98 protein-coding genes and 1 tRNA gene (1 of these 99 running past the window's edge) are annotated in these 115,343 nt (G+C 43.8%); 44 read left to right on the plus strand and 55 right to left on the minus strand.

Translation table 11 applies throughout. The annotated features are described in order from the left end of the window. Positions 1-175: 175 nt before the first annotated feature. Positions 176-844 (minus strand): cupin domain-containing protein, encoded by a 669-nt coding sequence (locus tag C8D84_RS05790; RefSeq protein ID WP_087814187.1) that lies wholly within the window; start codon positions 842-844, stop codon positions 176-178. Positions 845-968: 124 nt separating this feature from the next. Continuing rightward, positions 969-1,832 (minus strand): universal stress protein, encoded by an 864-nt coding sequence (locus tag C8D84_RS05795; protein WP_087814188.1) that lies wholly within the window; start codon positions 1,830-1,832, stop codon positions 969-971. A gap of 377 nt (positions 1,833-2,209) precedes the next feature. Here C8D84_RS05795 and C8D84_RS05800 point away from each other — a divergent pair, with 377 nt between their 5' ends. From C8D84_RS05800 to C8D84_RS05845, 10 genes are all read left to right on the plus strand, one after another. Continuing rightward, positions 2,210-2,743, plus strand: a complete 534-nt coding sequence (locus C8D84_RS05800; RefSeq protein ID WP_087814189.1) for a DUF2058 domain-containing protein — start codon at positions 2,210-2,212, stop codon at positions 2,741-2,743. A gap of 377 nt (positions 2,744-3,120) precedes the next feature. Continuing rightward, positions 3,121-3,525 (plus strand): hypothetical protein, encoded by a 405-nt coding sequence (locus tag C8D84_RS05805; RefSeq protein ID WP_087814190.1) that lies wholly within the window; start codon positions 3,121-3,123, stop codon positions 3,523-3,525. Between the two features lie 260 nt (positions 3,526-3,785). Next, on the plus strand, positions 3,786-5,972 hold the full coding sequence (locus C8D84_RS05810) for an FAD-dependent oxidoreductase (RefSeq protein ID WP_087814191.1): 2,187 nt from the start codon (positions 3,786-3,788) through the stop codon (positions 5,970-5,972). A gap of 51 nt (positions 5,973-6,023) precedes the next feature. After that, on the plus strand, positions 6,024-7,331 hold the full coding sequence (locus C8D84_RS05815) for an ABC transporter substrate-binding protein (protein ID WP_087814192.1): 1,308 nt from the start codon (positions 6,024-6,026) through the stop codon (positions 7,329-7,331). Next, on the plus strand, positions 7,328-9,115 hold the full coding sequence (locus C8D84_RS05820) for an ABC transporter permease (protein WP_228244490.1): 1,788 nt from the start codon (positions 7,328-7,330) through the stop codon (positions 9,113-9,115). Before C8D84_RS05815 ends, C8D84_RS05820 begins: the two co-directional genes overlap by 4 nt. Positions 9,116-9,214: 99 nt before the next feature. After that, positions 9,215-9,859 carry an ATP-binding cassette domain-containing protein gene (locus tag C8D84_RS05825; protein WP_109590768.1) on the plus strand — a complete coding sequence of 215 codons (645 nt, stop codon included), beginning with the start codon at positions 9,215-9,217 and terminating at the stop codon, positions 9,857-9,859. A gap of 71 nt (positions 9,860-9,930) precedes the next feature. Continuing rightward, positions 9,931-10,566, plus strand: coding sequence for a CDP-alcohol phosphatidyltransferase family protein (locus C8D84_RS05830; protein WP_087814194.1), 636 nt, complete (start codon positions 9,931-9,933; stop codon positions 10,564-10,566). 24 nt (positions 10,567-10,590) lie between these two features. Continuing rightward, the gene (locus C8D84_RS05835; RefSeq protein ID WP_087814195.1) at positions 10,591-11,400 is read left to right on the plus strand and encodes a sterol desaturase family protein; all 810 of its coding nucleotides are present in this window, start codon (positions 10,591-10,593) and stop codon (positions 11,398-11,400) included. A 235-nt stretch (positions 11,401-11,635) separates the two neighbouring features. Beyond that, a complete protein-coding gene (locus C8D84_RS05840; RefSeq protein WP_087814196.1) occupies positions 11,636-12,190 on the plus strand; it encodes a carboxymuconolactone decarboxylase family protein in 555 nt (184 codons plus the stop codon). A 28-nt stretch (positions 12,191-12,218) separates the two neighbouring features. Next, complete coding sequence (locus C8D84_RS05845) at positions 12,219-12,872, plus strand: DsbA family oxidoreductase (protein WP_087814197.1); 654 nt, start codon at positions 12,219-12,221, stop codon at positions 12,870-12,872. A gap of 193 nt (positions 12,873-13,065) precedes the next feature. Here the strand turns inward: C8D84_RS05845 and C8D84_RS05850 are convergent, their stop codons facing one another. The 6 genes from C8D84_RS05850 to speB form a co-directional block, all read right to left on the minus strand. Then, positions 13,066-13,677, minus strand: coding sequence for a TetR/AcrR family transcriptional regulator (locus tag C8D84_RS05850; protein ID WP_087814198.1), 612 nt, complete (start codon positions 13,675-13,677; stop codon positions 13,066-13,068). Positions 13,678-13,862: 185 nt separating this feature from the next. After that, positions 13,863-15,398 (minus strand): aldehyde dehydrogenase family protein, encoded by a 1,536-nt coding sequence (locus C8D84_RS05855; RefSeq protein WP_227676079.1) that lies wholly within the window; start codon positions 15,396-15,398, stop codon positions 13,863-13,865. 169 nt (positions 15,399-15,567) lie between these two features. After that, entirely contained in the window at positions 15,568-16,974 is a 1,407-nt protein-coding gene (locus C8D84_RS05860; RefSeq protein ID WP_060491314.1) for a YjiH family protein, read from the minus strand. Continuing rightward, entirely contained in the window at positions 16,955-18,766 is a 1,812-nt protein-coding gene (dld, locus tag C8D84_RS05865) for a D-lactate dehydrogenase (protein WP_109590770.1), read from the minus strand. Before dld ends, C8D84_RS05860 begins: the two co-directional genes overlap by 20 nt. Positions 18,767-18,816: 50 nt before the next feature. Continuing rightward, on the minus strand, positions 18,817-20,541 hold the full coding sequence (locus tag C8D84_RS05870) for a 5-guanidino-2-oxopentanoate decarboxylase (RefSeq protein WP_087814200.1): 1,725 nt from the start codon (positions 20,539-20,541) through the stop codon (positions 18,817-18,819). A gap of 124 nt (positions 20,542-20,665) precedes the next feature. Further along, on the minus strand, positions 20,666-21,634 hold the full coding sequence (gene speB, locus C8D84_RS05875) for an agmatinase (RefSeq protein WP_055125012.1): 969 nt from the start codon (positions 21,632-21,634) through the stop codon (positions 20,666-20,668). 233 nt (positions 21,635-21,867) lie between these two features. Here speB and C8D84_RS05880 point away from each other — a divergent pair, with 233 nt between their 5' ends. Then, positions 21,868-22,767: a LysR family transcriptional regulator gene (locus tag C8D84_RS05880; protein WP_087814201.1), complete on the plus strand. Its 900-nt coding sequence runs from the start codon at positions 21,868-21,870 to the stop codon at positions 22,765-22,767. A gap of 40 nt (positions 22,768-22,807) precedes the next feature. On the opposite strand, the gene C8D84_RS05885 is transcribed toward C8D84_RS05880, so the two are convergent. The 3 genes from C8D84_RS05885 to C8D84_RS05895 all read right to left on the minus strand — a co-directional run bounded on the left by C8D84_RS05885 (position 22,808) and on the right by C8D84_RS05895 (position 26,986). Then, a complete protein-coding gene (locus C8D84_RS05885) occupies positions 22,808-24,583 on the minus strand; it encodes a potassium/proton antiporter (protein WP_087814202.1) in 1,776 nt (591 codons plus the stop codon). A gap of 213 nt (positions 24,584-24,796) precedes the next feature. Then, positions 24,797-25,132: a GlpM family protein gene (locus C8D84_RS05890; RefSeq protein ID WP_227676080.1), complete on the minus strand. Its 336-nt coding sequence runs from the start codon at positions 25,130-25,132 to the stop codon at positions 24,797-24,799. Positions 25,133-25,315: 183 nt separating this feature from the next. Continuing rightward, a complete protein-coding gene (locus tag C8D84_RS05895) occupies positions 25,316-26,986 on the minus strand; it encodes an alpha-keto acid decarboxylase family protein (RefSeq protein ID WP_109590772.1) in 1,671 nt (556 codons plus the stop codon). A gap of 261 nt (positions 26,987-27,247) precedes the next feature. Here C8D84_RS05895 and C8D84_RS05900 point away from each other — a divergent pair. Then, positions 27,248-27,322: transfer RNA gene (locus C8D84_RS05900), tRNA-Gly, on the plus strand. Between the two features lie 431 nt (positions 27,323-27,753). On the opposite strand, the gene C8D84_RS05905 is transcribed toward C8D84_RS05900, so the two are convergent. From C8D84_RS05905 to C8D84_RS05930, 6 genes are all read right to left on the minus strand, one after another. Beyond that, positions 27,754-28,488: a DarT1-associated NADAR antitoxin family protein gene (locus C8D84_RS05905; RefSeq protein ID WP_407691873.1), complete on the minus strand. Its 735-nt coding sequence runs from the start codon at positions 28,486-28,488 to the stop codon at positions 27,754-27,756. A 95-nt stretch (positions 28,489-28,583) separates the two neighbouring features. Beyond that, on the minus strand, positions 28,584-29,297 hold the full coding sequence (locus C8D84_RS05910) for a hypothetical protein (RefSeq protein ID WP_087816186.1): 714 nt from the start codon (positions 29,295-29,297) through the stop codon (positions 28,584-28,586). Positions 29,298-29,371: 74 nt separating this feature from the next. Then, entirely contained in the window at positions 29,372-30,013 is a 642-nt protein-coding gene (locus C8D84_RS05915) for a hypothetical protein (RefSeq protein WP_109590773.1), read from the minus strand. 237 nt (positions 30,014-30,250) lie between these two features. Beyond that, complete coding sequence (locus C8D84_RS05920; RefSeq protein ID WP_109590775.1) at positions 30,251-30,835, minus strand: alpha/beta hydrolase; 585 nt, start codon at positions 30,833-30,835, stop codon at positions 30,251-30,253. Positions 30,836-30,859: 24 nt separating this feature from the next. Next, entirely contained in the window at positions 30,860-31,750 is an 891-nt protein-coding gene (locus tag C8D84_RS05925; protein ID WP_109590777.1) for a hypothetical protein, read from the minus strand. Between the two features lie 643 nt (positions 31,751-32,393). Then, entirely contained in the window at positions 32,394-33,272 is an 879-nt protein-coding gene (locus C8D84_RS05930; RefSeq protein ID WP_087816195.1) for a LysR family transcriptional regulator, read from the minus strand. 90 nt (positions 33,273-33,362) lie between these two features. On the opposite strand from C8D84_RS05930, the gene C8D84_RS05935 reads away from it, so the two are divergent. Together C8D84_RS05935 and C8D84_RS05940 are read left to right on the plus strand one after the other, a co-directional pair. Continuing rightward, positions 33,363-33,812: a PACE efflux transporter gene (locus tag C8D84_RS05935; protein WP_045445595.1), complete on the plus strand. Its 450-nt coding sequence runs from the start codon at positions 33,363-33,365 to the stop codon at positions 33,810-33,812. A gap of 198 nt (positions 33,813-34,010) precedes the next feature. Then, a complete protein-coding gene (locus C8D84_RS05940) occupies positions 34,011-34,499 on the plus strand; it encodes an META domain-containing protein (RefSeq protein ID WP_087816197.1) in 489 nt (162 codons plus the stop codon). A gap of 212 nt (positions 34,500-34,711) precedes the next feature. Here C8D84_RS05940 and C8D84_RS05945 read toward each other — a convergent pair whose 3' ends face one another. Further along, positions 34,712-35,098: a DUF6122 family protein gene (locus tag C8D84_RS05945; protein ID WP_087816199.1), complete on the minus strand. Its 387-nt coding sequence runs from the start codon at positions 35,096-35,098 to the stop codon at positions 34,712-34,714. Positions 35,099-35,145: 47 nt separating this feature from the next. Continuing rightward, positions 35,146-36,054, minus strand: coding sequence for a transcriptional regulator CynR (cynR, locus tag C8D84_RS05950; RefSeq protein ID WP_109590779.1), 909 nt, complete (start codon positions 36,052-36,054; stop codon positions 35,146-35,148). A gap of 138 nt (positions 36,055-36,192) precedes the next feature. Between cynR and C8D84_RS05955 the strand changes: the two genes are divergently transcribed. The 5 genes from C8D84_RS05955 (at position 36,193) to C8D84_RS05970 (ending at position 39,425) form a co-directional block, all read left to right on the plus strand. Next, positions 36,193-36,861 carry a carbonic anhydrase gene (locus C8D84_RS05955; RefSeq protein ID WP_109590781.1) on the plus strand — a complete coding sequence of 223 codons (669 nt, stop codon included), beginning with the start codon at positions 36,193-36,195 and terminating at the stop codon, positions 36,859-36,861. 113 nt (positions 36,862-36,974) lie between these two features. Continuing rightward, positions 36,975-37,445 carry a cyanase gene (gene cynS, locus C8D84_RS05960; protein WP_045451487.1) on the plus strand — a complete coding sequence of 157 codons (471 nt, stop codon included), beginning with the start codon at positions 36,975-36,977 and terminating at the stop codon, positions 37,443-37,445. 152 nt (positions 37,446-37,597) lie between these two features. Next, positions 37,598-38,518, plus strand: a complete 921-nt coding sequence (locus tag C8D84_RS05965; protein ID WP_228244492.1) for a CynX/NimT family MFS transporter — start codon at positions 37,598-37,600, stop codon at positions 38,516-38,518. A 6-nt stretch (positions 38,519-38,524) separates the two neighbouring features. Beyond that, on the plus strand, positions 38,525-38,809 hold the full coding sequence (locus C8D84_RS13855) for an MFS transporter (RefSeq protein ID WP_228244493.1): 285 nt from the start codon (positions 38,525-38,527) through the stop codon (positions 38,807-38,809). Positions 38,810-38,864: 55 nt separating this feature from the next. Continuing rightward, positions 38,865-39,425: a GlcG/HbpS family heme-binding protein gene (locus tag C8D84_RS05970; protein WP_228244495.1), complete on the plus strand. Its 561-nt coding sequence runs from the start codon at positions 38,865-38,867 to the stop codon at positions 39,423-39,425. Between the two features lie 218 nt (positions 39,426-39,643). Here C8D84_RS05970 and C8D84_RS05975 read toward each other — a convergent pair whose 3' ends face one another. The 6 genes from C8D84_RS05975 to C8D84_RS06000 form a co-directional block, all read right to left on the minus strand. Next, positions 39,644-40,216, minus strand: coding sequence for an HAD family hydrolase (locus tag C8D84_RS05975; RefSeq protein WP_087816206.1), 573 nt, complete (start codon positions 40,214-40,216; stop codon positions 39,644-39,646). Between the two features lie 185 nt (positions 40,217-40,401). Beyond that, a complete protein-coding gene (locus C8D84_RS05980) occupies positions 40,402-42,087 on the minus strand; it encodes an AMP-binding protein (protein WP_087816209.1) in 1,686 nt (561 codons plus the stop codon). A 71-nt stretch (positions 42,088-42,158) separates the two neighbouring features. Then, a complete protein-coding gene (locus C8D84_RS05985) occupies positions 42,159-43,226 on the minus strand; it encodes a CaiB/BaiF CoA transferase family protein (protein WP_087816227.1) in 1,068 nt (355 codons plus the stop codon). Positions 43,227-43,278: 52 nt separating this feature from the next. Continuing rightward, a complete protein-coding gene (locus C8D84_RS05990; RefSeq protein ID WP_087816211.1) occupies positions 43,279-45,450 on the minus strand; it encodes a 3-hydroxyacyl-CoA dehydrogenase NAD-binding domain-containing protein in 2,172 nt (723 codons plus the stop codon). A gap of 85 nt (positions 45,451-45,535) precedes the next feature. After that, on the minus strand, positions 45,536-46,744 hold the full coding sequence (locus C8D84_RS05995; protein WP_087816213.1) for an acetyl-CoA C-acetyltransferase: 1,209 nt from the start codon (positions 46,742-46,744) through the stop codon (positions 45,536-45,538). Between the two features lie 101 nt (positions 46,745-46,845). Further along, positions 46,846-47,997, minus strand: coding sequence for an acyl-CoA dehydrogenase family protein (locus tag C8D84_RS06000; RefSeq protein ID WP_087816216.1), 1,152 nt, complete (start codon positions 47,995-47,997; stop codon positions 46,846-46,848). Positions 47,998-48,313: 316 nt separating this feature from the next. On the opposite strand from C8D84_RS06000, the gene C8D84_RS06005 reads away from it, so the two are divergent. After that, entirely contained in the window at positions 48,314-48,952 is a 639-nt protein-coding gene (locus tag C8D84_RS06005) for a TetR/AcrR family transcriptional regulator (protein WP_087816218.1), read from the plus strand. Between the two features lie 144 nt (positions 48,953-49,096). Here C8D84_RS06005 and C8D84_RS06010 read toward each other — a convergent pair whose 3' ends face one another. From C8D84_RS06010 to C8D84_RS06040, 7 genes are all read right to left on the minus strand, one after another. After that, positions 49,097-49,552: a hypothetical protein gene (locus C8D84_RS06010; RefSeq protein ID WP_176393106.1), complete on the minus strand. Its 456-nt coding sequence runs from the start codon at positions 49,550-49,552 to the stop codon at positions 49,097-49,099. 373 nt (positions 49,553-49,925) lie between these two features. Next, complete coding sequence (gene amaA, locus C8D84_RS06015) at positions 49,926-51,212, minus strand: L-pipecolate oxidase (RefSeq protein WP_087816220.1); 1,287 nt, start codon at positions 51,210-51,212, stop codon at positions 49,926-49,928. A gap of 17 nt (positions 51,213-51,229) precedes the next feature. Then, complete coding sequence (gene nhaC / locus C8D84_RS06020) at positions 51,230-52,690, minus strand: Na+/H+ antiporter NhaC (protein WP_109590783.1); 1,461 nt, start codon at positions 52,688-52,690, stop codon at positions 51,230-51,232. A 284-nt stretch (positions 52,691-52,974) separates the two neighbouring features. Continuing rightward, positions 52,975-54,465 (minus strand): L-piperidine-6-carboxylate dehydrogenase, encoded by a 1,491-nt coding sequence (amaB, locus tag C8D84_RS06025; RefSeq protein ID WP_087813794.1) that lies wholly within the window; start codon positions 54,463-54,465, stop codon positions 52,975-52,977. A 170-nt stretch (positions 54,466-54,635) separates the two neighbouring features. Beyond that, positions 54,636-56,036 (minus strand): 2-oxoadipate dioxygenase/decarboxylase HglS, encoded by a 1,401-nt coding sequence (hglS, locus tag C8D84_RS06030; RefSeq protein ID WP_244656562.1) that lies wholly within the window; start codon positions 56,034-56,036, stop codon positions 54,636-54,638. A 175-nt stretch (positions 56,037-56,211) separates the two neighbouring features. Further along, positions 56,212-57,483 carry a 2-aminoadipate transaminase gene (locus C8D84_RS06035; protein ID WP_087813792.1) on the minus strand — a complete coding sequence of 424 codons (1,272 nt, stop codon included), beginning with the start codon at positions 57,481-57,483 and terminating at the stop codon, positions 56,212-56,214. A 267-nt stretch (positions 57,484-57,750) separates the two neighbouring features. Next, complete coding sequence (locus tag C8D84_RS06040; RefSeq protein WP_087813791.1) at positions 57,751-58,698, minus strand: LysR substrate-binding domain-containing protein; 948 nt, start codon at positions 58,696-58,698, stop codon at positions 57,751-57,753. A 618-nt stretch (positions 58,699-59,316) separates the two neighbouring features. Here C8D84_RS06040 and C8D84_RS06045 point away from each other — a divergent pair. Next, the gene (locus tag C8D84_RS06045; RefSeq protein WP_087813790.1) at positions 59,317-60,516 is read left to right on the plus strand and encodes a sugar transporter; all 1,200 of its coding nucleotides are present in this window, start codon (positions 59,317-59,319) and stop codon (positions 60,514-60,516) included. A gap of 103 nt (positions 60,517-60,619) precedes the next feature. On the opposite strand, the gene arfB is transcribed toward C8D84_RS06045, so the two are convergent. From arfB to C8D84_RS06075, 6 genes are all read right to left on the minus strand, one after another. Further along, positions 60,620-61,033, minus strand: a complete 414-nt coding sequence (gene arfB, locus C8D84_RS06050) for an alternative ribosome rescue aminoacyl-tRNA hydrolase ArfB (RefSeq protein ID WP_087813789.1) — start codon at positions 61,031-61,033, stop codon at positions 60,620-60,622. A 75-nt stretch (positions 61,034-61,108) separates the two neighbouring features. Beyond that, positions 61,109-61,948: an HpcH/HpaI aldolase/citrate lyase family protein gene (locus C8D84_RS06055; RefSeq protein WP_087813788.1), complete on the minus strand. Its 840-nt coding sequence runs from the start codon at positions 61,946-61,948 to the stop codon at positions 61,109-61,111. Positions 61,949-62,170: 222 nt separating this feature from the next. Further along, entirely contained in the window at positions 62,171-62,935 is a 765-nt protein-coding gene (locus C8D84_RS06060) for an SDR family oxidoreductase (RefSeq protein WP_228244498.1), read from the minus strand. Between the two features lie 171 nt (positions 62,936-63,106). Next, on the minus strand, positions 63,107-63,901 hold the full coding sequence (locus tag C8D84_RS06065) for an SDR family NAD(P)-dependent oxidoreductase (protein WP_087813786.1): 795 nt from the start codon (positions 63,899-63,901) through the stop codon (positions 63,107-63,109). Positions 63,902-63,904: 3 nt separating this feature from the next. Next, complete coding sequence (locus C8D84_RS06070; protein WP_087813785.1) at positions 63,905-64,912, minus strand: NADP-dependent oxidoreductase; 1,008 nt, start codon at positions 64,910-64,912, stop codon at positions 63,905-63,907. Positions 64,913-64,934: 22 nt separating this feature from the next. After that, positions 64,935-66,740 (minus strand): acyl-CoA dehydrogenase, encoded by a 1,806-nt coding sequence (locus C8D84_RS06075; protein ID WP_087813784.1) that lies wholly within the window; start codon positions 66,738-66,740, stop codon positions 64,935-64,937. A gap of 202 nt (positions 66,741-66,942) precedes the next feature. Between C8D84_RS06075 and C8D84_RS06080 the strand changes: the two genes are divergently transcribed. Continuing rightward, a complete protein-coding gene (locus C8D84_RS06080; protein ID WP_087813783.1) occupies positions 66,943-67,965 on the plus strand; it encodes a GlxA family transcriptional regulator in 1,023 nt (340 codons plus the stop codon). A 47-nt stretch (positions 67,966-68,012) separates the two neighbouring features. Here C8D84_RS06080 and C8D84_RS06085 read toward each other — a convergent pair whose 3' ends face one another. Continuing rightward, positions 68,013-69,290: an LD-carboxypeptidase gene (locus C8D84_RS06085; protein WP_109590787.1), complete on the minus strand. Its 1,278-nt coding sequence runs from the start codon at positions 69,288-69,290 to the stop codon at positions 68,013-68,015. 254 nt (positions 69,291-69,544) lie between these two features. On the opposite strand from C8D84_RS06085, the gene C8D84_RS06090 reads away from it, so the two are divergent. After that, a complete protein-coding gene (locus C8D84_RS06090; RefSeq protein WP_087813781.1) occupies positions 69,545-69,943 on the plus strand; it encodes a YkvA family protein in 399 nt (132 codons plus the stop codon). A 123-nt stretch (positions 69,944-70,066) separates the two neighbouring features. Here C8D84_RS06090 and C8D84_RS06095 read toward each other — a convergent pair whose 3' ends face one another. Both C8D84_RS06095 and C8D84_RS06100 read right to left on the minus strand, forming a co-directional pair. Beyond that, entirely contained in the window at positions 70,067-70,372 is a 306-nt protein-coding gene (locus C8D84_RS06095; RefSeq protein WP_109590789.1) for a hypothetical protein, read from the minus strand. 91 nt (positions 70,373-70,463) lie between these two features. Further along, positions 70,464-71,018 (minus strand): hypothetical protein, encoded by a 555-nt coding sequence (locus C8D84_RS06100; protein ID WP_109590791.1) that lies wholly within the window; start codon positions 71,016-71,018, stop codon positions 70,464-70,466. 448 nt (positions 71,019-71,466) lie between these two features. Here C8D84_RS06100 and dnaQ point away from each other — a divergent pair, with 448 nt between their 5' ends. The 9 genes from dnaQ (at position 71,467) to C8D84_RS06145 (ending at position 81,165) form a co-directional block, all read left to right on the plus strand. Next, positions 71,467-73,083, plus strand: a complete 1,617-nt coding sequence (dnaQ, locus tag C8D84_RS06105) for a DNA polymerase III subunit epsilon (protein ID WP_109590793.1) — start codon at positions 71,467-71,469, stop codon at positions 73,081-73,083. Between the two features lie 160 nt (positions 73,084-73,243). Continuing rightward, positions 73,244-74,926 carry a hypothetical protein gene (locus C8D84_RS06110; RefSeq protein WP_109590795.1) on the plus strand — a complete coding sequence of 561 codons (1,683 nt, stop codon included), beginning with the start codon at positions 73,244-73,246 and terminating at the stop codon, positions 74,924-74,926. 141 nt (positions 74,927-75,067) lie between these two features. Beyond that, on the plus strand, positions 75,068-76,057 hold the full coding sequence (gene nudC, locus C8D84_RS06115; protein ID WP_109590797.1) for an NAD(+) diphosphatase: 990 nt from the start codon (positions 75,068-75,070) through the stop codon (positions 76,055-76,057). Positions 76,058-76,162: 105 nt separating this feature from the next. After that, a complete protein-coding gene (locus tag C8D84_RS06120) occupies positions 76,163-77,011 on the plus strand; it encodes an RnfABCDGE type electron transport complex subunit B (protein WP_109590799.1) in 849 nt (282 codons plus the stop codon). A gap of 111 nt (positions 77,012-77,122) precedes the next feature. Then, positions 77,123-77,818, plus strand: coding sequence for an endonuclease III (gene nth / locus C8D84_RS06125; protein ID WP_109590801.1), 696 nt, complete (start codon positions 77,123-77,125; stop codon positions 77,816-77,818). Positions 77,819-78,143: 325 nt separating this feature from the next. After that, positions 78,144-78,740, plus strand: a complete 597-nt coding sequence (locus C8D84_RS06130) for a DJ-1/PfpI family protein (protein WP_109590803.1) — start codon at positions 78,144-78,146, stop codon at positions 78,738-78,740. A gap of 162 nt (positions 78,741-78,902) precedes the next feature. Further along, positions 78,903-80,069, plus strand: coding sequence for a methionine adenosyltransferase (metK, locus tag C8D84_RS06135; RefSeq protein ID WP_045451444.1), 1,167 nt, complete (start codon positions 78,903-78,905; stop codon positions 80,067-80,069). A 72-nt stretch (positions 80,070-80,141) separates the two neighbouring features. Next, a complete protein-coding gene (locus C8D84_RS06140) occupies positions 80,142-80,513 on the plus strand; it encodes a DUF3144 domain-containing protein (RefSeq protein WP_404644854.1) in 372 nt (123 codons plus the stop codon). A gap of 319 nt (positions 80,514-80,832) precedes the next feature. Beyond that, positions 80,833-81,165, plus strand: coding sequence for a hypothetical protein (locus C8D84_RS06145; protein ID WP_055123940.1), 333 nt, complete (start codon positions 80,833-80,835; stop codon positions 81,163-81,165). 123 nt (positions 81,166-81,288) lie between these two features. Here the strand turns inward: C8D84_RS06145 and C8D84_RS06150 are convergent, their stop codons facing one another. From C8D84_RS06150 to C8D84_RS06185, 8 genes are all read right to left on the minus strand, one after another. Next, positions 81,289-82,944, minus strand: coding sequence for a BCCT family transporter (locus C8D84_RS06150; RefSeq protein WP_109590805.1), 1,656 nt, complete (start codon positions 82,942-82,944; stop codon positions 81,289-81,291). A gap of 238 nt (positions 82,945-83,182) precedes the next feature. Beyond that, a complete protein-coding gene (locus C8D84_RS06155; protein WP_109590807.1) occupies positions 83,183-84,835 on the minus strand; it encodes a BCCT family transporter in 1,653 nt (550 codons plus the stop codon). A 176-nt stretch (positions 84,836-85,011) separates the two neighbouring features. Next, complete coding sequence (locus tag C8D84_RS06160; protein ID WP_109590809.1) at positions 85,012-86,265, minus strand: PQQ-dependent sugar dehydrogenase; 1,254 nt, start codon at positions 86,263-86,265, stop codon at positions 85,012-85,014. Positions 86,266-86,440: 175 nt separating this feature from the next. Continuing rightward, complete coding sequence (clpB, locus tag C8D84_RS06165) at positions 86,441-89,038, minus strand: ATP-dependent chaperone ClpB (RefSeq protein ID WP_109590811.1); 2,598 nt, start codon at positions 89,036-89,038, stop codon at positions 86,441-86,443. A 436-nt stretch (positions 89,039-89,474) separates the two neighbouring features. Continuing rightward, a complete protein-coding gene (locus tag C8D84_RS06170; RefSeq protein ID WP_109590813.1) occupies positions 89,475-90,065 on the minus strand; it encodes a L,D-transpeptidase family protein in 591 nt (196 codons plus the stop codon). A 143-nt stretch (positions 90,066-90,208) separates the two neighbouring features. Next, positions 90,209-91,000, minus strand: a complete 792-nt coding sequence (locus C8D84_RS06175) for an SDR family NAD(P)-dependent oxidoreductase (RefSeq protein WP_109590815.1) — start codon at positions 90,998-91,000, stop codon at positions 90,209-90,211. Positions 91,001-91,075: 75 nt separating this feature from the next. After that, positions 91,076-92,800, minus strand: coding sequence for an AMP-binding protein (locus C8D84_RS06180; protein WP_109590817.1), 1,725 nt, complete (start codon positions 92,798-92,800; stop codon positions 91,076-91,078). Between the two features lie 214 nt (positions 92,801-93,014). Then, positions 93,015-94,145, minus strand: a complete 1,131-nt coding sequence (locus C8D84_RS06185) for a DNA topoisomerase IB (RefSeq protein ID WP_109590819.1) — start codon at positions 94,143-94,145, stop codon at positions 93,015-93,017. A gap of 187 nt (positions 94,146-94,332) precedes the next feature. Here C8D84_RS06185 and C8D84_RS06190 point away from each other — a divergent pair, with 187 nt between their 5' ends. Then, complete coding sequence (locus tag C8D84_RS06190) at positions 94,333-94,785, plus strand: GNAT family N-acetyltransferase (protein WP_109590821.1); 453 nt, start codon at positions 94,333-94,335, stop codon at positions 94,783-94,785. Between the two features lie 108 nt (positions 94,786-94,893). Here C8D84_RS06190 and ppnP read toward each other — a convergent pair whose 3' ends face one another. The 3 genes from ppnP to C8D84_RS06205 all read right to left on the minus strand — a co-directional run bounded on the left by ppnP (position 94,894) and on the right by C8D84_RS06205 (position 97,128). Next, positions 94,894-95,178, minus strand: a complete 285-nt coding sequence (gene ppnP, locus C8D84_RS06195) for a pyrimidine/purine nucleoside phosphorylase (RefSeq protein WP_045445514.1) — start codon at positions 95,176-95,178, stop codon at positions 94,894-94,896. 36 nt (positions 95,179-95,214) lie between these two features. Beyond that, a protein-coding gene (gene prfB / locus C8D84_RS06200) for a peptide chain release factor 2 (RefSeq protein WP_095849321.1) occupies positions 95,215-96,310 on the minus strand; the annotation gives its coding sequence in 2 pieces (ribosomal slippage) (positions 95,215-96,237 and positions 96,239-96,310; 1,095 coding nt in all). 116 nt (positions 96,311-96,426) lie between these two features. Continuing rightward, the gene (locus C8D84_RS06205; RefSeq protein WP_109590823.1) at positions 96,427-97,128 is read right to left on the minus strand and encodes an HAD family hydrolase; all 702 of its coding nucleotides are present in this window, start codon (positions 97,126-97,128) and stop codon (positions 96,427-96,429) included. A 268-nt stretch (positions 97,129-97,396) separates the two neighbouring features. On the opposite strand from C8D84_RS06205, the gene C8D84_RS06210 reads away from it, so the two are divergent. Then, positions 97,397-97,846, plus strand: a complete 450-nt coding sequence (locus tag C8D84_RS06210) for a hypothetical protein (RefSeq protein ID WP_109590825.1) — start codon at positions 97,397-97,399, stop codon at positions 97,844-97,846. 102 nt (positions 97,847-97,948) lie between these two features. On the opposite strand, the gene C8D84_RS06215 is transcribed toward C8D84_RS06210, so the two are convergent. Next, the gene (locus C8D84_RS06215; RefSeq protein ID WP_109590827.1) at positions 97,949-98,485 is read right to left on the minus strand and encodes a gamma carbonic anhydrase family protein; all 537 of its coding nucleotides are present in this window, start codon (positions 98,483-98,485) and stop codon (positions 97,949-97,951) included. A gap of 411 nt (positions 98,486-98,896) precedes the next feature. Between C8D84_RS06215 and carA the strand changes: the two genes are divergently transcribed. The 8 genes from carA to C8D84_RS06255 all read left to right on the plus strand — a co-directional run bounded on the left by carA (position 98,897) and on the right by C8D84_RS06255 (position 110,575). After that, the gene (gene carA / locus C8D84_RS06220) at positions 98,897-100,129 is read left to right on the plus strand and encodes a glutamine-hydrolyzing carbamoyl-phosphate synthase small subunit (protein ID WP_109590829.1); all 1,233 of its coding nucleotides are present in this window, start codon (positions 98,897-98,899) and stop codon (positions 100,127-100,129) included. 206 nt (positions 100,130-100,335) lie between these two features. Then, positions 100,336-103,605 carry a carbamoyl-phosphate synthase large subunit gene (carB, locus tag C8D84_RS06225; RefSeq protein WP_109590831.1) on the plus strand — a complete coding sequence of 1,090 codons (3,270 nt, stop codon included), beginning with the start codon at positions 100,336-100,338 and terminating at the stop codon, positions 103,603-103,605. Positions 103,606-104,000: 395 nt separating this feature from the next. Further along, on the plus strand, positions 104,001-104,477 hold the full coding sequence (gene greA, locus C8D84_RS06230; protein WP_045445504.1) for a transcription elongation factor GreA: 477 nt from the start codon (positions 104,001-104,003) through the stop codon (positions 104,475-104,477). 484 nt (positions 104,478-104,961) lie between these two features. Continuing rightward, a complete protein-coding gene (locus tag C8D84_RS06235; RefSeq protein WP_228244499.1) occupies positions 104,962-105,930 on the plus strand; it encodes a hypothetical protein in 969 nt (322 codons plus the stop codon). Positions 105,931-106,168: 238 nt separating this feature from the next. Next, complete coding sequence (locus tag C8D84_RS06240; RefSeq protein ID WP_109590833.1) at positions 106,169-106,729, plus strand: hypothetical protein; 561 nt, start codon at positions 106,169-106,171, stop codon at positions 106,727-106,729. Positions 106,730-106,853: 124 nt separating this feature from the next. Beyond that, positions 106,854-108,122 (plus strand): putative DNA modification/repair radical SAM protein, encoded by a 1,269-nt coding sequence (locus C8D84_RS06245; protein WP_109590835.1) that lies wholly within the window; start codon positions 106,854-106,856, stop codon positions 108,120-108,122. 69 nt (positions 108,123-108,191) lie between these two features. Then, complete coding sequence (locus C8D84_RS06250; RefSeq protein ID WP_109590837.1) at positions 108,192-109,076, plus strand: TIGR03915 family putative DNA repair protein; 885 nt, start codon at positions 108,192-108,194, stop codon at positions 109,074-109,076. Between the two features lie 149 nt (positions 109,077-109,225). Next, entirely contained in the window at positions 109,226-110,575 is a 1,350-nt protein-coding gene (locus tag C8D84_RS06255; protein WP_228244500.1) for a glycosyltransferase, read from the plus strand. A 163-nt stretch (positions 110,576-110,738) separates the two neighbouring features. Here C8D84_RS06255 and C8D84_RS06260 read toward each other — a convergent pair whose 3' ends face one another. Both C8D84_RS06260 and C8D84_RS06265 read right to left on the minus strand, forming a co-directional pair. Continuing rightward, complete coding sequence (locus tag C8D84_RS06260) at positions 110,739-111,497, minus strand: cupin domain-containing protein (RefSeq protein WP_109590839.1); 759 nt, start codon at positions 111,495-111,497, stop codon at positions 110,739-110,741. Beyond that, on the minus strand, positions 111,472-112,212 hold the full coding sequence (locus C8D84_RS06265; RefSeq protein WP_109590841.1) for a gamma-glutamyl-gamma-aminobutyrate hydrolase family protein: 741 nt from the start codon (positions 112,210-112,212) through the stop codon (positions 111,472-111,474). Before C8D84_RS06265 ends, C8D84_RS06260 begins: the two co-directional genes overlap by 26 nt. Before the next feature lie 455 nt (positions 112,213-112,667). Here C8D84_RS06265 and C8D84_RS06270 point away from each other — a divergent pair, with 455 nt between their 5' ends. After that, positions 112,668-114,011: a glutamine synthetase family protein gene (locus tag C8D84_RS06270; protein WP_055123919.1), complete on the plus strand. Its 1,344-nt coding sequence runs from the start codon at positions 112,668-112,670 to the stop codon at positions 114,009-114,011. Between the two features lies 1 nt (position 114,012). Next, positions 114,013-115,343: the 5' portion of an NAD(P)/FAD-dependent oxidoreductase gene (locus tag C8D84_RS06275; RefSeq protein ID WP_228244501.1), read on the plus strand. It continues 46 nt past the right edge of the window; the window shows 1,331 of its 1,377 coding nt (coding positions 1-1,331); the start codon lies at positions 114,013-114,015; the stop codon falls past the right edge of the window.

Here is a 115,343-nt window from a genome sequence, read left to right on the forward strand (position 1 = left end):
TAAATAGTTCAATGAGTCTGGTTTGTTTGTACCAACTTAATCTGCTCTTTCTCATATGACTATCCTAGATTATTTTACTTATCTAGGACAGCCCCTAAAAGTATAGTGACAAAATATAGTGACATTGTAGAATATGAGCAGCTGGTGAGCTGCTCATAAAATGTGATCACTACCCTTACAACCCTATCACTTGCATTAAATGCCCTGTCTTGAGATACACTGTAGCTCCTTCAGATCCTGCCTGTATTTGCGCATGCTCACCTGCTGGCAGACGTATCCAGCCGCCGCGCTGATAAACTTGACCCTCATCTATCAACTCACCTGCTAATACCAGTATTTCTGCACCGCCACAGACTGCCTCATTAAACAGTAACTCGCCTGCCTTGATACGCTGCAAACTCACTTGCTCATTATCACCTGAGAATAGAGGACAAACATCACGGCTGCCCTGCTGTTGCCAATGAGCCTTATCTTTAGTATCGATAGCCACATAATGAGGTTCATCAGCTGGCATTTGACGTAGCTTGACGAAAATCACTGCGCCTTCATCACTATAGGGCTTGTGTCCTGAGGTCGGTGGATTGCGCAAATACCAACCTGCTGGGTAATGTTTGTCATCTGCAGAAAAAGTACCTAACAATACTAAAATCTCTTCACCACCCGGATGTAGATGATGCGGAAAATAAGAATTGGGCGCATAGCGTACAAGGCTAGTGGCACGTGCTTTTTCTGCACCCACACGGTCAAGCATCACGCGCTCTACCCTATTTTGTGGTGACTTAATCCACTGGTGTTGCTCAGGTGTAAGGGCAGCGCGGCGAGTAAAGTCTGCATGAATAAGCATAAGCCATGTCCAAAAATAGTATGATGAGATGATCCTTTAGCAAACGTCAGATATGATTATTGAACGTTATCGACAGCTAAAGGCGCAATGATTGCACCTCGCTATTATAAACCTTACCGAGTTTTCAACGTACTAAAATCACAGGAGATAGCGTGCTGGCGATAATTTCTGTCGTGGTACTACCAAGAAATAATTGTTGCAATTTCGAATGTCCATAAGCACCCACCACCATGATATCAATGTTGTTTTCTACCTGAAACCTTAACAAGCCGTCAACGGCATCGGAGGCAGATAAATGATGTGCCGCTACGCTAAAACCTGCGTCCTCCAATTGTGCCGCTACGGCGCTTAAGCTTTGTTTTGACGCGTCATTATGATTGCCTATCATGACGATATGACCTTGCAATCCTTTTAATACAGGACTTCTTGCAACCATCCATGCTGCTTTAATAGCCGTTTTGCTACCATCAAAAGCTATCATATATGAGCTAGGCTCTTTGAACGTCTCTGAGCAAATCAATATAGGAACGTCAGATGCACGGGCAACGGTTTCGATTTGGCTACCGATATTAATACGGCTGCTTTTGTGATCTTCACCTCGGCGTCCCATGACGATGGCACGATTTTCTGCTTTAAAATGCTCAATGGCAGGTAACAGCTTGCCGCGACGTTGATAGATACGAATATCGACCTGAGTAAAGTTACCTTGAATATGGCTTTTTGCGTCTTGTACCAAAGCATTGCTATAACTGTTCACTACCTTCGCTCTTTGCTCGTCTAACTGTGTCAATTCCTCCAATAAAAACTGGCGGCTATTGACTCCTATTGCGCCTGACAAATCGCGTCTGGTCGAGGCTGGAACCTCACTCACATGCAACAACGCTACGGGTAAATTTAACTTACTGGCATACCATGCTGCATAGTCACAAACCGATTCAGTCACTGCCGAGCCGTCTATACAGGCTAAAATGTGCTGTGATGTTGTCATATTCCGTCCTTAAATTTAACGATTTCATCCTATACAGCTTTCTATACCCACTATAAATATGGTCACCGAAAAACATAGTTACCAAAGTACATAGTTACCAAAGTACATGGTTACCAAAGTACATAGTTACCAAAGTACATGGTTACCAAAGTACATGGTTACCAAAGTACATGGTTACCAAAAAACATAACGGCAGAAAAAGCGTATCCATTGCCTTGATAATAACCAATTTAAACGGCTTCAGCCAGCGATGTGTGCCCACTTCTACCATAATTAAAAAAAGTCTTGTCATCGTCTAACAACATGCCGTAGCGAATTTTGCTACAATGGTTTTTTAGCATTTATGATTTAAGTATCCTTATCTAGGTGATGGAATTATGGCAAAAAATGCCCTACAGGCTCAGTTATTAAAAGCGGGATTGGTGGATAGCAAAAAAGCCAAGAAAATCAGCAAGCAGACTCAGCATGCCAAGCGTACTGGTGACTCAGAAAGCATGGAAGCGAAAAAAGCGTTGGCAGAAGCCCAAGCAAAAAAACTAGAGAAAGATCAAAAGCTCAATCAAGAAAAGCAACGTATTTTAGAAGAGAAGATGCTCAAGGCTAATATCGTCCAAATGATTAAGCAGCATCAGATTGCCGATACCAATGGCGATGTTAATTATCAATTTGTCGATAATGCTAAGGTCAAAAAAATCTTTGTCACTCAAAAACTATATGACCAAATCGTCGCCGGTCATGTGGTGATTGCACGCTTAGAAGAAGGCTATGCCCTACTTCCTCGTCCGTTGGCAGATCGCATCGATGCAAAAATGGAGGGCTTCATGGTCGTGTCTAACGATACATCAGAAGAAGTACTGGCAGAAGATGATCCTTATGCCGCCTATGTGATTCCAGATGATTTGATGTGGTAACCGCTTAATTTCATCATACTTATGATATAAGCCAAAAGCCTTTCATGGACTATCCCAGTCTATGAAGGGCTTTTTATTGTACGAAAAGCGACCACCTTTAACCCAGCATTGCTGCTTTGGTTGAAAAACGTAACGATGCTCTGGAACAGTAGCATGCTTGAGGCTACGAACTTGAACAACCACTCAATAACAACTACAATGCGGTTTATTAACCTACTGAGCGGTAATATTTTGTCTAATTTTGAGTAATCACTCAAAATAAACACTTTATTCATGCTTACTGCCTGACAATAGTAGTCATTGCCAGATATTTCATTGATTAGACTTGCCAAGCTCTTTTGCACTCACTTTTAACGCTTATTAAGAATAAATAACTTATGCCAAAACATCTCCCTCTTTCACTGTTATTGCTTCGACTGGGTATTTTCATTGTTTTTTTAGTCTGGACTTTAGATAAGCTGATTAATCCTGATCATGCCGCAGGCGTCTTTTCTAGTTTTTATGGTTTTGAAAGTATAGGCGACACCGTGTTTTATGTCATTGGCGCGGCTCAATTCATCCTCATTCTGTTATTTGTCACAGGATTCTTCAAAACTTGGACTTACGGCATTATCTTGCTACTTCATGCGATTTCAACGTTCTCAACCTTTGGCTTATATCTCAAGCCTTTTGATAACTTGTTGTTCTTTGCAGCATGGCCGATGTTGGCTGCGTGTTTGGCGCTTTTCTTAATGAGAGATTGGGATACCTTAACCTTGGGCAAAAAAGTTTCTTTAGCCTAAACATCAGTCATATTTATCGTTAGATTGGGCTGGGTTGAACATGCAAAAATATAAATACTAGCCTCCGAAACTCAAGCTCTATACTATGAAGACTACTAAGTTAGCTGTTTTATTGTATAGAAATGCACAAAGCATGCAAAAAACTTAACGCAATTATCGTTACCACTAACTTGTCATTACCACTAACATGGTCAAGGTTCTTAATCATAAAAGAATGACGATGACTTTAGCCTTCGCTCTACTACTTAGCCGGATATTTTATGATTAAAAGAATATTGTTAATACTGTTAATATTAATATTAGCAGCAAGCTTTTTCTACTTTGACCTCAATCAATTACTGACGCTTGACGGCTTAAAAGGCTCAATGGCACAATTTAACGACTATAAAATGCAATCACCACTATTGATTATCGGTGGATTCTTTTTACTTTATATCGTCGTCACCGCCCTATCCTTACCGGGTGCCGCTATTTTAACCTTGGCAGCTGGTGCATTATTTGGCTTATGGCAAGGTTTACTGGTCGCCTCATTTGCCTCCAGTATTGGCGCAACACTGGCCTTTTTAACTTCACGTTATTTGCTGCGTAATACGATTAAACAGCGCTTTCCTGAACGCTTAGCAGCCATTGACGCTGGCGTTGAAAAAGAAGGTGGCTTCTACTTATTTACCCTGCGCTTAGTGCCAATATTTCCCTTCTTTTTGATTAATTTATTGATGGGTGTCACCGCTATCAAAGCGAGAACGTTTTATTGGGTTAGCCAACTCGGTATGCTCGCTGGCACCTTGGTTTACGTCAATGCCGGTACACAGTTGGGGAGAATCGATAGCTTGTCGGGTATCTTATCGTTTAATCTGATTGCCTCATTTGTGCTGTTAGGATTTTTTCCATTGATAGCCAAAAGTATATTAAATACCTTAAAAAAACGCCGCGTCTATAAAAACTATAGCAAACCAAAAAAATTCGACCGTAATATGATCGTGATTGGTGCTGGTGCTGGCGGGCTAGTCACTAGCTATATTGCTGCGACCGTCCGAGCAAAAGTAACCTTAATCGAAGCAGGCGAGATGGGCGGTGACTGCTTAAACTATGGCTGTGTACCCAGTAAAGCCCTGATTAAAAGTGCAAAAGTCGCAGAACAAATGCGCCATGCTGAGCGTTATGGCTTAGAAAACACGCCACCAGAGTTTTCATTTAAAAACGTCATGACCCGCATCCATAAAGTCATCGCTGACATCGCCCCAAATGATAGCATCGAGCGTTATACGGACTTAGGTGTCGAAGTGCTAAAAGGCTATGCCAAATTCATCGACCCGTGGACAGTAGAGATTGCGCTAAACGATGGCGGCACGCAAACACTCACCGCACGTTCCATTGTTATCGCTACTGGCGCGCGTCCATTTATCCCAGATTTGCCGGGTTTGGAAGAAACGGGTTATGTGACCAGCGACACCATGTGGAATACATTTACTGAGCTTGCTGAAGTACCGAAAAAACTGGTCGTCCTTGGTGGTGGGCCTGTCGGCTCTGAGTTGGCACAAGCCTTTGCACGCTTAGGCTCCAATGTGACCCAAATCGAAAGAGGCGCGCGTCTCATGAAAAAAGAAGACGTAGAAGTCTCAGAATTTGCACAGCAAGCATTGACGAAAAGCGGCGTAAACGTTTTAACCTCGCATCAAGCGATTCGCTGTGAAGCGCGCGATGGTAAAAAATTTATTATCGTTGAACCGCAAAGCGACAATATAGCTGGGCAAAGCCATACAGGCAAACAAGAAATGGCTATTGAATATGACGAGTTAATCTGTGCCGTTGGACGTAGTGCGCGCTTAGAAAGTTATGGTCTTGAAGATTTGGGCATCGAAACGAAGCGTACGATTGATACCGATGACTATTTAGAAACCCTTTACCCTAATATCTACGCCGCTGGTGATGTCGCTGGTCCTTATCAATTTACCCATGTGGCCTCCCATCAGGCATGGTACGCTGCCGTAAATGGTTTATTTGGACATCTAAAGAAATTTAAAGTAGATTACCGCGTCATTCCATGGACAACTTTTATTGATCCAGAAGTCGCACGCGTTGGCTTAAATGAGCAAGAGGCTGTTGAAAAAGGCATCGATTTTGAGATTACCCGCTACGACTTTAAAGACTTAGATCGAGCGGTAACTGAAAGCGCCAATGCTGGTTTTATCAAAGTCATTACGCCTAAAGGCAAAGATAAAATACTCGGCGTGACCATCGTCGCTGAACATGCTGGGGATATCATGCCGGAATTTATACTAGCGATGAAACATGGCTTAGGATTGAACAAAATACTCGGCACTATCCATATGTATCCAACGTGGGCAGAGGGCAATAAGTACGCTGCTGGTGAATGGAAACGCAATCATGCGCCCGAAACGATATTAAACTTACTTGAGAAATACCAGACATGGCGTCGAGGCTAGTTGAATTTTTATTAACTGCGCTAAAAACATATCATCATAACGGAAACTTAAATGTACGTTATTAAATCTTTACCAGCTTTGGCAATGTTAAAAAATCTAAGCCGCTATAGCGCCTATGCTATGGTGCTTAGCGTTTGTGTTGGTATATCAGCAAGCACTGCCTCACCCACTACTGGTAACCTTAATCAAAATTTATCATCTTGGCAGCAAATAGAGGCGCAAGGGGAAAACCAAGACGTCTACTTTTATGCATGGGGCGGTGACCCGCAGATCAACGCTTATCTACAGTGGGCAGCCAAGCAAGTCAATGATAAATATAATATTAACTTGGTTCATGTTAAATTAAGCGACACTAGTGAAGCCGTCAGCCGTGTACTCGCAGAAAAGTCCGCCAACAATAATGATAAAGGCAGCGTTGACCTCATCTGGATAAATGGTGCCAACTTTGCCACCATGAGTGAGAATTCATTATTGCTGAAACAGTGGGCAAATAAGCTGCCTAACTTTGCCTTGACCGATCCAGACAATAACCCGGCCGTTAACTTTGATTTTGGTGTACCAACCAATGGTATGGAAGCGCCATGGGGACAAGCCTCGCTGACTTTTTATTACGACAGCTTATCAACTAACAAATCACCAACCACTTTAAATCAGCTAGTCAATTGGACAGCGCAAAACCCCGGACGATTTAGCTATCCAAAGCCGCCTGACTTTTTAGGCATGAGCTTTTTAAAATATGCCTTAGTCATGCTACACGAGCAACATGATGCTAAAACAGGTGAAAATACCAAGGCACAGCTCAACCTGCCAGCCACTGAGCAAAATACAGATATTATATTAGCTCCTTTATGGACGTTTTTAGATGACTTGCATCCCACCTTATGGCGCAAGGGTGAGCAATTTGTGCAAACGGGCGCGCACATGCGGCGTTTGGTCGATGATACCGAGCTGAGTTTGGCCTTTACTTTTTCTGCACCTGAAGTACCCGCGGCCGTGCAGCGTTATGACTTACCCGAGAGCATTCGTAGCTATGCAATGAGTGATGGCAGCTTAAGTAACACCCATTTTGTGGCCATTCCTTATAACGCCAGCCATCCGCAAGCCGCGCAGCTAGTGGCAAACTTTTTAATGAGCCCAGAAGCACAGGCCAAAAAGCAAACCTCTGATATATGGGGTGATAAAACCGTACTCGTTCCCTCTACGCTCAATCCTGAACAACAAGCGCTATTCAAAGACAATAAACCACACCCTAGCGCCCTGCCCTTTGATAGCATCAAACGTACCGTGAGTGAACCACATCCAAGCTGGGTTGATGCCATTATGCAAGGCTGGCAAGCGCGTTATGGGGTCAGCCCATGAGTAAAAATACTAATAATAAAACGGCAAAAGAAAAAGTCCATTCTGCAACAATTACTGGCATAACCGCGCCTTATAAAACTGATCTATTTACGCGTATCGTCTCCTTGAGTCCGACATTTTTACTGCTGCTACTGATATTGCCGGTACTCGGTGGTTTGGTTTGCGTGCTGTTACCTGCCTTTAGCTGGGTGCCTGCACTTGAGCAAACGACTGTTAGTCTACAAGGCTTTCATGATCTTTGGCAGACGCCTGGTCTTACTCAAATGGTCGCTTTAAGTATCGCTACTGGATTGATAAGTACGTTACTCGCTTTTGTCATGACCTTAATGATTTTGGCGGCGTTTTTTAATAGCGTTTGGCTGACCCGTATTGAGCATTTACTTAGTCCAATCTTGGTCATTCCTCATGCAGCAGCAGCCATTGCGGTTGGTTTTTTAATTGCGCCTTCTGGTATGTTTTCACGCCTTATATCACCATGGCTAAGTGGCTGGGAATTGGCTCCAGACGGTATATTTCCACATGACCCCTACGGCATCAGTATTATCTTGGGTTTGACGTTGAAAGAGCTGCCATTTTTATTACTCATGGCACTAGGCGCTTTGGCACAACCAGAGCTTGGTAAAAAGCTACGTCAGCAGTATAAAGTCGCGTTAAATCTCGGCTATTACCCCATTACTGCCTTTTTTAAAGCGGTACTTCCTGTCCTCTATCCTTTTTTACGTTTGCCTATCTTAGCCGTGCTCGCCTATGCTAGTGCCAGCGTAGAGATGCCATTGATACTCGGTCCAAACACGCCGCCAACGCTGGCGGTCACTATCATGCAATGGTTTAACGATGTTGATTTAAACTTACGTATAAAAGCCTCGGCGGGCGCGTTATTACAGCTCGCTTTGACGGGTAGTTTAATCGCCTTGTGGCTTGGTAGCGAGAGAGCAATAAAAAATTGCTTTAATCGCACGTTGGTCAATGGCAAGCGCAGCTATGCCGATGCACTATGGCAAAAAATCACCGCAGCGTTGACCGCTGTGGTGATTGGCTTTATCTTGCTAGCGCTCATTGGGCTGGTAATGTGGTCAGTGGCTGGTTTTTGGCGCTTTCCAGCCGTATTGCCAGAGCAGTTGGTGTTATTGCATTTTCAAAGCGCCTTTACGCAAATGAGTACGCCATTATTTAATACCATTACGATCGGTATCGTGAGTACGATATTTGCCATTGTGCTGACATTGTTATGTTTGGAAGCTGAGCAATTAAGTCAAAAGCCACTTTCAACATTTACCAGTTTTATTATCTATTTACCGCTATTAGTGCCCAGTATTGCCTTTCTATTTGGGTTGGTTTGGCTACAGCAACTGGTGAATAATCAAACGGCATTTTTTAATGTGGCATTTGCCCATCTGCTCTTTGTGCTGCCCTATGTGTTTTTATCGCTTGCTAGCAGTTATCGACGTCTAGACCCTCGTTTTGCTCATGTAGCGGCAAGCCTTGGTGCAACTCCTGCTAGAGTATTTTTGCAGGTGAAATTACCACAACTGTTTGCGCCGTTGTTAATTGCCATTGCCCTTGGTTTAGCCATTAGCTTTGGTCAATACTTACCGACATTATTGGCAGGTGGCGGACGAATCGCCACCATCACCACAGAAGCCGTAACCCTCGCTAATGGTGCCAGTAGACGCACCAGTGCAGTGTATGCCATCATCCAAATGGCGCTACCCTTAGTTGGCTTTATATTGGCGTGGATATTGCCAAAGTACTTCTTTAAAAGTGGTAAAAATAGCAGCCGTTAAAACGTTTTTTAAAATATATTCGTTTTGAAGAGCACTGATTCTAAATAGCACTAATTTTGAAAATACCTAATAATAAAAACGCAAAGAAAAGGGCCTTTGATGCAATCCTCTTTACAGATAAAAAACTTACAGTTATATCGAAAAGGCGAGCTACTACTCAGCCTAGATGAGCAGATTGCTGGTGGTGAAATACTAACCATCATGGGTCCATCTGGCAGTGGTAAATCGAGTTTATTGAATTGGCTCACAGGTATATTGCCAAATGGTTTTACCGCTATTGGTGAGGTCTGGTTAAATGATGAAAATGTAAGCCATCTGCCGACGCATCTGCGGCATATTGGGGTACTGTATCAAGATGCCCTACTGTTTTCGCATTTATCGGTCGCAGGTAATATTGCGTTTGCGATGCCTAAAAGTAATAAAAACAGCAATAAAAAACAGCGCCGTGAAAAAATAGAACAAGCGCTGGCACAAGTGGGGCTAGCAGGCATGGGAGATCGCCATCCTGATAATTTATCGGGCGGACAACAAGCACGAGTGGCGCTACTGCGCACCTTGCTCAGCGCACCAAAAGCGATACTACTTGATGAGCCTTTTAGCAAGCTTGATACCCAACTTCGAGTAGATACGCGGCAACTGGTGTTTGAGCAAATCCGCACTCATAAACTTCCCGCCATCATGGTCACGCACGATTATAGCGATGCTGAGGCCGCAAACGGTAAAGTTATTCATTTAGGCCTGTAGTTTTAGGCTTATACTTTTAAACTTGTAGATCTAAATTCTAAACATCAAAGCGAAATACAAAAGGCAAGCGCATGCTAGATAAATTTCTTACGCCCATGATTAAGCCGATACTAAGCCCTGTCGTCGTTGTCTTGCACAAACGCGGTATTACGGCTGATCAACTCACGGTGGCAGGCTTTTTAATCGGTATGTTAGCGGTGCCATTACTGGCGTTTGAGCTTTGGTATGGCGCACTGGCAGCCATTGCATTAAATCGTATTTTTGATGGTCTTGATGGCGCTTTAGCCCGTTATGCAAAGCAAAGCTCTAGCGCAGGCGGCTACTTAGATATTACGCTCGACTTTTTATTTTATGCCGCCATCCCGCTGGGTTTTATATTGGCAAATCCTGAACAGAATGCCATTGCTGGCGCTTTATTACTCGCGACCTTTATTGGCACAGGCTCTAGCTTCTTAGCGTTTGCCATTGCTGCGGAAAAGTTTACACTGAATAAACCGCAGTTTAAATATAAGAGTTTTTATTATTTAAACGGTTTGACTGAGGGCACCGAAACCATCGCACTGTTTGTCGCTTTTTGCCTGTGGCCACAGCACTTTGTATTACTCGCCAGCATTTTTGCCACTGCTTGCGCAATTACGATTTTTACCCGTATCCATGGTGGCTACCATACCCTTAAACAGCTAGAAATAGATAAAAACAGTATATAAATATAATAAGTTAAGAGGCAGCTAATGACTAACGAAGTATGGTGGCGGCTTGGGTTCTTTTTAAGCATTTTAGTGATTATGATGCTGATAGAATGGCGCATGCCTGCACGTCAAGCACCGATCAAAAGCAGCAAACGCTGGTTCGCTAACTTTGGCTTGGTGTTTGCGTCATCCGTTATTGCTCGTCTAGCGGTGCCTGTCGGTCTAACGGCTGTGGCGCTTTATAATCAGCAGCATGGGATTGGTCTATTTAATATCATCAATTTGCCAAGCATTGTCGTCATCATACTAAGCTTAATATTGCTCGACATCATCATTTACTGGCAGCATCGATTATTTCACCGCGTGCCTATGCTATGGCGTCTGCATAAAGTCCATCACGCTGATGCACATGTCGATGCCAGTACAGGGCTTAGATTTCATCCCATTGAAATCGTTTTAAGCATTCTAGTGAAGCTCGTTGCCGTCAGCTTGTTGGGCGTTCCTGCCATCGCCGTATTGATATTTGAGATTGCGTTAAATGGCTTAGCGATATTTAACCATGCCAATATTCGCCTGCCACCTTCGCTTGAAAAACCGCTGCGATTAATATTAATGACCCAGATTTTGCACCGTATTCACCATAGCCAACGCGTCAGTGAAACCAACTCAAATTATGGCTTTAGTGTCATTTGGTGGGATTGGATTTTTGGTAGTTATAAGGGTGAAGCAAAGCAGTCTGATAATGAGCTAGATATTGGGCTAAAAGAATACCCAGAAGCCAAACAAAATGCCTCGCTATGGGGATTGTTGACAATGCCATTTAGCAATGACTTGGTTAAGAAAAACAAATAACTGTCGCGATGTCGCCTAGCTTTGAATGTAAGTCAAAGTTACAAACAACTTGAGCATTCACTCAAATATTATTTGAACGATTGCTCAAAATGAATTATAGTGGCTGCAGTTGTTAAGCGACTCAAGTAAATTCCATTGATTAATATGAGTAATCGCTCAAATAAATGTTTGGCTCTTTAGTCACTTGCACACTTACTTTACAACAATTTATTAATAATGAATAAAAGGTTTTAATATGACTGACTTCACTCTACACGACAAAGACACAGCCCCAGAAGCAAGCCAAGCATTACTAGACAACTCAATCAATGCATTTGGCATGGTACCTAACCTACACGCTGTGATGGCTGAAGCGCCTGGCTTGCTCGAAGGCTATCAACAGCTACATCAACTGTTTTTAGACAGCAGTTTTGATGATGAGGAAACCACTGTTGTATGGCAAACCATCAACGTCGAACATGAGTGCCATTACTGTGTACCCGCTCATACTGGTATCGCAAAAAGCATGAAAGTGGATGACGCAATCACTGATTCATTACGTAATGAGACACCTCTACCAACTGAAAAACTAGAAGCATTACACGACTTTACGCTATCGGTCGTTCGTGATCGTGGTAATGTAAATGATGACGCAGTGCAAGCATTCTTAGATGCAGGCTTTACTAAACGTCAGATTTTAGAAGTGGTTCTTGCAGCGGCTCAAAAAGTGATGAGCAACTACACCAACCATTTGGCCAACACGCCAATCGACAAGCCTTTCCAAAAGTTTGAATGGCATAAAGCTGTCTAATTATATAAGAACCAAATAAGGAGCCACTATGAGTAATTTAAAAAAGCCATTACGAATAGATATCGTGTCAGACGTGGTCTGCCCTTGGTGCGCTATCGGCTATAGTCAACTAGCCGAGGCATTAAAACAAACCAACACTCCGCACGAGATTCACTGGCATCCATTTGAGTTAAATCCTAATACACCGCACGAAGGACGAAACTATCGTGAGCATATCATGGAGAAGTACGGTACGACTGCTGAGGACATTCAAGAGAACCGAGCTAGAATGACAGAAGTAGGTGCTGAAGCTGGATTTGATTTTCAGTTTACCGATGACTTTCGTACTTACAATACTTTTAATGCGCATCAGTTGCTGCATTGGGCCGATCAACAAGGGCGTATGCACGAGCTAAAACAAGCATTGTTCGTCGCACACTTCGTCGATAATCAAAATATATCAGATTATAGTGTGCTTGCCGATGTTGCGGCCGATGTTGGACTGGATCGTAGCGAAGCACTGGCGGTCTTAAAAGATCAGCGATTTGCTGCAGCGGTAGAAAAAGAAAAGCAGCATTGGCAGCAACAAGGCCTTCAAAGTGTGCCATCTATGGTTTTCAATGAGCGTCATTTAATTAGCGGTGCTCAAGGTGTTGAGAATTATAAAAGCATATTGCAGCAGTTGGCCGACATGCCAGACTAAGTCATCTGTTGATGGTTGAGTTTTCAAGACTAAGAGTTTTAGAAAAGCTAAGGATTTTAGAGTTACTATATAGTCTCGGGCTATACAGTAACTCTAAAATCCTTTTTTTCATACCAAAAACATCTTAGCAATCAGCCTTACTTAATCGGCAATAACCCTTTAGCAGTGCTTATTTGCAAATAGTCAACATGCACTACACGACAACAGGCTTATCAATACGCAGCGCTTCTATAGAGAGCGCCATATCTTCAGCCAACGCTTGCACCGCTGCACTCTCGACATCACGCTGCGCAAAAGCACGCAGCCCCATGATTTCCGCCTGTAGTCGTCGTCCAAGCCTAGTTGCGTCGAGCTCAGTATCAAGCTCACCCAGCCGCTGTGCTTCGGTAAAGTAATTTATAAAACGCAGCTCCATACCTGCCAGCAGCATTTCAACTTTTTGTAGCGCTGTCTGCTCACGAGCACCAAGCTCCAGCAAGCTTTTGACCAGCATGCAAGCCTGACTCGGCAGCCCTTTATCACGAATACCGCCCAGCTGACGCACGAAAGCGGCTAACCCCAACAGCGGTGATTGATAAGCGCCCATTACCCGCTCAAGCTCACTCAAACCTAGACGAGCATAGTAGTCTAACGCTTCTTGAAATAATCCATCTTTACTGCCAAACGCAGCGTAAATGCTTCCTGGACGCATATCGAGCGCCTCTTCTATGTCTTTTAACGAAGTAGCATGAAAGCCTTTTTGCCAAAAAAGCTGTAACGCGCGTTCTAAGGCATCCTGACGGTTATAAAGTGCGGTACGTGACATAGTTTTTCCATCTCAAAAGCTGTAATCTCATATAAAAACAAGCACAGCGATAAAATTTGAATGATTGCTCAATTTTATATCGAATGGCATTCTTAGTCCAGTAAAGTTAATTTACAAAGCAAATATCTTATTTAGCCATTGGTAGCAATTTCAATGGCTAAATAAAATATGAAAGCGCCCAACGTTTAATGACTCAATAGTACATGCTTGCTTTTTTGATACGCAGACAAGCCATCTACACCCAGCTCACGACCGATACCGCTTTGCTTAAAGCCGCCCCACCCTGAATCTGGCAGTACAATTTGCTGTTCATTGATCCAGATATGACCCGCTTGAATCTGTAGCGCCATCTCTACGGCCGCCTTTTCATCAGCGCTGACAATGCTCGCGGCCAAAGCAAACTGGCTATCATTGGCCAAAGCAATCGCCTCTGCATGGTCGGTAAACGTTTGACTCACTAAGACCGGCCCAAAAACCTCTTCTGTCCATAACTGACTGGTCACTGGAACATTGGTATAAATCGTCGGCATCGCAAAATACCCTTGTCGATTTAAGACCTCACCACCTGTGAGACAAATCAGGTTTTCGGCAGTAGCAATGTCGAAATATTTTTTTACTTGATTGAGTTGCTGCTCACTAACCAGTGGACCCATTTGCGTGTCAGTGTCAAAGCCATCACCAATTTGCAAACTTTCTGCCTTAACTTTTAATGTGTCGAACAACGACTGAGCAATGCTTTCATGAACGAGCAGTCTTGAGGTGGCTGAACAGATCTGACCAGCATTGGTAAATATACCACCGATGATTAAATCACAAGCGTGGTCGATATCAGCATCTGCACATACGACGATGGCTGACTTACCGCCCAGCTCTAAACTAATATCCTTGATACCTTTTGCCGCTTGGCTCATTACCTTTTCACCAACGGCGTTGCTACCAGTAAAAGAAATTTTGTCGATTAATGGATGGCAGGTCATGGCAGCGCCCACTTCAGCTGCACCCGGTAAAATATTAACGACTCCTTTCGGTAGTTTGATAGCAGACAATATATTGCCCAGCATCAACTCTGGCAATAATGTCACCTCGGAGGGCTTTAATAGCACCGTACAGCCTGCAGCCAATGCAGGGGCTAACTTCCAAGCAGTAGTGACCATTGGAAAATTCCACGGGACAATAAGGGCGCAAATACCAACAGGCGCATACGTTTTTAGCAAGCGTATGCCTGACTCGCTGGTGGGTACCTCCAACCAAGTCGCTTGTTCTGTGATGATATTGGCATAATAGCGATAACAAGCAATGGCATCGCTCACGTCTATTTTTGCCTCTTCAATGGGCTTACCATTATTTAACACAGACAATCCAACCAATTTGTCAAACTGCTGCTCCATCGTCTCGGCAATGGCATTGAGATACGATGCACGCACGCTTACGTCGGTTTGCGACCAAGATGGATACGCCATAGAAGCCGCATTAACTGCCATTTCTACCTGTGCCTTGGTACACAATCGAGTGGTAGCGATGATTGTTCCCGAATTTGAATCATATAAATCATAACTTGAATCATGATTCGAATCATAGCTATCAGCATCAGCAGTATCGGTAGCAGGTGCTTCAATAGTCATCCATTTGCCATCTATATAGGCTGCATTTAACATCACTTCATCTTGAACCGTTTGGATGGCGCTTTCTCTCGTTAAACTGTTAGCATTCGTCATTTCCATGATGGTCAATCACCTTATATGGTTTGATATAATTGTTTTTATGCCTATTGTATTTATAAGTGTCTCTGTCAATCATTGGCTAAGTAATCGGTTTATCTAACTAAAGAATAAACCGGTTATTTGGCACATTATCGTTATGCTAGAGGATGGGTTGATATTGGCTACATAGCTAATAAAGTAAATGCGCCACTGACGTAATCACAACCAAACTGATCAGCGTACGAAGAATAAAAATCATGAACAGCTCTAACACATTAAGCTTGATGTTTGATTTCAAAATCAGCGCGCCCACTTCAGACATATAAATAATCTGAGTAATAGAACATGCACCAACGATAAATCTTGTCATCTCACTCTCAATACTTTTACCGACCAAGGCTGGCAAATACATATCCGCAAAGCCCATAATCATCGCTGGAGCCGCCTCTGCTGCCTCTGGAATTTGTAACAAATCAAGCAGCGGTACCAACGGTGTAGACAACCATTTAAACACAGGCGTATATTCGGCTAAGCCCAGACCAATCGTACCAATTGCGAAAATCACGGGGATTAGCCCAAAATAGATATCGAATAGATTCTTTACACTACGTTTGAACACTTGACCCAGACTTGGCATTGAGTGCGCGCGCGTCACAGCACGATTGACCGCCCATTGGTAGGTCGTGTACTGAGCAGGAATCCCTTCATCGAGCATACTTTTGCCAGAATGATAGGTGTCAGGCTTTAAGGAAAGTGGCGGTATACGCGGCATAATAATCGCAGCGATAAAGCCTGTTAAAGCAATGGTCAGATAAAAATAAACGAAGTTATCGTCCACGCCGATGGTTTTGGCGACGACATAAGTAAAAGCGATCGAAGTCACCGAAAAAGTCGTCGCGATAATCGCCGCTTCACGCTGGCTATAGTAGCTTTTATCATACTCCTGCATGGTGACTAGCAAGCCGATAGAAGCCGCGCCAAACCAAGAGGACATCGCATCTACCGCTGAGCGTCCTGGCAACTTAAACAGTTTGACAAATATTTTGCTCGCCAGTGTGCCCAAAAACTCCATCAAACCAAAATCCGTCAAAAACGGTAACGATAAAATGGCGAAGAAAAATAAAGGAATCAAAATTGGAATCAAATCTTCGAAAATGACGCCGCCGGTATTACGATTAATAATAAACTCAGGGCCGACTTGCAGATAAATCATCCAGACAAACACCATCCCTAGCAATCGGGCGGTGAGCCAAAACCAATCAACATCGAAGAGTTTTTTGACCATAGAGTCTTCATGCAGGTTGGGTTTTAACACCTTCACAGCCAACGCCCCAAGAAAGGAAGTCGTCACGATTGCCATTGCCACATAAACGACAGAACCGCCCAGCAAAGCTTGCAAAGCGTCCGTTAACACACCCAATAAAATCGTAACCTTTCCGTCCCATTGAAACGGAATAATAAATAGTGCAATGCCCAGTGCTGAAAACAATAAAAACTTCCACATTGACGCACGCCACTGCTCTCCTTGCGGCGTTTCTGAATCGACAACATCGTTTCCTAATATCGGTTGCTGCGACTTATCGAGATAATTCGTCATTTAATTCCTCCTTGATGGGCGACGATCGCCAATTTTTCCATTTTGCTGTCTGACCAATGCCTGGATTTAGCGAATTGGTCGGATCTAGTTTTTTATAAAAAGTATGTAGTGCAGGTTTTGCGGTATAGACATGACCCACGTTGTGTTCAGCAGGGTACTCTATACGACGTCGATCATAAAACGCCAACAGCTCATCCTTGAATTTTTTTGCATCTACCTCAGGGTGTAGCAGATAGTCTTGGTGCATGACATGACAGAAAAAATGCCCCAAATAAAAGGTTTTACTGACCTGCTTTTGTAAGTCAATAGGTAGCACTTCATCCCAATCTACGGCATTCCTTGGTAAGGCAATATCGGTAGACAACAGCTCTCCAAACTTTGTGTGGTTAAGGTTGTGATAACGAAACATGGCAGCGGTTGCCGCACTACGAAACACCAATAATGCTTGGGATTCTGCTGCTGTACAAAGATGTACGACGCCTTGATGCTGCTGCATATGGGACTGTAAAAATGCTTGGGCAGCGACAATATGACCATGACTGCGGTTATCATTGCTATTATCATCGTCCTTATTATTGCCATCCGCGACTTTAATGATTAAATGATAACGATAGGAGCTCGCCTGCTCTGCCAAAGAATTGGGTAATGACGGCGGCATGAAAACACCAGTCATTTGTAGCATCCGATCTGGTAAAGTCTGAGGCAGTCGCCATTTATCCAAATAGTAGCCAATCTTGGTTTGTAACCGATACAACGCTCCTATTTTACTGGCTGGTAGTTTTCGCATACTCAAACAAGTATCGCGACCATAGCGCATGGTAATATCGTTGTAATTTTTGTGCATATATTCTGCCAAAATAGGCAGGTTTAGCTCGCTTTTTAACCACTGTTGCCTGAGTGTGGTCAAAGTATCGGCGTCATTGGTCGAGATATAAAACGTTTGTTCTTGCGTCGGTTTGGCAAATGTCGCGACTCGAACCGCAAAGACGATGACTTTGCCTGCTGAACCAGAGGCTTCATATAATCCGTTAGGGTCATTATTAAATCTGGCAGGTGTGTCTGCCTCGCAATCACGCACCTTGTGTTGATAATGGTGGTTTGTACAGGACTTACTGTTGGCACTCTCTGGGTTTTTATTGAACGTGCCAGTTTGTAAGTTTCTAAGCATCTCTTCTGGACCTGCACCTAAATCAATGCCTAAGTGATTGATTAATTCAAACTCACCCATGGCATTACGTTTGGCAAATAGCGACATCTCGGTATACGCCGGACCACGCTGCACCAACATACCGCCAGAGCTGTTGCAAATACCGCCAATCACCGAAGCACCAACACAACTTGAGCCCAGTACTGAATGCGGCTCACGCCCTAACGGCGCAAGCTCAGACTCCAACTGCTGGAGGCTAGCCGCTGGCAAGGCAACCAGCTCTGCTGCATCATTGAGCAGATGAACACCGCCCAATCGTTGCATAGAAATCACGACGACTGCTCGATCGTACTCTCCGTACGGTGTCGAGCCTCCGGTCAACCCTGTGTTAGCAGCCTGAGCAATAATAATCACATCAGCCGCTGCACAGAGATTAATGACGCGCCATAGTGCCACAAGAGAGTCTGGTATCACAACTGCCACGACAGCATTCGTGATAGCCGCAATCGCCCCTTGTGTATACGACTGCTGCTGGCTGGGTTTGGTCAATACATTGGTCGCGCCAACAATCGCGGATAAATCCGTTAATAAGCTTGCCAGCGAGGTGCTCAAGCGACCAGACGAGCGGTTAGCATGTGGCATCATAGACGTTCTTCCTTGAGCGACCAGCCTTTATTATATTTGACGTATTAACATTAGCTAAAGCAGGTGAATGTTTTACCCATTTCAATCAAAAATTCATCGGCTTCATCAACTTCATAGATGATGGGTTGCTTGCCCTTGATATCTTCTTTTAAAGCATCGAGCAATTGCTGTTTGGCTGTGATTCTGCGATAACCTGCGCCAAATCCTGCGGCTAATGGCTCAAAGTTCGGCGTCTTAATATTAACCCCGATTAGTGGCAATCCACCCTCTTCCATATAACGACGAATCTCGCCATAGCCTTGGTTGTTCCACAGCAGCACAATCAATGGCAGCTCAAGCTCGGCGGCACAGATGAGTTCTGCAATCGTAAACTGAATACCGCCGTCGCCAATCAAGCTGACCACTGGACTGTTTGAGCCAATCATGGCACCAATGGCAGCAGGCAAACCATAACCTAACGTGCCAAATCCAGTCGATGAGTTAAACCATCGACGCGTGGCTAACGCCTCAAAACCAAGATTGCCGCTATAGACAGGCTGCGTTGAATCACCAACGAAGATGACGTCTTTCACTTCATCTCGAATCAATTGAAGTAGCGCATTTTGACCAGCAAAGTCTGGTGTCATGTCTTCTATAAGTAACTGTTTTGCCTCGTTTACTCGTACCGCCGCTTGATGATTTAACGCGTGGTTTTCTAAACGGCTACACAGCCCACTTATAGCCATTTGCGCATCGGACAATACCGCGATATCGGCTCTAAAAGGACGCTGTAATTGCTGGGCATCGCAGTCGATACGAATCAGCGTGCCATTGATTTTGAATTCACCATTAAAGAACACATCATAATCAGTCTCACCCAGCTCAGTACCAATCGCCAATACCCAATCAGCCTCAGCAATAACGGCGCGACCTGCCTCTAATGACTGATTGCTACCCAAACTTAATGGGTGGCTAGGTGGCAGCAAACCTTTGGCATTGATGGTTAAAAACGTCGGTGCATCGATAAGCTCTGCTAGGGTTTGCGCGTCATGATCGACATCGACGCAGCCACCACCATAAAGTATCACTGGATTTTTTGCCGCTTTTAGAGATTCAACGATCAAATCTAATTGCGCAAGATTGGGCAGCGGTCTCATTACTTGAGGTAACGTTAAACCATGTGCATCAGTCGATTTTTTTACAAAGTTATTTAAATAATCAGAGGGCTTAGCAACATGACTGGCATCGGCGGTAATCACATCAATGGGCAACTGGATATGCACTGGCCCCGGACGTGCGCCATTAAATAATGCAAACGCTTCAGCGATGACCTTGGGTAACGATTCAGGCTGCCAAATAGTTTTGCTCATGAGTGTAACCTTACTGACCATGCCTTGCTGATCGTGCAATTCATGCAAGTGCCCTTCACCGCTGCCCGTATCTGCCACTTTATTAACACTAGAAATCACTAGCATCGGTATAGAGTCTGCCAACGCCTGCGCCATGGCTGTCATGATATTGGTCATACCGGGGCCTGTGATAATAAAGCATACCCCGACTTTGCCAGACGCTCGGTAATAGCCATCAGCCATAAACCCCGCGCCTTGTTCATGACGCGGCGTCACGTGGCGGATGTTGGTGTTTGGTAGACCACGATATAGCTCGACCGTATGCACACCCGGAATACCAAATACGGTCTCTACCCCATAATACTCTAGCCACTGTACGAGCAGCTCACCACATGTCAGAGACGGCTTGGCGGGCGCTGAAGAAGATGTTTGAAGCGTTTGCGTCATGAGTTAATCATCCTAAAAAGTTCAATCGCGTTTAAATAAGTTGTTCAGTGTTAAACCCAAGCTGCCCTTTAATCCCTTATAAAAAGCAGCTTGATAAAAAGCAGTTTGCGATTATAAATTATTCTTAATACACCGCCTTTACCTTATCGTCATAGCGCACACCCGGTAAGATACATAGCATCTCAAACAGCAAGTTTGCCGCCAATACTGAGGTGTTACCAAATGGATCATACGGCGGTGACACTTCTACTAAATCGCCACCCACCACATCAAGTCCGCGCATACCGCGAATGATTTCTATCGCTTGCGTTGAGGTCAAGCCACCGATTTCAGCAGTGCCCGTACCCGGTGCAAACGCAGGATCAATACCATCGATATCGAAACTTAAATAGACGGGGCCATCACCGAGCTTTTCGCGTACTTCTGCCATCAATGGCGTCAGCGACTTGTACCAGCATTCCTCGGCAGGCACCACACGAAAGCCTTGCTGGGTTGACCAATCAAACTCTTCGGCGCTATAGCCTGTACCACGTAAGCCAATCTGTACCACGCGGTTACCATCGATTAAGTTCTCTTCGACAGCACGGCGGAACGGTGTACCATGAGCGATTTTTTCGCCAAACATCTCATCGTTGATATCTGCATGCGCATCGATATGCACCATGCCGACAGGGCCGTGTTTTTTGGCAAGCGCACGTAAGATAGGCAAGGCAATGGTATGATCGCCGCCCAACGTCAATGGAATAGCACCATGATTCACGATTTTATCAGTATAGAATTTTTCGATGATATCAATGCTTTTTAGCAAGTTGAAAGTATTGATAGGCACGTCGCCGATATCAGCAACTTGTAAAGACTCAAAAGGCGCTGCACGAGTGGCGACATTATAGGGACGAATCATGCGTGATTCATCACGAATTTGTCGTGGACCCAATCGCGCACCGCTACGGTTTGACGCACCAATATCTAAAGGCACACCCACAAACGCCACATCTAACCCTTCTGCATCAGCTTGAGTCGGCAAGCGCATCATAGAAGCAAAGCCGCCAAATCTTGGCATATCGTTGCCGCTTAATGGTTGATTGAATTTCATAAATCACATCCTTGTTTCAGTTTGTTTAAAATAGGCAATTTTTTATATGCTTTGACAATACCTAAATATTTAAAGTCAGACCATGGTAAAATTTAGAAGTAAACTTCTTATTTTTCGTAGTAATTTAGATTTAACCGTTATTATCAGAAGTTTGATATAAATTTGATGTTAGAGAAGTGATAAATAGAAGATTCATTTTGATAGACATCATAGGTACTGAGGAATAATGACCGATGCTAGATGAATTGATAAAAATAGACATCAAAACCTTGCGTAGCTTTATAGCGATTGTAGAGTGTCAGGGCGTGACAGCCGCACAGTCTCGCTTAAATGTGACGACCTCTGTCATTAGTGGTCATTTGACCCATTTAGAAGATCGCTTAGGCATGACGCTTTGTCATCGCGGACGCGCGGGTTTTAAGCTGACAGAAGATGGCGCAGCGGTTTATGAAGCCTGTTTGAGCTTTACTGAAGCGGTTGCCAGTTTTCAGCATCAACTACACTATATTCGCCAATTGGATTCGGTGCGTGGCGGTCATATCCGACTGTGTCTCATTGACCAGATGCCGACGTTTTTTTATGATGCTTTGCGCCAATGCTTGGCTGCTAGCTATCTTGACAATCCCCTTATCCACTTTTCTATCGATGTGCAAAGCCCTGAAAGCATGCTAAAGAAGCTGCTAAGCAACGAGAGTGATATTGGTGTGGGATATTTTGGCAGTTTTCCGCCACTACTCACTTTTCAGCCAGCCTTTATTGAGAAGCAGGTGGTCTGCTGTGGACGCGAGCATCGATTGTTTTATGAATCAGAAGGATTAACTTTTGAGGATTTGGAACAAAACTATCCATGGATAAAACGAGGCTATATTACCGATTTGAGTATCAATCATGTCCGCCCAAAAACCTTGAGTGCCACCACTTATCATATGGAGGCAACTGCGCAGCTCATTCTGGCGGGTCATCATGTTGGTTACTTGCCTAATGATTTAGCCAAGCGTTATGAAGAAATGGGACTGATGAAAATACTACTGCCCAATGAGGCCAGTTACGAGGTCAAGCATCATTGGGCTTATCGAGAAAACTTACACAAACAAGTCGCCGATTTCTTAAGTCAAATGACACGTCTTTTGTGAATAATGACGGCAAATAGCTACATAGCTACCCTGCTGTTAATCACTCTAGATGCTTTAAACCAATGGTTCTAAGCTTCCCTTTATCATCCACTTCTTTTATGACCAACGACCATTCGTCATTGATGTCGACCGTATCACCCGATACTGGCTTTATCTCTAAGCTATCATTGATATATTCAGCGACCGTTTGATCCCACATGCTTTTGGCGCTGTCCTCAGATTTGGATTTGAGTTTATCGACAAGCGACTCAGACGCCATAATACCAGTAAAAAACGGCAAATCTCCAAGCTTCACGCTTGGAGATAGCAGCCAATCGCCATAAAAATCATCCATGGCTTTATGGTCAAGGGTCGTATCGTTGAAAATCTTAGCAATTTGGGTGGCGTGGTTTCCTGTCATCGCATACCACACCCTATCACCGCATTTGAGCTTGGTATTTTCATCAACAACGATAATATGCTGCCTGCGTACCAAGGCAAAGACACTGATTTCATCAGGGTTTATGCGCTTAGAGATGGCCATTGGATGACGATCAATCGCAAATGCCCCTGACTTTACTTCAAACTCATATAAAGTAATGCTTGCTTTGTCAGATACCCAAACCTCATGCTCTTCTTCTGGATCTTTATTACTAGGAATACGCACTTTGAATAAATTTGCCATAAAAGGAATGGTCGTGCCTTGTAAAATCAAAGACAAAACCACCACGCCAAAAGCAATATCAAACAACATAAAAGCGCCGTCTATTCCCGCCATCACCGGTAATATGGCAAGCGTAATAGGAACCGCGCCGCGCAGACCTACCCAAGAAATAAAGCCGATTTCTCTGTCTTTAAATTTAAAGGGTTTCACACTGGTATAGACCGCAATAGGGCGAGCAATAAAAATCATAAAAGCTGCAATCGCGACGGAGTAATACCAAACATCAATCACATGCGATGGCGTCACCAATAACCCTAGTACCACAAATAATACCGCTTGTGACAACCACGCAAAGCTATCCATCACCCGCATCACATGCTCAGTTGAGCGCACTTTATGGTTGCCAATTAGCACACCAGTGAGATAAATTGCCAGAAATCCACTGCCGCCAATCAGATTAGTCGCGGCAAAGACTGCCAAGCCAGCAGACATGATCAAAATGGCATACATACCTTCTGCCAAGTGTATTTTTGGTAATAGCCTTGCCAATAAATAACCAAACAGTAAGCCCATGCCCAAACCAAAGCCAAGCTGCTGTAATAACAACCCTAAAAAGCCCAGTATTGTCTGTCCAGCGGGATCAACATTTAAAGCGATTAATCCTGTCACCAGCAAAATAGCCAAAGGATCGTTCGCGCCCGATTCTAGCTCCAATGTAGCCTGTACACGATCGTTAAGTTTGACGCCGCCATTACGCAATAGCGAAAACACCGCTGCTGCATCGGTTGAACCAACAATGGCCGCCATCAACAAACCAAGTCGCCAATCAACATCGAGTAGCCAAGTGACGAATATACCCAGTATCATTACCGTCGCAAGTACGCCCCAAGTGGCTAAGGTAATAGCAGGCTTGAGACCCACTCGAAATGACTTAAAAGATGTGCGTAGCCCACCATCTAACAAGATACAAGCAAGAGCTGCCTGCCCAACGAAATTAGCAAGCCCGTATTGGGCGAACTCGATACCTAAAATACCATCTTCGCCAGCCAACATCCCTACGATCAAAAACAACAGCAATAGCGGAACGCCCAAGCGCGCCGATAACGTACTTGCCATAATACTGGCGAAAATTAACAATGCCCCTACGAGATAGATGATATTTAAGGTATCCATCTTTTTTAAGCCCTATTTTTATAAATTGTAATGAATGGAGTTATCGCGATAATTCTAATTTTAGTTTGCTACAGGTAGCACCATAAAATCGCTCTTAAGAATAACATCTACGACCGAATCTATAAAAATTATCTGTAGAAATATGTACTGAATTTCATATATACCTTTGATATATTGCCCTTTGACAGAGTTTACGTTTTTTTCTAACCACAACTAAGCCTGAATGTACTGCCATGTAAGGACCAAAATCGCTGCGGCTATTGTCCAAGCGACAACGCCGAACAGTAATGCCTTATATAAGCTGACGTAACCGATGCTAAAAAATACCACAAAGGTATAAATAAGATGCGGTATGACACCGAGCATACTAAATATTAATGCGACTTTTAAATCAGCGGGGCTACGCTCAGTACCCACAATAAAGTGACTGATTAACGTAAATGTGGGGAACAGTGGCGCGAGTGCTGCCAAATAAAAAAATCTGGTTCGCGCGAATAATTGAATCGCCAATACCATTAGAGCACCAATAAGCATTTTTAACCAAATCACGACGGGGTCATCTCCTATGGAATGATAAGGGCTGGAAATAGCCCAATCCACCATGATACTAAAGTCTGCAAACCGACATAAGAGCAATAGCTGATTAATTAATCTATATGATAAAAACGTGCAAAAAGCCCCATCTAGCAATGGGGCTATTCATTTTTATGAAGCGAGTTTTCTATTACTCACTCAATCATTTTTTGGCTTCAGTGCGGCACTGATATCGGCGAGTAGTGGCGGGATATCATGCTTATCAGCGATGACCTCCAACATAACCAATTTGTCTTTTACAGCTGCTGCTTGCGTAAGAGCCGCTTTTAACTCGCCTGCTGTTTCTGCTTTTAGCAGCAGACTATTATCATCGGTGGCACCAAAAGCTTTTGGCATCATCTGCCAGTTACACTTAGGAATGTCATTATAGCGCTGGTTTTCACCATGAATCGCCCGCTCCACGGTATAGCCATCATTATTAATCAGTACAATCACTGGATTGATATGCTCTTGAATCATCACCGCGATTTCTTGAATGGTCAATAATGCTGAGCCATCACCAATCAATAAGACACTGCGCTTGTTTGGCGATGCAATAGCCGCACCCAAACTTGCCGGCAACGTATAACCAATCGAGCCCCACATTGGTTGTCCATAACAAGTCACGCCTTCTGGTAAACGCACATCACTGATGCCAAAATACGCCGTTCCCTGTTCTGCAAACACCAAATTATTATGATCTAGATGATCGGCAATGATATGCCATAGATCATCTTGAAAAATAGCCTCGCTGTCCTTACCCTGCTGCTCATGCGGCTTGACTTCTTTACAGAACGGCTTTGGCACAATATTAATATCTGAGGTCAAGACTTCATGTAGCGTTTTTAGGGCGTCTTTTAGGGCAATGGGCGCAAAGTTTTTGCCAGCAATGCTCGCGCGCTCATAATGCAAATCAACCACTGTACTTTCATCAATATCTTGGCTAAAACCTGCCGTCGTAGTATCGGTATATTGCACACCTATTTTTATTAAGCACTCACAGTTTTCGACTGCATCCTTGACCACGGGACGTGATGCCACGCCAGCATAAGTCCCTGCCCAACGTTCACTATTTTCGTCAAGCAAAGTTTTGCCCCATGATAACGTCGTATAGGGAATATCCGTATCGGCAATCAATGCCTTAAGCTGCGGCTGTAGTCCCAAACGATGCACCATCAAATCTGCCATCAGCGTCGTGGTTTTGTTTGGCAGAAACTCTATGAGCGCTTGTTTAAAATCTGCCAATGCTGCTTGACTGGTGATGTCTTCTTGGCTATCAACAAGCTTTGTAGTCGGTGGATAAATAGGTTGACGAGCAACGTCAGGCGATAGTAACAGATAGCCTGGACGATGTTTTTTAAGAATTAAGCGAATCACACGGTCGATTTCTGAGGCAGCATTTTCAGGGGTAAGCTGCGCTCGTGCTACCGTGACCGGCTCTACCATCTTAATAAAATGATTGAACACGCCGTCACCAAGTGAGTGATGGATGCGGCGCTTTGAATCTTGTAAAGCCGTACTTGGCGCGCCTACGATATGTAGCACTGGTGCATACTCAGCAAAAGAGCCTGCGGTCGCGTTAATCGCTGACAATTCTCCCACCCCAAAGGTCGTCACCATCGCCGCAAAGCCGCGCTCACGTGCATAGCCGTCAGCTGCGTAACCTGCATTTAACTCATTGGTGTTACCCATCCAGCGCAGCTTATCAGAGGCAATAATATTATCTAAAAAAGTTAAGTTGAAATCACCAGGTACGCCAAATATCTCTGACGCGCCTGCTTCTGCGACACGATCAAACAAATAATCAGCGATGGTATATTGTTGACTCATAGTACTTATCCTTAAGTGTTATCTTTATAAATCATGAAAATGATTAATATGGTTAAAGTCATTATAAAACTGTATTCCAGCCTATTTATAGAAAGCAAAGCTTTTGGAATATAGATTACAACAATCTGTTATATCACAGATGAAGGCTAGGATAATATGCCAATTTACTATCTTTTACTTTTTTTCATACTAACTGTTGACACGTTCAAAAAACTGCGTATAATACGCCTTCATCAACTGACGATAGTTAATTGATAATTAGCGGGAATAGCTCAGTGGTAGAGCATAACCTTGCCAAGGTTGGGGTCGAGAGTTCGAATCTCTTTTCCCGCTCCAAATATGGCTTAAAAAAGCACTAAAATTCTCACTCCTTAAATAAGAAGTGGGGATTTTTTTTGTCTAGTTTTCCAGAATTACAGTCATACTTAGGGCGTGTCCTCAATTCAATCGATAGTTATATAAATGGGTTAAAAATGGCTAAATCTTGCCAAACGGCGTCAAATAGCTGACTAATATCTCAATATTATCGCCACTTTTAAAATGCGGACATGCCCTAGTATTCGTAAGTTTATATCACATCTACATAATTAAGAGTAATAAGTGTCCTATTGAAATATATAACGCTAAAATCAACCAGACTAAGGTGCTTGATTTTTTAGGCATGAAAAAGCCAAGACAAGCTTGGCTATTCTCATATATCATAAAGTCACTTGGTTAGCATAAGTTTATCTTGATAATTTTTACTACATAAATTACCGCTCTAACGATCAAACCCAACCCGCTTCCAAAAGCTGCTCAGTATTACTTATTTTGAATTCATGATATAAATTAAAAAATACTGCGGGGTCTTCAATATTATCGAGCAACTCGCGTTTATTGAGCGCCACAAACATCGCCAGTGCATAAGCCGCACAATGGATAGACTTTTTAGGATTAAACTCACGATCCGTAAAGGCTTGATATTGCATAACTTCTTCATGCAAATGCGGGTTTTGCTTTAGGGCATTCACATAGAGCCAATCATAAAATGTGGTCAATGGCTCTACGCTCCACTCCATACCAAAATAATTATAGCCAATCAGTTCACCCGAGGTCATTAAGCGCTCGTCCTTTCTGGCTTGTCTTGGCGGCGCACTTAACAAGTCAGTATAGGGACCACCATCCTCAAAAACCATACTGCTTTGAAAGGCATTTTCGACACTGTACTGCTGCCCATCTTGTTCATTTGTTAGCTTCAAGCTCAATGGACTCAGCGGAAAACTCAATTTATTGCCAGACTTGCTCGATAGCTCAAGGACATGACTAAAGCCATACTTTTTGCGAATGACTTGATGCATATCATTGATGGATTTTTTCTTTTGGCGACTGGCAAACCCCACATGCCGCTCAAACCTAACCATGTCTGTTTTTACCAGATTGTCACTGTTGGTTCTCGGCATAAATACGGGTCTGTGTTCTACAATATCTTGTCTTTGATCCACAGAATTCTGTGTTTGTTGCATAGCAATGTGCCTTATATCAATAGTCTTTTACAACGGCTCTTATAAAAATTGACGTTAAAACGTGTTGTCCTGACATCAATTTTACGGATAGCTACCTACTCAGCAGCATCTAATAACTTGTTAAGCGCCTCTACCATGGCATCATCTATGATACTGTCTTCCACATAGCTTATTACTTCGTCTATGGTTGTCAAATCCATTTCCCGAATACCCAAACTGGCTAGCTGCTCATTGATCGAGTCTAAACTGTCATTATCTTCAGTGTCGTCTAATAGATTTTCTTCAAATCTTCCTCTAACGAACCAGTACATTTTTTCTAGCACGGTTTCTTTTTTGGTCAAAGTAGAATAGCCGTCACCATAAATAAACAAGTTGAAATGATAAGGTATCTCTACCTCATTAATGAAAAAAGTACGCTTACATTCTAGTGTATAGGCTTGAATGTCTTTGTCTTCTGCATCTTTGTCGTTTTTATTGTCTTCATCATATTCAATCGCTTCTTTTACCAACTCCCCTAGAATTTCATAGCGTCCTGTTTTGACCTTATGATTGTAAATGATAGAGGCGTCTGCGATTGCGTCAAAAATAATGGCGCTGACGTCTAACGTATGATTGTCAATATCATAAAAACTCTTTAGCGCGGGTAAAAACTCGGTCAGCTTTTCTTCAGGTACTGGAATAAGAAACTGCTGCTCATATATTTTAATCATGTCTTCAGGCGCATAAGTGTTGGCAGTATCGGTCTCGTTTCTACCAGTCGACTGTAAAGGTAAAAAATTATACGGGTTATAAGGATTAGTATCGGTCATTGGGGACGGCCTTTTTATTTGGGTATGCTGTGTTAAATGTTAATGCTACCAATTGATGAGTGATGTATCACATCCTACTCACACTGCGGCAGATCATACTCGATGCTATCAACCATCTCATGACGCTGTTCAATGATAAGTTGATAACCGTTAATCACACCATTATACGGCAAGTGACCGTTATATTCTGCATAATGCGCAGCCAGACATTGTTGAATCACCAACTCACGTTTTGCCGCATTCATTTTGGCAATATTTTGCGGTAAATACGCAACAGCCTTACTGCTAGCCACGCCGCGCGACATCCAGTTAGCGCCCTCACTCCATGTAAAGTCGATGACCGCTCGCAATTGATATTGCGGTAGCGGATAAGGATAATGCGCCAAGTCATATTGGATTTGCGCAATATCCTCTGCAAAGGTGTCGTATTTTATATCGAGCACGGATAATAGTGCTTTTAAGAATTCATGAGCAGTAAAGTAGCTATCAATATCTGTCGCATTAAGTCCTAGTATGTCGCTAGACAATACATGACGCAGACGATCACAGGCAGATATGATGTGTTTTGGCGGATAACCCATGGCTTGGACAATATCTTGCGAACGTCGTTCACATTTCTCTATTTGGCTAACCGCCTCTTTTGCCAAAGGATGCCGCGGCGTATAACGATGAGTATATTTGGAAGGCGTGAGATTTTGGCTATTGATATGAGACATCGGTGACTCCTGAACTCCGACAATAAGAATAAGCTTATATAGGCTCATCGAATCAGGCATGGGTAACCTTGCCGGAGTACAGGCTCATGCGCTTTACCAGAGTGGTTTTATATCGTGCTGGAAGTTGCAATGTTTGCTAAGTGATTATTGAAGAACTTGGCAAACCGTTAAACCCACGATAGTTTTTAGTTCTTTATAATAGTAATTAATAAGGCCTTACTGCAAGGCTGATGGTATTTAATCTTCACCATGATATGTCGCGTCATCCATCCAGACAATGGGGTCTTCGCACAGATGTACCAAGTGATACCAAATATCTTCGCTACGGGCGATACGGTGATGACCACGTTCAAAATACTCTACTTCCCAGCTCTCAGGCAAGTTCACCAGCGTTCGTCTAGCGATGGCCACATCTAAGCATTCATCATCAACCTCAACCATGACTCTTATCATCTCAGTATTCGAGGTCGGAAATGACAGTTTCATATCAGCCACGTCTGGTATGCGATCGGCTAAAACCTCACTGGGATAAATGCAAGGCGCTATTAATAGCGCACGCAAATTGTATTTGTGGGCGAAATGATTGGCAAACCAGCCACCAAGTGAATGCCCTGCCAAGACGACTCGCGGATACTGCTTCATTTTTTCTAAAATTAACGCCTCATAAATATCGAAAATCTCGTTGAAATTATCTCGATAATTGACGGTTTGGCAGGTTTTGGGCTCACGGCTAATACAAGTATATTTAGTGGTTTCATTGCTTGAATCAAGACCGTGAAAGAATAGTAAAAATGTGTCATTATTTTCAATGGGAAACATCATAGTGCTCTCCTTTTAAGGATTTTTTTATTTATTAGCATTACTTTTATAATTCAACCATAGACCATAAATGCGCTCAGCGACATCCATAGGAATCCTCGTATATCCAGCACCAAATGACACGTCATAGACCGCAATCATCATCGCGAGAACCTCATCTACGCTATCGGCATCACCTTGAATCAGACGATTAGCGATTTGCTCTGCCTCACTGCTGTACTCATCCCAAGTATCATTGTAATAACATCCCACAATACCAAAGTCATAACGATAGATCATATCGGTGATAGACCTCATTAAGCTTGCACTCGCCTTATCATAATGATTGACCCACTCTTGGTATAACTGCTGACGTATGGGCAATACACAAGGCAAAATAGGACGATCTTTGGGATCATTCAGTTTATCGGCACTTACAACGTGTGAGGGTTTCATACCCTCCTCCCAGAGCAATGGGTACGATGACGAAAACATGCCTTTTTCACACACATTCAAACGCCATATTCCCCACATCTCCTTGCTAGCACGACTCATGGTATAGACAATAATCTGATTGAGATAATCACTATCATAGATGATATGTTGACGATCAATTCTCACGCCTTGCTTGGGCAATACATCAGTATAAGTGAGGGATATGTCACGTTCACTTGGTTCGGCAGCAACCACTACCTCAGGATAATCTAAATCTCTCTTCATCAGCTCATAGGGAGCAACAAAGCTCAATGTCTCATCACTATTATTCACAAAGTAGATATCATCTTCATAGTTATTGATAGACTCATTATGCAGATAAAATAACGGTATCTTTGATTTAGTTTGTACCTTATCTTGAATGGATTTAGGCAGTTTTGATCCACTTGACCAATTTAAATTATTGATACGTTTTTGCTCAAAAGTGTTAGTTGTGTTTGTCATAGTACTGTCCTTATTTTTTAATTTATTTTGAATATCAGTAGCTTGTAGTATTTTTAATTTTTTTGATTCTCAGAACAAATTTAAGTCAGCCGAGCTTGTCCGCCGCTTTTAGAGCAACGTTAAAAAGTAAAGTGAATTTGTCAATGATGACTTTAGAAGTTATTTAAACTTATTTTTAACAATATGAAATCTGTGCCATCATTGATATGACAGCTATGATTTATGAGTAGCTTGGGTTTAGTTGATTAGAAAAATAATGATTAATGCCAGCCAGAGTATTGATAGTTAACAGCAATAGCGAAGTTATAGGGTGAAGCGTTGCGCCTCGAGGGTTAACTCTATGTTGCTGTTTTCCTGACTGAATTACGTCCTAACTCAGTAACTATAATATAAAAATTGAGAAAAATAAAGCGTCTAATTAAAGCGGGCGACAACTGCTGTCGCTCAGCTGTATCGCATATTTCAGTTGAAAACATAATTTGGATTGAAGCATAGTATAACTTGACCACTAAAGCGCTTATATTAAAAACCGTCTAAATTTATAACCTACTCAAGCTTATAGGCGAGACTATAAATTTTATAGATAGTGCACCTGCAATAAATAGACGACCCTTTAAAACTCACTATTATTGACTGCTCAATATCACTTATTTAGCGCAATCGCAGCCGACTTCAACCAAGCAGCTGCTTTACCTAGAGGACGCTGCTTGTGCCATACAATTTCTAAAGCCACTGGCCAATCATGATCGTTAAAGTCCAATATTGGCTCGACTAAAAAACCATTATCCAAGGCACTGGCTACCACATGTTCAGGCACGAATGCCCAGCCTAGATTGCGCTGTACCAGCTCAACGATAACCCACTGGCTCTCAACCCACCAGACATCAGATGCTATTCGCAACCGTGCTTTTTCTTCGCTATGGTTACGTGTTGCCACCATCAATTGCCGATAGCGTTTCAACTCCTCCCATCCCACTGGCTGACGAGCTAGCTCATGGTTCGGCGCGCACACCATTTTCATCGACACCCAACCAAGCCCATGAAAATTCAGCGCTGAAGGTAGTATCTCTTGACGCCACATAATGCCTAAATCGGCGCGATCTTCTAACACCAAGCGGCTGACATCTTCCATCAGCGGAAACAATAGTTCCAGCTCCACACTAGGAAATCGGCGTGAAAACTCTTCCATCAAGCCGCCCAACGTTGCTTCGGGATACAGCTCATCAACCGCCAGTACCAATCGGCTCTCTACTCCTTCGCCCAGACTTTTGGCCACCCCGCGAAAATGCTCACAACGCTCTAGTATCACTCGCGCCTCTACCAGTAAGCGCTCTCCAGCTGGCGTTAGGACTGGATAGCGTCCACTGCGGACAAATAAGCTGTTGTCCAAATCAATTTCTAAATTTGACACCGCCGTGCTAATAGCAGACTGCGCCTTGCCTAGATAACGGGCGGCGGCTGAGAAAGAACCGGTCTCTACCGTGGCGACAAAGGCTTGCAATTGCTCTAATGAAAGGCTCATCTATCTAAAAATCCTATAGGTTCTAACTTGGTTATAATAGTTTAACAGATACAATAGGCGCGAAAATAACTGATTCAACTAGGAAGCTTCATGCGCACCGTGAAAGATCGTATTCGTCATACTTTGGGTTTTGAGATAATAGGTTTAATTATATTTGTACCGTTGGCAAGCTGGTTATTTGGCTTTGATATTCAGTCGATAGGTCTTATCGCCGTGGCTGCTTCGATTATCGCGACGTTGTGGAACTATTTTTATAACCTGTTATTTGACCACAGTATGCTGAAGCTACGTGGCAATGTACATAAGACGGTTCCACTACGGATGTTGCATGCCTTTTTATTTGAAGGTGGTTTGCTGTTATTATTCCTACCAATAATTGCGTGGCACTTAGGCATCAGCCTTTGGCAAGCCTTTCTCATGGATATTACAATGGCTACTTTTTACTTGGTACATGCTTTTGTTTATAACTGGATTTATGACAATGTGTTTCCTATTCCAGCAAACCATCTGCTATCTCAACGTAATGACGTGGTCGCCTAATAGCAATGAGCCGTGCTAAAGATTTATCAACATAAAAACAACTTGGTATTTGAATGGTTACTGGCGCTTGTATCGCTATCATTACTTTGTAATAATGCCTGCATCTGCTAGCGTCTCATGTCAGTTATTGGGGCAGCGAGCACAATAATTTTGAGATAAATGTCTCTATATAATAATTGAAGCAATAAAGGACTTTATATGAAAAATATGACCAAGGTAATGATGGTAAGCGTTTTAGCAGTGGGAACATTGGCAGCAGGTTGTCAAACCACATCTACGCCAAGTGCACCCGTTACCCAGCCTATTACCTTGGATGCCTTGCAAGCCTATCATTGGCAACTCGTGGATGCCAAAAACACCAAGGGCGAGACCATTACTCCATTATTCTTTAATCCAGCCGAACCATTAACCCTCGATTTTGTGACGGCGAATGGGAGCAATATCGTTACTTTGATGAATACTTGTAACAATATGAGTGCTGAATATAAGGTAGCAAATGGCGAGGTAACATTGGGTCCAGTAAGAAGCACAAGAATGGCTTGCCCTGCCCCACAAGCAAGCTTTGATAGCGCTGCGCTAGCAACCGTAAATGGTAAATATAGCATGAGCAAAAACGCCAATAACGTGCCTGTCTTGACCATTACCAATGCAAACCAAGTAGCGAATTTTAAAGCGGTTGCCAAATAATCATTGCCATATAGAGTGCTAAACTAGCCACTCAATAAAAAAGCCTCACTTATTAATAAGTGAGGCTTTTTTTGTCTATATTTATTGTCTGAATACTGAATTTAGGCCTAGTGCAGAACTAAATCCTCAGTAAATAATCCGATTCTTTAGAAAATATAAGGTTCCTATAATAAATACGGAATTAATGAGCATGCGATGGAAAGTTAAAAATACTACTTAAACCTATTTGCTAGCCATATGACCAGCTCACGAGCTGGCGCATCATCCAACGCTTGAGGGATTTGGGTATACGTCATAACACAGTCATTCAGATCCGTCAGCATATGCAACAGTAAGCCCAAACCTATGACTCTATATGGCTTAGGCAGCACTAACATAGCCACATATACTATCATTTCATAGTAACTGTGCAGCGGGTGAAAGTTAATACTACAGCGATTGGGCGAGAAGATAGGCGTTGCTAGCAGATGATCCAAATCAACCAACATAGTGGCGAGCAGTATCAGATAAACCCTTTTATAATCATTGCGAAAAAACACATAAGCGACGACTAAAGGCATGCCGAAGTGAAAAAAGTAGTGAATTAAGGTTTGCATCATTGGCCTTTTGCCTATCTCATCGTGACCGTTCGTTTTCTAAGTTTATTCTATTTGAAAAACAGTGCATTGGATTCAACCGTGTTCGAACAGACCTCATGTGCCAACGCAACAAATGCATTGGTAGCAGCGCTCTGATACGCGCCTTTTCGTTGTAGTAATACCGCTGTACGCTGGAGCAAAGACGGCGCTAAGGTAATCGCCACCAGCTCATCATAATTATGAGCGATGTTGGACGGTAATAAGGTGGTCAGTTGGGTATGGCGAACCATTTCGATCACTGCGCTTAGCGAGTTTGCCTCCATCAGTACGTTTGGCGCAATGTCATGCTGGCGACAATAATGCTCAATCTGTTCGCGCGTGGCAAATTCGCGGCTCAGCAATACCAGTGACTGCGCGTTTAGCGTTGGCAAGTCAATCGCCATTTGCTTAGCAAGAGGGTGATGTTTACTAACAACCAGTGCAAGCGTCTCTATCAGCAAGATTTGTGTATCGATATCGGCAGACTGCACATTTTCAAAAGCAATACCCACATCAAACTCATCATCGAGTATTTGCTTTTCCATCTGCTCCTGTGACATCTCCTGCACGCTTAGCGTAAGGCTCGGATAACGAGTATGAAACGCTTTGATTAAAGGTCCAAGCAAATACGTGGTAAAAGTAGGCGTAATCGCAATCCGCAACGCACCGCGACTGAGATCCTGCACATCGTGAATGGCGCGCCGTCCTTCCTCCAAATCCTGCAAGGCTCTATGGGCATAGCGCGCATAGACGTCACCGGCATCAGTCAATGTGACACGGCGACCAGAGCGATCAAATAAAGTCGCGCATAGACCTTCTTCCAACTGCTTAATCTGCTGTGATAACGCTGGCTGTGAGACGTACAAAGACGCTGCTGCTTGGGTAAAGCTTTGGTACTCTGCCACTGCCAAGAAATACTTAATGTGCCGAAGAATCATGGGTCATCTCGTGTGGATTAGGGATTGATCAAGGTTTGGTCATAAGTAATTATTATCGACATCATAATATACTAGTATTTTACCTTATAACGATAGCGGCGTATCATTCCTTTCATCAACTACACAGAGACCACCGCGATGAAAGATATTATTGAAGGTTTTCTAAAATTTCACAGTGACGCCTATCCTAAGCGCGCCGATTTATTCAAAAATTTGGCGACCAAACAAAACCCGCGCACGCTGTTTATTTCTTGTTCAGACAGCCGCTTAGTACCTGAGCTCGTTACTCAACACGAACCCGGTGGTCTGTTTGTGATTCGCAATGCGGGCAATATCGTCCCATCTTATGGTCCTGAGCCTGGCGGTGTATCGGCGTCAGTTGAGTATGCTGTTACCGCTTTGAAAGTCACGGATGTGGTGATTTGCGGGCACTCAAACTGCGGCGCGATGACTGCAATTGCCAACTGCACCTGCACCTGCATGGATCATATGCCAGCGGTAGGCAGCTGGCTACGCTACGCTGACTCAGCACGGGTGGTCAATGAAGCCCGTGAACACGCCAGTGATAGCGAGCGGGTCGCCTCTATGGTTCGTGAAAATGTCATCGCCCAAATCGAAAATATCAAAACCCATCCGTCTATACGTTTGGCGCTAAGAGAAAATCGTTTGGCACTACATGGCTGGGTTTACGATATCGAGTCCGGTGATATCGATGCCTTAGATGGCGTGACCAATGAATTTGTCTCATTGGCAACGCACACTGAGGTTCGCGCTTATCCGATATCGCCACTGGCAGTCGCCGTTTAGCGTTATATAACTGTCATTATTAATGACTATGCATAATCAGAAAATCAATTAACCCAAATGATTCATAAGCATCATTAACCCAATAACCACCACCAACCTCAAAAGGTATTATTATGATTCAGTCTCAAGTAAGCAACACCGCACGTCAAACATTAACGGACACCATCATTGCTGCCAAAGCGGCAAAGAACCTGTCATTTGAGCAAATCGCTTCAGGAACAGGCTTGAGTGACGTCTTTGTCACTGCCGCTTTGCTAGGTCAGCATCCGCTACCTACTGATGCCGCCCAAAAAGTTGGTGAAACTTTAGGACTTGATGAGGACGCCATCGCGTTACTACAATGTATTCCATCACGAGGCAGCGTTGGTAGTGAGATTCCTACTGATCCGACAATCTACCGTTTTTATGAGATGATGCAGGTATATGGCACCACGCTAAAAGCCTTGGTTCATGAGCAATTTGGTGATGGTATCATCAGTGCCATTAATTTCAAAATGGATATCAAAAAAGTGGCTGATCCTGAAGGTGGTGATCGCGCAGTAATTACTCTAGATGGTAAGTTCCTACCGTTCAAACCTTTTTAAATGACGCTTTAAACAGCAGTTTTATCAGCGGTTTGTAAAAGTAGTACTTATTGAAAAAGTCGGCGTTCGGCATATAGTGACGTCGGCTTTTTTGGCGACTCAGGCGGTGATTTTTTGGTACTGCCTTTCTTAATACGGATTTTATATTATTCATGAGTACCGATCATATCTCCTCCACGGCGCGTTCGTCGATACTGACCTTGTTGTTTCCTATGCTGGTGATTGCTGGGTTGGCGATGACGCTGCGCCCAACGATCACTTCTACTGGTCCGTTGCTAACAGAAATTCGCCTAAGCACAGCGATGGGTTTGCAAGCCGCCTCTTTATTGGTGGTGCTGCCCATGCTATGTATGGGTATATTTCCGCTACTGTTGCCTTGGATTGGGCGACGATTTAGTGAAAGCGCGTGGATCACAGGTGGTCTGTTTGCGATTGCCTTCGCGGGTTTATGGCGTTTGTGGTTAGACACGGGAGGGATGCTAATTGCCAGTGCCTTAGTAGGCGGCACGGGTATCGCCATCGTGCAAGCAATGGCACCTGGTGTGGTCAAGCGTTGGTATCCTGCGCGTGTACCACTTGCTATGGGCGTTTACTCTGCCGCACTGATGACTGGTGGCGGGGTTGCCGCTATCTTGAGTCCTGTGGTCGCTCAACATTACGGCAGTTGGCAATCCGGTTTGGGTATTTGGCTGATAGTGCCAGTTTTTGCCCTCGTGCTGTGGTGGCGACGCCCCTCCGAGCAGATGGAAAATCGAGACGACGGGGTAAAAATCAACTTTTTTGGCAATCGCCGTGCTTGGCTGCTGGCAAGTTATTTTGGTCTGGCAAACGCTGGATATGCTTGTATGATTGCATGGTTGCCAAGCTATGCGCAGACTTTGGGCTGGAGCGCGCAAAGTAGTGGCGAGCTGATCGGTATCATGACGATTTTTCAGGTCATTGGTGCGCTGGTTATTCCAATGTTGTCCGCCCATCGTCTCGACCGCCGACCTTGGTTGTTTTTTGCCGTAGGGATACAAATTGCTGGATTTATAGGTTTGATTACCATGCCGACAGCTTTACTCATCTTGTAGATTGCCTTGATTGGCTGTGGTCTTGGTGCTTGCTTTTCATTGACATTGACCGTCGCGTTAGATCATTTGTCCAAACCCAAACTCGCTGGGGCACTGGCAGCATTTGTCCAAGGCATTGGCTTTATTATTACCGCCATCGCGCCTTATGTCGCAGGTGTGCTTCGCGAGTCGACTGGCAGTTTTAAGGCGGTTTGGTGGATGCTATTGATCAGCCTTATCGGTATGCTGTTTGTCACCATCAAGTTTGCCCCAGCAAGTTATCATCAGGCAATTAACTTGTCTAAGCTTTGATTCAGGCGTATTGAGTCACGTCATGCAATATTCAAAACAACCTCAAGGATTAATTATGAAAGGGCTGATTATGAAAGAACTCGTTATCTATGCCGCGCTTGCAACTTCACTGTTGTCCATCTCCGCGTGTGCCAACACCTCACACTCACAGTATCAAGTACAAGTGATCAAACCAAACGTAATAACTCAAGGAGCAGAGATGGCAACCATTCCATTATTGACTGGCGAGATGGCACAAAACATGGTGAATGCCGCCGCATTAGAAGCCAAAAACAACAATTTGATGGTATCTGTCACCGTCGTTGACGCCTCTGGACAAACCTTAGCAGTGCTCAGAGATCACCGCGCAGGCGTGCATACCGTGCGTGCCAGTTACAAAAAAGCCTATACCGCAAACTCACAAAAAAGAGAAACGGCGGTCATCGCCAAAGGCATCAAAGACGGCACGATTCCTGAAGACCTACGCTATCTGGATGAAAACATCCTTATCTTAGATGGTGGCGTGCCCATTTATATCGATGGTATCGTAGTTGGTGGTATTGGGGTGGGCGGCGCACATGGCAGCGAAGATGTACACATCGCCAAAGCAGGTCTGAAAGCATTAGAGCAGCAGTAGCGCGGGCTAAAGTTTTAAGACAAGTATTCCACATATTATGCTGTTCGAAAATCGATAAGCCTGCCTGTCCTTATGTTTATTGTTACTTCTATAAAAGAAGAAGGAGAGAAACCATGTAATGATTTCTCTCCTTATAAAATGCGCCATTAAAGTACCCAATGTCTTAATCTAGCCATTTTTAGCCCATATAGACGCCTCAATTAAATTGAGGATATACTCTAGATCAATGCCGCTAGATCCGTGAGCTTCTCAAGCACGATATCTGGTGAATATTTTTCCAGTTGCACATGGGTTTGAGCACCAGTCAGCACCCCAACACATAGACCACAATGGGCATTTTTGCCTTCTTCGATATCGATGCCGCTGTCCCCTGCTTTCAATACCTGTTGCGAATGCTCAATCCCAAACTTGTCCATAGCAAGGGTAATCATATCTGGTGCAGGACGACCATTGTGCACATCATCTGCTGTAATCAAAGCATCAATATCACGACCCACTGACCATCCTAAAATAGTTAATATTTTATTGGCAGTCTGAATATCGTAGCCCGTATTTAGCACGACTTTTCTACCCGACTGCTTTAACTGATTGAAAAAATCTAGCATGCCATCGAAGGTTGCTACCGTGTCCTTGGTATAGGCTGATGCCAACGCTGATTTAAACGTATTAAAGGCAGCATCCGTCCATTTTTCACTATCAGCGGTCGCGGTATTGTCATTTTTGCATACTTCATTGAGTATATCGCTAATGGCTAAATGAGCCCTTACAGAAATAGCTGGCGAATCGATCATTTACATTTTCAGACGGAACAAACTAACCGTGAGCGTCATTGATTGGAGGCGGTAAATTGTATCAAGAGCTTTTACTCTCATTGAATATCGGTATAAATAATGGTTATTGGTGATTAATTATTGCGACTGATGATGGTCATGCTGTAGTGGTAAAATGGCCATGCAATGTTTCTCTTGAATAGTTGTTACGCTTCCTGAGCCAATTTTCTCAGCTTGTGACGCAGTATTTTTCCGACAGTTGATTTGGGTAACTCGTCTATGAATTCGATATGACGCGGGCATTTATAGGCGGCCAAATTTGCTTGGCACAGCGCTCTAATATCATCCTCATTTAAGCTATCATCAGATTTTACAACATAGGCTTTGACCGACTGACCCTGCAACTTATCATCGATACCCACCACTGAACATTCGGCAACCTTAGGGTGCTCCTCAATGATGTTTTCTACTTCGTTAGGATAAACGTTGAAACCACTGACGATAATCATGTCTTTTTTACGGTCATATATCTTAATAGCACCCTGCTCGTTCATAGATGCAATATCACCTGTCTTTAAGTAACCATCAGCAGTAAAAAACGTCGTATTGTCAATATTATGATAATGAGTAATGACATTGTCACCTTTGATGCACATCTCACCAACTTCATTTATAGCAAGAATATTTTCATCATCATCACGGATACTGATATCGACACTAGGCAGAGGTAACCCCACGTTGCCACTATATTCAGTGCCATTAAATGGATTGGCGGTACCCACGCCTAGCGTCTCAGACATACCCCAGCCTTCGAGGATAGGCAGACCTGTGACTTCACGCCAGCGCTTAGCAGTTTCAGGGGTCGCTGCCATACCACCAACTACAGTTAATTTGCATGCAGAAAAATCCAGCTCCTTAAATTTTGGGTTCATCAGCAGGGCTTGGAACAAAGTATTAACACCAGGCAATAGATGAAAAGGACGCTTGCGCAATATCTTGATAAACCCTTCAATATCACGTGGATTGGTAACCAGTGTGAGATGCTGACCCACACTCAACCCAACTATTGAGCAGATAAACGCATAAATATGATACAGCGGTAAAGCGACAATGGTATTTATTTGAGTACTATCAGACATGGCGTCATAGACTGGCTTGAACCATTCGACAAACTGGTAAGTGGCGGTCACAACATTTTGATTGGTAATCAAAATACCTTTGGCAACACCTGTCGTACCGCCAGTATATTGCAGCATTAATAAGTCGTCCGCGTGAATGGTAGGACGAGAATAGCTTAATTTTTTGGCGAATTTTAAAACGGCTTTATAGCGAGTCACGGTATAATGAGAATTGGATTTCAGCTGATAACGGGGAATGGCTTTTTTGACATATTTGGCAGCGATATTAACAAACGCACCTTTCACTACTCCTAACATATCGCCAATCTTGCTGATGACCACGGTTTTGACAGGCGTGTCTTTGATAATTTTCTCTAACGTTTTGCAAAATGGTTCTAATATAAATAATACAGCAGTATCTGAGTCAGCCAATTGATGTCTCAATTCACGAGGACTATACAGTGGATTGATGAGCGTTGTGACCATACTAGCGCGAATTATCCCTATGACAATAGGCAGGTACTGGTTGACATTGGGCATCATGATGCCTATGACCGAACCCTTTGCTAGACCCAGACTTTGAATCCAAGCCGCAATAGCCAATGACATGCTATCCACTTGCCCATAAGTATAAGTAACTCCCATGTTGGTGATAAATTCATGGCTGGCATATTCTGTTAATTTGTCATCAAACATGTCAATCAATGTATTATGTGGCGGCGCTATCTGTGCATTTATCCCTTTAGGATAATGCTGCGTCCAAAACTGATCCATAACTTACCTTCCTTGGTAATCAACTTATGAAAAACTCAATGGCTTTGAAGCATTTCTCATAAAAAACATAACTACTGAACCTGCTGCCATCCTGACGTTGCATCATACTCATCTTGATGGGCAAATAAGGGATGTGCTTTTGCTTCACTGAGGCTAAGCACAGGGGTGACACAGACATCAACAGACGCAAAAACTTGCTGCCAATGCTCAAGCGTTTGACTGGCAAATTTATCGCTTATCGCCTTAGCCGCCGCTTGGCTTTCAGAGGTATTTGGCATAACCCCAAGTTGCCAATGGCTATTTTTGAGCGCAGACAAATCCAATGCCTCACACAAGCCCTGCCAGAATTTCAGCTCTAGCGAACCAACGGCCATATAGCGCTCGTCCGAAGTTTTGTATAGGCGATAACAAGGTAATAATCCACCCAAAAAATCATGATGCGGTGCTGGTTGTTGCCCTGAGAAACTTTTCACTAGCGCTCCCGTTGCCTTTGGCATGACCATATGCTGGTACAAGCTGTGCGTCATACTAACGGCAACATGACGACCTTTGCCCGTCCGCTGGGCGGCGAATACAGCAGCAAGCAGTGCAATCACAGCGGTATCACTGCCGCCTGCCAAATCTGCAAATTGAACGTTAGGCATTGCCTGCTCGCCATCCGCCGTCTTTAATTGGTCTAAAACACCGCTCATCGCCATAAAGTTAATATCATGACCGGCTTTATCAGCCCAGTCATGATTAATATCAATTTTCGAATCGCTAGATGCCAAACCGTAACCAGTAATCGATACCATGACCAATTTTGGATTAATCGCATGCAGCGTTGTAGCATCTAGTCCCATGCCTTTTAGGACGCCAGGGCGAAAGCTATCCAACATAACATCAGCATCTTTGAGGTGCGCTTTGATAGCAGCAATACCTTGAGGATCAAGAAAGTCGTGTTTCTCGGTGGTTTTGCCATGATTTAGTGCTTTAAACAATTCGCCAAAGGCTCTGGCAGGATCACCATTTTTAGGTTCAATCTTAATGATTTCTGCGCCCAAATCTGCAAGCAAACGCGTCGCAAAGGGTCCCGGTAAATTACGAGTCAAATCAATGACGCGCAGCCCTTGTAAGCAATCTGCCATTAAATCTATCATTGAACCAGTGCTCGTATTAATCGCAGAATCAAGCATAGAATTAACCATCAGCTCAGTCATCAGCAAACACCTCACCTTTATCTGCCATGTCTAGCAGAATTTGTGCTGGCTCAAAACGCTCACCGTATTGAGTCACGAGTTCACGGCTACGGGTGATGAACGCCTCTAACCCCATCGCATTAATAAACTGTAGCGTACCGCCTTGATGCGGCGCAAAGCCCCAACCAAAAATGGAGCCGATATTGGTATCAGCGACAGAGCGCACGACGTTTTCTTGATAACATTTAGCAGATTCGTTGGCTTGGATAAACATCAAACGATCGATTAAATCTTGCTGTGATGGCTGCTCTGCTTTTGCTGGGTATAAATCCATCAGCTCAGGCCACAAGTATTTGTCGCCATTATCGGCATACTCATAAAAGCCTTTACCATTTTTTTTGCCCTCGCGATTGTGTTCTTTGACCAGCGTTTTCAGTATCTCGTACGAGGGACGAACAGCAATGGGTTTACCTTCAGCCTTCATATCCAGCTGCTGCTGTTCGCTCACATGCAACGCCAAACTTAATGACACCTCATCTTGCAATGCCAGTGGCGGCATGGGCATGCCCGTTTTCATGCCAGCAACTTCGATGCTGCGCGGATGGACGCCCTCGCCTAACATCGCAACCCCTTCTGACACGTAAGTGCCAAATACCCGTGAGGTGTAAAACCCCCGACTGTCATTAACGACGATAGGTGTTTTACCGATTTGTAGCACATAATCAAAGGCTTTTGCTAAAGTGGCGTCATCCGTTTGCTCGCCCATGATAATCTCAACCAACGGCATCTTATCGACTGGCGAGAAGAAATGCAGCCCGATAAATTGATTGGGTCGGGTGCTGGCTTTTGCCAATCCAGTGATAGGAAGTGTCGAAGTATTAGATGCATAGACAGCCGTGTTAGGAATCACCGCCTCAGATTGCTGAGTACACTTGGCTTTAATCTCACGATTTTCAAACACCGCTTCGATAATCAGATCACATTCTGCCAAATCCTCATAAAACACTGTTGGCTTGATGCGATTGAGTAACGCTTGCTTTTTCTCTTCAGTGGAGCGTTTACGGCTAATGGCTTTGTCCAAAATGGTGGCAGAATATGATTTGCCTTTTTCAGCACCTGCCATTTCAGTGTCGAGGAGTACAACGTCGATCCCCGCCTTTGCGGTGACATAAGCAATGCCCGCACCCATCATGCCTGCACCTAAAATACCAACTTTTTTGGTTTTATAGCGCTCAAAACCATCAGGACGAGATTGACCTTTTTTAATACTATTCAGCTGAGTCCATAGCGTATTAATCATATTTCTAGATTCAGCAGACAGCACACAAGCGGCGAAGTAACGCGACTCAAGCTCAAGTCCCGTATCGATATCCACTAAGCAGCCCTCGAAAACGCAAGACATGATGTGAGTAATGGCTGGATAATTGCCGTGTGACTTTTGGTTGGCCATGGCAGGCGCGATAGAAAATATCGGCACAATACTAGGATGCTTACTATCACCGCCGGGAATTTTAAAACCTTTTTTATCCCATGGTTGCTGGGCACTGGGATTGGCGTTAATCCAGTCTTTCGCCTGCTTGAACATATCTGCTTTGTCAGTAGCAACAGCATCAATCAAACCCATGTCTTTAGCAGCAGCTAGACGCAGCTCTTTACCTTGGGTCATCAGCTCGAGTGCTGATTGAATGCCAACCAATCGAGGTAAACGCTGAGTACCTCCGCCGCCCGGCAGCAAGCCCAATTTGACTTCAGGTAGACCCAGTTTGGTTTTAGGCGAATCAATCGCGATACGATAATGACAGGCCAATGCCAACTCCAAACCACCGCCAAGTGCCGTTCCAGTCATAGCAGCAACGACAGGTTTACCAGATTTCTCTAGTTTGCGTAAGCTAGCTTTCAGGTCTTCGACCAGCTCAAAGGCTTGTTCAGCGGTTTTAATATTAGCCAACTGATCAATATCAGCACCGACCACAAAGGTCTCTTTGCCAGAGGTTAAAATCAAACCTTTGGCGGACGCATCGTTAATAAAGTTGTCAGTCATCACTGCAAAACTATCGGTGAAACCGTCGCCGATGACATTCATTTTGCGACTACTTTGGTCAATCGTAACGGTGATAATGCCATTATCAGATTCAGCAGAAAAGTGGTTCAATGCATTGATGGCGTCTACGCTGTTTATGCTCATTTCAAGTCCTTTTTATATTATTCTATGTCGATATCAGTCACTAGAAACTAATGACAATCACTAAAATCTATTAGCACTATCAGCACTACACGCGCTCAATGATAGTGGCGATGCCCATACCGCCGCCCACACACAGCGTAATCATCGCGGTTTTTAGATCGCGACGTTCTAACTCGTCAAGCACAGTCGTCATGAGCATCGCGCCCGTGGCGCCAAGTGGATGACCCATAGCAATAGCGCCGCCATTGACGTTGACGATATCAAGAGAGAGTCCGAAGTCATCGGCAGTATTTAACGGAACGGCAGCAAAGGCTTCATTGATTTCCCATAGATCTATATCTGAAGCTTGCATGCCCGCTTTTTTGAGCGCTTTTTGGCAGGCAGGCGTTGGCCCTGTCAGCATAATGGCAGGTTCTGAGCCAATGACTGAGGCCATGGTGATTTTGGCGCGTGGTTTTAGACCTGCTTTTTGACCAGCAGCAGCACTACCCACTAAGCAAATTGCGGCACCATCGACGATGCCTGATGAATTGCCCGCATGATGTACGTGATTCACTTTTTCAATGGTGGTATATCTGTCCAAGATAACGCTATCAAAGCCCATCTTGCCCGGCATAATAAAGGAGGGATTGAGACCAGCTAAGGTTTCGACATTGGTGTTAGGACGAATGGTTTCGTCTTTATCCAATAATGTCATGCCATTGATATCGGTGACGGGAACGACCGATTTGTCATAATAGCCCTGCTCCCAAGCATACGCAGCGCGGCGATGCGACTCGGTAGCAAACGCATCGACATCGGTGCGACTAAAGCCTTTTAGCGTCGCTATAGTGTCTGCACCAACGCCTTGCGGGACAAAATGCGTCGCTTCATTAACCCGTGGATCCATATACCATGCCCCGCCGTCAGAGCCCATCGGTACGCGGCTCATCGATTCTACGCCGCCTGCAACCACCATGTCCTCCATACCTGACATGATTTTGGCAGCGGCCAGATTGATAGACTCCAGACCTGAGGCACAAAATCGAGATAAAGTGACACCCGCCACACTTTGCGCCCAGCCAGCATCAATGACGGCTATACGGGCAATATCAGAACCCTGCTCACCAACGGGCGTCACGCAACCAAGCACCACATCATCGACCAAACTGGTATCCAAATGATGGCGCTGTTGCATTTCCTTTAATAAGGTACGGGCAAGCCAAATTGGTGACGCCTGATACAAGGAACCATCCTTTTTGCCTTTACCACGTGGGGTACGGATAGCATCATAAATGTAAGCAGTCTCAGTCATAAAAATCCCTTTTTATTTTTTGAATAAATAACCATGATGGATGATGGCAATATAATCTATTTCTTAGAATCAGAAGTAGAACCAAAAAGCAAATCAGCCGCTTACATAAAGCGTGACGCCAGCTCTTTCATGATTTCATTGGTACCGCCATAGATTTTTTGTACTCGCGCATCAGCATATAGGCGAGCAATCGGGTATTCTGTCATGTAGCCATAACCGCCAAACAGCTGGACGCATTCGTCTATCACGTCACACTGCTTTTGCGTCACCCAGTATTTAATCAAAGACGCTTGCGGTACGGTTAATTTGCCCTCTAACATGGCATCGACAGCAGCATCACACATCGTGCTAGCAGCGAGATAATCGGCGTAACATTCTGCCATTTTAAAGCGTGTATTTTGAAATTTCCAAATCGGTTTGCCAAACGCTTCCCGCGCTTTGACATAATCCAGCGTCAAGTTAATCGCCAGCTTCATCGCACCAACGCCCGTTAAGGCAATAATTAAACGCTCACGTGGCAGCTCTTGCATCATTTGAATAAAACCCATGCCCTCTACTGTGCCCAATAGATTTGTTTGCGGCACACGTACATTGCTGAAAAACAGCTCTGACGTATCTTGTGAGGTCAGACCAATCTTATCGAGATTACGACCACGCTCAAACCCTTCTACTTTGTCCGTTTCTACCACGATAAGGGAGACACCTTGCGCACCTTTTTCACGATCGGTTTTGCAGGCGAGCAAAATTAGGTTGGCATGCTGACCATTGGTAATAAAGGTTTTTGAGCCATTGATAACGTAATCATCACCGTCTTTTACGGCGTAGGTTTTGATGTTCTGCAAATCTGAGCCAGTACCCGGTTCGGTCATAGCAATCGCAGCCACATACTCACCGGTCGCCATCTTAGGTAGCCATTCTTTTTTCTGCGCTTCCGTACCATGACTCAAGATATAAGGCGCGACAATACCTGAATGCACCATGCCGCCGAATCCGGATTGATTAGCCTCAGCCTGCGCATAAAGAAGCGCCGCTTCATGACCAAAGTCACCACCGCCGCCGCCATATTCCTCTGGAATCGATGCACATAAAAAACCCATCGTACCTGCCTCTTCCCACGCGGCACGGTCAATCATGCCGTTTTTGCGCCACTGCTCGTCCTTTGGCTCCCACGATTGAAACATTTTAAGCGCGCTATCATGCACCATCTGGTGCTCTTCGGTCATCCAGTTCGGGGTGAATTTTTCAATACTCATATTGTCTGTCCTTGACAAGAGGAAGTTGATAATGGCTAGGGCGTGTCCCCAATTCAAACGAGGACAAGCCCTAATATAAAATACTATTGAGTGTAAACATATTATTTATGGTAATTTTAATTACCGTTATATATAATCTTAGTATTCTTTATATTTAATATCATGCAAGACTTATACTAGGACAGTAAAAGACAATACGCAACCTATTAGCAAACAATAGTAATTTATATTACCTATTTCAACTCTAGCTTATCAGCCGTTAAATAAGACGCTGTAGCACAGTCTAAAAATTCTCACCGCACAGGAATCATCAAGCATGCAATCTATCAATCAGACATCTAGTATGAATACAGCCCGAGCTTTGGCACCCTTATCCGATATGCGCCCTGCTACTTTAGAAAAAATTGAAAAAGCCGTTCGTAAAGTATTTGCAGGTTTTGACTCTAATGAGGTGACCATGGCGCAGATTGCAAAGTCTGCCAATGTCTCACTACAGACGCTGTATAAATATTTTGGTGATAAGCAAACACTGTTTTATACCATCATGGATATTGTATTAGGCAGGTTGGCGGCGCGCATCATGGATCATTTGCAAGGCATTGATAGTGTGCAAGATCGGCTGCGCAAGACATTATGGGTCTGTTTTGACTTTGTAGACTCGCATCCTGATGCCGTGATGGTACTGTCTTCGGTATCGGCATCGCGTATTCGTAATATTGCGATTTATGAGAATAAAGAGCTGATTGGGGCATTTTTGAATGTATTAGAAGATGGTCAAAACCGCGGAGTACTAAATGACACCGTGCCCCTTTATATACTTTTTGATGTGTTTATGGGTTTTATCAGTCGTCTTGGCTTGATGCATATCATCCGCCAGACCGATACACCCATTAATGCAGAGTTTGATGCGCTGTTCGTTATTTTATGGCGAGCCATATCAAAGCCTGATATATAGTCAGTTCGATATACAATAACTTGTACGATATTATGAAGTATTCATTCCAGTCAAATTTTCAATTTCATCATCAAAGATCACAACGAAAAAAGCCTCACTTTGTAGTGAGGCTTTGCTTAATACTTAAAAACTAATGCTTAAAAATCAACATTCCTTAGATTTTTTTAGCTTATATTCTTCTACTCTATCAACCATTTCATAGTCTTGTTCACTGATCTGTTGATAGCCATTGCTCACACTACCATAGGATGAATTTTTATTATCATGCTGAGCGTGCACAGCAGCATCTTTGATCTGGGCAATGTCTTCTGCAAACGGCATATAAGGGATATCCAGCACAGAAAATAGCGTGGCTAAAAATTCTTCAGCGGTAAAATATTTATCCATATAGCTGCCATCAAGCCCAAGGTATTTATTCGATAATACATGACGCAGGCGCTCACAAGCAGGGATGGTATGCTTGATAGGATAGCCCATGGCTTTAACAATATCTTGCGAACGCAGCTCAAGTGTCGCTATCTGATTGATCGCATACTGGGCAAGAAGGTGACGTGGGTGGTAATGACGGGTATATTTGGTTTGGTTAGCAATGTCGCTCATGATATTGAACACCTTAGACTCCTGTAACTCCGACGAAAAAGGGTGAAATACGCCCAAATAGGCAAATAAAATCAGGCACAAATGAGGATGTCGGAGTACAGGCTCATGCGCTTTACCAGAATTGTTTTATATCGTGCTGGAAGTTGCAAGGTTTGTACGCCGCCATTTATAAAGATAATGGCTGGCAATGACAAAACTGTTAAACCCACGATAATGACTTAAAGATGATAGCATATCAGATAATAGAAAATAAATACTGATATTAATACGCTTTGGTAATCACACGATTGTTACGGTCTCTCTATCGTCGTCAAAGTCTGAATACCTTTATATTTAAAAACGGTAGAAAAAATCAGATGATGACTCAACAAAGCTATCTAATTATTTTTAGACATTGACCTGCATGATATAAAGTCAGTCCCAACTCAGTAAAGCCAGATTTCATCCCGCCAAAAGAGACTTTTGCCTCTTCTAAGGTCTTAAATGGCAAGGGAATACTGTCTCTATTGCCGGTCATTATATAATCTGCAAAGCACTTACCCATTAGCGTGCCTGTGGTAATGCCGCGACCATTATAAGCCGTTGCGGTCAGCAAGCCCTCGTCGGGCTCCATGACTCGAAAAATATGATCTTGCGTAAAGCCAAAGCTACCAGTCCACTCATACTGCCACTTAAATGCTGGCAAATCGGGATAATAGCTTTTTTGCACCGCATTGGCCCATGATTGATAAAAGGATTTTGGTTTAAGCTGTGTACCACCCACCGTTCCCAATAATAGGCGATCATCGTCATCACGGCGAAAGCTAGACAAGGCCAAGCGTGTATCCCATGCCCCTGTTTTGTATGGCAAAATCCGATCTGCCACCTCGCCACTAAGTGGCTCAGATGCAATCTGATAATAATATACCAGATAAAATGTCTTTTTAATTTCTGTCCATTCGCCTTCGGTATAAGCGTTGGTTGCAATAATGACGCGCTCAGATTTCACGCGCGCTTTAGAACTCCTTGCATACCAATAGCCATCCACCTTTTCTAATGCTTCAACAGCGGAATGCTCATAGATAGTAACGCCAAGATCTTTTGCTACTTTGGCCAGTCCTCTCACATAAGCCAGCGGATTGATAGTACCTGCGCGATGATCTAGTAATGCTTTATTGATACTTTTCGTCCCGCAATATTCATGGCATTTACTGCCGGTTAATACCTCAACATTCGCACCGCGGCGGCTAAGCTGCTCGTATCTAACATTGACATCGACTTCACCTTTAGCGTTATGTGCCATATGAATATTACCAGCTTGAGTAGCCTGCGCATCGATATTATAACGCTTGATTAAATCAAACACTAAGCTTGGCGCTTGTCCCAGTGCTTCAGTCAGACGCTCACCTGCCGCTTCACCTAGCGCAATATTCAAATCATCAGGGCGCGCCCAAGTGCCTGCATTGACCAGCCCTACACTTTTACCGGAGCCGCCACTGCCTATCGTATGACTCTCTAAGAGGATAACTTTGACGCCTTTTTCTGCCAAATGAATCGCCGCCGATAATCCTGTATAACCGCCGCCTATGATACAAATAGTCGCTTCAATATCGCTATTCATCTGGCTGTAGGTATCAATAATAGGTGCGGTCATATTCCACAAACATTGCTCTTGCAACATCTCATACTCCTTCTAAATTACACGTTGTCTACAGTGGAGAGCGTGTTTGTGTCGTTATTAACAATAGGTTCTTCACGGGGAATAAATTTGTCTAAGAACACCCATAGCAAACCAAATAGCGGTGATAACCAACAGGCAAAGGCGAATGGTGCATAAGTGAGTGTCGCAATACCTAGTGTTGCCGCGACGAAACTACCACCCATGTTCCAAGGAATAAGTGGAGATAACAGGGTTCCGGTATCTTCAATAGAGCGGGTGAGTGTCGTGCGTTTGTAGCCCATTTCTTGATATTTGTCTTTTAATAAACGACCTGGCAACACCAGTGTGGTATAGACGTCACCGATGAGCGTACCAACACCAAGCGTGCTGGCATACGTGGTCATCACTAAACCAAATCTCGATTTCACCATTTTATTAATTTTTGCCATGATGGCTTTTAGCGTACCGTAATGCTCAATTGAGCCGACGAATGCTAAAGCAAAGATGGTCAAAGTCACGACCCACGTCATCGACATGATGCCGCCTTTAGACAGCAGTTGATCCACGACAGCAAATCCAGTTTCACTGACAAAGCCATTTTGTAAGACCGTAAAAATATCATGCACACCCACGCCTTGCATAAAAAACGCGACCAATCCTGCGACCACCACACCTGATAATACCGTTGGAATAGCAGGCATTTTCATCACCGCTGCAATGACAACGACAACAGCCGGTAATAAAGTAATGATGCTCAAGTTATAGTTGGCCGCTAGCGAAGTTTGAATTTCTTTAATTGAGGTTAAATCGACATTTTCTGCGCCGTAACCCATACCAATCCACGCATAGATAATCAATGCAGTTACCATGGCAGGTACCGTAGTGGGCAACATACCGCGGATGTGCTCCCAAAGATCAACACCAGCCGCTGCTGGCGTTAAGTTGGTGGTGTCTGATAAAGGAGACATTTTGTCACCAAAAAAAGCACCAGAAACGATAGCGCCGCCCGTTAGTGACGGCGGGATGCCCAAGCCTAGCCCAATACCCATCATCGCAAGACCAACCGTCCCAACCGTGCCCCAAGAGGTACCGGTTGCTACAGAAATAATGGCACAGATGATACAAACAGAGACTAGGAATGATGAAGGAGAGAAAACGCTAAAACCGTAGTATAAAATCGTGGGAACGGTACCAGCGATAATCCAAGCACCGATGAGCATACCAACACCCATCAAGATAATCATCGCTGGTAGACCAATTTTGACAACCTTTAAAAAGCGTTGTTCCATGCCATCCCAGTCACGGCCACGCAGCTTCATAAACAAGCCAGTGATTAAAATACCGCAAGCTAAGGGAATGTGAGGGGTAAAATCTTTGAATACGAAAAACTGCACCATCAGAATAATGGCAGTCAACACCAGAGGTGCAATATCTAATAAAAAACTAGAAGACGGACCGTAGCCATCTTTAGCTTCGTCATAAGGTTTATCATCCATCATAAGATACCTACCTTCCTTAGTAGTGGATACTGCTGTCATAGATATAACAGTAGTAGAAACAACCAATCCATGGCTGCTGATAATGCTGAAAAAATTGCTAAAAAGGTTACTGCAAAGGGAGTAAAAAGCCTATTTTGAAATCATGAATGGTTATTCATCACTTCCGCAGGCTTTCAGACCAAAACAATAAATACTTAATAATTGACGACCAAAACAACTGATACTTAGCTTGCTAAATAGGCGCTGAGCCTACTTAACAAGCATCACGTCACATCAAATTGTTATTAGCCAAAGTTGATGCCTTGCGCCAGTGGCAGCTCAGTTGAGTAATTGACTGTATTGGTCTGACGACGCATATAAGCTTTCCATGCATCTGAACCTGATTCACGACCACCGCCGGTTTCTTTTTCGCCGCCAAATGCACCGCCAATCTCAGCGCCACTGGTGCCGATATTGACGTTAGCGATACCGCAATCACTACCGCGGTCGCTGAGGAAAGCTTCAGCTTCACGTAAGTCATTGGTAAAGATACAAGAAGACAGCCCTTGTGGCACGTCGTTTTGCATCTCGATTGCATCATCAAACTCTTTATAAGGCATGACATATAAAATCGGTGCAAACGTCTCACTACGTGCCACGTCATTTTGCTCATCAAGCTCAACAATCGCAGGGGTCACATAATAAGCATCAGGGAATTTATCCATCAGCACCCGTTCGCCGCCTGTGACTTTACCGCCAGTATTGCGGGCTTTTTCTAATGCCGCTTGCATGTTATTAAAGCTGTCTTCATCAATCAGTGGACCGACCAAATTGCCTTCAAGCGGATGACCGATGCTCACCGTCTCATAAGCAGACTTAACGCGCGGTAAGATATCGTCTTTGACCGACTCATGAACGAACAGACGGCGTAAGGTGGTGCAACGCTGCCCTGCCGTTCCTACTGCTGAGAATAAAATGCCACGTAGCGCCAAATCTAAATCAGCAGTGGGTGCCAAAATCATGGCGTTATTACCACCAAGCTCAAGCAAGCATTTACCAAAACGCTCAGCGACTTTTGGTCCCACTTCTCGGCCCATGCGCGTACTGCCGGTGGCACTGACTAAAGCGATGTCTTTGTTTTCAACCAACGCATTACCGATATCGGTTTTACCTAATATGATTTGCGATAAATGTGCTGGTGCTTCACCAAATTTTGCCAAGGCTTTTTCAAATAACGCTTGGCAAGCTAAGGCGACAAGTGGGGTTTTTTCTGAAGGTTTCCAGATGACAGGGTTGCCACAGACGATGGCCAATACCGTATTCCAAGACCAAACGGCAACAGGAAAGTTAAAGGCAGAGATGACGCCGATGACACCAAGTGGATGCCATGTCTCACGCATGTGGTGACCTGGGCGTTCTGAGGCGATGGTTAGACCATAAAGCTGACGCGATACGCCGACAGCGAAGTCACAGATATCAATCATTTCTTGTACTTCGCCAAGGCCTTCTTCTTTGATTTTTCCGGCTTCTAGCGATACTAAGATACCTAAATCTTCTTTGTGCTCACGCAGGACTTCACCCAATAGACGAATCAATTCACCACGTTTAGGGGCAGGAACGACACGCCATTCTTGAAAGGCTTGTTTGGCATTTTGAATTTTAGTATCGACGTCGGCGACTGTATCTAATGTGACTTTACCGATGACTGAGCCATCAATTGGGGTGGTGACTTCAAAGTCGCCATTTTGATAGTGTGCTTCTTCTACGCCCATTGCAGACATATATTGCTTAATCATAATCAATCCCTTGCATATTGGTATAATGGTTTACTACGTCCTTGACTGACCTATAAAATTACCCTGCTACCTGCTAAGTTGCAAAATAATAAATTTCTTGCAGTCATTCCTTTTTGGAATGACGTGCTAATAAGTCGGCTATATACTAGACATTTCTAGGCTAAATTTTACTAAATACTGACACTAGATAGGCACTGCTCAAGGCTTTGCGCTTGCATCGCTTCATACAATGCCATCTCATCGTGAATGGCGGCGCCCAAATCACGCTCAAACTCTTGTTGGCTTGAGTAACCATCATATTGGCTTGGCTGCGCCTGTTGCAGATTCGATTGAAAGATACCGGCGGCACTGACGGGCAAAAAATCTTCATAAACGATGGGTTCAATGCGAAGCACTTCATCATTAATCAGAGCAGTCAGCTTAGCATTAGGCAGTTTATTCAAATCATCATTGCTTAAGCTGCCGGCCAACAATGCTTGACCGTCCTCAGAATCAAGGGTGCTGTCCGTCAGCTGGTAATAAAAATACGCCAGCCCCTCATCGTGTAGAGTTTGATAATCATCAGGGAAAGCGGTAAATACCTTGGTTAAAATTTGATTATACTGAGCCGCATTGTGCTCATTTGGGGTAGCACCAAGCTGGCGACGAGCTTCGCTTAGTAGTTCATCATAAAGCGCACGGCCCTTTTGCGTTAGTGCGACACCGCGTTGCTCAATCTCGCCAAAGCGCGCGGTATGATAACCTTGCTCATACTTCTCATGGCTAGCGTCTGAATTATTAGCAACTTTAAAGCCAACCGCTTCTTGTAGCGCTTTAAAACTGGTTTGCCTTAATAAGATAGGACAAGCTCTGCGCGGTGGCCCTTCGATGATGGCTTTTGAGGGTATACCGCGAGCTTGCATGCCTTGTTGTACGGCATCAATATCCAAGGTTCTAGGCGTTAAATGATTGATATGTGGACCCTTAAAGCCAACCACATCAGCGACGAGCGGATGCTGATTTAATAAACGCTGATAGAGCGCTTTTGCCACCGGCGTTTTATCATGCCAGCGAAATGTCTCTAGCGCTTCTTGGACAAACTGCTGTGCTTGCTCAGAAGTTAAACCACCTTGCACCTCAAAAATCTCGATAAGCTCAATGACACCGGCAGTAAAAATCTGACGCTGCGCCAATGTGGCCGTGGCTTCTTGTTGTAAGGCGTCATCGGCAATCAAATCTAAACGCAATAACGAGGTAAAAACGCGAAAGGGGCTTTTATGCAATGAATGCGAGTCAAGTGCGCGAAAAGCTGTTGAATGCACGGGCACACCAGCAGGCGCTAAATCGTAGTAGCCGACAGGGTGCATACCCATCACGGCAAAAAGACGGCGCATCATGCTCAGCTCTGCTGCGGTACCTAGCCGAATCGCCCCGTGGCGCTCCATGCTTAGACGTTCAATCTCACCCGTATGTAGCAGTTGTGATTTAATATCGGGATGTGAGGTTAATACTTCGGTATTGACATCACTGACCAAATCAACCAAGTCGCCGTATAGCGGCACCTCATCTTGGTACATCGCTGACATGGCCATAGAAAAATGATGGCGGATATCATCGCTGCAGATAAAATCCTTATCTGGACTGACGCTACTATTTTTCACAAATAAACATCCTTGTAATAGAGTTAATAAATTTTTAAGTAATTGATATTTGATTTCGAGCATTTGGTTATGACGATGCGCTATCTATCCTAAGCACTCCTAAACATTAAGCGGCAGGCAATCCATCAGGAAGCGCGATAAGCACCTCTTTTAGAATAGCTAACCCTTCTTTTAGGGTGTCAGGTTCTATGGTTAGTGGCGGCAATAACCGAATGATATGGCGATATTGCCCACTTGGCATCAGCAGCAATCCACGCTTGCGTGCTTGCACTAATACTTGCGCCATCACACTCGGATGCACATCATGCTCAGGATGACGCAGCTCGATACCACGCATGGCACCGATACCGGTAAGTCCAAATAACCAAGGCGAGATACCTTCTTGTTGCCATTGGCTGATGGTCATCTCAATTGTCTGGGCATAATGCTTGGCTGACTGCCAGACGTCATCGGCTTGCATGATGTCAAGCGTGGCATTGGCAGCGGCGCAAGCAACTGGATTGCCCGAATAAGTGCCGCCCAAACTGCCTTTAGGCAAACCATTGACCACACTAGCCTTGCCGATGACTGCGCCTAATGGCAAGCCGCCCGCGATACTTTTGCCAAGTAAAATAAGGTCAGGCTCAATCCCTAAATGGGTAAAAGCAAACGGCGTGCCCGTACGACCATAACCGGATTGGATTTCGTCCATGATAAGTAACATGCCATGCTCATCACAAAACTTACGTAGATATTGCGCAAAGGTGGGCGACATCAATTGAAAACCGCCTTCCCCTTGTACAGGTTCGACGATGATGGCACCGATATTATCGATATCGGTTTCTACCATAAATAAACGCTGGAGCGCATCAATCGCTTGCTCGTCGCTGATATTGTTATCGGGGCTGGGGAAAGGTATGTGATAAACGCCGCTCCCTAATGCACCAAGCCCGCGCTTATAAGGCGCGACCTTACCATTGAGATTGACCGCAGCCAGTGTGCGCCCATGAAAGCCACCATCAAACGCAATGACGCCTGTGCGACCCGTCTTCATGCGTGCTATCTTTATAGCGTTTTCGGTTGCTTCTGCGCCGCAGTTGGTGAGCATCCCTGCCAGATCGCCGCTAATAGGCACAAGCTCACACAATCGCGGCATAAAGCTTTGATACGGCTGATGCGCTGCCGCATTGTAGGCATAGTGAATCAGCGCCTGGGCTTGCTGAATGATGGCGTCAACGATGTGAGGATGGCAATGACCAAAGTTTAAAACGCCGATACCGCCGACAAAATCGATATAGCTGCGGTCATTGTCGTCCCAAACTCTGGCATTTTTGCCTTTGACGAGCGTGAGCGGATGCACCATCGTAAAGGCATCGGTCACGTTATAAAGCTTGTCCATGATGAATCTCTATCTCTTCCTTGAGTTAGACTCATTTCAACAAAACATCATTCCGGCAGCAAACGAATAATAGTTGTGGTGGCATTCCTTTTTGTCATTGCCAGTAAATTAGCTCCCTAAACGAATCCTTTAAAAACAAAAAAAACTGCGTATTAAGGCAGTTTTTTTAGCTTGTTAAATTTTCACAGCAAACAACTTTGCAGGATAAAAAAAACAAGACCAGTGCTATAAAAAACACTTTAGATTATCGAAAAAAACAGCAGGACATTATAAAACCAACCCTAACGCCTTTTCACGCTCATCTGAGATTGCTAAATAAGCCGTAATCCATTCTAAAACCGCTTTGACCTTATGCGATTGCCCTGAAGCAACAGGATAAGTCACATAATAGCTGCCGCGACCCTTTGCCGCATAATCCCACGCCAGCACTAAAGCGCCTGATTGTAGCTCGGGCTCAACCAAACGTAACGGCACTAAGGCTATACCATAGCCCAGTAAGGCGGCAGAAATGCAAGCATGGAAAGTCTCAAAACGTGGACCTACAAAAGTGCCATCGACGCTGATATCTTGTTGCTTAAAGTACTCATACCACGCACTTAAGCGCGAGCTTATTTGCAATAACACATAGTCATTTATACACTCAGTACTCAGTGTTTTATCTCGCAAATACTGCGGCTGACAGACCGCAACGCAGTATTCATCGAACAGTTTTATGGCCTCCATATTGCTCCACATGCCATCGCCATACAAAAAAGCAATATCGACATTTTGGTCTTCAGAAAAAAATGGCCCCGCCAGCTCTTTAATATCCAAGTTAATAAGCGGATATTTTTGACTAAAGCCACTGAGTGCTGGAATCAACCAACGGGCACAAAATGTCGGATGTGAGACGATTTTTAGCAGCTCGGTATTACTGCTATGCGACATCAAATTGGTGGTCGCCACCTCGATATGTTTTAAAATCTCTAACACTTCAAGATAATACACTTTACCAGCAGGAGTCAATGAAATCCGGTGCGGCGTCCGATAAAACAAAGACAGGTTTAGCATCTCCTCCAACTGTGCCACTTGCTTACTGATGGCGCTTTGGGTCATGTGCATCTCTTGCGCGGCATTGGTAAAACTCAAATGACGAGCAGCGGTCTCAAAACATTGCAGCGCCGTCGTTGAAGGGTATCGTCTAAAGGCTAATGGTTTATTGGTGTCTGTTTTCATAGATTGCTTTTCTTTTATTCCATATTAGGGCGTGTCCTCAATGCACTCGATAGTCATCTAAATGGGCTAAAAATGGCTAACTCTTGCCAAACATCGTCAAATAGCTTGTTAATATCCCGATATTATCTACGCTATTTTTCTTGTTTGACGGCAATTTATCTCATTTTTATCGCCATTTTTGAAATGAAGACACGCCCTAGTAAAATATCAATGATTATTTAAAATCACGTTATCAGGCATTCCTAGCCTATGGCGTCATCATACCTATATTCAAGCGTAAATAGCGATACCTCACTATAAGCACTATGTAACTGACACTGATGTCATCATCGGATTTACCTAAGCATGAATTTAACAGTCCACTTAATTATTCAGTCGTCAGTTTTAAAGACTCTCCTACAAAAAAACGGTCGATTCCTGATAAAATAGTAGGGTCTGATGATAGACTCTGACATACCGCAACTGATTTGCTATCTTGCCCTCCTTCTCTTCATCATTACGACCTATATCATTACGACCTATATCATTACGACCTATTTCCGCCATTATTCTTAAGTTAATGAATTATTTTTAAGCTAATTTTTACTATTAGCGCCTTCTTTATTTGTATTGGATCATATGAAACATAACCTTGAGGTGAGCTCAAACGCTCGCCGAACTCAGTATTTCCAAGTATTTTTGATGGGCGTCAGCGCCTTTATTATGAATACCACCGAATTTGTCCCCGTTGCCCTATTAAGCGACATCGCCCAAGACTTTTCTATCACCACGGCTGAGACTGGCTGGATGTTGACGCTGTATGCGTGGATTGTCGCAGCCATGTCATTGCCCTTAATGCTGCTTACCAGTCGTTTTGAGCGTAAAAGCTTACTCTTGGGCTTGTTTGTGGTTTTTATTGCCAGTCATGTACTATCAGTATTTGCATGGAGCTTTGATGTATTGCTGATTAGCCGTGTTGGTATTGCGCTATCGCATGCGATATTTTGGTCAATCACCGCAGCGATTGCGATACGCGTAGCACCGGAGGGCAAAAAAGCATTAGCGCTTAGCGTGCTTGCAACTGGTACTTCATTGGCGATGGTACTTGGCGTGCCATTAGGGCGCTTGGTCGGTCAATGGTTCGGCTGGCGTGCAACCTTTGGCGGTATTGGGGTGATTGCTTTTATCGTGTTTCTCTTGCAAGCAAGGCTATTGCCAACGCTACCAAGTATGTTTGAAGGCTCTTTTAGAAAGATTCCAGAATTGCTTAGAAACCCCTTATTGGTCTGTTTGTATCTACTCATTTTACTGGTCTTTACCGCGCACTATACGGCTTACTCGTATATCGAACCTTTCATGCGTCATGTTGGCGCAATCAGTGAAAACGCCGCGACTATTGTGCTGCTATTATTTGGAGTAGCAGGGATTGCCGGCAGTGTGATATTCAGCCGCTGGGGCGATCGTTTTAATACCAGATTGATGCTGATATCGATCATATTAATGCTGCTATCTATGCTGGTGCTATTGTTTGCCGTGACCTCCATCTGGGCACTGAGTTTCATTGCATTACTGTGGGGCGCCGCGCTGATGCTGCTGATTATCTCTATGCAAGCCAAAGTCATCATGGTTGATGTCACAGCCCAAGACATGCTGATGTCAATGTTCTCAGGGATTATTAACTTAGGCATTGGCGCAGGTGCGCTGTTTGGTGGTTATGCAGTAACGCATATATCCATATCGAGCGTGGGCTATGTCGGCGCGGCTATCGCAAGTGTGGCGCTGATATTGATGCTGTTTATGATAAAGCGCTTTCCTGAATTAAGCAAAAGGCTTGGATAGCTAAAAATCTAGTATTAAATAAGCCTATAAAAAATGCCAGCCACTTAGATGGGCTGGCATTTTGCTGTTTGTTTCATTTAAAAATAGAAAATAAGTAGCCCATCTAAAAATCCACCTTACCACGTAAGGCTTTGGTCTTACCGCGCTGAGTTTTTTGATCCACTCGTTTGCGTTTGGCATTTCTGCTAGGTTTAGTGGGCCGTCTGGTTTTATTGACATGAGTGGCTTTTGTGATAAAGCTTTGCAGTCGCTCAATCGCATCTATTTTATTGCGCTCTTGCGTGCGAAACTGCTGCGCTTTAAGCACAAACACGCCTTCTTTGGTAATTCGGCTGTCTTTACTGTCCAATAAACGCTGTTTGTGCTCATCACTTAAGCTTGAGGTATGGATATCAAAACGCAGATGAATCGCAGATGAGACTTTATTGACGTTTTGCCCACCTGCCCCTTGCGCGCGTATGGCGCTAATATCTACTTCACTGTCATTCAGGCTAATGGTATTACTAATAAAAATCATAGAGCTCTTTTTAAATCATAAATAAGTATGATGAATAATAAACCATTATTTGCTTCCCTGCTACTTCGTCAATAACTAATCTAATAGCTGGCGACAGCGCGCAATCACTGGCGCATCTACCATTTGACCATCTATCTCAAACACTGCCTGTCCACTGCGCTCATACTCTTCGACCACACGCTGAGCAAACGACAATGCTGCGTCTGTCGGGCGTAATGCCTGCTGGACGACAGCTACTTGTTTGGGATGAATACATAGCATTCCTGACATACCCATCTGTGACCATAATTGCACTCGTGCGTTTAGCCCTATCTCATCATTAAAGTCAGGATAAACAGTATCAATCGGTGGCGACAGTTGGTGCACTTTTGACGTCAGGATTAATTGATAACGAATTTGGTTGGCGACGATATCAGCAGCAGGCGTACCTACTTGCACGTGCAAATCATTACACAGATCTAAAAAACCATAACTAAACGCGGCCAATCCGACTGCTTTTGCCATATTATCGACTTGATATAATCCAACAGCACTCTCAATCAGTGCAATCACAGGTAAATTGATAAGCTGATGTACACTCTCTATGTCGGCGACTTGCTCAGCTTTAGCTAGTAACACGCCAGCTAAATTTGGCATTTTTTGACAGAGCACTATATCTTTGAAAAATTCTTCGCTACCTGCCTTATTGATACGCACCCAAATCGGCTGATAACCTGTACTGTTGTGATATTGTTGCAATGCTTTGCGGGCGTCTGCTTTATCTTCTGACGCAACGGCATCTTCTAAGTCAACAATAACCGCATCTGCACCACTGGCAAAAGCTTTGGCTATTCTATCGATGCGAGTCGCTGGCACGAATAGCCATGTTTTATTTTGAGAGATTATATTTATTTTATGATTGGTCACTGAATCCATGCTTGATTCCTATATTATTCAAGTAGCTGTTAGTACCTTTATTATGCCATTACACAGCCTATTTTTACTTTAAATTAATAATCTATCGATGCAATGACACTAAGCGTATTTAGACACTCGCTCAAATATAAAATCAAAAAAAACTGCATGGAAATAAATCTCATGCAGTTCTTAATAGTAAATTGTTTTTTAACTTGTATTCTAAGTCTTCTGACCGGCTAACTAAGCCAACATACCACCATCGACAACGATAGTCGCGCCCGTAGTATAACTTGATGCATCAGATACTAGATATAATACCGTGCCAGCCATCTCGTCAGGATTCGCAACACGTCCTAGCGGAATCGAGTGTAGTGCCATTTTTAAGACTTTATCATTGGTCGTCAAGGCTGAGGCAAACTTGGTATCAGTCAAGCCTGGCAATAGCGCATTGACACGAATATTCAATGGGCCACACTCTTTAGCGAAGGCTTTGGTCATACTAATAACCGCAGCCTTAGTGATTGAGTAGATGCCTTGCTTGTCGCCCGCTACTAAGCCGTTGACCGACGCGGTATTCAAGATGACGCCGCCACCTTGTTCTTTCATCATTTTGCCAGCTGCCGTCGACACAAAGAAGTAACCACGAATGTTTACTTCAACCGTTTTGTCAAAAGCGGCTAAGTCCGTATCCAAGATATGGCCATAGTAAGGGTTGGCTGCGGCGTTATTGACTAAGATATCAATTTGGCCAAACTCGCTTTTGATATGCTCAAAAATCGCATCAATCTGCGCCATCTCGCCCACGTGGCAAGCAAAGGCACTAGCTTTGTGACCATCTGCGATGATGCTATCGGCGACTGCTTGGCAAGCATCAATCTTACGGCTAGAGACGATAACGTGCGCGCCTCTTGATGCCAATAGACGGGCAATAGATTCGCCAATACCGCGGCTAGCGCCAGTAACCAAAGCAACCTTACCAGTTAAATCAAATAAATCTTTCATCATGATTCCTTATATTTTTATAAAATTTATATTTTCAATCATTCTTGAGCGCTGAATTCATCTATCCAAAACATATGTCTAAAACTGGATAACTAAACGCAGATAATCGCTGTCATATCTAACAGCGATTATCGAGCACCAACGAATTGAATAATGAGCGCTCAACAGTCGTAGTTACGCTAGCATACCACCATCTAAGGTAAAGGCATGACCGTTCATAAAGCTGCTCTCATCGCTTGCCAGCCATGCAATTGCGGCAGACACTTCGTTAACGTCTCCCAAACGGCGCATTGGACTGGCCTTAATCGTTGCTTGCTGCGTACGCTCGTCCATGGTCGCCATGGTATTGCGTACCATAGGGGTATCGATAAAACTTGGGCAGACCGCGTTAAAACGAATATTGGCACGAGCATACTCATGTGCAGCAGATTTGGTCAAACCCATCACTCCATGTTTAGCCGCACTATAGGCTGAGAGCATAGGCGCTGAACGTAGACCTGCGATAGATGCGACGTTAATCACATGACCACCACCATTAGGCAGCATACAGTTGACGGCGGCACGCATACAGTGCCATACACCTTTTAAGTTAACAGCGATATTACGATCAAAATCATCATCGCTTAGCTCATGCATTGGCGAGGGCTTATGGTCGATACCAGCATTGTTTACCACCACATCTAGACCGCCAAGCGTTTCTACTGCGAAGTCGAACAACGCACGTACTTCATCACCGCTGGTCACGTCTACTTTTTTGAAGACGACACTGTTACCAGCGTCTTGACCTTGCTTGGCAACCGCAGCACCCATCTCTTCTGCCATATCACCAATCACCACTTTTGCGCCGCGACTGGCTAACAATAATGCGCTTGCTGCGCCGATACCCGAGGCACCGCCCGTGATTAAAATTCGTTTGCCAGCCACATTGCTAGCTACATCTGATGCAATTCCATTTGTATTCAGTGTCATGATCTATCCCTCTACCTTAAGTACTAGTTTCCCGAAGTTTTCACCGTTAAAAAGCATCATCAGAGTATCAGGGAATGTCTCAATACCTTCAATAATATGGTCTTTCACTTTCATATCACCTGACTGAATCCAGCCAGCGATATCTTTCATGGCGACTGGATATTCCTTGATATTATCGAATACCACGATACCTTCCATACGGGCACGATTGACCAGTAATGATAAATAGTTCGATGGGCCTTTGACTTCTGTGGTGTTGTTATACTGACTAATCGCACCGCAAATAACGATACGCGCATGCAGATTTATTTGTGTGAGCACGTCATTCAAGATATCACCGCCTACGTTGTCAAAATACACATCAACACCATCTGGGCAGGTTTTCTTTAGTGCTTTTTTCACATCTCCGTTTTTATAGTCAATCGTCGCATCGAACCCAAGCTCATCGACTAAGAATTTACATTTCTCAGCGCCGCCCGCGATACCGACAACACGGCAGCCTTTGATTTTGGCAATTTGACCAACCAAGCTACCAACAGCACCAGCTGCACCAGAGACGACCACGGTCTCACCCGCTTTTGGCTGACCTGTTTTTAGCAGACCAAAATATCCTGTCATCCCTGGCATACCGAGCACGCCCAAGTAATAAGACAATGGTGCCAGTTTTGGATCAACTTTATACAGATTAGCACCATCACTGACGGCATAAGACTGCACGCCATCGTGACCTGCGACATAGTCACCAACCGCAAACTTCTCATGCTTGCTTTCAATCACTTCGCCCACAGTGCCGGCGCGCATAACATCACCAATCTGAACCGGCGCGATATAAGATTTGGCATCGTTCAACCAACCACGCATCGCCGGATCGATAGAGATATATTCAACCTTAATCAGTAGCTGACCATCGGTGATCGTCGGGATTTCTGTCTCGGTATAATCCCAAGTCTCGGCACTAGGCTCGCCTACTGGTCTTGCTTTTAATCGCCACTGTTTATTCATTTTCGTCATGTCTCTTTCCTTAGAGTTGTCCTTAGAACCATTCTGTTTGCATATCAGTGCAAACCGAGTTGGTGTTGGTTAATAATTCGATGTCTCGTTTAACTAATGGTAGTTCCCAATCGATAAAATATTTAGCCGCTTGTATCTTTCCTTTGTAGAAGTTCTGTTGCTCAGTATCTTGTGTGGTGCTTAATAGCTGCTCAGCCTTACTTGCTTGACGAATCCAAATCCAGCTCAACACAATTGAAGCAAAAATATTCATCAGTGCTTGCGCGTTGCCCGTCAACGTGACTGCTTCTTCGGTTTGTAGCACTTTGCTGAGATGCACCAACACTTCATGTAGATGACCCATGTAAGGCATCAGCTTACCTGCAAGTTGGGCGCTCTCAGTTGTAGTGATATTTTCTAGATCTTTTGTGATTTCACGTTTGAGGATTTGGATGCCTAACCCACCTTTTTGCCACAACTTACGAAATGACAAATCCAATGCCTGCACGCCATTCGTGCCTTCATGAATAGGATTTAGGCGATTGTCACGCCAGAACTGCTCAGCCTGATACTCACGCGTATAGCCTGCACCGCCCAATACTTGGATACCCAAATCATTGGCTTTTGGCCCATACTCAGATGGCCATGCTTTTAATACTGGCGTGAGCAGGTCTAATAATTCTGTTAGCTCATTTTTTAAAGTTTTGTCTTCACAAGTGTTGATACGGTCAATCAGGTTTGAGCCATATAGACATAATGAAATGCCGCCTTCAGAGTACGTTTTTTGCGCCAGTAGCATGCGCTTTACGTCACCATGATTGATGATGGCAGTTGCCGCATCTTCAGGCTTGTTGTTCGGGGCGATTCTGCCTTGCGTTCTGTCTTTGGCGTAATCTAGCGAATACTGATAGCCACGATAGCCAATCATCGCTGCACCAAAACCAACAGCGATACGCGCCTCATTCATCATTTTGAACATATAGCGCAGGCCAAAATGCTCTTCACCGATCAGATAACCATGGCATGCGCCTTCGTCACCGAAGCTCAGAGCCGTCGACGTTGTGCCTCTATAGCCTAGTTTATGAATGAGTCCTGTTAAATGTACGTCATTGCGCTCGCCCACCGATGCATCCTCGTTTAAGCGATACTTAGGCACGGCGAATAAAGAGATACCTTTGACCCCACCTGGACCACCTGGCACTTTGGCCAATACGAGATGGACGATATTGTCAGACAGTTCGTGATCGCCGCCTGAGATATAAATCTTGCTGCCTTTGACGCGGTATGAGCCATCATCTTGTTTTACTGCAGTGGTTTTGATGTCAGCAAGTGAGGAACCTGCATGTGGCTCTGTTAATGCCATGGTTCCGGTGAACTCACCTGTCAGCATGCGCGGCATAAAGGCGGCTTTAATCTCATCACTGGCAAAATGCGAGATGACGTTGATTGCAGCAGTGGTCAAAAATGGATAGGCAATCGTTGATGGATTGGCAGCCATAAAATAACCTGCCACGGCTGTCATCACTGTTTCAGGTAACTGCATACCGCCGTCTTCAAAACTATAACGACCAGCGATAAATCCTGACTCACGAAACGCATCAAAAGCGACTTTTACATCACTTATCATGCTGACTTTTTTGCCATCGAACTGTGGCTCGTTCTTGTCTGCTACATGGTTATGCGGCAAAAACAATTGGGTCGCAATTTTATTGGCCGTATCCAATACTGCGTCAAACGTTTCGCGGCTATGCTCTGCAAACTTAGCATGCTCGGTTAAATTTTCAGTGCCCAATACATCATATAATTGGAACGGTAACTCAAAGTCATTGATTAGCGTATCTGCTGCCATAGTATTCTCGTTAACTGATTAAATTTGGTTATCAATCGATATTAATCTAATTTAACGCCTTACCGTATTGTCATTTATGACATAATTATGGTCAAATACGACATAAATAGCGTTTATATTTCGAGAATTCAGATAAAAAATCGATACTTTTGGTTAGAAAATTAAATTTTGGTCAGCCACAGCGAAAGGGAAATAAACATCTATGCCTTATTTCAAACCCTTTAAAGTCATCATTATCGGATTCGATGGTGTGCTCGGTAGCGCATTGACAGGTGCGTTAGATTTGTTTTCATTTACGGGTGTCAGTTGGCAGCGATTTTTAGATGAGCCAGTAGAGCCACGGTTCAATGTGCAGATAGCAAGCGTTGGTGGCGTAGATATCAGATGTAGCAACCGCTTAATCATGCAAGCGCACTGCGATATTCAGGACGTGGCCGAGTGCGACTTGCTATTGATTCCGACGATTGGTGATTCAATTGATAAGGCACTGAGCCAAAATGCAGATTTGATACCCCATCTAACGCGGTTGGCAGACACCAAGTCAGATATAGCCAGCAACTGTAGCGGTGCTTTCTTTTTGGCAAAAGCAGGATTATTAGATAATAGAATCGCCACCACGCACTGGGGTTACGCCAGTAAATTCAAAGCGGATTTTCCGCTCGTTGATTTACAAGAAGACCAGTTTGTCACTCACTCAAGGAGCAAGTCAGATAGCCAGTCGGGTAATATATTTTGTGCGGCGGGCGGTAGTGCATTTTATGATTTGGGATTGTTATTAATAGAGCGTTACTGCGGACGTGAGATTTCTACTCAAGTAGCCAAAACCCAAATCATCGATAGTAAACGAGGCAATCAAAACAGCTATACCAACGTAACGTTGCACAAACCGCATTCAGACCAATTGGTCAAGCAGGTACAAGAGTTCATTGAAGAAAATTTTTATCAGACTATTCAGGTGAGTGGGTTGGCTGCCATGGTCAATATCACCCCGCGGACATTAAACAGACGCTTTCAGTCTGCTGTTGCTATGCGCCCGATTGAGTATATTCAAGCAGTCAGAATTGAGCAGGCAAAACGCCTACTAGAGTTAGGCAATGTGACCATAAAATCGCTTGCCGAACAAGTGGGCTATGATGATATTTCATCGTTCACACGCCTATTCAAACGTGCAACAGAGCTAACCCCCAAAGAGTATCAGGATAAGTTTTCGCGGTTAGCGATTTAGTCATGGCAATGCATAGTAGTTAGAGATTAGTGCTTAATGTTTAACGTTTAAGCAGTTTGCCATAACCCTTCTACTTGGATAGCATCAGCCTTGATGGTTGGGTAATCGCTAAATGCCAACTGATAGCCACCAGCTGTATTGGAACTAATTTGACACTTTGTGCCTAGTGGAAAGCTGTGTTTTTGTCCAATATGACCAAAACGCATGCCGCTATAAATCGGTAATCTTGTCAGCTGATGCAATTGACGAATCACCGTATCCACATCATAACGCTTGTCATAACTGTCCTCACCTGCACCTGACAATGCCCCAAATACAATCGCTTGCTGACCTTTAAACGCACCAGCCAAATACAAATCATATAACATGCGCTCGATACGATAAGGTTGCTCACCCACGTCTTCTAAGAATACAATACCGCCATCCATGCGCGGCAAATACTCACTACCTGCCAGCGCTGACACCACGCTTAGATTACCACCCCAAATCGTGCCCGTTATTGCTTTGGGCTCAGCACTTGTTAGAATACTGGGTAAATTGGGACTGGTTAAAGACGCATCTGATATATCAATAACCAGATTGGGATTGGTTAGTGCTTCAACAAACTGTCGACAGCTGACTTGATCAGGGACAGTTTTTCCAAATTCACTATAGAGCATCGGTGCTGCAAGCGAACTCATATCACCTTCTGCCAATAGCGCACACTGAATAGCAGTCACATCACTAAAGCCCGCCAGTATCGTGCCGCGCTCCTGCATAATACGTCCTAGCGTCAACCAATCAATCATCGGTAATATGCGCATTGCACCATAGCCGCCGCGCACGCCGAGTAACAATTTTGGGGCGGCTATTGCACCAGTAGCGAGGTTTTGCAGGTCACTCGCTCGCTGCGAATCCGTACCAGCAAAACGCAGATACTGCCGATTGGTAATCGTAGGATTATTGACGTTAAAACCCGCACAGGCCATACGCTCCAATGCCAATTGATTGCGGTCATCGCTACCCCCAACATTGGAGCTGGCAAACAGCCGCGTCTCAATCGTTGGCGTAATACAGCGTGTTTGCGTGAGTGACGGCTGTGATGATGAACGCTCATCCAATAACGCGGTTGGCAGATCATCCTTGGTAAGTTGCATACTATGATTTTTCTCAATGGCATCGGAGGCCAGCGACTGAGTCATATTTTGGGTTATTAATAACCCTGCCCCTGCGCTGAGACCTACTCGACGTAAAAACTGCCGACGATTCAAGCCGGCTGCCGCTTCAATCGCTGTATGCTCATTGTTGTTTCTATCATCTGTTAATAACTGACTCTTGAAAACCATCTCTCTCTGCCACCTTATCATTTTTATTTTGATATACTTTTGCATCATATTTATTTTTGCAGTCTACTTGCTTAAACCACACAGCAGCATATTGTAAACGCTTTTTTGGCTATGATAGTTGCCCAACCCTTGCCACTATTTAATTTTTCGCCATGCTAGCCATGAGACATACCAAAAACCTAGCCCTATTGGCACATTCCGCGACTTTGTTGTAGTATGAGAATACCGATTTCGGTTAAATAAGGATAATAATAATGGCTGAGAAAACGACTGATAAACAGAAAAAAGAGGACATATTGGATACTGATTTAGAGTACCTCATCAACGAAGAAGAAAAACTGCAAGAAAAGCTAAAAGACAGTAGCCATCTTGAGCGTTTTGCCAAAGATTTGATGCTATTCATGAGCTTGATTAAAGACTATTATCAAGGAAACTATCGCGATATTCCTTACAAGACCATTTCAGCAGGTGTGGTTGGACTGCTCTATACTCTCAACCCAATCGATATCATTCCAGATTTCATACCCTTTATCGGTCATATTGACGATGCGCTAGTCCTCACCTTTTGCTTGAAGTTGGTCGAAAAAGATTTGCAAAAATATCAAACTTGGAAGAAAAAACAAACCGCTACTGACTTAAAGAAAAACAGGTAACTTTGTACAAGCTATCATCCTGAAATGATCATTATAAAAAATAATCGTTATAAAAAACCACGACTGACAATCAATGTATCAGCCGTGGCTTTTTTATTCATTAATAGCAATTATTTATGTGAGTTAATCTGGAACATCATAACGCGCTTTTTCTGGATTGAGACCGAACGAATAGACAAAGGTTGCAACGAGGCTATTGATAATAATAAACGGCAAATCGATAGCAGCATGCCCAAGCGCATAGCGACCAATCAGCCACGAAACAATCAGCATAATAATAAAGAAACCGCCTAAGTACGCCAAAATTGCAGGATGCTTTAAATTATAAGTCTGCTTAGGTTCAGGCTTCTTATCAAGTACATAGGTTCTGATTGCCCAACCAGCCGCATAAGAAAATCCGCCCAATACCACGTAACTAAAAAAATTCATATTGCTTAACTCTAATGACATATGGTTTATAGCAAAACACTGTTTAAAATAACACTATCGATCATAAATTCTGTTTATGAGCCGTGCTTGCTTAAAGGCTCTCATTAACATTATCAATCACAATATTAGCATGTGGATTGGCTAAAATATCGGTATTAACATCATCACACTCGACACGATAGATGGTATTGGCACCGCGATAAATATAGGATAAGTATTCACTATCTAAGAGTGGATCGATATTGGCATAGGCAGGCTTCACATGAGCCAGTACTAGCACTCGATCAGGACGCCCAATGACCGCATCGACATTGTCAGGGTCAATAGAGAAAAACTGCGGAATGTCGCTATTTTCAATCACTTCTAGCGGCTCAGCGTCATCCCAAACGCGCTTCGCACTTGCCGGCTCTTTCATCTGCATCACCCACGAGCCATCCTGTTGACTGATTTTTATTTGGGCAGGCTCGTCATGACTAACCGTGTAACAACCTTCAAAAACCGATAAGTCTGTCGCCGCTTCGACCATTCCAGTATCAGCTTGAATGTTGCTATCGTTGCAAGCACTTAAAAATAGTGCGCTGCTCACCGCTATGCCGACTGGTAAGCACATCAGCCTTTTATAAAAAATGTTTGAGCGTAAGGACATAATAGGGTTATCCTGCATTCATGCATTAAACTTTTATGAAAATTGTCTTTAAAAAAACTATCTTTAAACAGTGATGACGACAATCTTAATATTAACGTGATTTTCTAGGGCATGTTTTCATCAACTAAGGGCATGTTTTCATCAACTATTAGCACTGTCGAATGATTTGCGCTACTAATTGACGCCTGAAAACCACTGTTTTTTTCTGCTGCGTAGTCAATACTGTTTGATACTGTGTGTCGCAACACAGCTCATTTTAACAGAAAATAGCAAGGTTACTATTATGATCTGTGCTTTTGGCGACTTTGTGCATTACGATTGCCCACATCAACGATAGATTTGTTATACTCATTCCCAAAATATAACGGAAGCGCTGGTGTAAAAACAACGCTAGCAAAATCCCTCCAACCCTCCCTATGTTTATCAATTTTTAGGTCAATAATTTTTTATGTCAGACAATCGCACCTCAGCGCAGCCATTCAACACCAGTAACGCGATGAATCCGTTGGCCGCCAAGTCAAACACCACCGTGGCCTATACGGATGGTGCCTGTAAAGGCAATCCAGGCGCTGGTGGCTGGGGCGCACACCTCATTTTTAGTGATGGCCGTACACAAGATTTGTACGGCGGTGATAAAGAGACGACCAATAATCGCATGGAGTTGATGGGCGCGATACAAGCATTGACCCATAGCCCGCATGAGCACAACCTCGAGATTTGGACAGACTCAAGCTATGTCAAAAAAGGCATCACCGAATGGATAGAGGGTTGGAAAAAAAGAGGCTGGAAAACGGCAAGTAAAAAACCCGTCGCCAATCAAGACCTTTGGCAGCAATTAGACAAGCTATGCCAGCAGCGCGATGTTGACTGGCATTGGGTAAAAGGTCACGCAGGACATGCAGGCAATGAAAAAGCGGACGAGCTGGCAAACTTGGGCGTGACGTCCAGCAGTGAAGAATTATCGAGCATAGAGCCGCAAGACACAGCTAAAAAAAAAGGGCAAATAATGCCTAATACAGCGCAAAATGCTGCTCACGATGACTGGCTAAGTTTCGATCCACTGGGTCTGGATATGACAGATGATGAGCTTGACGAAGATGTCATAGACACTGATAACGATACAAACCCTGCCGATGATATGATGAGTAAAGATGCTGTAACAGAAGCCGATCGCTATCAGCATAATGCTAGCAAACCAATGAGTAAAATAGAGATGCCGGAAACCCAAACGTCTATGACTGATGCGACGATAAATGATCATGTGCCCGCTACCGTTACTGGCATAGAAGAAGCTAATACAACAAAATTTGACGGCGACACCAGCCGTGCCAATCCGTATTTCATACCGCTGCTACCCAAACCTATCCATCGTCATGAGTCTGATCGCCAGCTCATTATGGATACTGAAACCACAGGTCTTGATCCGTTAAAAGGCGACCGTATTATCGAAGTCGGTATCGTGGAGATGATCGGACGTAAATTTACGGGTGAAAAGCTCCACGTTTATATCAATCCACAGCGCGGCATGGATGATGAAGTCATTCGTATCCATGGTATTTCTGAGGCATTTTTGACCGACAAGCCTACCTTTGATCAAGTTGCTCAGTCGCTCTATGATTTTATGGACGGCGCAGAAATCATCGCTCATAACGCCACCTTTGATATGAACTTCTTAAACATGGAGTTTGCCAAAGTTGGTATGAACGACTTTGCTGAGCGCGTACAAGTGACTGACTCGCTGGTCATGGCAAAGCAGCAATATCCTGGGCAAAAAAACACCCTAGACGCTTTAGTACGTCGCCTAAATGTGGGAAAGCAAGATCGTACTTTTCATGGCGCCTTACTTGATTCAGAGATTTTAGCAGAAGTTTATCTGGCGATGACAGGTGGACAGGTTACACTCGCCATCGAAGAAGACACGCAAACAGATGGTGGGCAGACAGCAAACGCCAGTTTTGCCAATTTAGCGTCTTTATTGATAGAGTCATCTATGGATGAAAATAGCAATAAAGAGTGGTATGCCGCGCTCGCAGAAGCGTATCCTGAGCTAAAAGCCAATATGTAGTCGCCGTATAAGCTGATGATATCAATCTTTGAGCAATATCATTTGTATAATATAGGCTTGATTATTGTTATATTAAGCGTTAAAACGTTACCAGCAAGTGCTTTTTCGATCATCATTTAAACCATCGCCATTCTCATCAGTACATTATGGAAAAACACCTATGAACCAGTCTGCGCAAATGAAGTTAACGGCCCCAACGCTTAGTGTTACTGATTTCAATCTACCATCGCTACATTTGTTGCATGATGAGATCATCGTAACCTTAAAAGATACTGAGATTCATCTGAGTGAATTTAATGATGATAATAGTCAAGCCCCTTTATTATTAGATTCTATCACTGTGCTAAAGCAGCTGTCTTGCATCTTTGAGCTGATATCTTTGGTTGGTGCAGAGGCTTTGAATACCGCTATTGTCAATGGTTTACAGCGCCTCTATGATAATGGTGATAATAACGATACCAGCTTGATTATGGACTTATCAGAAGCCATTATGACACTGGATCGCTATATCGAGTTTGTACTTTTGACAGAGTCGGTAGAGCCAACCTTGTTACTGCCTGTTATTAATAAACTCAATGCTCACAGGCAAGAAACCCCTATCACAGCAGACTATTTTGCAGCTTTTGGTAGCAGTAGTGTCATCATTGCCAACCCTGAACAAAACTTCCAACCACTTGACGAGCTTAACCTAGACACTGAACTACTAACTTATGCTTATCGTAGTGGTCTTGGAGTCGCTCTGCTCAATCAAGATGGCAACGTTAGCCCAGACGATCAGCAAAAACTTGATGCCATGAGTGCAGCGTGTGCTTTGATAGCATCAAACACCAGCAGTCTATTTTGGCAAGCGGCCACCGCAGCTGTCACGGACATTGCCACGATATTACCGCTAAATCTGAGTCAAAAACACACACTAATTTATTTAGAGCAGCAATTCCAAAGCTACTTGCCTGTGATGGACAAACGGTTTGCGGATTTGGTCAGTTTTGCTTGCCAGCGTGACAGTGATGCGGCGCAACGACTGCGTGAGCAATACGCCAGCAACCACTTGGAAAGCGCACAACTTGAGCAAATGAAGCGTTTCTTATTCGGTCCTAATCGAGCACTGACCGATACGCTGAACACCATCATTCAGACCCAAATTAATACGATCAAAGAAAATGTGGATAGCTACGCACGCGGTGATTCATTAAATCCTGTCGATATGCAAACGGCACAGATTATCGAAGAGCTAACAGAATTGAGATCAGCGTTACGCTTGCTTGGTTTATCAGATGCAGCCAATAGTCTCAGCGTAGCAGCAGAAGCTGTTAGTCATTGGCAAACGCCCTCGCCTGACGATTTTGATCACTTGCTGCTGGCATTGATGCATGCGGAAAACGCCACCATTGCAATGGCAGAAATGCACACACCAGGGGCAATCTATTTGCCCCTGAATAACCCGCATATCTCTTTACATCAGCTCAATACAGCTAACGATACTTTGATACAAGAAAGTCGTTCCGCTATTGCCAGTGCAGAACAAGCCATTAACGATTATTTGGCTGAGCCAGAGCGCGATATGCTCAATATCCAGAACATACCTGAGATGATGCGCCAAGTGGCAGGGGCTGTGCGCTTCTTACAGCTACCAACACCTGCAAGCATGCTCAGTCAATTGGCCAATTATCTTCAGCAGCGTATCGAAGGTGGACAACGTATTGAAGACAGTACGCTCGCTTGTATCGCTGACGTCATTATGGCCGTCGATCATCATCTAGATGGTTTTGAGCATAATCGTCCGGTCAGCAAACAAGCGCTAGATGTAGGGCAGCAGAGCTTGAGTCATCTACTCGCAGCCTAATTTCTATCTTACTTAAGCAGTAAAACGATATATTTGTGGTCGCTGCTCTGCTGCCACAAATACTTATTTATATACTTCAATTTAAAGAAGTCTGTATCAACACTGATGCGTACTTACCTTAATCGGTTTGGAATTTTATCTATGACCAGTGCTTTTATATTTAGTGATGACACTGTTTTATGCCGCCAGCTACCTAATGGATGGTGGCCGGTGCAGCTTGAATTACCACCGTCCGCTACAAATTCAGACGAGGAGACCCAGCTTGCTTATCAAGTTGGTCATGTCACGCTACTCGAAAGCCTAGCACCGCGTCACTGGTCGTCTGATATTAATCCTACTAACGCGAGTGTAGATGCTCTGAAGTATGCCGACACTCTAGAAAGTGACGACGGCTTGATTAACACTGCCCACACCTTTACTGCGCAAGCGGCTAGCGCCATTACTTATGACTATGCAATTGCACATCATATTGCATTGCCTATCATCGCTGAGGGCAGCGGCAATGCTTTTGTTCCTTACCGCCAGCTGATTACTCAGTTGCCCGTGGCTTTGTCCGATCAGCTTAGCCAAGCAATACAGTTATTGCGCTGGCAAACAGATACGCAGTTTTGTAGTCGCTGCGCTGCCCGAACCATTCATGCCAAACGAGATGAGCGTGCCATGGTCTGTCCAGTATGCCGATTGCGCCAATACCCACGTGTACAACCCTGTGTCATCACGGCTATCACTCGACCGAATCCGCAAACTGGTGAAATGCAGATTTTGCTAGCCCATCATCATCGTTATGGACAGCAAAAAACCCCTTCACAAGCGTTACAGTATGGTTTGATTGCAGGTTTTGTAGAAGTGGGTGAAAGTTTAGAACACGCGGTTGTGCGTGAAGTGGCAGAAGAGGTGAATATCAGCCTATCAGATATTCGGTACGTCAGCAGTCAGCCATGGCCGTTTCCCTCTAATTTAATGCTAGGCTTTCGAGCTTCTTATGCAGGTGGTGAACTTATCATTCAAGAAGATGAGCTATCGCATGCGGATTTTTTTGATCTATCAAATTTGCCCAAAATACCTTCAAAAGGTAGCATTGCTTACGAGCTGATTGCACAAATTGCCAATGAGCAAGGTCTATCACTTTAATCTATAATATCAATGCAGCATTCAGCATTTACCAATATCGTTATTATCCTATTATTCTAATGTCAGCGCTAAGCGCTTAGCACTGATATGAAGGTTTTAAAGCATATGCAAAGCACCACTAGTAAAAATAGCACCCACATCCGTCTCACCAATTTGCCAATCTTGTTCGACACTTTGGATATAGAGCGCTTACCTGCGGACATACAAACGAAAATCTCACATATTGATGCTTGTCTACCGCAAACACAATGTGGGCTTTGCGAGCACCCAGACGGCTGCTTGCCCTATGCCGCTGCTATCGTGCTAGAGAATGAACCATACAATAAATGTGTACCCGGTGGTCAACCCGTTACCAATGCCATCGCTCAAATTATCGATATTGGTAGTCATGAAGTGATACTGAGCGCTGCGCCTTCTCAGTGGCCAATAGATGCTACCTCTGAACGTCCGACCGAGGTACGTGCTGTTATCCGTGAAGATGACTGTATCGGCTGTACCAAATGTATCCCCGCCTGTCCAGTCGATGCTATTGTCGGTACTGGTAAGCACATGCATACTATCTTTACGGATTTATGCACGGGCTGCGAGCTTTGTATTGCACCTTGCCCAGTCGACTGCATCGATTTGGTCACTATTGAACGGGAGCTTTCTAGCTCTGAACGTACTACAGAGCAAGAAGATTTAAGACAGCGTTATCATACTCATTTAAGACGCGTCACCGAGCAGCTGGCTGATAGTAGCAATAGCAGACCTGTGGTTAGCATGGTCGAAGCAAAACTGAACAATGCCGCTAGTCAATCGTTGAATATTAGCGAAGCGCAGGCAAAAAACACCATTGCCGCAGCGAAGCTTCGTAGTAAAATTAAAAAGCTAGAAAAGCAGCTAAGTGTCCGTCCAAATGAGAGCAAACAAGTAGAGCTTGATGCTTTGCAAGTGGAGTTAAGTCAGCTTTAATAGCGTAATTATCATTTGTTAGACAGTCTACCCAACATCGCTAAAATAAATTTATTCCGATATCTTGTATCAGTTATTAACTATCAATAGTCAAAAAATAGTAAGAATACTATGAGTAAAACCGTCAAACACAAAACTGCCGATACCCCGCCATCGAGACGAATGCCCAATCGTGACGTGCGTCCATTTTTTGAAAAGCTGGCAGCGACGATTGATGAGCCGGTGACGGAATTGAATTATAAGAGTAATTTTGAGCTGCTGATCGCGGTCATCTTGTCTGCGCAGGCGACGGATGTGAGCGTCAATATTGCCACCAAGCAATTATATCCCGTAGCAAATACACCTGAAGCAATCTTGGCATTGGGTGAAGACGGTCTAAAATCTTATATCAAAAATATTGGCTTATATAATGCCAAAGCCAAAAACGTCATCAAAACTTGTAGAGATTTGATTGAGAAATTTAATAGCACCGTCCCTGATAACCGCAAAGACTTAGAGTATCTCGCTGGTGTTGGTCGTAAAACTGCCAATGTGGTGTTAAATACTGCCTTTGGTCAGCCAACCATGGCAGTTGATACTCATATCTTTCGGGTAGGTAATCGTACGGGGCTGGCTACTGGCAAGAATGTCTTGATCGTTGAAAATAAGTTGGTCGAACGTATCCCAGATGACTTCATCGTGGATGCGCATCATTATCTTATTTTGCACGGGCGCTATACCTGCCAAGCCCGTACTCCCAAATGCGGTGCGTGTCCTGTTTATGACGAATGTATGTTTAAAGACAAAGCCAAGTTTTTGGAGTTATAATTTTTAGAACGATCGCTTTTAGAACGATAACTGCTCTAGGGCGTGTCCTCAATTCAATCGATTACTTTCTAAATGGGCTAAAAATAGCTAAATTTTGCCAAACATCGTCAAATAGCTTATTAATATCTCGATATTATTTGCGCTATTTTCCTTGTTTAACGGCAATTTATCTCATTTTTATCACCATTTTTAAAATGAGGACATGCCCTAGTTATAAAAGGTTTAATTGATCTACTTTATATGAATAAAACATGAATAGCGTGGTTCAAAAAGCAGCAGACACCCACTTACATTTGTAAACATTATTTAAAAATCAGGAAGCCAGATGCAGACACTGACCGCGCTATTATTCGATGATTTTGAGACTTTGGATCTATTTGGACCTATCGAGATGTTTGGCTGCTTACCTGAGCATTATCGTCTGCAATTTGCCTCCTTAAACGGTGGCATTATTCATAGTAAACATGGCGTTGCGATGCAGACAGTCGCTGTTAGCGAGTTAGCGCATCAGACTGATATCCTGTTGATGGTTGGCGGCATGGGTACTCGCCAGCAAATCAATCACCGACCATTTTTGCAGACGTTAATAACCTTGGTTGACCATGCTGATTGGGTACTTAGCGTTTGTACGGGTAGCGCATTGTTGGCTAAGGCTGGCGTCTTAGATGACAAGCGCGCAACGTCTAATAAACTGTCATGGCAATGGGTGATAGCGCAATCTGACAAAGTCCATTGGGCCGAGCAAGCACGCTGGGTTGTTGATGGCAAATTTTATACGTCCTCAGGTGTCAGTGCAGGTATGGACATGGCGCTTGGTTTTATCGCCGACAGACATGACATCGATACAGCGCGCCAGATCGCTCACTATACTGAATATCGCTGGCAAGAAAATAGCGAGATTGATGACTTTTACCATGGTTAATCCATGCCTAGTTACTTCTTAGTATTATCCATCGCTAGAGTTTTACCTCGATACACGGTAAAATGTGCTAATTTTTTTATTCGTTTTCGCCTTTTATTTTTATATACATTTAATAATGACTGAGTTCGTAGAATACAGTCCCTGCAATTAAGCGATCCCATTATGCGTGAATACAACTTATTTACCTCAGAATCTGTGAGCGAAGGTCATCCTGATAAAATGGCTGACCAAATATCAGATGCCATCCTTGACGCCATCTTACGTGAAGATTTGCATGCACGCGTGGCATGCGAAACCTTGGTTAAGACAGGTGCTGTGATACTAGCGGGTGAAGTCACCACGACGGCAAATATCGACGTTGAGCGTATCGTGCGTGATACTGTAAACGGTATTGGTTACCACCACTCAGACTTAGGCTTTGATGGCGAAACATGCGCGGTCATCAATATGCTCGGCAAACAATCTCCTGAAATCGCTCAAGGTGTCGATCGTAGCGACCCTGAAGAGCAAGGCGCAGGTGACCAAGGTCTTATGTTTGGCTATGCCAGCAATGAAACTGATGTGTTGATGCCAGCCCCTATCGAATTTGCTCATCGCTTGATGGAACGCCAATCTGAGCTGCGCCGCGCAGGCGAGTTGCCTTGGTTACGTCCAGATGCCAAGGCGCAAGTGACGTTAAGATATGATGGTAGCAAGCCTGTTGCCATTGATGCTGTGGTGCTATCAACACAACACGATCCAAGTATCTCGCAAAAAGATCTGCAAGAAGCAATAATGGAATCTATCATCAAACAAGTATTGCCTGCTGAATTATTGCATGCTGGCACGCGCTATCATATCAACCCAACGGGTAAGTTTGTGATTGGCGGTCCTGTTGGTGATGCTGGATTGACAGGTCGTAAAATTATTGTTGATACTTACGGCGGTATGGCGCGTCATGGCGGCGGTGCATTCAGTGGTAAAGATCCATCAAAAGTAGATCGCAGTGCTGCGTACGCCGTGCGTTATGTGGCTAAGAACATCGTTGCGGCAGGACTTGCTGAGCGCTGTGAAATACAGGTTAGTTATGCCATTGGTGTCGCTGAACCAACCTCTATCTCGGTCAATACTTTTGGTACGAATAAAATCAGCAATGATGAAATCATCCGTCTGATTCGCACCCATTTTGATCTGCGCCCTTATGGCATTACCCGTATGCTAAACTTATTACAACCAATGTATCAGCAAACGGCGACTTTTGGTCATTTTGGTCGTCCTGGCTCTGAAACTGCCTTTACGTGGGAAAAAACAGACAAAGCTGAGATCTTAAAAGCAGACGCTGGTTTGTAAAAACATCACGTTGCACCCCTTACAAACCCTCTTTATAAATTTAAAATTACCGACACTTATTAGGAGTCGCTTATGTCTCAAGACAATATGCAAGACAGCAACATTCAAGACAGCAATGTTGACGCTAACATTGAGATTACCCCTGAAATGCAAGCATTTTACCAACGTGCTGATGCCATCATTGGTATCGCAAACAGTCAGTTGGGTTCTGAAGCGCATTCAGGACAAGTAGGCGCATCACTACTTTATGCAGCCGCACGTTATAGCGCATCTGTCGCTTCTATCGGCTTTGTCAAAGGCGATGACTTTGCCAAAGAAAAAGATGATATCGTTGAATTTTATGTCAAACAGTATCGCCAAATGCTGAGCGACAACCTGACTGATTATGCGCAGAACTTTGATAAATATGTTCAGCTTAATCAAGATGACAAAGCAGCCAAATAGTTCTATTGCCTTTAGCTGGCATTTATAAAACGACTGGTATAGTCAGTTCAATTTAAAAGTAGTACAAGGCAACCGAGTGTAGATGTATATTTAATACTTCAAGCGAGATTAACGCAGTAATATTTTTATAGTGGAATGACTATAGTGGTGCTCAAACCCAAGCTTAATCATAGGCTTGGGTTTTTTATTAATCATGATTTGGTAGATGACTGCTGATAAATAGGCTACTATCAATTAAAACCACCTTGTTCATCACATGGTTGCAACCAGCTATCGATAACAGGGACTTACCGAACACTATTTATAAGGACATATGATTATGAACCACTTATTCAAATCATGGCGATTATGCCTGTCATTATTAGGGTTATCAGTCACTATTGCCTTAGCTGGCTGTAATAACATCCAAAGCATCGATACGCCTGACACCGCCCCTATTCATAACACTGGGCACAGCCAACAGAACAGCGACAACCCTTTCATCAAATGCCCACCTTACAACCCTGAGCAAACGATGTGTACCGCGCAATATGATCCTGTGTGTGTCAAAGTAAAAACCAGCTCAGGATTTAGTTATCGCACTGCGGGCAACTCATGTTCGGCATGTGGCACAACGGCAGCAGTAGGTTATGTTAAAGGACAGTGCTCATAACCTTGCTTCATAATTTTGTGTAAATACTTTATATCAAACTAAAAAAGACAATTAAATCATATAAAAAAGCACCCGCCTATGATTAAGCGGGTGCTTTTTTATGATCTTTTAGATCGATAAAATCTAACCTTCAGGTTTTTCAATATCAGGTGGACCTGTCAGCAAATCTTCATCACGAAACTCATTGGCCGAATTATGCTCTGCTGACTCTTCGGTGACAAACCATTGCTGGTTGCGATACAGTACCAAACGATCTCGACTCAAACCGCGTAATAAGGAGTACATCATAACGACTATCACAATCGCAAAAGGGAAACCTGACACAATTGAAGCCGCTTGTAGCGCACTCAAGCCACCTGCTGCTAATAGTACGGCAGCGATGACACCCTCTGTACCCGCCCAAAAAAGGCGCTGTATTTTAGGTGGATTGGCATCGCCACCTGAGGTCAACATATCAATGACAAAACTGGCCGAATCCGATGACGTGACAAACCAAAGCACAATCATCACTACGATAAGCAAGTTCAAAGCTGACGTAAATGGATAAGATTCCATCAGCTTAAAGATGGCACTGCCAGTATCTGCTTGGACAGCCTCAATCAAGCCAGGACTAATGAGGTTGGGATCAGCGGCTGCCATTAATTCCATATTAACGGCTGAACCACCGAAAGCGGTGAACCACAAGAACAAGATGGTGATAGGAATTAATAACACCCCTAAGATAAACTCACGAATGGTTCGACCACGAGAGATACGAGCCACGAACACACCAACGAAAGGCGACCAGCTTATCCACCATGCCCAATAGAAAATCGTCCATGATGCTTGCCAGTTTTCTTGACCATCATATGATTCTGTCCAAAGACCTAATGGCACAATTTGATGTAAATAATTGCCAATATTTTCTACAAAGCTATTAAAGATAAACTGGGTCGGGCCTAAAATAATCACAAAACTGAGCAATATCACAGTAAATAATATATTGGTATCACTTAAGCGCTTAATCCCTTTATCTAGCCCCATAAATAGAGACAGACCTGCCAACATAGTGATTAAGGCAATCAAAATAATTTGCACTGTAATATTATTGGGTATGCCAAATAACGTCTCAAGACCTGAGTTAATTTGCAACACCCCAAGACCTAAAGTGGTCACTACTCCAAACATCGTACCAAATACCGCTAGTGTATCTACCGTATGACCCCAACCACCATAGATCTTTTTGCCCAATATAGGATATAGTGTCGAACGGATGGCCAGCGGTAAGCCCACTCGGTAATGGAAATAAGCCAATGACAACGCGACCATGCCATAGAGCGCCCACACATGCAAACCATAGTGCAAGAACGAGATATTCATCGCTTGCTTGGCGGCAGCCACTGTTTCAGCTTCTCCTAACGGCGGCGCCATAAAATGGTACAAGGGTTCAGCCGTACCCCAATAGAGCAGGCCAATACCGATACCCGCGGAAAATAGCATGCCAATCCAAGAGACTATATTATACTCTGGTTTTTCATTTTGATGACCAAGCCTGATATCGCCATAACGACTAAATATCATGTAAATACTCATCACTAACGTTAAGTTGACCACCACAATAAAGAACCAGCCAAAACGCAAAGACACGAATGCTTTGGCATGACCAAACAACAATTCTGCTTGCTCATTAAAAAGAGCACCAAAAATAATGAACACAAGAATTAATAACGCTGAAGTTAAAAACACAGGTTTACTTACCCGTGGAAAAGGGCCTAAGCGGCCAACTTTTACATGATCCATTTAGTCATCTCAATTTTTGAAGGGGCTCACCTTAACAAGATACTGCACAACTATCAAATCGAATCAGACACTGATTAACCTTGCTGTTGGTCAACAAATAAAAAAATCCTAAGATAACGATGCATCTTAGGATTTCAAATCACAATTGTTATATTGTGTTTTTACGTAAAAAAAAGAAGCTAACTGCCTGATTCATTTCATAAAAACAGTATTAAAGCTGATATATATATATAATCTGCTAATCACCTTTTACAATTTTAGGTGGTCCTTTTAATAAGTGCTCATCAGCAAACTCATTGGCTGAATTATGATCTGCGGATTCTTCGGTAATAAAGTGCTGCTGAGCGCGATACAGTATCAAACGATCTCGGCTCAAACCACGAAGTAACGCATACATCATCGCAAATACTACTAAAACAAAGGGTAATCCTGCAACGATAGCCGCTGCTTGTAATGCACTTAGTCCACCAGCAGCAAGCAAAATAGCAGCAATGATACCTTCCGTACTTGCCCAGAATAAACGCTGGATTTTTGGTGGGTTGGTATCACCACCTGCGGTCAACATATCAATCACAAAGCTTGCTGAATCGGATGACGTCACAAACCAAAGGACAATCATAACGACAATCATTAAGGTGACTGGTTGTGCCAATGGATAAAACTCAACCAATTTAAAAATTGCACTACCAAAATCCGTTTGCACGGCTTCTACCAATCCTGGGCTGGCCATAGCGGGATCAATAGCAGCTAAGAGCTCCATATGGATAGCAACGCCACCGAAAGTGGTGAACCAAAAGAACAAAATCAGCATGGGAATCAATAAAACACCCAATATGAACTCACGAATAGTACGACCACGACTGATACGCGCGATAAATACGCCAACGAACGGTGCCCAACTTACCCACCATGCCCAATAAAATATCGTCCATGATGACTGCCAATTTTCTTGACCTTCATACGATTCACCCCACAGACCTAGCGGTACAACTACCGAAAGATAATTGCCAACATTTTCAAGATAGCTATCAAAGATAAAAAGCGTCGGCCCTAAGATGACCATAAACCCGAGTAGGATTGCCGTCAGTCCGATATTAATATCGCTCAAGCGCTTAATACCTTTGTCTAAGCCCATCATGACGGAAAAAGCAGCTAAAATAGTAACGAAAACAATCAGACCGATCTGTATCGTTAGATTATTAGGAACACCAAATAGTCGCTCAAGTCCTGAATTAATTTGCATAACGCCAAGACCAAGCGACGTTACCACACCAAACATCGTACCAAATACCGCTAAGATATCAACGGCGTGTCCCCACGAGCCATAGATTTTTTTGCCCAATAGAGGATAAAGCGTTGAGCGAATCGATAACGGCAAGCCACGGCGAAAGTGAAAATAAGCCAAAGACAATGCAACAATCGCGTATAGCGCCCATGCATGTAAGCCCCAATGCAAGAATGTAAAATTTATGGCTTGCTTAGCGGCTTCTATCGTTTCCGCTTCTCCGAGTGGTGGTGCCATAAAGTGATACAAGGGCTCAGCTGTCCCCCAATACACCAATCCTATACCAATACCAGCAGAGAACAACATCCCTATCCATGAGAACAAACTGTACTGTGGCGTCTCAGTTTGTGCACCTAGACGAATATCGCCATAACGGCTCATCGCGAGATAAATACAAAGCAACAATGCTAAATTTACTAAAATAATAAATAACCAGCCGAACTTATCCGTAATAAAGTTCTGCAAAAAGCTAAATAACACACCAGCGGTTTCAGTAAAGAAAGCACCAAAGATAATAAATCCAATAATAAGTAGCGCTGAAGTAATAAACACAGGTTTACTTACCCGTGGAAAAGGGCCTAACCTGCCAACTTTTACATGATCCATTTGTTTGTTAGCCTTAGTTTTTTAGGAAGAATACCTTAACAAGATACCTACCAACTATCAAATCTAATTAGCTATTTACGTTTTTCTTATTGACAGAAATAGACCAAAACCATTTAGCAGCCTAACCTACAATAGTGCAAATGCTTGGAAAGTCGAAGAGCAATGGCTACTAATCACTACTGCGGAATCAATTGTAATAAGCCACTATTATCGCCATCTTCTAATACCCAAACTTGTCCATCTACATTTAACACATTACGAATACGCTCGCCCATATCATAGCGATAGCGCTCAGTCGCGCGGCTATTTTCATCAAAATCGACGACTATCAGCGCTTTAGATGATAAGCCACTAATGAGCGCATTACCTTGCCACGCTGGGAAATCATTATATTGTCCAGCGTTATAAATACTCATCGAGGACGGTGATATCACTGGCGTCCAACTAATTTTGGGCGGCGTAAACTCAGGGCGCGTCTCATGGTCAGGAATATCAGTGCCTGTATAGTTACGCCCATTTGAGACGATTGGCCAGCCGTAGTTATGACCTTTTTCAATGAGATTGAACTCATCACCGCCCCGTGGTCCCATCTCATGCGCCCAAAGCCTACCTTTTTCATCGAACGCCATACCCAATACATTACGATGTCCTATACTCCAAAACTGCGCGGCAATGTCATTGCTATTATCTACAAAAGGGTTGTCTGCTGGCACTGAGCCATCAAGATTTAACCTAACAATTTTGCCCAAATTGACGCTCATATCCTGTGCTGGTGTTTTTTCTTGGCGCTCGCCTGAACTGATATATAAATATTTTCCGTCAGGCGAGAAGAGCAAGCGATGACTATAATGCCCCTGCCCTTTTACTTTCGGTGTTTGCTCCCAAATGGGCGTAAGATCCTGCAAACGTGGCGTGGCTGTATCCAATCCTATCAATGTCGCTTTGATAACTTTGGCACCAAATTTATTATTATCAGTGTCATTCCCTGCTTCAACGTAGCTCATATAGACATGATTAGAAGTAGCAAAATCTGGTGCAAGAACGATATCGCCAAGACCACCTTGCCCACCATAAGCCACCTTCGGCATACCACTGATGGTTGTCTTGGCACCTGTTGCCGTATCAACAATGAATAACTCGCCTGTCTTTTGGGTGACAAGTAATTTAGGGGGCTCATTATTAACGGCAGGTAATGCTGTCATTGCCCAAGGCTCATCAAACGTGGCTATTTTTTTAGTGATAAAGGCGGGTTTTTCGGTACTTGCTAGCGATTCACTAGCAGAAGCTTGCCCTTCTTTATAGTCTGTCAGGTCTTCATGGGTATTGACGGCAGTTTGATTGGAGCAAGCAGGAGCACTAAACAGCAGTGCGCTGATCATTATCGGTAACATTAATGGCGTGCTTAGGTGCTGCATACTGATGATCGTCATTTTGTCGTCTCCGTAACTGTTGACGTCTTATTCCTAGTGCTTAGTTTATTTATAACATAGTCAAAGCACTCAAACCGTAAATAATAATAGCGCACAAAAAAACCCCTTACCTGCCTGTAGAAAAAATAGGCAAGTAAGAGGTTGGTTTTAAACCACGGTCAGTTAGGGTTAGATATTAATTCATGCTACGTTTCTCAAACACCAACTTATCATCTGCGCCGACATCGACTTTGATGATATCTCCTGCGCCAAAATCACCAGCCAATAGCTTCAATGACAATGGGTTTTCAATTTCCTGTTGGATCGCACGTTTTAGTGGGCGTGCGCCATAGACAGGATCATAACCAATCGCAACCAGTTTGTTCATCGCATCAGCTGATAACTCAATATCCATCTCACGCTCATGCAAGCGCTGACGTAAGCGATCCAACTGAATCGCAGCAATACCTGACATCTGCGACATACCGAGCGGATGGAATACCACAATCTCGTCGATACGGTTGACAAACTCTGGGCGGAAATGCTGCCCAACTGATTCCATCACCTCAGCTTTGATGTCTTCATAACTTTCACCGACCATCTCTTGGATTTTGTGTGAGCCTAAGTTACTGGTCATCACAATCACCGTGTTTTTGAAGTCGACCACGCGGCCTTGTGAGTCGGTCAAACGTCCATCGTCTAACACTTGTAGCAAGATATTAAACACATCAGGATGCGCTTTTTCGACCTCATCAAACAGTATCACGCTATAAGGCTTACGGCGTACCGCTTCGGTCAAGGTGCCGCCTTCTTCATAACCGACATAGCCTGGAGGCGCGCCCACTAAGCGGCTGACGCTGTGTTTCTCCATATACTCACTCATGTCGATACGGATGATGGCATCCTCACTATCAAACAAGAAGTTGGCCAGTGATTTGGTCAGCTCAGTTTTACCAACCCCCGTAGGCCCTAAAAATAAGAACGAACCCAATGGGCGGTTGGGATCAGACAACCCAGCTCGGCTACGGCGCACAGCGTTGGCGACTGCTTTGACCGCTTCATCTTGACCGATGACGCGCTCATGCAGCTTCTCTTCCATCGCCAGCATCTTGTCACGCTCGCCTTGCATCATTTTACTCACAGGAATACCTGTTGCTGCCGCTACGACTTCGGCAATTTCATTATCCGTGACTTTATTACGTAGTAGTTTTACACCACTACCTTCGCCTGTCTGCTCTTTTTGTTCTGCCAAGTCAGACTCAGTAATGCGGCGCTCAAGCTGCGGAATCGTCTCATACTGCAGCTTACTCATAGTCTCGTAGTCACCTTCGCGGCTGGCTTTGTCATAGGCGATACGCGCTTTATCCAGCTCGTCTTTTAGCTGCTGACTGCCTTTGACCAAGGCTTTTTCTGCTTGCCAAATCTCATTAAGGTCAGCGTACTCTTTTTCTAGCTCTTCAATTTGTGCATCAAGCACTTTACGCTCGGCTTGCGCACCAGCGTCTTCTTCATTTTTGAGCACTTCGCGCTGCATTTTCAACTGAATCAAGCGACTATCAAGCTTACCTAAGGCTTCAGGCTTGCTGTCCATCTCCATACGTAAACGACTGGCCGCTTCATCAATCAAGTCAATCGCTTTATCTGGCAGTTTGCGATCGGTAATATAACGATGGCTCATCCGCGCAGCAGCAATAATCGCGCTGTCTTGGATATCAACACCGTGATGCAGCTCATAACGCTCTTTTAGACCACGCAAAATCGCAATGGTGTCTTCGACCGTTGGCTCATCGACCAGTACCTTTTGAAAACGACGCTCAAGAGCCGCATCTTTTTCGATGTACTGGCGATACTCATCGAGAGTTGTCGCACCGACACAGTGTAGCTCACCACGCGCAAGCGCAGGCTTTAGCATATTACCGGCATCCATCGCACCATCGGCTTTACCAGCACCTACTAAAGTATGCAACTCATCGATAAATAAGATGACATTGCCTTCTTGCTTTGATAAATCGCTGAGTACCGCTTTGAGTCGCTCTTCAAACTCACCACGGAATTTTGCACCCGCAATCAATGAGCCCAAATCTAACGACAACACTTCTTTGCGGCGTAGTCCTTCTGGTACGTCACCATTGATGATTTTTTGTGCTAGGCCTTCGACGATGGCTGTCTTACCGACACCCGGTTCACCGATGAGCACGGGGTTGTTTTTGGTGCGGCGCGAGAGCACCTGAATGGTACGACGAATCTCTTCATCGCGACCAATCACAGGGTCAAGCTTACCAAGTTCCGCCTGTTCAGTTAAGTTAATCGTATATTTATTCAGCGCATCACGCTGATCTTCAGCATTTTGATTATTCACGGTTTCATCACCACGCAATTGTTCAATCACTGTTTTTAGTTTGCTCGCTGTTACGCCAGCACTCTCAAATATCTTTTTGGTTTCGCCTTGTTCAGCGAGTGCCAACATCACCCATTCAGTGGCGATAAAATCATCGCCTTCTTTTTGTGCTTGACGGTCTGCCAAGTTCAAAATTTTAACCGAATTTGGGTTTAAATTCACATCGCCGGTTGGCTCACTAATCGTTGCTTGATTGTCGAGCGCCTTTGCCACACCATTCTTTAGCGCGGGGATAGACGCGCCTGCTTGTTGGCAGATAGATAAATTAGACTCATCCTGTAGCAATACTGCAAGCAGATGCACAGGGTCAATACCTGTATGGTCACGTCCCAATGCTAGGCTCTGTGCTTCTTGAATGGCTGATTGTAGTTTCTGGGTAAATTTTTCGAACCTCATAATTGTATCCTTTTATAATTAGTATTATCAGTCAGTGGATGCAACATAAAATACCGAACGCGCAGCATTTAAAACATAGCGCTTATCGTTAGTTTTATCGTGTCTCAATCACCGTTAGTTGTTATATATATAGGGTATAACATACAAGATTTCAACCTACTTGTGCAAGTTGTCAATCAATATCTATGACTTATTAGTAAATACTGAAAAATAGTAAGATTTTATATAGGTAAAAACCTTACCCATAGCAATGATATTATCACAAACTATCAATAGGCACACTAAGAGAATATTTCAAGAGGATAAATAAAAAAAAACAACTAAAAGAGAGGCTTGCTCAACAATGAAAGGCAAGCAAGAGACAGCTATAGCAAAGATTTTAATGCGCTGTAACTGCTAGAAATGTACTACACGATAGCCAGCATTAACATAACGCTCATTCTACAATTTCTATCGATGTACCAACCTTAACTGCCGCCATAATCTCATCCATCTCATTATCAGTGACGGCAATGCAACCATCGGTCCAATCACGTTGTTGGTTAATCCACGCTAGATGACCGAAGCCGTTCATCTGCCCATGAATCATAATATCGCCACCAGGATGGACGCCGCGTGATCGTGCCCGAGCTTTGTCAGCAGCATTGGGGTAGCTTATATGAATGGAGCGATGGGCAATAGAGTTCTCATTCTTATAATCTAAGATGTACGCCCCCACGGGTGTACGCTCATCGCCTTGCTGCTGTTTATGACCAACCGGACTATCCCCTAGCGCAATACGATAGGACTTAATGACTTTATCACCACTCAACAGCTGCAAAATATGATCGGATTTATCGACAAAAACTTTATCGATAACCACCGTACTAGAAATAGGCTGACCATTATTGCCTGTACTTTTTGCATCGGAGGAGGCTGTTTTGACATACCCTATCGCACTGTTGCTCATAATGGTGGTCAGTCCCAGTCCTATCACAACGAACAATCGACGCGGCTTTTTGCTAAAATGTAGAGAAAAAAATGACATAGGCTTTAATAACTCCGTTTGGCGTTAAAGAGTGAAATGGCAACATACCACGCTATTAATTTACCAAAGCACCATGCCAGTTTTTGTGAAAATTTCATGGATAACATTAGGAACTTTTGAACATAAAAACTTCGTTAATACCATTACACCATACGAATCGCGCCATCTAAGCGAATGACTTCTCCATTGAGATAGGCATTATCAATGATATGCATGACCAACTTGGCAAACTCATTGGGATTGCCCAGACGCTTAGGATAAGGTACGCCTGCCTCTAGTTGTTCGCGCGCTTTTTCAGGGATAGTCTCCATCATCGGTGTGGCAAAGACGCCCGGCGCGATAGTCATGACGCGAATACCATGACGTGCCAGCTCACGTGCTAGCGGTAAAGTCAGACCGACGACACCAGCTTTTGACGATGAATAGCTTGCTTGCCCTACTTGCCCATCAAAAGCTGCGATAGAAGCCGTATTAATAATGACGCCATTATCAGCGTTCTTCTCTATGGGGCTGTCTGCGTTATTGGCATTTGCTACACGCTTTGCAATACTGGCTGCGACCAAACGCGCGACATTAAAAGAACCGACAAGATTAATATTGACGCCGCGACTAAAATTATCGAGATCTGCTGGGTTATTATCACGATCCAGCAGCTTTTGCACCACAGCGATGCCCGCACAGTTGATAGACCCTTGTAAGCCGCCAAATTCTTTTTCAGCCGTATCCACAGCCGCTTGCACCTCATCACCACTGGTCACATCACAGCGTGTAAAGCGAACGTTATCGCCTAGTTCCGCCACCAACGCTTGACCAGCTGATTCATTAAGATCTGCGATGACGACGTTACCGCCTTGCTTGACAATAGCACGAACCACTGCCTCTCCCAAACCTGATGCACCGCCTGTGACCAAAAAGCTCCGTTGTTCAATGTTCATAATTATTCCTTTTATTAATATTTTTATCAGTCATCGATTTTTATCTTAACCTGACGATATGAGTGCATTGCTTCATTAAGCCGTAGACAAACTGCGCAGCAAAAAGCGCTGAATTTTACCACTTGGGGTTTTTGGCAACTCTTTTACAAACTCAACTTCGCGCGGATAAGCGTGAGTTGATAGACGTCTGCGGACTAAGTCTTGAATCTCTTTGGCAATCTCGTCCGCACCTTCGATACCGTCTTTTAGCACCACATACGATTTAATGGTATGACCACGCACTTCGTCTGGCACTCCAACTGCCGCTGACTCTGCAACTGCCTCATGCTCGAGCACGGTATTCTCCACATCCGTAGGCCCTACGCGGTAACCTGCGGTGATAATAATGTCATCATCACGCCCTGAAAACCAATAGCTGCCATCACTGTGACGCTCAACCACGTCGCCTGTTAAATAGTAATCATCAGCGAAGGCGTCTTTTTCGTTCCAGCTATAACCACGGAAATAAAACGCGGGCGATTGACTGACCACTACGGCAAGCTGTCCTTGTTCACCATCAGCTAATATATTCATATCATCATCTAACACTACCAATGTGTGCCCCGGTAGCGCCATGCCCATCGAGCCAACTGGACATTCATGTGCTAATGCATGGTGCTCACAGCAAGTCATACCCGTTTCGGTCTGCCCGTACTGATCGCAGACTTTGCAGTTTAGATAAGTTTCCACCCAATTGACCACTTCGGTATTTAAGGTCTCGCCTGCTGAATTGGCACAGCGCAATGATAGTTTAGCCTCATTGTCATTACTATTATCATGGTGAGATTTTTCAAACACGCCACTCGATTTCATCATCCGAAACGCTGTAGGTGAGGACGCTAAATTACTAATCTTATGACGTACCATAAAGTCGCGGGTATTTTGTGCATCAAAGCCAGCTTCATTAAAATACGTTGTTACCCCTAATAACAAAGGTCCTGTAATCGCATAATAAAGACCGTATGCCCAGCCGGGATCAGCCATGTTCCAGTAATTATCATCCGCTCGCAAGTCAATCGCATAGCGCATGTAGAGATAAAACGCTGAGAGCGCACTTAGCGGCACACTAACGCCTTTTGATTTACCAACCGTACCCGAGGTAAACATTTGCAGGAAGGGAGCATCGGTATTTAATGAAACCGCGTCTACCGTTTGCGACTGCGTTGCGACCTTTTCAGCGTAGCTATCATCACCCCAGCTTTGCGCATCTACCTTGCTACCAACCAGCACCATTTTGGTTTGCTTCGCTAAGTCGTCAAACTTGCCACGATTGTCTTGATTGGTAAAAACCACTTTGGTATTGGATTTGTCCATTCGATACTTAATCGAATCATAGCCAAAGGCGGTAAATAACGGTTGATAAACCGCGCCGATCCGCCAAGTCGCGAGTACAATGGTGAGCAGCTCAGGAGTGCGAGGTAACATGGTTGCCACTTGGTCACCAACTTGTACGCCATAAGACAACAATAAATTGGCGACTTGTGCGCTTGCCTTATCAAGCTCAGCAAAGCTCATGCGCGTTACATTGCCCGATGTATCTTCGTGCACCAGTGCAATATTATCACCGCGATCATCACGCACATGACGACCACAACATGCCATATAAGCGTTCAAGCGATCGTCTAAATGCTCGCCAAATATCTCTGTTAATAGCGCGTTCATATCAAAATTATGATAGTAATCGCTGTAGCTCATTGGCGGGTGTGCAGTATGATTTGAAGCGGTATTTACGACTGATAGGTCTGTAGAAGAGGTGTTCATAAGCTAATCCTTTAGCAATAGCAGGTAACGGGCGAAATAAGAGCATTGTCAGCAGAAAAACGGGCATATCCTAGCAACTGTTTTTTCTGCTTGTTCGCACATATCAATGTGCATAGACTCTATTAGTAACGCATTTTAATATTTATTTCAATACATAACGTATCATTTTTATAATTCAATCACAAACTCTTGATGGAACTTTATTTCAAATCACTCAGCAGCCACTTAAAAATCCCAGCAGCGCCTTTTCTTCATAACTTTGATGCTGTTTAGTACGTCCACGGCGCGCTTGTTTATAAGATTCAAAGAACTGCCCCGCCAAAAAGCGCTCTATAATAATGGGATTAATATAAGATATTCGGCAGACAGCAGGGGTATTGCCCAGCTCATCAGCGACACTTTTTACCATAACAGTCACCAGTTGCTGACGTTCTTTGCTCTCAGGTTCACTGGATAAAATTGCTTTGCCAGACTTGGTTTGTAGCTCATCATAAAGGTAGCTTGCTGCCAGCACACTGGCCATCCAAGTACGAAAGTCCTTTGCGCTATATAAATTACCGCTATACATCTCACTGTCACGACCATGACCGCTAGTATGCGTGCGTAGATAGTCGTTGATATCGCTACTGTCGACGACTTGTTTATGACCCTTGTCATCCAAATATTTAAAAATCTGATAACCAGGTAACTCAGAACATGCCTGTACAATCTCAATCAAACGCTCATCTTGCAATTCAATATGATGCTCTTTGGCACTTTTTCCGACAAAGTCAAACGCCAGTCCGTTATCGGTTTCGCTCACGTGTTTACTGCGTAAAGTACTCAAACCATAGCTTTTATTGAGCTTGGCATAGCGGCTGTTACCGATACGAATCAATGTCGTTTCTAATAGTTTGACCACTGCTGATAAAACATTTTCACGGGATAATGATTTAGCTTTCAAATCTTTTTCGACTTGTGCACGTAGATTCGGCAATGCTCTAGCGAAGCCTATCATGGCATCGAACTTGGCTTGGTCACGTACGCGATCCCACTCAGGGTGATACAGATACTGTTTTCGTGCTTTGTCATCGCGCCCCGTCGATTGCAAGTGCCCTTTATCATCTTGGCATATCCAAACCTCCGACCACATCGGCGGTATCACTAGCGCATCAAAACGCTGTCGCAACGCTTTGTCTTTGACCGTTTTGCCTGTGGCATCCTTATAAGTAAACCCGCGCCCCCAACGCCTACGCGTAAACCCAAGCTCATCATCACTGACATAGCGCAGATTAGCAAGGCGAGCGAGTTTTTCATAATCATGGCGTATGTCTTGCGTGGTTGTTTGGTCATTTAGCGTCGCCATAATACATACTCGATTGATAAAATAGTTGTTTTAGCATAATGAATTGTGATGGTTTTTGCTGTTTATTTGCCACGAGCAAAGTGTAATTGATGTGTAAAAAAACACGCTTAAAAGGGTTCTAAATAATGAGATTATGAGCCATAATTTGATAACAATAACAATAACAATTTAATTTGAATAAAACACAATGAAAAATACTTCTATAAAGATAGCAGCATTATCTAAAGCCGATTACGAATTTTGGTTACCTTTGTGGCAAAACTATCTAAAATTTTATGAGACCAGTTTGCCATCAAGTACCACCCAAAACACGTGGCACAGTTTGCTCGATAGTAACGTGCCGATTTATGGTTTTGGTGCTTGGCAGGACGGCAAGTTAGTAGGTATAACCCATGTGGTGCTACATCCTAATACTTGGAATATCACTGAATGCTGTTATTTAGAAGATTTATATATCAATGAACAGGTACGCGGACAAGGCGTAGGACGAGTACTGATTGAAAAGGTATATGAGTTCGCTCGTAGTAAAAACTGCAACCGTGTATATTGGACGACACAAGAAGGCAACACCACGGCGCGCAAACTCTATGACGCAATCGCCACTCAAACAGACATGGTGCAATATCGTAAAAACTTATAATGGTTGTCCAATACTTTATGACTCAAATTTATCTCAAAATGCAACCATAAAAAAACGCCAAGCGTTAAACACTTGGCGTTAATCTGTTGACTACTACTCTAAAAATGCTTATTTACCATAAACACATAAATAAGCCGTTTCTACTGCCACTTTTACTTGAAACTTCTGATTGGCTTCAACGGTAAATTGCTCACCTGCATTAAAGGTTTGCCACTCATCACTTTCTGGCAATTTGACCGTCAATGCACCACTGACTACACTCATGGTTTCAAATTCGCTGGTACCAAACTCGTATTCACCAATCTCCATCACGCCAACTGTTGCAGGCTTAGTTGCCGTTTGAAAGGCAATAGAAGTGACTTTATTATCAAAATAACTGTTAACGCTTGGCATAATTTTCCTTAATTAAATATTAGTTACTATTTTATTTTACAATCCTGCTTTTAGACTCGCTTCAATAAACTGATCGAGGTCGCCATCGAGTACTGCACCAGTGTTAAAGGTTTCAACGCCAGTACGCAAGTCTTTGATACGCGAGTCATCAAGTACATAAGAGCGAATTTGACTGCCCCAGCCAACGTCTGACTTGCCATCCTCGACCGCTTGCTGAGATTCCATCCGTTTTTGCATCTCAAGCTCATAAAGCTTAGCGCGTAACAACTTCATCGCCGTCGCTTTGTTCCCATGCTGGCTACGCTCATTCTGACAAGTGACCACCACGCCACTTGGCTCGTGGGTGATACGTACCGCAGAATCGGTCGTGTTCACATGCTGACCACCCGCACCCGATGAGCGATAAGTATCAATACGCAAATCTGCTGGATTGATGTCAATCTCGATATTATCATCAATTTCAGGCGATACAAAAACGGCAGCAAACGAGGTATGACGACCGTTATTGCTATCAAATGGCGATTTACGGACTAAGCGATGCACGCCGATTTCGGTACGTAACCAACCAAAAGCATAATCCCCTTTAATCTCAATCGTTGCTGATTTAATACCAGCCACGCTACCAGAAGATACCTCAATGACCTCAACTTTGAAACCATGCGATTCCGCCCAGCGGGTATACATACGCAACAGCATCTCCGCCCAATCCTGCGCTTCGGTGCCGCCACTACCCGACTGGATATCTAAGTAGCAGTTATTAGGATCCATCTCACCGCTGAACATGCGACGGAATTCTAAATCAGCAACGCGTTTCTCCGCATTGTCGAGCTCTGCTTGCACATCCGCCAGCAAGGATTCATCCTCTGCTTCTACCGCCAGCTCCAGCATGGTAGACGCATCTTCCAATGTGCTCTCAAGCGACACCACAACATCGATGACGCCATCAAGCTGGCTTTTTTCTTTATTAATTTTAGTCGCACGCTCTGGATCATTCCATAGCTCGGGGTTTTCTAACTCTAAATTGACTTCTTCTAGGCGTTCTTGCTTACCATCGAAGTCAAAGATACCTCCGCAAGTCCTGCCCACGCTCTGATAAATCTTTGATTCGTTCTTGATACGGATTGATTTCCATAAGGTTTCCTGTCTTTTTAAATAAATATCTCACTGATATGGCGCTATTTTAAATGAGATTGACGATAAATAGTTGGCTAATTATGACTGGCTTTATATTAAATAACGTTAAACCGCCTAAATCGACCAATCCTCTACTGCCCAGCGATGCGACAATGCATGAGCATGTAGCGCATCGTCGGGTGACACGCAAATAGCCACATCCGCCCATTCGAGCAATGGAATGTCATTTTTGGAGTCTGAGTAGGCATAAGTTTTATCAAAATCCATACCCGCTGATTTTCGCTTATCTATCCATTTATTGAGATGGTAAATTTTACCTTCTTTAAAATTAGGCTTATCCGTTAATTTGCCGGTATAGCGCTCGTTTTTTATTTCAAGTGGCGTCGATAGCACATTGGCGTCTTCAATACCGAAACGCTTGGCAATGGCTGATACTACAAAGTTATTGGTGGCAGAAATAATCACCACTTCATGACCCTTCTCGACATGATGACAGAGCACCTCCATGGCTTTTGGGCGAATGTGCGGCTCGATTTCCGTCTTAATATAATCTTCGCGCAGCTCATGCAATCTATCCATCGGCAAGCTACTCAAAAACTGCGCCACAAATTCATTATATTCCGTCGCATCAAGCGTACCTTCGATATAGTCTTGGTAAAACTTTTGATTGGCCGTGCGGTATTGCGCTTCATCGACGAGGTCGTGTTTGATGATATACTCGCCCCATAAATAGTCACTATCGACGTCGAGCAAAGTATGATCTAAATCAAAAAGTGCCAGCTCTTTTGGAGAAAGTTGAGCTTGTGTTGCCTGCATAATGAGACCTTATTATTGTTTGTTGAAAGACAGAAATACAACTGGTTTTTAATAACCTTCGCTTTGGAGATAAATAATGATATGAAAAAATTTCTCAATAATTTTTCGTGAATACTACTGTTTACCAAACAAAATTATGGTAACTTTATTTATATAACTTGTGGTTAGGGCGTATCCTCAATCTGAACGAAAGCGCCTAAATGAGCTAAAAATAGTAATACGCCCTAGTATCTGTTTTGCTTACTTCATAATTAAAATAGAGAATCGCATGGAAGCGCCTGATGTCAAAAATGTTTTGCCAAGTAAAACGCGTCGCCCTGCCCGTTCGATCAAAGAAATCAGACAACGTCAGTTGGGTAAAAGCTATCAATCACCTTTCGACCGTATACTGTATGCGCTCTTAAATGGTGTGATGTACGGCGTTGGCGGTTTACTGATCGATCTTGCTATTGTGGTTATTCGCTCAATAGCTGGTATAGGTAATGGCGACGTTTTTTGGTTATTCACCCCATTTATGTTGGTCGTAGGCGCAATCATGGGTTTTATCGTTGGTAAAAATGCTGGCGCTGAAAGCGTCAATGCGCTCAACATCAACGAAACAACCAATCATAACGCTTACCTTAATGACTACTCTATACGCCACGATATTTTTCGTGGACTGATTATTGGTATTATCATTTTTGCCATTATTTGGCTAGTCATGATGCTCATGGCATAAATTGTTAGCATAAAAAGCCTCTATGTAAGGATGGTTTGCCTGATTCATATAAAAACAACAGATCAATATCAGACAATTCATGGATTCTTTATAAATTTCTGCTTAATCAGGCATGGCTACTTCTGTTAAGCCCGTTTTAAATTTTTGACAACGCTCCGCATAATGCATCGCTGATAATTTCAACATCGCTGCTTGCTCGTCCGTTAAGGTTTTGACCACCTTTGCAGGCGCACCCATGACGAGTGAGTTGTCTGGAATCTCTTTGCCTTCAGTGACCAACGCCTTAGCACCAATAATGCAATTTTTACCAATTTTGGCATTATTCAATACCACTGCACCGATACCAATCAAACTGTTATCACCGACTTCGCAGCCGTGCAGCATCGCTAAATGCCCAATGGTGACATAATCACCTATTTTGACCTCAATGCCTGCATCAGTATGAATGACGCTGTTTTCTTGCACATTACTATAATCGCCGATATGAATGCGTTCATTGTCACCGCGAATCACTGCCCCAAACCACACGTTAGCTTGATGACCCAAATAGACATCGCCTATCACTCGTGCTGAGTCTGCGACCCAACCATTAAAAGGTGCCGCAAATTCGGGTACCTTGTCTAAATATTGATAAATCATAACGGCTCCTTGTTATATATAGTAATGAAATAGGTCAATCATAAGAACCGGATATCTCGATTTGCTGTCCATTGTGGCAAAGCCAAAAGGGAAAATCCAGCGCTATTAATGGCTAATAATTAAAGGCATACTTTTCAATCTAAAAATCGGCTGGCTATCTGCGGACATATTGTATATAATGCGCAAAATCTGTGCCTAAGCGAGCGGACATGATGCAAGTTACCTATTCACTATCTAGTGGGTTTTGTAGTTTCCATCAATAATGTCTTCTCGCTTTTTTGTGGAAAAATTTTGGGTTTAGGTGTTTTTTAGTATCTATTAATAGCAATTTTTGCGATACAAAAAGCCGCGTTCAATCCAAAATTTCATCATGGAAATCATGGCACTCACTAATAACAGCGGAGGCAAACCTTGAATTCATCGGCAGAAATACAAGCAATTTTGGCATTAGCAGACGGTACGATTTTTCGCGGTGTGAGTATCGGCAGTCTCGGTCATCGTGTCGGTGAGGTGGTGTTTAATACAGCCATGACAGGGTACCAAGAAATCCTAACCGACCCAAGTTATGCGCGCCAGCTGGTCACCCTAACCTATCCGCACATTGGCAATACCGGTACCAATAGCGAGGACACTGAGTCTGGCAATGGTCATCAAGTATGGGCAGATGCTCTCATCATCCGTGATGCTACAATGGTCACATCAAACTTCCGTAACTCAGAATCATTAAGCGATTATTTATCACGTAACGATACCGTTGCAATCGCTGAGATTGATACCCGTCAATTGACTCGTCTACTACGTGATAAAGGCGCACAAAATGGCTGTATTATGACCGCCTCAGACGGCGAGACAATCAGCGCTGCTGACGAGCAACAAGCCATCAAATTGGCACAAGAGTTTGCTGGTATCGAAGGCATGGACTTGGCAAAAGAATGCTGTACTAAAGAGACGTTCGAATGGACAGCAGGTACGTGGGATTTATCAGATACCCTACTTAACCGTGATGCCATTGGCAGTCATGATAGCGGTACAGGCGGATTTTTCAAGCAGTTGGGTACGCATATCGATTCTAAATACAATGTCGTCGCTTATGATTTCGGTAGCAAAACTAATATCCTGCGTATGCTGGTTGACCGCGGCTGTCATGTAACCGTCGTTCCTGCACAAACGCCTATCGCAGATGTGCTGGCGATGAACCCAGATGGTATCTTTTTATCAAACGGTCCTGGCGACCCTGCAGCCTGCGACTATGCTATCGATGCCGTACGTCATATCATTGAAAAAACTGATGTGCCAACCTTTGGCATCTGTTTAGGTCATCAGCTGATCGGTCTAGCTAGCGGTGCAAACACCATTAAAATGAAAACCGGTCATCACGGCGCCAACCATCCAGTTCAAGATTTAGCGACTGGCACAGTTATGATTACCAGTCAAAATCATGGCTTTGCGGTTGATGAAGACACGCTGCCTGCTAACGTTAAATCTACCCATCGCTCACTATTTGACGGCACCAACCAAGGTATCGAGCTGACCAACAAGCCAGTCTTTAGCTTCCAAGGTCATCCAGAAGCCAGCCCCGGCCCGCATGATTGTGCGCCACTGTTTGATAAGTTTGCAGATATGATGGCAAAGGCTAAAGCTTAAGCAGTTAATCAGCTTTTAAGTATCAGTCATTAGCACACAGTAAGTATTCGTTATACAGCTTAGATCACCCATGATGGTTTAAGCTGAGCCACGCAAAATATCGTTTTATTAAAGTGGTGTTTTATTAAAATATAGCACTGTTCAAATACGATTTTAGCCGAATATAAATCAATTAAAATATCATACTAACGAAGGTAGCCCTAACTATGCCAAAACGTATCGACATAAAAAGCATTCTTATCATAGGCGCAGGTCCTATCGTCATCGGTCAAGCATGTGAGTTTGATTATTCGGGTGCACAGGCCTGTAAAGCGCTAAAAGAAGAAGGCTATCGCGTCATCTTGGTCAACTCAAACCCTGCGACCATCATGACTGACCCTACCATGGCGGACGCGACTTATATTGAGCCAATCACTTGGCAGACCGTTGAGCAAATCATTGCTAAAGAACGCCCTGACGCCATCTTGCCAACCATGGGTGGTCAGACGGCGCTAAACTGTGCCTTAGAATTAGACAAACACGGCGTCTTGACCAAGTACAACTGCGAATTGATTGGCGCGACCAAAGACTCAATCGAGATGGCAGAAGATCGCAACTTGTTCGATAAAGCCATGAAGCGTATCGGCCTTGAATGCCCGCGCGCTGAAACTGCTGAGACCATGGAAGAAGCCTTTGCCACCCAAGAAAAAATGGGCTATCCGTGTATCATTCGTCCGTCGTTCACCATGGGCGGTTCAGGCGGCGGTATCGCGTATAACCGCGATGAATTTATCGAGATTTGTGAGCGCGGCTTTGACTTATCACCAAACCATCAATTGCTCATCGATGAATCATTAATCGGTTGGAAAGAGTATGAGATGGAAGTGGTTCGTGACAAAAACGACAACTGCATTATCATTTGTGCGATTGAGAACTTTGATCCAATGGGTGTGCATACGGGCGACTCAATCACGGTTGCGCCAGCACAAACTTTGACCGACAAAGAATACCAAATCATGCGTAATGCCTCATTGGCAGTACTGCGTGAAATCGGCGTTGAAACAGGCGGCTCAAACGTTCAGTTCGGTATTAACCCTGATACTGGTCGTATGGTCGTCATCGAGATGAATCCACGTGTGTCACGCTCATCAGCATTGGCGTCAAAAGCCACTGGCTTCCCGATTGCCAAAATCGCGGCAAAACTAGCGATTGGTTATACGCTTGATGAATTGCAAAATGACATCACTGGTGGCAAAACGCCAGCCAGCTTTGAGCCTGCGCTTGATTATGTGGTCACAAAAATTCCACGTTTTAACTTTGAAAAATTCCCACAAGCCGATAGTGTGTTATCTACACAAATGAAATCGGTTGGTGAAGTCATGGCGATTGGTCGTAACTTCCAAGAATCGATGCAAAAAGCCTTACGCGGTATGGAAACTGGCAATGATGGTTTTGATGAGCAAATTGACTTTGCTGCTATCAAAGACGGTAATCTGAGCATTGAAAAGGCACGTAGCGAAATCACCAATCGCTTAACCATTCCAACGCCTGAACGTATTTATTATATTGCGGATGCTTTCCGTATCGATATGAGCGTCGACGAAGTATTCAACTTAACCAAAATCGATCCATGGTTCTTGGTACAAATCGAAGATATCGTGAAAACTGAAGCAACGGTGAAAGCATTGGGTTTTGGTGGTTTAACTGAGAAGAACCTACGCAGCTTTAAACGTAAAGGTTTATCAGATTTGCGTTTAGCAAAACTCCTTGGTGTCTCACAAAAGCAACTACGTAAAAAGCGTTGGGACTTAAACGTCTATCCAGTCTATAAGCGCGTCGATACCTGCGCGGCAGAATTTGCCACCAGCACCGCCTATATGTACTCAACCTACGATAGCGAATGTGAAGCCAACCCAACGAATAACAAGAAAATCATGGTTATCGGTGGCGGTCCTAACCGTATCGGTCAAGGTATCGAGTTTGACTATTGCTGTGTACACGCAGCCCTTGCTATGCGCGAAGACGGCTACGAGACCATCATGGTCAACTGTAACCCTGAAACGGTTTCAACCGATTATGACACTTCTGACCGTCTGTATTTTGAACCAATCACATTAGAGGACGTGTTAGAAATCGTCCGTATCGAAAATCCTGATGGTGTGATTGTGCAGTTTGGTGGTCAAACACCATTGAAACTGGCGCGCGCCCTTGAAGCTGCTGGCGTCAAAATCATCGGTACTAGCCCTGATGCAATTGACCGCGCAGAAGACCGCGAACGCTTCCAACATATGATTCAACAGCTGAATCTTATCCAACCAACCAACGCCTTAGCGACGAGCTTAGAAGATGGTTTGGTCAAGGCAAAAGACGTTGGCTATCCGCTGGTAGTACGCCCATCTTACGTATTAGGTGGTCGTGCGATGGAAATCGTCTATAACGAAGACGAGCTAAGACACTACTTGCGTACGGCGGTTCAAGCGTCAAACGAAGCGCCTGTCCTACTAGATCGCTTCTTAGACGATGCGATCGAAGTCGATGTCGACTGCGTTAGCGATGGTACTGACGTCGTGATTGGCGGTATCATGCAGCATATCGAACAAGCTGGCGTGCACTCTGGTGACTCCGCGTGTTCATTGCCACCTTACTCATTGTCTGATGAGCTGTGCGATGTGATGCGCGCGCAAACGGTCGCCATGGCAAAAGAGCTTGGTGTTGTAGGTTTAATGAACGTCCAGTTTGCCGTAAAAGGTGAAACGATTTATATCTTAGAAGTGAACCCTCGCGCTGCCCGTACCGTGCCGTTTGTCTCTAAATGTATTGGTACTTCTTTAGCGCAAATCGCGGCGCGCTGTATGGCTGGCACCTCATTGAAAGACCAAGGCTTTACCACTGAAATCGTTCCAGCATTTTTCGCGGTCAAAGAAGCGGTATTCCCGTTTGCAAAATTCCCTGGAGTTGATCCAATCTTGAGCCCTGAGATGAAATCAACCGGTGAAGTGATGGGCGTCGGTAAAACCTTTGGCGAAGCATTTTATAAAGCCATTATCGGTAGTAATGAGCGTCTGCCAGGTCTACCGACCGAAGGCGAAACCAAAACTGTCTTTATCTCAGTACGTGATAGTGACAAAGCACAAATCGCCCCTATCGCTCGCCAGCTTGTCGACTTTGGTTTTAACATTGTATCAACCACTGGTACGCAAAAAATATTGAGCGACGCCGGTATTGAGTGCAAGCAAATCAATAAAGTTACCGAAGGTCGCCCGCACATCGTCGATGCCTTGAAAAATGGTAAAATCGACCTTATTATCAATACCACTGAAGGCAAACAGGCACAAGAGGATTCATTCTCTATCCGACGTAGTGCCCTGCAAGGTAAAGTATTTTATGTGACAACCTTAGGCGCGGCAGACGCGGTTTGTAAATCTTATGCCATTGACCTACCGTTTGAGGTCTATAAGCTACAAGATTTGCACGAACAAGCAAAGACTATTGCTTAGCTCTATTGACTTAGCAGCTTAATTTCAGTAGATTAAGCATAACGGCAACGCTCGTTTAACAGCGGATGCAAAACTTGTTATCGATTTTTATATAACAGTAGTGCTTTAAAAAACGTACGGCTTAAAAAAGCAGTACTTTAAAAAAATAAAGTTTTAAAAAGATAGACCTAAAAAGCATAGTGGCTAAACTGCGACTATGCTTTTTATTACGTAAGGTTAAAGTGTCTTGTTTGTCAGTGTATCCATGCTCACAGATAAGCGCGTGTTTGGTTGTTACGCAGTCTAAACCTCATTCTTTTTATATCTTCACATACTCATTGCAACAACACTGACACCATCTCACTATTCACTAAAGAGTAGGAGATGGTGTGGTGTTATTGGTTTAAGGAAAAAACATGCAACGTTATCCCATGACTCCGCAAGGACATGCGGCTCTAGAAGCCGAATTAAAACAGTTAAAAAGTATCGACCGTCCACGCATCACTGCTTCTATCGCTGAAGCCCGTGAACATGGCGATTTAAAAGAAAATGCTGAATATCATGCTGCTCGCGAACAGCAAGGTTTTTGTGAAGCGCGTATCCGTGATATCGAAGCCAAACTTGGCGGCGCGCAAGTGATTGATCCTGCAACATTACCAAAAGATGGTCGTGTGATATTCGGCGTGAGCGTCGTTATCGAAAACATGGACACCGGAGAAGAAAAACAATACAAAATCGTTGGTGATGACGAAGCAGACTTTAAAGCGGGTAAAATCTCAGTCAATTCACCGATCGCACGTGGTTTGATTGGTAAGTCTGAAGGCGATGAAGCGCGTATTGAAACGCCAAAAGGCGTGGTCGAATACGAAATCATGAAAGTTATTTACGATTAATTTTTCTTATTTGAGAAATATCTGAATAGAAAGCCTTTGATAGCAATTCTTTGATAAATAAAAAGCTTTTGATGACAGCAGTATTTTAACGCGAATCAGCTGGCAATTCGCCTAGCAAATGAGCGTAGAAAGCAGTACACAACCTCATTATGAATAGAGCAGAAGTTACACAACGCTGCTTTTTTAGTCTGTTTGTTTTAGCGCATAATTGTTCGAGTATAGATGCTGAGCCTTGTGCCTATTACAAGTGTCTCATTATAAGCATTAGACATAAGTGCTTAGCAACTGACTAAAATAATGATGGAGAGATAGCGAACGTTGGCTATCATTAGTATCTTTACCCTCGTTATTTGACATGGTTTACATGCTCATTTGACGGGGGTTTTTCTTTTCTAGGTGTTGTTTTCTAAGCGTTATTTTTTACGCTTTGCTTTCTGCTACTACATTAGCGGCTTTATTTACTGTTATTTTAAAGGAATCTATTATGACCATACACATCGATATGCCAGCGTTACTGACTATAAATAAGAAGGCGTTTACCCAGCACAGCCTCGTCAAAAAAAGCGTGATAAGCACTGCTATTCCAACAATTTTAGCAGGCGCTTTATTGACGGTATCTACCGCACATGCTGCGCCTGAAATCGCCATCACTTCGTCTGCTGGTAATAGTACTACCGTCGTTGAGCAGTATTCTGACGGTAAAACCGCGACCATTACAGCAACACCGCACGGCATCACTATGCAAGACGGCATGCCTTATGCTGTGACTCAAGTAACTAACGTTCCACGCTATACGGTTCGCCAAGTAGCCAGTAGTGGTGCGAGCAATACGGTCGTCACCCAAGGCAGCACCACGGTTACGAGCGTACCTGTGACTAACCAGATGACCGATCAAACAAGCAAAGTTGATGTCATAGCTGTGCCGACGACTAGCGTGACGCAAGTATTGCCTGTGACGACGGCTACCCAATTGCCAGTCATCAATACACCAACGACCACCGTAGTAACGAGCCAACCTGCAACGACGCAAATTGTATCTACGTCTTTAGATGCTCTGCAACTGACCCCGACCTTTAGTACGCCTGACGTGGTGAATGCACAAACCAAAGTGATGAAAATATTAAAAAACAAAGATGGTCGCGAAGTGGCTGTACCTGCGAACCATATCGCACCTGGCGACATCATCGAATACCACACCACTTATACCAATACCACGGCACAACCCGTCACTGACATCAATGCCATGGTGTCACTGCCAAATGGCGTGCAATTGGTATCATTGAATAGCCCACTACCAACGCTTGCGACAACAGGCGGCGACAGTTATCAGGCTATCCAACAAGTTGGCAATACTGTAGTCATCACAGAAAACTATTCTGGACTAAAATGGAACTTGGTAGATCTTCCTGCTAACGCACCGCAAACGGTTGTTATACGTGCGAAAGTTCAGTGAAAATTAGATTTTAAAGTTTAGATTTGAAAATATTGTTATTTAATAAATCTTAAAATTAATAAAAGGTCTTGCCGGCTAATTTCCTAGTCAGCAAGACCTTTTTGATGAGTGTACTTTATTCCTTAACAACCAACCTTTTGCTATAGTGCTATTAACTCAAAACAAATATCCGGTCATTATTTCCATGTATAAATTTACTCCTCTCTCTACATTGGTTTTTATTATTTACGGTTGTATTTTGAGTTCTATATCTTGGGCTGAAGCTGCCGAATCAAAACTTGACGCTAGCTTTTATATGTCGAAAATTTGTACTGCCTATATGAGTAAAGACGGTCATGAGTATTGCGATGATGGTTATATCATTAAAAGCGAAACGTTAAATAATGGTGAAGTAATAGAAACCGTGCTTATGAATGGAATAGGTCATTACGGCTGGAACCATACTTCGCTCAAAAAAATCGATAAAGATACTTATCATGTCTATATCGGCTGTGGCAACCCGTGCGGTGCTAATATGCTATTTGGTCGTGGCGGCAAGGAGCAATACTTTGGCCGTTATTTCACCTTTGACCTAAACAGTCGGTGTAGCATTGGATATAATAATGATAAACAATTATGGACGGCTAGCCGATTTTTTTCAGATAAAGAAATCGATTTTCCTTCGACCTATGACCCTGACGCTTTTGCAGCTTACCCCAAGTACAACGTCGAGTTTGATAAAAAAGGACGTCTCATTGTCAAAGAATACTTCTCAGAAGAAGTAATTCAAACATTGCCTAATCCCTGCTCTCATAATTAAAAAAATTTCATAAATAGCACGACAACAGTTGTCGCATGAAATCAATATTTCTTCAATAATTACAGTGACTTACAAACCTATTTGCTAAAATAATAGCCTATAAATGAATTGGTAATCTCCTATTATGGCCACCATCAATTATGAACGACTACAAGGCAAGCTTAATATTTTAGCGGATGCTGCTAAATATGATGTTTCTTGCTCATCCTCCGCTGGTACGCGCAAAAACCAAGGCGGTGGTCTGGGCGATGCTTCTGCAACTGGTATTTGTCACAGCTACACTGAAGATGGTCGCTGCGTCAGCTTGTTAAAAATCCTCTTAACCAATCATTGTATTTACGACTGCGCTTATTGCACCTCACGTAAAAGCAATGACACCCCGCGCGCTGCTTTTAGCGTCGAGGAGGTGGTTGATTTAACCATGCAGTTTTATCGCCGTAACTATATCGAAGGGCTGTTTCTTAGCTCAGGTATTTTTAAAAGTGGCGATTATACGATGGAGCGACTGGTTGAGGTCGCTAAGATACTACGTACCCGTGAGCGTTTTAATGGCTATATCCATTTAAAGACCATTCCGGGTGCATCAAAAGAATTGCTGTTAGAAGCTGGTCTTTATGCTGATCGTCTCAGCGTTAATATTGAGATTCCGACCAAATCAGGTCTAGCACTGCTCGCCCCAGAAAAATCACATGATGAATTAAAAGCACCGATGGAAACGGTTAAAACTGAAATTATTACGATCAAAGAGAGCCGTAAAACCCATAAGAAAGCACCGAAATTTGTGCCAGCAGGTCAAACCAGTCAGATGATTGTTGGCGCGAGTAACGAGACTGACTTGCAAGTTATTCAGTTATCGAGTCATTTTTATAAACAGTACGATCTTAAGCGTGTCTACTATTCTGGCTATGTACCGATGTTGTCCGACAGTCGCCTGCCAGCTATTGGAACGCCAGTGCCGATGATACGTGAAAACCGTCTGTATCAAGCGGATTGGCTGATGCGTTTTTATGGTTTTGGCGCGCATGAAATCGTTGAACCTGATTCGCCATTTTTAGATTTGGACTGCGATCCAAAGCTGGCGTGGGCAATCCGCCATCGCGAGCATTTTCCGGTCAATATTCAAACCGCAAGCTATGAGATGATTGTGCGTATACCCGGTATCGGCACCAAAACGGCTAAAAAAATAGTGAAAGCACGCAAATTTAATCAACTGACACTTTATCATTTGAAGAAAATGGGCGCAGCGGTCAATCGTGCTAAGTACTTTATCGCGACGACGGGTAAGAACGAACATTTAGCGCATTTAACCCGTGATAACTTCCGCCAATATGTATTGGCACAGACGCAGACAAAGTATAAAGACCAGCGTAATGGGCAAATGGCTTTGTTTTAAGCATCAAGATTATTGATAAAGTGAGCCACCACTATTAGAGCATCTTGAGATAGCAAATTAGGATAAATAATGTTGCAGTCATTGTCAGAAATCGCTGAAACCCAAACTTATCATCTGGGTCAATTAACACCCAGCATCGTGCTTTATGAGCCAAGTTTTGAGGGTTGGCTGAGTGCGGTATTCTATGTCTATGCCAATAAACTGCAAAACGATGATTCTCTACAGTTAATCGCTCAAGATTGCTATGTACCTTCATTAATCGCACAAGCGACTAGCGTTACTACTGATGAAGACAATGCAGAACGCGTACTGACCAAGCTTCATAAGTTATTGGGTCGTTCAGGTATGCGCAATATTCTCTGGGGATTTTTATCCGAAAAAGACAATATCGGTACGACTCTATTTCAAGTGGTCAAATATGCCATCGATTATCCTAGCCGCCATATTATGGAGGATTTGGGTAATCTCAATGTCTTAGAGCTGGTGCAAACGGTCAAATCGGTCGGTCGTGAGAAACATCGTATGGAAGCCTTTGTACGTTTTGAGCATACCACTGACGATATCTATTTTGCGCGAGTGGACCCTGATTTTAATGTATTGCCTTTGATTGGCGAGCATTTTCGTCAGCGGTACCAAGACCAACACTGGGCGATTTATGATTTATCCCGTGGTTATGGCATTTATTATGACAAGAGCCAAAGCACACCGTCGCGCCCTGCCACACTACAAACCATTACTGATTTAGATGATGCCGTGCTGCGTAACCCTGCCAGCATTCATAGCGAGGATGAGCAGCGCTATCAAAAATTTTGGCAAGGTTACTTTATCAACGTCAATATCAAAGAGCGTAAAAACCCACGTTTGCATAAGCAATACTTGCCGCAGCGCTATTGGAAATATTTAAGCGAAAAGCAAGTACTGCCCAATGCTGAGCATTTACAGAAACGTCGTTAATGACTTTTATCCTTCGATTCAAGCCTTTATGCGTCTCTCTCTTAGAAACTCGACTATATAACCTTATCTTTTTATCTTGATGGTTGAGTTTTGGCGGCTTTTAACTGACAATAGCCACTTGTTATTATGAACTGGTCACCAATGCCATTATGAAAGTTATGCGCCTATTATCGTCTTTAAAGCATGATGAATCCGAGCGCGGTATTTTTCATCTTGGACGCGCATTGGTCAAAAATGGCCATACCTCCATCATCGTCTCTAGCGCCGATGAAGATAATGATCTGGTCAAACGCCTAAAGCGTGATGGAAATAACTATCATCAGCTGCATATGAATAAAAAGTCTTGGCTGTCGTTACTACAAGTCACGGCGCTGCGGCGTTTAATTGAAGAGTACGATCCTGACGTGATCCATGTGCACTCACGCACACCTGCATGGATACTGCATTTGGCATTGCGCCGCGCCCGTGTCAAACGGATACCAAAGCTAGTGTCAACCATGTATGGTTTTTATCCGATCAATAAATACTCTCAAGCCCTACTCGATGTCGATACCATCATTACCGTCTCCGATAGTGTGACCAATTATCTAAAAAAAGGCCTGCGCCAAGAAGATGCCGACCCCAAAGTCATCAAACGCATCTACCGTGGTATCGATACGCGCCGCTATCCTTATCGTCATAATCCGTCTGTTTATTGGTTACGGCATACTTTTGCTGAGTATCCTGAGCTTGAGCATAAAAAGTGGCTGGTATTTCCAACTATTATTGGTAACGAATATGGTCAGGAATGGCTGATTGATATTTTGGGCAACTTGCAAGAGCAGTTCCCTAACATCCACATCATTATCATGGATGATGATTATAGAGATGGTGACGTCGCGCACGAAGATTTCCGCCAACGTACCAACACACTGGGGTTGGCTGATCGCATTACTTATGTAGGTAGCAAACGTAATGACATGCGTGAATGGCTCTCAGCCGCCAATATCGTGATGGCGCTTGCGAATGAACCTGAATCAATCGGCATCAACGCCTTACAAGCGATTCATTTAGGTACGCCCGTTATTGGGTGGGATCAGGCCGCATTTAGTGAGATTTTACAACCGCTATATCCTCAAGGGCTGGTCAAAAAATACAATGCCAATGCGCTATGTAAAGCCGTGAGAAATCAATTAGAAAGCATCACACGCCCTGAAATGACCAATAAATTCACCATGCGTGAGATGATTGAAGAAACCCTCGCTGTCTATCAAGGTTTATACGACGACTCGCTCGCAGAGGAACAAGCTGCAAGCGATGCCGCTGCTGTCAAAAGAATTAACAAGACGCTAAAAAAATCCTCTAAACCCACTAGTAAGAAGCCTGAGTCTGCTTATGTCGCGCTTGTACCAGCCGATAAACAAACCAAAGTAAAGCTTATCAAAGAAAAACCTAAAGCGATGAGTCCCTCAAATCCGCTTACTGGCTCAGAAACGCTTCAAGATCATAAAGACCCGTAAGCCTACTACTTTATTACTTAGGCTAATATCTAACAGCTTGCTAGGGCGTGTTTTCACAATGACTTATTTCATACAAAAAAACGCGGCTTCTATTTTTAGAAGCCGCGCGGGAAATCACCATGGCTATTTAAACATCAACTTAAATGGCTATTAAAATGCTTACCTAATAAGTCGTCGGGGTGTGCGCACTAACAATGCGAGTCACGCCATCAGTAGGGTTGATAAAAGTATGCGGGCGAATGGTATCAATCACGTAGCTATCCCCTTGGTTTAAGAGATACGTCGTCTCATCGATACGGATAAGAATCTTGCCTTCAATAACGGTGCCAATCTCTTCACCTTCGTGGGCGATTTTTTCTTCCGTTGAGCTGTTCGGTTGATACACCTCTATCAAAAAACCCAAATTCTTGGTAGTACTACAATTATATACCTGTCTTAGCGACACTCTGCTACTCGGTTCGCTCAGCTCCAACAAATCCTTTGGCGTTACCACGACTCTCGCCTTTGGCTCCTTCCATTCATCACTAAAAAACGTGGTCAAATCAGAACCCAATACTGCCAAAATTGCCTTTAGTGTATTCACTGCTGGGCTGACTTTATTGCGTTCAATGGAGCTAATAGAAGTATTGGTTAATCCCGACAATTTCGCAAGCTTACGTTGCGAGTAGCCTTTTGCGAGACGCAGCTGATTGATCTTTTTACCTATATCCTCTTCTGGCGACTCGTCATTTTCGGCTGACATCGCTGTCTCAGAGTCTGTCAGCTCATCTTCATCATCACCACTGATGTCGTCATCTGTATCGATATCAGCCGCTTTATCGCTGGCAACATCAGCGTCAATGCTGTTATTAATATCAATGTCAGTGCTGGCATTGTCTACATTGCCTTCAGTAGTGCTATTCAGTTTGGGGTTTGCTGGCATAGTGAATGAATTCCGTGAATAGAAATTTGGACAAGTCGTCTTGTGCATAATTTAACTCAGGATGCCATTGTACACCAATCATAAATGGATGTTGCAACAAGCTGATGGCTTCGACCAAACCATCAGGCGCTAGAGCCTCAACCAATAAACGCGCGCCTACTTTATGGATTGCTTGTTTATGTAGCGAGTTAACGTGCCATTTTTCACCAAAGGCGGCAAGCCTGCCATTTGCTTGAATAATCACGTCATGAACTGGCTGATACTGCACTTCAAGTGGCTGAGTATTGTCCTCTAAATGTGGCTCATAAAACCCCTCTACTTCCCGCCAATCAGGATATAGCGTGCCACCAAAATGCACATTCATCTCTTGCAAACCTCGGCAAACCGCCAATAGCGGAGTGCCAGTCTTGTCTGCATAATCCAACAATTTAAAGCTAAGCTCATCACGACCCAAGTCTTGTTTCGCTTCGATATGCGTCGCGCCATAGCGCGTTGGTGCCACGTTACTATAACTGCCCGTTAACAAAATCCCATCTGCGATATTCAGTAGCGCCTCAAAGTTTTCGCTATCGGCAGCAGTGTTTGGCAGCATTATGGGATTGCCACCATAAAAATTCACGGCATCGATATATTTTTGATACACCGCTTGTGCTGGCTGCCCATCAACGATCTTATGACAAGAAACAATAGCAATGATAGGTCTAGAATTTTTCATACCGTCTTCCCTAGTTATAACAAATAGACCTCATCGTCTATATTGCTCAATCCTTTATTTAGCTAAAATCTAACACAGCATCTCATAAAATGTAAACTATAAATTTCAATATTGCCGATATTAATAATAAAATTGGAAAAATGCATTAATTTAAGATAATTTTAAATAAAAATTGACAACTATATTTTTCACACATATATTGGAAGTCATCAGCGAGACATTAAACAAGGGTTGACGTTTATATCTCGATGTTAAGGGCTAAGAACAGCGAAATCTAAAGAATTCATATTATGAATAAAATCGGTTTTGAGAAACCTAAAGACTGTTTAAATAAGAGGTAATCAATCGCTGTTTTACCAAGCATTGGTCAGAAATATCATTAAAAAACGGTGCGCCAGCAGTATCCGTATTGACAATAATCCCAGTAATTCTAAAAATTCATAGGAAGAATAGACATGACGACAACCAATGGAATGGTCGAATCTGCAAACAACACCGAATACGTTTATGTTGCGGCAGGTGATATTAATGGCTTACTTCGTGGTAAGCGCATCCCTTTCAATCAAATGGAAAAAGCAGAAAACGGTGCGATACGATTGCCTTTATCTATCTTAGGCGTTGATATTTGGGGTGCTGATGTCATCGAGTCTTCTCAATGTAATGGCGATATAGATGCCATTGCCCGTCCTACTGGTCGTGCCGCCTATCCACTTCTCAATACCAGTGCGCCTTCATCGCTATTGCCCGTTTGGCTTTATACAGAAAATAACGAACCTTATTACGGTGATGCCAGACACGTTTTGGATTACATTAGCAAAAAATTCAAAGCGCTTGGTTTGACTCCAGTGATGGCCACTGAGCTAGAATTTTATTTGGTTGACTATACTGAAGGCGAAACGCCAAGACCACCTATCCGCCCCAAAAGCGGGCTAAGACTGAATAAAACCTCAATTTTGAGTATCAATGATCTATTACAATTCGATGAATTTTTAGACGAAGTTTATGCACAGTGCAAAAAGCTCGATATCCCAGCAGATGCCGCTTTGGCAGAGAATGGCTGTGGTCAGTTTGAGATTAATTTATTACACGTAGACGATCCACTAAAAGCCGCTGACGATGCGATTTTGTTCAAACAGGTCGTCAAAGCCGTCGCTGCTCGCCGTAAACTCACTGCGACATTCATGGCAAAACCTTTTGGTCTGCAGTCGGGGAATGGTTTTCATGTGCATTGCAGCTTATTAGATAAAGACGGCAATAATGTCTTTGATGATGGGTCAGATGAAGGCTCAGATATCTTGCGCCATGCAGTCGCCGGATTGTTAAAGACCATGTCAGATTGCACGTTGTTATTTGCCCCACATGTGAATTCTTATCGCCGCTTTACACCCGGTACACTAGCGCCAAACAATGTGTCATGGGGTTATGAAAACCGCACGGCGGCAGTACGTATCCCTGGTGGTGACTCAAAAGCGCGCCGTATTGAGCACCGTGTCTCTGGGGCAGATGCCAATCCTTATCTGGTCTGTAGTGCGGTACTGGCAGGTATGCTGTATGGCATCGAAAACAAGCTAGAAGCGCCAGAACCTATCAATAGCATTACTTATGACGAAGCCGAACTTAAGACCTTGCCACTAGACTGGCTGTCCGCCATCCGCAAATTTGAAAGCAGTGATGTGATTGATTCGCTGTTCCCAAGCGAGATGATTGAGCTGTTGATCGCCGTCAAAAAGCAAGAAGCCAAACGCTTTGCTCAGCAAGTGACCAACCTTGAATACCTCACCTATTTACAGGATGTTTGATATGTCAGATAGCAACTCAAGTAGCAATTTAAACGGCAATGCAGCAACGAACCAAAACCTATCCTCGAATAATACGCGCAATATCCCGCATTATTCAGACAAAGGGCAATATCCTGATAGCTATTATGCAGCAAGTCGTAATCCTAAGCCGGATAGACCAACGCTAAAGAATGACATCCAAGTGGAAATATGTGTGGTTGGCGGCGGCTACAGCGGTTTATCAACTGCCCTGCATCTCATTGAAACCGATCATGAAGTCGTGGTTTTAGAAGGCGCGCAAATTGGTTGGGGCGCATCAGGGCGTAATGGCGGTCAAATCGTCAATGGTCTAAATGCCAGCCTACAAAAAATCAAAAAGTCTTATGGTCAAGAAAATGCAGACTTCGTCGGTCAGCTCGTCACCCGCGGTGGCAAAATCATTCGTCGTTTTGTTAGAGACTACGATATCAGCTGTGATCTCAAAGAAAAAAACATCTTTGCGGCATTAAATAATGGACAGCTAAAAGACTTGCAAGAAACGCATGCACTGTGGGAGAGCCATGGTATGCATGATCGAGAAATGCTCGATAAGCGCGGTATCCAAGAGCATATAAAATCAGATGCCTATGTGGGCGGAGTCATCGATCATTCCGGTGGACACTTCCACCCATTGAATCTTGCCCTAGGTGAAGCAGCGGCCATTGAGCAAGGCGGCGGCACCATTTATGAAAACACCTTAGTGGTTGATATTGAGTATGCTGACGATGCTATCAAAGTCATCACCGAGTTTGGCACCGTGACTTGTAAGCAAGCGGTGCTATGCGGCAATGCCTATCTCAATAAAGTTATCCCTAAACTGACTGACCGTGTTATGCCTGTATCGACGCAAATTATCGCCACCGAGCCGCTGGGTGATTTAGCAGACCAGTTACTGCCAACCGATGTTTGTGTCGAAGATGTCCGCTACATTTTGGATTACTATCGCCTCTCAGCAGACAAGCGCATGTTATTCGGCGGTGGTACAGTCTACGGTGGTCAAGACCCCGCCGACATCACAGCTAAAATTAGACCAAATATGACGAAAATTTTTCCAGAGTTACGTGACGTCAAAATCGACTATGCGTGGAGTGGGAACTTTGCGTTGTCTTTTTCTCGCGTACCACAAATGGGCAAACTACATGAGCGAGTATATTTCGCCCATGGGTATAGTGGTCATGGCGTGACAGGCTCGCATCTATTTGGACAAATATTAGCCGATGCCATTAATGGTAAAACCAAAGAGTTCGATGCTTTTGCACAAATTCCTTGGATTCCGTTCCCAGGTGGTCGAGCGCTGCGAGTCCCTTACTCTGT

The organism is Psychrobacter immobilis (assembly GCF_003148585.1).
GTDB classification, from domain to species: Bacteria; Pseudomonadota; Gammaproteobacteria; order Pseudomonadales; family Moraxellaceae; genus Psychrobacter; species Psychrobacter immobilis.

Excerpts from the sequence above, each read along its gene's own strand:
- C8D84_RS05790 (WP_087814187.1), bottom strand. The coding sequence starts at position 844 with ATGCTTATTCATGCAGACTTTACTCGCCGCGCTGCCCTTACACCTGAG.
- C8D84_RS05795 (WP_087814188.1), bottom strand. The coding sequence starts at position 1,832 with ATGACAACATCACAGCACATTTTAGCCTGTATAGACGGCTCGGCAGTG.
- C8D84_RS05800 (WP_087814189.1), top strand. The coding sequence starts at position 2,210 with ATGGCAAAAAATGCCCTACAGGCTCAGTTATTAAAAGCGGGATTGGTG.
- C8D84_RS05805 (WP_087814190.1), top strand. The coding sequence starts at position 3,121 with ATGCCAAAACATCTCCCTCTTTCACTGTTATTGCTTCGACTGGGTATT.
- C8D84_RS05810 (WP_087814191.1), top strand. The coding sequence starts at position 3,786 with ATGATTAAAAGAATATTGTTAATACTGTTAATATTAATATTAGCAGCA.
- C8D84_RS05815 (WP_087814192.1), top strand. The coding sequence starts at position 6,024 with ATGTACGTTATTAAATCTTTACCAGCTTTGGCAATGTTAAAAAATCTA.
- C8D84_RS05820 (WP_228244490.1), top strand. The coding sequence starts at position 7,328 with ATGAGTAAAAATACTAATAATAAAACGGCAAAAGAAAAAGTCCATTCT.
- C8D84_RS05825 (WP_109590768.1), top strand. The coding sequence starts at position 9,215 with ATGCAATCCTCTTTACAGATAAAAAACTTACAGTTATATCGAAAAGGC.
- C8D84_RS05830 (WP_087814194.1), top strand. The coding sequence starts at position 9,931 with ATGCTAGATAAATTTCTTACGCCCATGATTAAGCCGATACTAAGCCCT.
- C8D84_RS05835 (WP_087814195.1), top strand. The coding sequence starts at position 10,591 with ATGACTAACGAAGTATGGTGGCGGCTTGGGTTCTTTTTAAGCATTTTA.
- C8D84_RS05840 (WP_087814196.1), top strand. The coding sequence starts at position 11,636 with ATGACTGACTTCACTCTACACGACAAAGACACAGCCCCAGAAGCAAGC.
- C8D84_RS05845 (WP_087814197.1), top strand. The coding sequence starts at position 12,219 with ATGAGTAATTTAAAAAAGCCATTACGAATAGATATCGTGTCAGACGTG.
- C8D84_RS05850 (WP_087814198.1), bottom strand. The coding sequence starts at position 13,677 with ATGTCACGTACCGCACTTTATAACCGTCAGGATGCCTTAGAACGCGCG.
- C8D84_RS05855 (WP_227676079.1), bottom strand. The coding sequence starts at position 15,398 with ATGGAAATGACGAATGCTAACAGTTTAACGAGAGAAAGCGCCATCCAA.
- C8D84_RS05860 (WP_060491314.1), bottom strand. The coding sequence starts at position 16,974 with ATGACGAATTATCTCGATAAGTCGCAGCAACCGATATTAGGAAACGAT.
- dld (WP_109590770.1), bottom strand. The coding sequence starts at position 18,766 with ATGATGCCACATGCTAACCGCTCGTCTGGTCGCTTGAGCACCTCGCTG.
- C8D84_RS05870 (WP_087814200.1), bottom strand. The coding sequence starts at position 20,541 with ATGACGCAAACGCTTCAAACATCTTCTTCAGCGCCCGCCAAGCCGTCT.
- speB (WP_055125012.1), bottom strand. The coding sequence starts at position 21,634 with ATGAAATTCAATCAACCATTAAGCGGCAACGATATGCCAAGATTTGGC.
- C8D84_RS05880 (WP_087814201.1), top strand. The coding sequence starts at position 21,868 with ATGCTAGATGAATTGATAAAAATAGACATCAAAACCTTGCGTAGCTTT.
- C8D84_RS05885 (WP_087814202.1), bottom strand. The coding sequence starts at position 24,583 with ATGGATACCTTAAATATCATCTATCTCGTAGGGGCATTGTTAATTTTC.
- C8D84_RS05895 (WP_109590772.1), bottom strand. The coding sequence starts at position 26,986 with ATGAGTCAACAATATACCATCGCTGATTATTTGTTTGATCGTGTCGCA.
- C8D84_RS05905 (WP_407691873.1), bottom strand. The coding sequence starts at position 28,488 with ATGCAACAAACACAGAATTCTGTGGATCAAAGACAAGATATTGTAGAA.
- C8D84_RS05910 (WP_087816186.1), bottom strand. The coding sequence starts at position 29,297 with ATGACCGATACTAATCCTTATAACCCGTATAATTTTTTACCTTTACAG.
- C8D84_RS05915 (WP_109590773.1), bottom strand. The coding sequence starts at position 30,013 with ATGTCTCATATCAATAGCCAAAATCTCACGCCTTCCAAATATACTCAT.
- C8D84_RS05920 (WP_109590775.1), bottom strand. The coding sequence starts at position 30,835 with ATGATGTTTCCCATTGAAAATAATGACACATTTTTACTATTCTTTCAC.
- C8D84_RS05925 (WP_109590777.1), bottom strand. The coding sequence starts at position 31,750 with ATGACAAACACAACTAACACTTTTGAGCAAAAACGTATCAATAATTTA.
- C8D84_RS05930 (WP_087816195.1), bottom strand. The coding sequence starts at position 33,272 with ATGAGCCTTTCATTAGAGCAATTGCAAGCCTTTGTCGCCACGGTAGAG.
- C8D84_RS05935 (WP_045445595.1), top strand. The coding sequence starts at position 33,363 with ATGCGCACCGTGAAAGATCGTATTCGTCATACTTTGGGTTTTGAGATA.
- C8D84_RS05940 (WP_087816197.1), top strand. The coding sequence starts at position 34,011 with ATGAAAAATATGACCAAGGTAATGATGGTAAGCGTTTTAGCAGTGGGA.
- C8D84_RS05945 (WP_087816199.1), bottom strand. The coding sequence starts at position 35,098 with ATGATGCAAACCTTAATTCACTACTTTTTTCACTTCGGCATGCCTTTA.
- cynR (WP_109590779.1), bottom strand. The coding sequence starts at position 36,054 with ATGATTCTTCGGCACATTAAGTATTTCTTGGCAGTGGCAGAGTACCAA.
- C8D84_RS05955 (WP_109590781.1), top strand. The coding sequence starts at position 36,193 with ATGAAAGATATTATTGAAGGTTTTCTAAAATTTCACAGTGACGCCTAT.
- cynS (WP_045451487.1), top strand. The coding sequence starts at position 36,975 with ATGATTCAGTCTCAAGTAAGCAACACCGCACGTCAAACATTAACGGAC.
- C8D84_RS05965 (WP_228244492.1), top strand. The coding sequence starts at position 37,598 with ATGAGTACCGATCATATCTCCTCCACGGCGCGTTCGTCGATACTGACC.
- C8D84_RS05970 (WP_228244495.1), top strand. The coding sequence starts at position 38,865 with ATGAAAGGGCTGATTATGAAAGAACTCGTTATCTATGCCGCGCTTGCA.
- C8D84_RS05975 (WP_087816206.1), bottom strand. The coding sequence starts at position 40,216 with ATGATCGATTCGCCAGCTATTTCTGTAAGGGCTCATTTAGCCATTAGC.
- C8D84_RS05980 (WP_087816209.1), bottom strand. The coding sequence starts at position 42,087 with ATGGATCAGTTTTGGACGCAGCATTATCCTAAAGGGATAAATGCACAG.
- C8D84_RS05985 (WP_087816227.1), bottom strand. The coding sequence starts at position 43,226 with ATGATAGATTTAATGGCAGATTGCTTACAAGGGCTGCGCGTCATTGAT.
- C8D84_RS05990 (WP_087816211.1), bottom strand. The coding sequence starts at position 45,450 with ATGAGCATAAACAGCGTAGACGCCATCAATGCATTGAACCACTTTTCT.
- C8D84_RS05995 (WP_087816213.1), bottom strand. The coding sequence starts at position 46,744 with ATGACTGAGACTGCTTACATTTATGATGCTATCCGTACCCCACGTGGT.
- C8D84_RS06000 (WP_087816216.1), bottom strand. The coding sequence starts at position 47,997 with ATGAGTATTGAAAAATTCACCCCGAACTGGATGACCGAAGAGCACCAG.
- C8D84_RS06005 (WP_087816218.1), top strand. The coding sequence starts at position 48,314 with ATGCAATCTATCAATCAGACATCTAGTATGAATACAGCCCGAGCTTTG.
- C8D84_RS06010 (WP_176393106.1), bottom strand. The coding sequence starts at position 49,552 with ATGAGCGACATTGCTAACCAAACCAAATATACCCGTCATTACCACCCA.
- amaA (WP_087816220.1), bottom strand. The coding sequence starts at position 51,212 with ATGTTGCAAGAGCAATGTTTGTGGAATATGACCGCACCTATTATTGAT.
- nhaC (WP_109590783.1), bottom strand. The coding sequence starts at position 52,690 with ATGATGGATGATAAACCTTATGACGAAGCTAAAGATGGCTACGGTCCG.
- amaB (WP_087813794.1), bottom strand. The coding sequence starts at position 54,465 with ATGATTAAGCAATATATGTCTGCAATGGGCGTAGAAGAAGCACACTAT.
- hglS (WP_244656562.1), bottom strand. The coding sequence starts at position 56,036 with ATGGCCATGTCAGCGATGTACCAAGATGAGGTGCCGCTATACGGCGAC.
- C8D84_RS06035 (WP_087813792.1), bottom strand. The coding sequence starts at position 57,483 with ATGGACAAGCTTTATAACGTGACCGATGCCTTTACGATGGTGCATCCG.
- C8D84_RS06040 (WP_087813791.1), bottom strand. The coding sequence starts at position 58,698 with ATGAAAACAGACACCAATAAACCATTAGCCTTTAGACGATACCCTTCA.
- C8D84_RS06045 (WP_087813790.1), top strand. The coding sequence starts at position 59,317 with ATGAAACATAACCTTGAGGTGAGCTCAAACGCTCGCCGAACTCAGTAT.
- arfB (WP_087813789.1), bottom strand. The coding sequence starts at position 61,033 with ATGATTTTTATTAGTAATACCATTAGCCTGAATGACAGTGAAGTAGAT.
- C8D84_RS06055 (WP_087813788.1), bottom strand. The coding sequence starts at position 61,948 with ATGGATTCAGTGACCAATCATAAAATAAATATAATCTCTCAAAATAAA.
- C8D84_RS06060 (WP_228244498.1), bottom strand. The coding sequence starts at position 62,935 with ATGATGAAAGATTTATTTGATTTAACTGGTAAGGTTGCTTTGGTTACT.
- C8D84_RS06065 (WP_087813786.1), bottom strand. The coding sequence starts at position 63,901 with ATGACACTGAATACAAATGGAATTGCATCAGATGTAGCTAGCAATGTG.
- C8D84_RS06070 (WP_087813785.1), bottom strand. The coding sequence starts at position 64,912 with ATGACGAAAATGAATAAACAGTGGCGATTAAAAGCAAGACCAGTAGGC.
- C8D84_RS06075 (WP_087813784.1), bottom strand. The coding sequence starts at position 66,740 with ATGGCAGCAGATACGCTAATCAATGACTTTGAGTTACCGTTCCAATTA.
- C8D84_RS06080 (WP_087813783.1), top strand. The coding sequence starts at position 66,943 with ATGCCTTATTTCAAACCCTTTAAAGTCATCATTATCGGATTCGATGGT.
- C8D84_RS06085 (WP_109590787.1), bottom strand. The coding sequence starts at position 69,290 with ATGGTTTTCAAGAGTCAGTTATTAACAGATGATAGAAACAACAATGAG.
- C8D84_RS06090 (WP_087813781.1), top strand. The coding sequence starts at position 69,545 with ATGGCTGAGAAAACGACTGATAAACAGAAAAAAGAGGACATATTGGAT.
- C8D84_RS06095 (WP_109590789.1), bottom strand. The coding sequence starts at position 70,372 with ATGAATTTTTTTAGTTACGTGGTATTGGGCGGATTTTCTTATGCGGCT.
- C8D84_RS06100 (WP_109590791.1), bottom strand. The coding sequence starts at position 71,018 with ATGTCCTTACGCTCAAACATTTTTTATAAAAGGCTGATGTGCTTACCA.
- dnaQ (WP_109590793.1), top strand. The coding sequence starts at position 71,467 with ATGTCAGACAATCGCACCTCAGCGCAGCCATTCAACACCAGTAACGCG.
- C8D84_RS06110 (WP_109590795.1), top strand. The coding sequence starts at position 73,244 with ATGAACCAGTCTGCGCAAATGAAGTTAACGGCCCCAACGCTTAGTGTT.
- nudC (WP_109590797.1), top strand. The coding sequence starts at position 75,068 with ATGACCAGTGCTTTTATATTTAGTGATGACACTGTTTTATGCCGCCAG.
- C8D84_RS06120 (WP_109590799.1), top strand. The coding sequence starts at position 76,163 with ATGCAAAGCACCACTAGTAAAAATAGCACCCACATCCGTCTCACCAAT.
- nth (WP_109590801.1), top strand. The coding sequence starts at position 77,123 with ATGAGTAAAACCGTCAAACACAAAACTGCCGATACCCCGCCATCGAGA.
- C8D84_RS06130 (WP_109590803.1), top strand. The coding sequence starts at position 78,144 with ATGCAGACACTGACCGCGCTATTATTCGATGATTTTGAGACTTTGGAT.
- metK (WP_045451444.1), top strand. The coding sequence starts at position 78,903 with ATGCGTGAATACAACTTATTTACCTCAGAATCTGTGAGCGAAGGTCAT.
- C8D84_RS06140 (WP_404644854.1), top strand. The coding sequence starts at position 80,142 with ATGTCTCAAGACAATATGCAAGACAGCAACATTCAAGACAGCAATGTT.
- C8D84_RS06145 (WP_055123940.1), top strand. The coding sequence starts at position 80,833 with ATGAACCACTTATTCAAATCATGGCGATTATGCCTGTCATTATTAGGG.
- C8D84_RS06150 (WP_109590805.1), bottom strand. The coding sequence starts at position 82,944 with ATGGATCATGTAAAAGTTGGCCGCTTAGGCCCTTTTCCACGGGTAAGT.
- C8D84_RS06155 (WP_109590807.1), bottom strand. The coding sequence starts at position 84,835 with ATGGATCATGTAAAAGTTGGCAGGTTAGGCCCTTTTCCACGGGTAAGT.
- C8D84_RS06160 (WP_109590809.1), bottom strand. The coding sequence starts at position 86,265 with ATGACGATCATCAGTATGCAGCACCTAAGCACGCCATTAATGTTACCG.
- clpB (WP_109590811.1), bottom strand. The coding sequence starts at position 89,038 with ATGAGGTTCGAAAAATTTACCCAGAAACTACAATCAGCCATTCAAGAA.
- C8D84_RS06170 (WP_109590813.1), bottom strand. The coding sequence starts at position 90,065 with ATGTCATTTTTTTCTCTACATTTTAGCAAAAAGCCGCGTCGATTGTTC.
- C8D84_RS06175 (WP_109590815.1), bottom strand. The coding sequence starts at position 91,000 with ATGAACATTGAACAACGGAGCTTTTTGGTCACAGGCGGTGCATCAGGT.
- C8D84_RS06180 (WP_109590817.1), bottom strand. The coding sequence starts at position 92,800 with ATGAACACCTCTTCTACAGACCTATCAGTCGTAAATACCGCTTCAAAT.
- C8D84_RS06185 (WP_109590819.1), bottom strand. The coding sequence starts at position 94,145 with ATGGCGACGCTAAATGACCAAACAACCACGCAAGACATACGCCATGAT.
- C8D84_RS06190 (WP_109590821.1), top strand. The coding sequence starts at position 94,333 with ATGAAAAATACTTCTATAAAGATAGCAGCATTATCTAAAGCCGATTAC.
- ppnP (WP_045445514.1), bottom strand. The coding sequence starts at position 95,178 with ATGCCAAGCGTTAACAGTTATTTTGATAATAAAGTCACTTCTATTGCC.
- C8D84_RS06205 (WP_109590823.1), bottom strand. The coding sequence starts at position 97,128 with ATGCAGGCAACACAAGCTCAACTTTCTCCAAAAGAGCTGGCACTTTTT.
- C8D84_RS06210 (WP_109590825.1), top strand. The coding sequence starts at position 97,397 with ATGGAAGCGCCTGATGTCAAAAATGTTTTGCCAAGTAAAACGCGTCGC.
- C8D84_RS06215 (WP_109590827.1), bottom strand. The coding sequence starts at position 98,485 with ATGATTTATCAATATTTAGACAAGGTACCCGAATTTGCGGCACCTTTT.
- carB (WP_109590831.1), top strand. The coding sequence starts at position 100,336 with ATGCCAAAACGTATCGACATAAAAAGCATTCTTATCATAGGCGCAGGT.
- greA (WP_045445504.1), top strand. The coding sequence starts at position 104,001 with ATGCAACGTTATCCCATGACTCCGCAAGGACATGCGGCTCTAGAAGCC.
- C8D84_RS06235 (WP_228244499.1), top strand. The coding sequence starts at position 104,962 with ATGACCATACACATCGATATGCCAGCGTTACTGACTATAAATAAGAAG.
- C8D84_RS06245 (WP_109590835.1), top strand. The coding sequence starts at position 106,854 with ATGGCCACCATCAATTATGAACGACTACAAGGCAAGCTTAATATTTTA.
- C8D84_RS06250 (WP_109590837.1), top strand. The coding sequence starts at position 108,192 with ATGTTGCAGTCATTGTCAGAAATCGCTGAAACCCAAACTTATCATCTG.
- C8D84_RS06255 (WP_228244500.1), top strand. The coding sequence starts at position 109,226 with ATGAAAGTTATGCGCCTATTATCGTCTTTAAAGCATGATGAATCCGAG.
- C8D84_RS06260 (WP_109590839.1), bottom strand. The coding sequence starts at position 111,497 with ATGCCAGCAAACCCCAAACTGAATAGCACTACTGAAGGCAATGTAGAC.
- C8D84_RS06265 (WP_109590841.1), bottom strand. The coding sequence starts at position 112,212 with ATGAAAAATTCTAGACCTATCATTGCTATTGTTTCTTGTCATAAGATC.
- C8D84_RS06270 (WP_055123919.1), top strand. The coding sequence starts at position 112,668 with ATGACGACAACCAATGGAATGGTCGAATCTGCAAACAACACCGAATAC.